This is a genomic window from Leeia oryzae DSM 17879 (genome assembly GCF_000376945.1).
Lineage (GTDB): Bacteria > Pseudomonadota > Gammaproteobacteria > Burkholderiales > Leeiaceae > Leeia > Leeia oryzae.
The window spans coordinates 1-113,587 of record NZ_AQXU01000016.1 but is presented as its reverse complement, the minus strand read 5'-3'; the positions used below and the strand labels follow the sequence as shown (position 1 = coordinate 113,587).

Genomic DNA, 113,587 nt, shown 5'->3' with positions numbered 1-113,587 from the left:
CACTGGACCGTGACCTGAAAAATGTGGTGTTCGGGCAGGACAAAGCCATTGAAGCGCTGGCGAGTGCCATCAAGATGGCGCGTTCCGGTTTGGGCAATCCGCAAAAACCGATTGGTTCCTTCCTGTTCTCCGGTCCGACCGGGGTAGGTAAAACCGAGGTGGCCCGTCAACTGGCTTATACGCTGGGGATTGAACTGATCCGCTTTGACATGTCCGAATACATGGAACGTCATGCGGTGAGCCGACTGATTGGCGCACCGCCGGGCTATGTCGGGTTCGAGCAGGGCGGCCTGCTGACCGAAGCCATTACCAAGCATCCGTTCTCTGTCTTGCTGTTGGACGAGATCGAAAAAGCGCATCCGGACATCTTTAATGTGCTGCTGCAGGTGATGGACCACGGTACGCTGACGGATAACAACGGTCGCAAGGCAGATTTCCGCAATGTGATCATTATCCTGACAACTAATGCGGGTGCCGAAACCCTGAATAAATCGACGATTGGCTTTACCACCTCCCGCGAAGCCGGGGATGAGATGGGGGAAATCAAACGCCTGTTTACGCCAGAGTTCCGTAACCGTCTGGATTCGATCATCTCCTTTACCGGGCTGAACGAAGAAATCATCCTGCGTGTGGTCGACAAGTTCCTGATGCAGCTGGAAGCACAACTGCACGAGAAGAAAGTGGAAGCACATTACACCGATGCATTGCGCAAGTTCCTGGCGAAAAAAGGTTTTGATCCACTGATGGGTGCACGTCCGATGGCGCGTCTGATCCAGGACACCATTCGCAAGGCATTGGCGGATGAACTTCTGTTCGGTCGCTTGTCAGATGGTGGGCATGTGACCATTGACGTCAAGGATGATCAGGTTGTACTGGATTTCGATGAGGTATCTGCCGCAGTAACATCCTGAGCTTTTGTGAGGCTGTCATCTTTGTACCTAAAAAATCGCCGGTTTATCCGGCGATTTTTTTGTTGCCAGATGTTGGGGGTAGGGTAGAAATTGTTTAGTGTGCAGATACCGTGCATAAGGGGACATGCTATGTGTTGTCTTGCTTCTTGCCGTTTGGCTGTTCATGGAGTGGATGTTGACCCGGGTCTTTAGGGGTGAGGTAAAGACAACCGGACAACCTGGCGAGTCATGGATATAAAAAGGGAGGATACGTTTCCGTATCCTCCCTTTTTGTTACGGGCTTAGACAGCAAGTCAGGAGGGTTTTCTGAACACCAGATGTCCTTCCTGATTGACATCGACAATGACGGTATCCTTGGCGGCAAACTGTCCGGCCAGAATCTGCTTGGCCAGCGGATTCTCAATTTGCTGCTGGATGACCCGTTTCAGCGGGCGTGCCCCGTATACCGGGTCGAACCCGGCTTCGCTGATGTGCGCCAGTGCTTCCGGTGTAACGGCCAACCCCATCTCCATGGCTGCCAGACGTTTCTCCAGTGACTGCATCTGGATGCGGGCAATGTTGCTGATATGCTCGTTACCCAGGGCATGGAAGACCACGACTTCATCAATCCGGTTAATGAACTCTGGCCGGAAGTGACTCTTGACTTCATTCATCACGGCGGCCTTCACGGTCTGGTAGGGTTCGCCAGTCATCAACTGGATTTGATGCGAACCCAGGTTGGAGGTCATGACCACCACGGTATTCTTGAAGTCGACCGTTCTGCCTTGTCCATCTGTCAGACGACCATCGTCCAGCACTTGCAGCAGGATGTTAAAGACATCCGGATGCGCCTTCTCGACTTCGTCCAGCAAAATCACGCTGTATGGCTTGCGACGTACAGCCTCGGTCAGGGTGCCGCCTTCTTCGTAGCCGACATAGCCCGGCGGTGCGCCGACCAGGCGGGATACACTGTGCTTCTCCATGAATTCACTCATGTCGATGCGGATCAGGTGATCCTGACTGTCAAACATGAACTCTGCCAGCGCCTTGCATAGCTCGGTTTTACCCACCCCGGTCGGCCCCAGGAACAGGAACGAGCCATAAGGACGGTTCGGGTCGGATAGACCGGAGCGCGAGCGGCGGATGGCATCGGCTACCAGGGTGACGGCTTCGTCTTGCCCTACCACACGCTGGTGCAGCTTTTCTTCCATCTGCAGCAGTTTGTCGCGCTCGCCCTGCATCATTTTGGCGACAGGAATACCGGTTGCCCGGCTGACCACTTCGGCAATTTCTTCTGCGCCCACCTGGGTACGTACCAGCTGGTTTTTCTTGGTGCTGCCCTCTGCCGCCTCGGCCTGTCTCAGCTGGGCTTCCAGTTGTGGCAGCTTGCCGTATTGCAGCTCACTCATCTTCTGCCAGTCGCCTTTGCGGCGGGCCGCATCCATCTCGGCTTTAATCTTCTCGATCTCTTCCTTGACGGCTTGCGAACCCACTACTTGGGCTTTTTCGGCTTTCCAGATTTCTTCCAGATCGTTGTACTCGCGCTGCAAGCGGGTAATCTCGTCTTCGATCAGACCCAGTCGTTTGCGTGAGGCTTCATCTTTTTCTTTCTTGACGGCTTCCCGTTCGATTTTCAACTGGATCAGACGACGGTCCAGTTTGTCCATGGATTCGGGCTTAGAGTCGATCTCCATCTTGATACGGGCAGCTGCTTCATCAATCAGGTCGATTGCCTTGTCTGGCAAGAAACGATCAGTGATGTAGCGATTGGACAGTTCTGCCGCCGCCACAATGGCCGGGTCGGTAATGTCTACGCCATGGTGGATTTCGTACTTTTCTTGCAACCCGCGCAGGATGGCGATGGTGTCTTCCACCGTCGGCTCGGACACCAGCACTTTCTGGAAGCGGCGCTCCAGCGCGGCGTCTTTTTCGATGTATTTGCGGTACTCATCCAGCGTGGTGGCGCCAATGCAATGCAGTTCGCCACGGGCCAGTGCCGGTTTCAGCATGTTACCGGCATCCATTGCGCCTTCGGCCTTGCCTGCGCCTACCAGCGTATGGATTTCGTCGATGAACATGATGGTATTGCCTTCGTCCTTGGCCAGATCGTTCAGCACAGCCTTCAGGCGCTCTTCAAAATCGCCGCGGTATTTGGCGCCAGCCAGCAGAGAGGCCAGATCCAGTACCAACAGGCGTTTGGATTTGAGCGACTCAGGCACTTCTTCGTTCACGATGCGTTGTGCCAGCCCTTCGACAATCGCCGTCTTGCCCACGCCGGGCTCACCAATCAGCACCGGGTTGTTCTTGGTTCTGCGCTGCAATACCTGAATGGCGCGACGGATTTCGTCGTCCCGACCGATGACCGGGTCCAGTTTGCCCTGACGGGCGCGCTCGGTCAGGTCGAGTGTGTATTTGGCCAGGGCGCCACGGTTGGCTTCGGCCTCCTGGCTGTTGACGCTTTCGCTGCCACGAATAGCGGTAATGGCCGCTTCCAGCGCCGCTTTGTTGCCCCCGTGGGTTTTCAGTAGTTTGCCGGTTGCCCCTTTGTCTTCCAACAGGGCCAGCAGGAACATTTCGCTGGCAATGAACTGGTCGCCCCGCTTCATGGCGGCTTTGTCGGTCAGGTTCAACAGGTTGCCAAGGTCGCGAGAAACAGAAATGTCTCCCCCCGTGCCTTCCACTTTCGGGAGGTTTTCAATGGACTGGTTCAAGTCCCGAACCAGAGCGGCAGTATTGACGCCAGCTTTTGCCAGTACGCCGGTTACACCGCCGTCATCTTGCTGCAGTAATGCCAGCAACAAGTGTTGCGGCTCAATAAAGCCACAGTCATTCGCCAGCGCCAGGCTTTGGGCATCGGCGAAGGCTTGCTGGAATTTTGTCGTTAACTTATCGAAACGCATGCGTGCATCTCCTGTGTTGATCTATATGGATCTACATATCGGGATACATTAGTTTTTTTCAACAGGCGCGGTTTGTTTTGCATCAAAGGTTACTGCAATATCCGCTGGCAAACCTGCGACGAGGCCTGACATGTACTCCGCTGCAAGCGAGCCGCGTGGGCAGGTCGTGCCTATGGTAAAATATCCTCTATATTTAGTTTTAGCAGAATGCCATGACCCTGATCCCGGAAATTAAACCCCAGCAATCCCTGGAGCTCCTGAAAGAGCTGCATATCCTGACCCGGGACGGAAAAATAAATCAGGATACCCGGCGCAAACTCAAGCAGGTTTACCATCTGTACCAGTTCATCGAGCCGCTGATGGAAGAAGTGATGACCCGCAAAGGTGACTGTACCCTGGCGGACCACGGTGCGGGTAAGTCTTATTTGGGCTTCATTCTGTATGACCTGTTTCTCAAAGAGAAGAACACCGGCCATGTATACGGTATCGAAACCCGTCCCGAACTGGTCAGCAAGTCACAAGCACTGGCCCAGCATCTGGGGTTTGAGCGGATGGGGTTTCTGAACCTGACAGTCGAACAGTCGATTACCTCGGATCAACTGCCCGCACAGGTCGACATCATTACGGCGCTTCATGCGTGCAATACGGCAACTGACGATGCCATCCGGTTTGCCCTGGCAAAAAACGCCAGCTACATTGTGCTGGTGCCTTGCTGTCAGGCCGAGGTGGCGGGGGTGTTGCGGCAAAAGAAAAATGAAACCTTCGGCAAGACGTCGTTGTCCGAAATCTGGCGCCACCCTCTGCATACGCGGGAATTTGGCAGCCATATCACCAATGTATTGCGCTGCCTGCTGCTAGAGTCGCGTGGTTATCAGGTGACGGTCACCGAACTGGTAGGGTGGGAGCACTCCATGAAGAACGAGCTGATCATTGCCAAAAAGGTCAGCAATGGCAAAGCCAGTGCCCGCGCCCGGCAGGAAGCCATTCTGGAAGAAATGAACCTGACGGATCTGCGAGACCGCTTTATCTATTGATCGATATCCGGGGTAGGGAAGGACCATGCAAGAGAAAGCCGTGGCATTGGTGGTGTGCGTCAAAAAGCGCTATGCTGACCATCAGCCCAGCTGCGGCGGGCGTGGCAGCCAGCGCTTGTATGAACAGCTGAAAATGCTGGCGCAGCCTGCCGGGATTGCAGTCGTGCCTTTTCCTTGTCTTGGTGCTTGCGAGTATGGGCCCAATATCCGCATTTCACCAGGCGGCCCATTTTTCAACCGGGTAACAGAAACACAATTGCCAGACCTGATTGCAGAAGCCATCTCGTTCAGGGATGGCTTGAATGACACCGTCGCCAACCCTTAAACCGTTAACAGACCATTTTTGTGATGTGGACCCTTTCATGAACTACGAACTACCCCCTTCCCATTTGATCGCGACCCAGGTGGGTCTGGCACTGGCCGAAGACATTGGTGCCGCCGACTGGACCGCGATGCTGATTCCTGCCGACAAACCGGGCAAAGCCACGATTCTGGTACGTGAGTCTGCCGTCATTTGTGGTCAGGCCTGGTTTGAAGAATGCTGCCGGCAGGTAGATGCACGCATCCTGGTAACATGGCGGGTGAAGGAGGGGGAGCTGGCCGGGGAGGATACCGTTGTCTGCGAACTTGCCGGTCCGGCACGTGCCCTGCTGACGGCAGAACGCAGCGCACTGAATTTTCTGCAAACCCTCTCTGGCGTCGCCACCGAGGTACGTCGTTATGCGGACGTGGTGGCCGATTTGCCCGTCAAGATCATGGATACCCGTAAAACCCTGCCGGGGTTACGACTGGCCCAGAAATATGCAGTACGGGTCGGCGGTGGTGTCAACCAGCGTGTTGGCCTGTACGATGGCATCCTGATCAAGGAAAACCACATCATGGCCGCGGGTTCTATTGCCGCAGCGGTGGCTGCCGCCAAAGACCTGAATGCGGGCGTACCCATTCAGGTAGAGGTCGAAACGCTAGATGAACTGCAACAGGCGCTGGATTGCGGTGTCACGCTGGTACTGCTGGACAATATGACGCCAGCCCAAATGCAAGAAGCCGTGCGGCTGTCCGCGGGCAGGGCGCAGCTGGAGGCCTCTGGTAATGCCACCTTCGACAAGGTCCGCATACTGGCCGAAACCGGCGTAGACCGGATTTCGATTGGCGCGCTGACCAAACATGTGCGTGCGACAGATTTTTCCATGCGCTTTCAGCAATAGCGCGCCTGACGTACAGATGTAAAAAATGCCGGATTTACCGGCATTTTTTACATCTGTCACCACATCAAGGGCATTCGCCCGGATGCTTAGTGATGATGGTCGTGGTTAGGGTCATGGGCATGGCCATGATCCAGTTCGTCCTGAGTGGCTTCACGCACTTCAGCAACGGTACCTTTGAAACGCAGGGTCTTGCCAGCCAGTGGGTGGTTGCCATCCAGTACAACCTGACCGCCTTCAATGGCAGACACGGTAAAGACCATCAGTTCGCCGGTTTCGTCGTCGTCAGCTTCAAACATCATGCCAACTTCGATGTCTTTAGGGAACAGGTCCAGTGGCTCGTTACGGATCAGGCTGTCATCGTATTCGCCAAATGCAAATTCTGGTTCCATGACCACATCAACCACGTCGCCTACGGTCTTGCCATGCAGCGCTTCTTCCACTTGCGGGAAAATGCCGTCATAGCCACCGTGCAGGTACACCATCGGGGTTTCGCTCTTGTCCAGCAATTCATTCTGGGCATCAAACATTTCGTAGTTCAGCGCTACAACGCTATCTTTTTTAATCTGCATTACGCATCCTTCCACACCGGCCAAGCCGGAAACGCTTAATAGGGTAACAGGTCAGTGGTGATCCATGCGGATCGACCTGACATACTTGAACATCAAACCGCGCTCGTTCGGGTCGTGGCAGAAGGTGCAAAGCAGCCGTCTTTCATTGGCATGCCGTCGTCTGTGCGGGCGTATTCAATCAGGAGGCTGCACGACCATCTTTACAAGCCTGTGAAAAGGCATAAGATCATCAAATACATCAACCAGCCGCTATTTTAGCTTAAATCAAGCAAGATAAGCGGGGTTGGCCGTATAATTTGCGTATGAATACACAACTTTTATCCCCGATTCCTCAGCCAGATCTTCCCCTGACACTGCTCGGCGGGCTCACCCCAAGACAGTTCCTGCAAGATTACTGGCAAAAAAAACCGCTCTACATACCGGCTGCCGTACCGGGCTTTGCAGACTTGGCCAGTTTCGAGCAACTCGTCAAATTTGCGGGCCGGGATGATGTCATTTCCCGGCTGGTTACCCATGAAGGTGACGACTGGTGTCTTGAACACGGACCGATCGCCAAAAAGCGCTTTACCCAATTGCCTGCAACCAATTGGGCCATGCTGATCCAGAACCTGAATCATCTGATCCCGGAAGCCAATCAGCTATTGCAACAGTTCAACTTCATTCCATATGCCCGTCTGGATGACCTGATGATCAGCTGGGCACCCGAAGGCGGTGGTGTAGGGCCGCATTTCGATAGCTATGATGTCTTTCTGCTGCAAGGTAGCGGCGAAAAACGCTGGCAGATTGGCAGTGAGTGCGACCGCTCGTTGATTCCGGACATTCCGCTGCGGATATTGTCCAACTTCACCCACGAGCACGAATGGGTGCTCAAACCGGGTGACATGCTGTATCTGCCACCTCATTGCGCACATTTTGGTACGCAACTGTCTCCGGGTACGACCTATTCGATCGGCTTCAGAACACCTAGTCATCAAGAGCTGGCTAGCCAGTTTCTGATGTACATGGCAGAACGCATGAGCATCGACGGCATGTATGCCGACCCGGACCTGCCGGTGCAGCAAGCCCCAGGTGAGGTTGGGCAAGATATGGTGGAAAAATGCCAGAAAATTCTCAAGCAGGTCCAATGGAATGATGCGCTGGTGGGGCAGTTCCTGACCAGTTATCTATCCGAGCCCAAGCAGCATGTATGGTTTGAAGAGCCTGCCAAACTGTTGTCTTATGATGCATTTATCAAAAAACTGACCAAACAGACGCTGGTCCTGGATGAAAAATCCATTTGCCTCTTCCATGGGGGGGGCGCCAGCCTGAATGGGGAAGAAATTCCTGAAGAGATCGCCTGCTTGCCTGCCATTCAGACGCTGGCCAACCGCAGAGGGCTGGATGCTGGTGAGTACGATGAGCTACTGACCGACTGGCTGTACGAGATCTATCAGGCAGGGTGGGTGTACTTTGGCTAATGCAGCCTTCCGGCAAATACTGACGGATTTCGCAAGTTTTGATCTTGCCTGTCTGTCTTTGCTGGTGTCTGCCGATGCTGAAATCGACATCTTCACCCATGACTGGCAATACCCGTTATTTGAATCCAGACCTTTCCATGATGCCTTGCATGCTTTCCTCTCCAGAGAGCGGCAAAACCGCGTACGTATCGTGCTGCGTCAGCCGATGCATGCGCAGCGGCATGCAGAAAGGCTGAAAGCCCTGGTCAGGAAATTCCCTGACCAGGTGCTGGTGCATCAGGGTGGCGTAGACGCAACAAAACAGTCTGATACCTTGTTTGTGGTAGACCATACCCATTATTTGCGTCGTTTGGACGAAAATCAGCCCCGTTCTGTCTGGGTAGGCCATGATCCAGCCGAAGTTAAGCCTTTGCAAAACCGGTTTAATGATGCCTGGGACGAGTCTCATGTGGTAATTAGCGCAACAGTGTTGGGTCTATGACAAAGTTTTTTAAAAAAGCTATTTTCTTTTCTGAAAGGCGTGATAGAATTCGCCAGTCGATCGGCACTGTTGCTGGTGAAATGCTATTGCTTAACTGGGCGCGGTCGCTTTTGTCCAATCCGATTTTGTTCGTAACTAGACTAAGGGTATTCAAATGAAACTATCCGTTATCGTAGCCGCTCTGATGGCAGCACTGGCTTTGGCCGCATGTAAAAAAGAAGAACCAGCATCTGAAGCAGCAGCATCTGAAGTTGTAGCTTCTGAAGCTCCAGCATCTGAAGCAGCAGCATCTGAAGCTCCAGCTTCTGAAGCCCCAGCTTCTGAAGCAGCTGCTTCTGAAGCCCCAGCTTCTAAGTAATTCTTAGAGCTGCAAAAAAAGCCGGCCGCAAGGTCGGCTTTTTGTTTTTGTAAGTCATGAAATGGCAATCTGTTACCCGCTGTATTCTTCGGCGTATTTCCCTCCTAGATAATCTGTTTACCTGTTCAATTCCTATGCGCAATTATCTGTGATATTGCCATTACCAGCTTCGCCAGATAATCACCAGATATTTGCATTCCGCAAAAGCCTATAAGAGCGCTTGCAAAGTGATTTCGCACGCCTGGCAAGCTCTAGGATTACCAAAAGAATAACCGCGCAAAAGCGTTAGCTCTGCGCGGTTAAATAGAGGGATTACATGTTGCAAAAATGCCATGCAACCGGTCGGGTGAATCAGAGGCCTAACTGATCCCAAATGCTGTCGATTTTTTCTTTGACTGCGGGCTCCATGGTGATGGGTGTACCCCATTCCCGGTTGGTTTCGCCAGCCCATTTGTTGGTTGCATCCATGCCCATCTTGCTCCCCAGTCCGGATACCGGGCTGGCAAAGTCGAGGTAATCAATCGGCGTATGGTCGACCAGCGTGGTATCCCGGCTCGGGTCCATGCGGGTGGTAATGGCCCACATGACTTCTTTCCAGTCGCGTGTATTCACGTCATCGTCGACTACCACGATAAACTTGGTATACATGAACTGCCGCAAATAGCTCCAGATGCCGAACATCACGCGTTTGGCGTGGCCCGGGTACTGTTTTTTGATCGATACAACGGCCATCCGGTAGGAACACCCTTCCGGAGGCAGGTAAAAGTCCACAATTTCCGGAAATTGCTTCTGCAGGATAGGGACAAAAACCTCATTTAATGCAACACCCAGGATCGCTGGCTCATCAGGTGGCTTGCCGGTATAGGTGCTGTGGTAAATGGGGTTCTCGCGCATGGTGATGCGGTCAATGGTAAAGACCGGGAAACGGTCTTGCTCATTGTAATAGCCTGTATGGTCCCCGTAAGGGCCTTCCATGGCAGACTCGAAACCGGAAGGATCACTCGCATCCGGGTAGATATTGCCTTCCAGCACGATTTCGGCCCTGGCCGGCACATGCAGGTCATTGCCGATGCATTTCACAAGTTCAGTCTTGCTGCCACGCAGCAGACCGGCAAACTGATATTCCGACAAGGTGTCCGGCACGGGCGTAACGGCGCCAAGAATGGTGGCCGGATCACAACCCAGTACCACGGCAACGGGGTAAGGTGTGCCCGGATGTTGGCGGCCGTGCTCGCGGAAATCCAGTGCGCCACCCCGGTGCGCCAGCCAGCGCATGATGACTTTATTGGGGCCGAGAACCTGCTGCCGATAGATGCCCAGATTCTGGCGCTTTTTATTGGGGCCTTTGGTCACGACCAGCCCCCAGGTAATCAGTGGGGCAATATCGCCAGGCCAGCAATGCTGGATGGGCAAGCGGGAGAGGTCAACGTCTTTCCCTTCCCAGACAATGCTCTGACATAGGCCGGAACGCTGAATCTTGGGCGCCATGTTCAGCACTTGTTTCAGAATGGGGAGCTTGTCCCAGGCGTCTTTCAGCCCTTTGGGGGGCTCGGGCTCCTTGAGATAAGCCAGCAAGGTGCCAATTTCACGCAAAGCGCTGACGGAATCTGCCCCCATCCCCATGGCAACGCGCTTGGGCGTGCCAAACAGGTTGGCCAGCACGGGCATGCGCTTTTGCTGAAAACCGGGTTGATAATCAGGCTGCTCAAACAGCAGGGCGGGGCCTTCTGCCCGCAGGATGCGGTCCGATATCTCGGTCATTTCCAGTTTAGGGGAGACCGGGTGCTGAATTCGCTTGAGTTCGCCGACAGCTTCCAGTTGCTGCAGGAAATCCCGTAAATCTTGATAACGCATGATGAGCTTTTGAGGTCGTCTAGTTGGCTGCTATTGTATCTGAAGCCAGTCGAAACCGCTGTATTGATCCGAAATTCGTATCCAGTTCGGGTCGCATGCCAGTGTCTCTGCCAGCGTGCTTTTGACAAGTGCCGGATCGTTGTTTTCCTGGCTCAGGTGTGCGGCAATCAGATGTTGCAGCCGGTTGACGTTCAGTTGCTGCAGCAGTTCTGCCGCCTGGGTATTGGATAGATGGCCATACGGGCCGCCAACACGTTTTTTGAGCGAATACGGATACTTGCCTTCCATCAGCATTTTTTCATCGTGATTGCATTCCAGAATGAAGGCGTCCAGATTTTGCAGCATCCGCGTCATGTGTGCCGTGATGGAGCCTACATCAGTCAGCAAGCCGAGCTTTTTGTTGTCATGGGCGATGACAAATTGCGTGGGCTCCCTTGCATCGTGTGGCACCGTAAAAGGGTGGATGCATAGCGCACCTACTTCCAGTACCTCTGTGGCATGGCTGTCATAGGGTTGCAGCAATGGGAGCCGACTACTGACTTTGGGCGCTGCATTCAATGTGCCGTAACTGGCGTAGACCGGTATCCGGTATTTGCAGGCCAGTTTATCGACACCGGAAATATGATCGGCATGCTCGTGCGTCACAAAAATGGCCTGGACCTGGTCTGGCGTCATGTCGAGTCTGGCCAGCCGGGTTTCTGTTTCTTTCAGCCCCAGCCCGCAATCAATCATGATGCAGGTGTCTTCAGCTTGAACGAGCAGCGAATTGCCTTCACTTCCGCTGCCCAGTGCGGCAAAGCGCATGGATGTGTTCCTGTGTTGCGTGTGATAGTCAGCAACAAAAAACGCGGCCAAGACTGCGCCGCGTTTTTTGTGGTCATGCCAGACGGGCTGGCACAGGCGGATTAACGTAACTGATCGAACAGGATCGATAGCAGTTTGTTGCTGACAGGGCTGGTATCGGCGGCGCCAGTTTTATCCTGTACAGAAACCTGAGAGGTTTCACCGTCAGCCTTCACCGCAATGCGGTACTGAATGACTTCCGGTTTTTTCTTCTCTTCGCTATTGCCCCACAGCCAGGAGAACCAGCCGCCGCTGCTGCCATTGTCAGGCACTTGTTCGTCTTTGTAGCTGACAAAGTAAATGCCGTCATTGCGGTTGCGGTCGACAACGGTAAAGCCACTGCGATCCAGTACCAGTCCAACACGGCGCCATGCTCGGTCAAACTGCTCGTCCAGTGCGATGTAGCCACCGGCACCTTGTTTCACCAGCTTGGCACGTTCATTGGCCGTGCTTTGTTTGTTGGCCAGTGCCTGTTTGGCCGCATTCTCATCCATGCCCAGACGCAGCATCAGGCGGTTCATCATTTCTGCTTCCAGCTCCGGATCAACCGGGCGTGGTTGCCAGACGGTAGAGGAGGCCCCTTTGCTGTTTTTCTCTACATACGCTTCGTACATGCCACGATGGGAGATGTAAATCTCGGTTTTGCCATCTGCCCGACGCTCCATGCGTGTGCGGAATTTGTCGCGCTCATCGGTGGAGTAGGCGCTGTCAAACCATTTGCCGAAGGTGTTACGGATGATGTCATCCGGAATCAAGGCACGGTTTTCGGCCCAGTCGGTTTCCATGATGCCGGTACTTGGCTCTTCCACCTTGATGATGAAGCCCAGTTCCTGCCAGAAGTCTTTGACCGGCAGCCATAGCTGGTCTGGATTAGCGTCGACTACCAGCCAGCGGGTATTGCCCGTGCGCTCGACAGTTACTTTGTTCACTTTTGGCAGAATGTTGCTGTCGGTGCTGTTGGCCGCTTGCGCATTGCCATCGGCGTAGGCTGAGTAAGTGGCGGTGCCACCACGGTTGACTTCCGGCATGCTAAACCGGGAGTCATAGTTTGGCTTGGACAGGTCTGGCGGTACGTCCAGACCCGGCGCTTCACCTGCACTGCGATAATCTATTTTCTTGCCTTGATAAAGCGCGCTGTTACAACCCGCCAGCATCATGGAAATCAGTAAGCAACCAGGAATCAGTTTTGTCGTGCGCATGCACATCTTTCTGTAAGTTGGCATTAATCAGTTACGGCGAATCAGATCACCAGCTTGTTCAAGGGCGGCGCTGACGGCGGTTTGCCCGGCGGCAGACAGCGGGGTCAGCGGCAGGCGAATGCCGTTTTTCATCAGGCCAAGCTGTGCGGTTGCCCATTTCACCGGGATAGGGTTCGCTTCTACAAACAGCTTGGTATGCAGGCCGAACAATGCATTATTGATCTTGCGTGCTTCAGCAATGTTACCGCTGCGTGCAGCAACGCAAAGGTCGTGCATGGCTTTTGGCGCCACGTTGGCCGTGACGGAAATCACGCCATGCCCGCCCAGCAGCATGAACGGCAGGGCGGTTGCATCATCACCCGTATACAACGCAAAGTCTGCCGGAACGCGGCTGAACAGGTCGGTTGCGCGGGCCATGTCACCGGTCGCATCCTTGATGCCGATGATATTTGGAATGGCCGCCAGACGTACCACCGTATCGTTGCTCATGTCGGCAACGGTGCGGCCCGGTACGTTGTACAGAATGACCGGAATATCCACTGCTTCAGCAATGGTTTTGAAATGCTGGTACAAGCCTTCCTGGGTGGGCTTGTTGTAATAAGGCACGACTGACAGGCAAGCCTGGGCACCTGCTTCTTTTGCCGCTTTGGTCAGCGCAATGGCTTCGTGCGTGGAGTTTGCACCTGTGCCGGCAATCACCGGGATGCGACCTTTGGCATGCGCTACCGCAAAGCGGATCAGCTCAACATGCTCTGCAACGGTGACGGTTGGAGATTCACCCGTGGTGCCGACAACGACCAGGCCATCCGACTTCTGCTCGATGTGAAATTCAATCAGTTGGCGGAACGCGTCAAAATCTAGCGAACCGTCTTCGTGCATGGGGGTCACAATTGCAACAAGACTGCCGGTAAGCATGGTACGAATCTTTCCAGAAAATGGTTAGGTGCCGTGGCGTTGCGAAAATGGCACATCCGCCATCAGAACACCACAATAAAGCGATAGTGTAACCGAATAAGTTTGTAAGAGAAAATACCGTTGTGAGATTGACTTCGGAAAGCGCGGGCAAATATGGTAGAATTTGATCATTTGACAAACAAATTCAGGTGCTTGGCGCATGTTCCGGGCATCCTTGTGGTAATAGAGGGCGATCAAGTTGCTTAGTTCCAATAGCATTACAATGCAGTTCGGTGCCAAACCGTTATTTGAAAAAGTATCCGTCAAGTTTGGTGACGGCAACCGTTATGGTCTGATCGGTGCCAATGGCGCGGGTAAGTCTACCTTCATGAAAATTCTTGGGGGGGACCTGGAGCCAACGCACGGTAATGTGAGTCTGGACCCGGGCGAACGCCTGGGCAAGTTGCGTCAGGACCAGTTTGGCTTTGAAGATATGCGCGTGCTGGACGTGGTGCTGATGGGGCATACGGAAATGTGGGCCACCCGTGAAGCGCGGGATGCCATTTATGCCAATCTGGAAGCCACAGAAGAAGATTACATGCGTGCGGCCGAGCTCGAAACGCATTTTGGCGAACTGGGCGGCTATGATGCAGAAGCACGTGCCGGTGCCCTGCTACTGGGCGCGGGGATTCCCGAAAGCCTGCACAATGGCCCGATGAGTGAAGTGGCACCAGGCTTTAAGCTGCGGGTGTTGCTGGCGCAGGCGCTATTCTCTAATCCGGATGTGCTGCTGCTGGACGAACCTACCAACAACCTGGACATCAACACCATTCGCTGGCTGGAAGAAGTACTGAACAGCCGCGAATCTACCATGATCATCATTTCGCATGACCGCCACTTCTTGAACTCGGTCTGTACCCACATTGCCGATCTGGACTACGGTGAAGTGCGCGTGTATCCAGGCAACTACGATGACTACATGATGGCGTCCAGCGAGGCACGTGCCCGCTTGCTGACGGATAACGCCAAGGCGAAAGAAAAAGTCGCCGAGCTGCAGGCATTTGCGGCCCGTTTTGCGGCCAACAAGTCCAAGTCCCGCCAGGCAACCTCGCGCTTGCGTCTGGCCGACAAAATCAAGTCTGAGATGGTCACGGTCAAGCCGTCTTCACGCCAGAACCCGTATATCCGGTTTGAGCCGGATGAGAAAAACAAATTGCACCGCCAGGCAGTCGAGTTGTCCGGTGTGTCCAAATCCTTTGACAAGCCTTTGTTCAAGAATCTGAACCTGATTATCGAAGCCGGCCAGAAAATTGCGGTCATCGGCCCTAACGGCGCGGGTAAGACATCCCTGCTGCGTACGCTGGTAGGCGATCTGGCTCCTGATCATGGTACGGTGAAATGGGCAGAAAAAGCCCAGGTCGGTTATTTTGCCCAGGATCATGCGGCAGATTTTGATACCGACATGAACCTGTATGACTGGATGTACCAGTGGGCGCAACCGGGTGATGACGAACAGGTTATCCGTGGCACGCTGGGCCGTTTGCTGTTCTCAAGTGAAGATACCAAGAAGAGCGCACGCGTATTGTCCGGTGGCGAGAAGTGCCGCATGCTGTTTGGCAAGCTGCTGCTGCAAAAAGACAACGTACTGGTGATGGATGAACCGACAAACCATCTGGATATGGAATCCATTGAATCCTTGAACATGGCGCTGGAGATGTTCAAGGGTACGCTGATTTTCGTATCACATGACCGTCAGTTTGTAAGCTCGCTGGCGACACAGGTGCTGGAGCTGGATGGTGAAGGTGGCTATACCCACTACCTGGGTGGTTACGATGACTATCTGCATAGCCGTGGTATCGAGTAAGTCTTGAGCGATATTTCTGCTTCTGAACGCGGGGCAGGCATGTGCATCTGGGTGGATGCGGATGCCTGCCCCAATGTCATCAAGGATATCCTGTTTCGGGCGGCAGACCGCTGGCAGGTACGCACCACGCTGGTGGCTAACCGCTTGCTGCGCGTGCCGCCTTCGTCCTATCTGTTTGCCCGGCAGGTGCCCGCCGGGTTTGATGTGGCCGATAACTGGATTGTGCAGCATGCTGAAATTGGCGATCTGGTGATTACCGCGGATATTCCGCTGGCCGCTTTAATCATTGAAAAGCAGGCGCATGCCCTGAACCCGCGCGGGGAGTTTTACTCGCCCGAGAATATTCGGGAAAAGCTGGCCATGCGTGATTTTATGGAGTCATTGCGCAGCAGTGGCATAGAAACTGGCGGGCCTTCTGCGCTTAACCAGTCAGACCGGCAAGCTTTTGCCAGCCAACTGGACAAGTTTCTGAACAAATATGCGATGCGCTAACAGGTGTTTCGACCTGGATTGACCGCAGTGCTTCGGCCAATGTATTCATGTTGCTGAGACTACTCTGTTGCGCCCGGTCGCTTTGGCCTTGTAGAGGGCTTCATCTGCCCGGCGCAGGACACTATTGATGTCATGCTCCGTACTAGACAGCGTGGCCACGCCAATGCTGGTGGTGACCGGGATTTCGTTATCTAACACCCGAACCGGTGTTTGACCGATATGCTCGCAAATCTGCCAGGCTATCTGGTTAGCCAGTTCTAGCGGGGTGTCCGGCAGTAAAATGGCAAACTCTTCTCCACCCATCCGGGCAAACAGAGCACTAGTGCTCAGACAGTGCTGGGTTCTGAGCACAATTTCTTTCAGGGTTTCGTCACCGTGTTCATGACCGTAGCGGTCATTGATGATCTTGAAGAAGTCGATATCCATGATCAGCACGGATAACGGGGTCAGCCGCTGACTGGCTTGCAGGATAAAATCGTCGGCCTGCTGAAAGAAATAACGTCGGTTGGCAATGTTTGTCAGCGGATCGATATTGGCCTGTTTTCTTAGCGCCGCGGCCAGGGCTAACTGTTCTGTGACATCGACGTACACATTGACGTATTTGTCTCCAATGGCCCTGAACCTGAATTCGATATTCTTTTTGCTGCCATCCTTGCAGTGAACCTCCCAGATCTGGGGTGGCATATCCATCCCTTTTTCTGTGGCCTCCTTGACTGCAGCCAGCCAGGTTTCCGAGACCAGTTTGCGGTAACTCGGGTCCGGGTAGGCCACCTCCCACCATTCATCCAGCGTGATGACATCCTGTTCCGGGGTGTACCCAAAGATTTCGAAAAACTTGTTATTGATGAACAGAGTATCTGCGGTATTTATATTGGCAGACGAGATTTCAATGGCAACGGGTAACCAGTTCAGGATGGCTTTGGTTTCGTCGCTGAGCATGGCGATGTTTTTGGGGGGAGGCAACAGGGTTGACCCGCCGGTTTTGTCGACAAGGGTGAGTAGCAAATGGTGTTGCTGATCTAGCAGGCACACCCTGCATACCAGTACCCGCGTATGGCCGTTTTTCTGATGCAGATGAAAAGGGGTGCCGGGCCCGGGTTCCAGATTGTGGGTGTTATGAATGATCGGTTTTAAAGTGTCCAGTGTTTCTACGTCTAGCAGCGTATCCAGCAAGCTCCCTTTAGCGAGCTGGTGATCAAAGAGGCGACTGGCCGACGGGTTGAAATCGGACACAGTGATAGCACCTGCGGGTTCGATATGCAGGACGAGCAGCGGGGTGCCCACGCGGTGTATCCAGGGGAACCCGTCAGTATTGCCTGGTGGTGCGTTGGGGGTCTCCACGTCTCTGTTCGCCTTCATGTATGCAGGTCAATATGTGCTCAACAGCGGCCACGGTATCCGCGTGAATTGTTGCGGTACTGCTTTTGTTATAGTGATTAATCCCGGCTACTTCAAGCCACCATCTGGCCGGTACATTCATTTCGTTGCAGATATGGATGCATTACCCAAGAGATAATGGGAATATTTCCCACATTTTGTAGATCTTGGCATTACAATATGCAATATGAGCGAAGATCACATCCCTGTCTTGCCTGATGAACCCCCGCGGCCGCCCTCGCGCATGCTGCGAGCGGCTGCTTGGGCGTTAAGACCCTTGGTCAAATTATTATTGCACCGCGGGGTGGGCTACCCGGAGTTTGCCGAGCAATTAAAAGCGGTTTTTGTGGATGTTGCGGCCAAGGAGTTTCCGATCCCGGGTAAACGGGATACGGATAGCCGGATCAGTGTCTTGACGGGCATATACCGGCGGGACATTAAGCGGATTCGCCAGGCGCTTGCGACCGATCAGGATACCGAAACCTCCATTTCGGATGTGAAAGCGTCTGAGGAAATGTCGCTTAGCGCCCGCGTGGTGGGGTTGTGGACGGGGTTGCCAGGCTTCACCGATGCGCATGGTGTACCGAAGCCAATTGCACGCCTGGCCAGTAAAGGCGGAGAGATATCGTTTGAGGCACTGGTCAAGCAAGTGAACCGGGATACCCATGCACGGACATTGCTGGACGAGTGGGTGAGAGTGGGGGCCGCCAGCATTGATGAACACAATGATGTCCATCTGCATCTGGATGCCTTCCTGTCTGGCAAGTCGCTGGATGAGAAAGCCTATTACCTTCAGCATAATGCCTATGATCATCTGGCGGCACTCACGCATAACCTCACCGGTGAAACGCCTGTCATGCTGGAGCGTTGCGTGATTTACCGGGGCCTGACCGAATCGTCCATTGCCGAGCTGGCGGAGCTGGCCAGATCCAAAGGCATGCAGGCATTGCACCAGGTAAACCAGCGTGCCATCGAGTTAAAAGCACAAGATAGCGGACAAAAAGAAGCCAGATACCGGTTTAATTTTGGCGCGTATTTTTTCCATGAAGCCACTAAAAAAGGGCCCCATGATGAGTAGGGTTGTGTCCGGATTTTTGCGCGGAGTTTCCCAGCTGTTTGTCACGTTGATGGCATGTGCATGGGGTACGTCTGTATTGGCCAATCCATGTGCGGATCAGGCACCTGTCAATACGCTATCTGCGTTGCCAGACGGGAAAATATCTACCGAACCTGAAGGGTTGGGCGGAACGGGCGTCAAGGTGGCCGGGGGTGACAAACAGCAAAATGACGGCCCGGAAGGTTTGGGCGGCACCGGTATTGCCGGCATGATTACCGGTTTTGGCAGTATTTGTGTTAACGGTGTCGAAGTGCATTACAGCAGCACGACGCCAGTGGATGTGAATGGTCTGCCTGTGCCATCTAGCGCGCTAAAAATTGGCCAACGAGTGGTGATTGAAGCACTGGGTCTGGGGCCGGAAGTAGTGGCGAAAAAAGTGTCAGTCGAGCCGGTGCTGGTAGGCAAGGTGGATGCCGTGGCGAAAGATGGCACTACTCTCACGCTGCTGGGGCAAACGGTGGTCATGACGAATAAGACAAACGTCGTACCGGGCATGACCTTGCGTGTAAGTGGTTATTGGGGGCCGGATGGTGTGGTCTATGCCAGCTTGCTGGAGCCGGTGGCAGATACGGTATCGCTGGTGACCGGACCCGTGAGCGTCGCCAAGGGGCTGGTGCAGGTAGGTAATGTGCCGGTACAAGGGTTGCAGGGGGCTAAATCCGGTGTGACGGTGACGGTTCATGGTAACTGGTCTGGTAGCGCACTGCAGGCGGCCGGTCAGCGGGCGTCTGTCTCTGAGCAACTGCTGGGGCAAAAAGGCATTATACGTTTTGAACTGCAGGGGCTGACGCAGGTAAAAAACCGTCAGGCATTTAACCTGGCCGGGCAGATGGTCCGTACGACGCCGGATACGCGCTTTGTGGGTGAGGATGTCGTGAAGACCAGTGATATCCAGCAAGTACGGGTGAGTGGCGTACTGAAAGAGGGGCGCTTTGTAGCAGAGACGGTGCGGGTGGAAGGACATGCCAGCCCATTCAAGGGGGAGGGAACCCGGGGGGGCAAATCTGCCGCTTGGTTGTCGGATGACAAAGAGAGCCGTTCCGGTGAGGGTGGTTCGGATGATGGTGGCCACTCATCGGGATCCTCCGGAGACAGCAAGGAAAGTAGTTCTACTGAATCCCGTTCTTCTGATGGCGGTGGTTCCAAAGGGTCTGGCTCTTCTGGCGGTGGTGGTAGCGGGGGGCATGGTGGAGATGATGATTAGGCACGGGTAGCCCGCGTATTCCCGGCCCGCCACTGTGTGTGGCTGGTCGTGTGTATTCAAATCCTTATCCCTGTGTCGGACTTTCTGTCCGGTAAAGGGATAAGGATTTTTTATTACCCGTTAAAAAATGGTACTTTTTACCATTTTTATGATATATTGAAATTGTCAGCTGCGTTGACAAAAAAATTGAAGCGCAACATTCATCTTAATTACCGGTAGGAGTTGGCCATGTTAAAGACAAAATTGATGGTAGCGATGATTGCAGCATTGTTTGCGGCAGCAACTTATGCAGATGATTCCGTGCCTGGAGCGGATGATACGGTCGCAGAAACACCAAGCGGCACGGATGTGAGTGGTGTGGATGACAATAACGATAATGGTACTACTGCCTCAACCGGTAGCACGGCATCTGACGATGCCAATGATGACAATGATCACGACGGCGCATCGACTGCAGGTGGTTCGACTTCTGCCTCAGCCTCCGATGACAGTAACGATGACGGCCCAGACCATGCCGCAACCGAAACGCATGATAGTCATTCCAACGGGTCGGGTGCCAGAGGTTCTTCCGGTCACGGTGGGGAGTCACATGGGGGTGGGGATCATGGCGGCGACCACGGCGGTGACGATTGAGGACCTCAAAGTCGACGACTAAATAGTCATGCCTGTCCGTTTTAAGGCTGGCATGTCCAAGAAAAAGCCCGGCAATCCATCGTTTGTCGGGCTTTTTCTTGGCGCATTCTGCCGGGTATCATGTTCAGCACGGGAAATGCCTACACTGCCAACGCCATTTCCTTGAGGGTGACATAGTCTGTTTTGCCTGTCCCTAACAGTGGCAGGTTTTCCACCCGACGGATCTTCCGGGGGACTGCCAGTTCGGGCAGTCCTTTTTCTTTGGCGGTTGCTAGTAATTGTTCACGGCTCAGGCTGGCATCGGTGGTAAACAAGACCAAAGCCTCTCCTTTGGCCAGGTCTGGCTGGCTGCTGGCAGCATGCTGTTTGTCCGGGCTGGCCAGCTGGGCCAGTTTTTCTACCACTTCCAGCGAGATCATTTCGCCGGCGATTTTTGCAAACCGTTTGACCCGACCGGTGATTTTGACAAAGCCGTCACTGTCCAGATCTACCACGTCTCCGGTATCGTACCAGCCATCTCCAGCCTCTGAGGTGGGTTTTTGCAGAACACCGGGTTGTTCAAACCGGTAGTAGCCGGACATCACGTTTGGGCCTTTGACATGCAGGATACCCCCCTGATCAATGCCGGGTACCGGGATCAGTTGATGCTGGATGCCCGGCAGCAACTGCCCAACCGTACCGCTGCGATACGCCATGGGGGTATTGCAGGCAATGACCGGGGCGGTTTCGGTTGCCCCATAGCCTTCGAAGATCCGGATGCCGAATTTCTCGAACCAGATATCCTTGACCGGCTGGGTCAGTTTTTCGGCCCCTGCGACCACAAAGCGCAGACGGAAGAAATCATACGGATGAGCAAAGCGCGCATAGTTGCCCAGGAAGGTACTGGTGCCAAACAGGATGGAACAGCCGCGATCGTAGGCGATTTCCGGAATCACCCGATAATGCAGCGGGCTTGGATACAGAAACAGGTTGATGCCCGAGAACAGCGGCAACAGCGCACCCGCTGTCAGCCCAAAGGAGTGGAAAATCGGCAGGGCATTGAGCACTTTGTCGGTCACGGAAAAATCCACAATAGCGCGGATTTGGGCGATGTTCGACAGAATGGCCCGGTGGGACAAGGCCACGCCTTTGGGTTTGCCTTCCGAGCCAGAAGTAAACAAGACCACGGCCGTGTCTTCCGGATGTGCTTTTTCTACGGCACGGGCGGGCAGCCAGCGGGCAAAACCGATCCACCACAGTTTGTCTGCCAGCGTCACGGTTTCGCGCAGGTCCTCCAGATAGACCAGTTTCAGGTTCTGCAAGCCGGCCAGTGTTTTGTCCAGTTTGGCTTGTTCGATAAACGCCCGGGAGGTAATGATGGTGTGGATGTCTGCTGCGATGCAGGCATTTTGCATGCCATCGGTGCCTGCCGTGTAATTGAGCATGGCCGGGACGCGCTTGAACGCGGTCAGGCCGATCAGCAGCCCAAGGGTCGGCGCCAGGTTTGGCAGCAGCAAGCCCACACGTTCGCCGGGTACGGTAAATTTGCTGGAAAGACGGCCCAGCATCAGTGTCATGCGCTGGATATCGCCATAGTGGTATTCAATCTGCTTGATGTCTTCTACCAGTTTGCGACGCCGGCCATAGATGTCGCTGGCTTCCAGCAGGCTTTCATAGAGTGTCGTGACCGGGCGTGACAGAAAGTTAAGCTCTTGCATCAAGCGGCGCATGACTTCGCCGGCCTTTTTGCGACGCAATTTGGCCGTTGGTGCTTCAGGCATGGCCATCATGGTGGGTGGCTGGAAAGTCAGGGTAATTTTAGGGAACAGGCGTTTGGGGTGGGTGCCCGGCAAACGCGAGAAATAGCTGCGGGTAGCACCGTCAATCTGCACCGGACACAGCGTGGCCCCGGTTTTGGCTGCTACAAAAGCCGGGCCTTCATACACTTTCATCAGGCTACCGGTGACGGTGATTCGGCCTTCTGGAAAGATCACGACCGGGCGACCGCTTTCTACCAAGCGGAGAATTTGCTTCATCGCCATCGGATGGGTAGGTTCTACGGTCATGTAATCGACCATGGCCAGCATCCAGCGGAACATACGCTGACGGGCAATGCCAGAGTTCACGATGAACATTGGCTTGATGGGGAGAAACAGCCCCAGCAGCAGGCCATCCAGAAACGATTGATGGTTGGCGATGATTAACTGCTTCTGGTGATTGAACAGGTGCTTGTGTCCCCGGATCTCCACCCGGAACAAGACCGAAAACAGAAAACGTAACACCGGGCGCAGCACCGTCTGCAAGAAGGATTTCATGTCAGGCTTTCCGGATGAACAGGTTGATCAGACCCTGACGGCAGGCGGGCAGTCCCACCAGCAAATACAGGGCAACACAGGCATTCAATAGACCGGTGAACAGGAATATCTGCAGGATGCTGAATTTGGCCGCCAGCAGGCTGATGGCAAAGGCCGCTGCAATGACCATGAAAAAGGCGTTCATGATGTTGTTGGTGGCAATCATGCGGGAACGATAGGCCGGGTCGGACTCTGCCTGCATCATGGCATAGAGCGGCACGCAATACAGCCCGCCGGAGACGCCGATCATCATCAGGTCCAGTACTACCCGGTAACTACCGGCGGTGTGGAAGAAAGCACCAATGTCTTGGGGGGCGGCTATCGTCTGTGCAGGCGCTGCAAAAAACAGGTCGACCGCAAACAGGGTCAGCCCAAGCGCCCCCAGCGGCACCAGGCCTACCTCGACATGCTGATGAGAGAGCTTGTCGCACATGAGCGAACCCACCCCGATGCCGATCGAAAACAGCGCCAGCAGCAGGGTCACCACATGTTCATTGCCGGCCAGATGCAATTTGGCAAAGCCGGGGAACTGCGATAAAAACACGGCGCCATAGAACCAGAACCACGAAATGCCGATGATGGACAGAAAGACGCGGCGGTTCTGTTTGGCAAAACGCACATTGCGGATGGTCTCAGAAACCGGATTCCAGTTGATGTTGAGATCGGGCGCGGCGGCGGGGGCGAGTGGAATGCTCCTGCTGCAAAGATAGCCGATCACGGCAATGCTGGCGGTGGCGATAGCGGCATACGTGGCGCCCGCATCCCCCATGCCTGCCAGGGTACCGCCCAGAATGGTACCGAGCAGAATGGCCAGAAAGGTGCCGGATTCAACCAGCGCGTTACCGGCAACCAGTTCGTTGTCGGCCAGATGCTGCGGCAGGATGGAGTACTTGACCGGTCCGAACAGGGTAGAGTGCATTCCCATCAAAAAGAGGGCCACCATCAGCAAGGTCAGGTCGGGTAGCAAAAAGCCAGCCCCGGCAATGAACATGATGCCGATTTCGATCAGCTTCACCCAGCGGACGATTCGGGATTTTTCATATTTGTCGGCCAGCTGGCCTGCCGTGGCCGAGAACAGAAACATGGGCAGAATGAAAATGCCGGCACAAAGGTTGACCCACAAGGCCGGGTTGCTGACCTGCAGTTTGGCGGCCTGGAACGTAATCAGGATCACCATCGCATTTTTCAGCACGTTATCATTGCCGGCCCCCATGAACTGGGTCAGGAACAGGGGTAAAAACTTCCGCTGTTTTAACAGGGCAAACTGGCTGTGTGACATGGATTTCTCCTGATTTGTTTGCGCGTCATGATACATGACTTTGGGTTATTTCCGGAGCGAAAGCGACGAGCGCCACGGCGTACTCACGCTGCGTTTGATGAGCCCAGTATGCGCTCACATCACCGCAAGACCAATTCATAAAGATACTGTATTTAATATTTTGATAAATAGTATCAATTTTTGATACTATTTCTGCATGGAAGATATCAACAGACTGGTTCAGACCATCAAAAGACACCTGAAAGCCAAAGGCATGACCTACCGGATGCTGGCCGAGCAGTTGCAGCTATCAGAAGTAAGCATCAAGCGTAGCCTGTCGACTGGCCAGATGACACTGGCACGTCTGGCAGACATTGCACACTGTCTGGACATGACACTGGCAGAACTGGCGCTGGCAACCCTGGATGCACCGCCGATCGACCAGCTGACGGAGGCGCAGGAACAGCAGTTGGTGGATGACCCGCAACTGCTGCTGGTGGCCGTGTGTGTACTGAATCACTGGACACTGAAAGACATCCTGGCGTATTACCAGTTGACGGAAGCCACCTGTATTCGCTTACTGGCGCAACTGGACCAGCTGCGTTTGATCGACTGGCTGCCGGACAATCGGGTACGCCTTAAAGTTTCACGCCAGTTTGCCTGGCGGCAGGACGGACCGATTTTCCGGTTTTTCCGCCAGCAAGGGGAGCGCGATTTTCTGACGAGTGATTTCCATGCTGAGCCGGACGAATATGCATTTGTCCATGGCATGCTGACATCGGATGCAAGGCGACAGTTTTCCCGCAAATTGCAGCAGCTCAGAGAGGATTTTGCCAGTTTGCACCAGCAAAGCCTCACTGCGCCACTTTCGGAGCGGCATGGGGTAGGCGTATTATTGGCAACCAGGGGCTGGGAGCTCCGTGCTTTTGGCCATATGCGTAAAAAGACAAATTCATAATCACCAGTGATACAGACAGAAAGCAGACAAACCATGACGATTGGTGCCTTTATTATCGGGGATGAAATCCTGTCCGGCAGACGTAAAGATGCCCATATGGCCAAATTGATCGAGATGCTGGCGGCACGAGGCCTTGAGTTGTCGTGGTGTCATTATCTGGGGGACGATCGTGAGCGCCAGGCTGATGCATACCGGCGCTCGTTTGCAACGAGTGATATCGTCTTCTCGTTTGGCGGCATTGGTGCAACACCCGATGATCACTCCCGGCAGGCAGCTGCCATGGCTCTCGGGGTACCGCTGGCGATGCATCCGGAAGGGATTAAAGAACTCGAGGCCCAGTTTGGGGCTGAAGCCTGGCCTAACCGGGTGAAGATGGTGGAATACCCGCAAGGCGCACGCATTATTCCTAACCCGATCAACCGCGTGCCGGGTTTTTCGGTCGGGACGCATCATTTTGTACCCGGGTTTCCCAACATGGCCTGGCCCATGGTGGAATGGGTGCTGAACCACGATTACCCCGATTTGCGTGCGGCGAGCAAGATGACCCGCAGCTTTCTGTGTCATGACGCGCGAGAGAGCGTCTTGCTGGGGTTGATGGAAACCTTTGTTGCCCGATTCCCGGAGGTCAGGTTCTCCAGCCTGCCTCACAGTATCGACCCGGTAAATCCCAAGCCGCCTGTCATCGAATTTGGTGTGACCGGCCACGCAGAGGCTGTGGAAACGGCGGTTGACTGGTTACGCTCCGAGCTGTTAAAAGGAGGGTATCGACTGGACTAACCTGTTATCAGGTATCCTCTGCTTTTGTATGTCCCGATCCGCTGCATGAACTTCTTGCAGCGGTATCTTGAGAAAGTCATTCTGTGCTTCAAGTTGTAGACCGTTCTGTTTCTCCCGCTGCGTTAGACCAACTCATTCAGCAACGTATTCCTGCACCATTGGCACGCTTGCTCGCTGCACGAGGTGTCGCCGATGCCACTGAACTGGATTATTCGTTGCAGCGACTACCATCTTACACCCTGATGAAGGGGGCGGCAGAGGCGGGTGCCCGGTTGGCAGATGCCATTCTGGCCAAAGAGCGCATTCTGATCATCGCCGACTACGATGCTGACGGGGCAACCGCGTGTGCTGTGGCCGTGCGCGGGATTCGCATGCTGGGCGGCGTGGTGGATTTTCTGGTCCCCAATCGCTTTGAATACGGCTATGGGTTAAGCCCGGACATTGTGGCACTGGCGGCAACGATGAATCCGCAATTGCTGGTCACCGTGGATAACGGGATTGCCAGCCTTGCGGGTGTGGCTGCCGCCAATGCACTGGGCATGCAGGTGATTGTCACCGATCACCACTTGCCGGGCGATTCCTTACCGGATGCGCTGGCCATCGTGAACCCCAATCAGCCCGGGTGCGAATTCCCGACCAAGGCGCTGGCAGGGGTGGGGGTGATGTTCTATGTATTGCTGGCAACCCGCGCCATCCTTCGGGACCGGGGCGCATTTGCCGATAGTCCGCAACCAAACCTGGCCCGGCTGCTGGATCTGGTGGCGCTGGGTACAGTGGCAGACGTGGTGCCGCTGGATAGCTTGAATCGCACGCTGGTGCATCAGGGGTTGCAGCGCATGAAGTCAGGCCAGGCCTGCCCCGGGCTGCAAGCCCTGTTACAAGTGGCCGGGCGCAGCATACCGAATGTCAGCTGTTATGAATTGGGCTTTGTGCTGGGTCCCCGTCTGAATGCTGCTGGCCGTCTGGAAGACATGTCGCTGGGTATCCAGACATTGGTGACAGATGATTATGCGCAAGCAGAAAACTGGGCGACAGAGCTGGACGAACTCAACCAGGCACGGCGCGAGATCGAAGCTGACATGCAGCAAGAGGCGCTTGCCGTCCTGACCATGAAGCCGGATGAAAACCGTCACTCGCTGGTGCTGTTTGATCCGGCCTGGCACCAAGGGGTGGTCGGACTGGTGGCAGGACGCCTCAAAGAGCGGTTTCACCGGCCGACCATCGTGTTTGCCAGAGGCCAGGATGGCGACCTCAAAGGCTCTGGCCGGTCCATTCCGGGGTTTCATCTGCGGGATGCGCTGGACTATGTCAGCAAGCAGTATCCGGATTTGATCCAGAAGTTTGGCGGACATGCCGCGGCGGCCGGCTTGACGCTGGCCGAAGAGGATTTCGAGCAGTTTGAGTCGGCCTTTGAAGCGGTGGCCCAGCAATGGCTGACCCCCGCGCAATTGCGCAAGACACTGGAGACCGATGGCGAATTGGCGCCGCATGAAATTGACCTGTCGCTATCAGAGCAACTGGATCAGGCCATCTGGGGGCAGGGCTTCCCAGCGCCGCTATTTCGTGGGGACTTCGTTGTGATAGATCAAAAAGTCGTCGGAGAGAAACATTTACGTTTGCGTTTGTCCCCGAAGGGTGCTTACATACAGGTTGACGGCATTCTATTTAACCAACCCGATTTTATCCCGGATGACATCTCGATCGTTTACCGCTTGGGGGTAAACCGTTTTGCCGGGAAATCCAGCGTTCAGCTGGTTGTCCAGAATTGGCAGCCGGGCGCATAGGATTAAATGCTGCAGGTGGATTTCTGATCGTCCGCTTCATCGCTGGACTGAGAAACATACCGGCAAAAACAGAAACAACATGTGTGGAGATTCAAGATGCAAATTGATGTTCAATTAAAAGATAACAGCGCGACACTCGGGTTGTCCGGCCGTTTTGACTTTAGCGCGCACCGGGATTTCCGCAATGCCTACCAGCCTGTGATCGACAATCCGGCTGTGCGTGAAGTGGCCATCGATTTCTCTCGTGTCGAATATGTAGACAGTTCAGCCTTGGGCATGCTGTTGCTGCTGAAAGAAAAAGCCGTACCACTGGACAAAAAAATTGTGCTAGTGAACTGTACGGGCTTTGTCCTGGAAGTATTCCAGGTAGTGAACTTCCAGCAACTGTTCGAAATGCGCTAAGCTCCTGCCAGGTCAGACACGTTGTCAGAAAACCCGGTACGTACCCACGTGCCGGGTTTTTGTCATTTAAGGCAGGTGCTTCCATCTCCTTGCCCGTCAGTTTCTCCCCCGTACAGCTATCCGGCATCGTCTAGCTTACAAAATCTCCAAACCTTGTAAGCAAACTACATTTTGCGTGTTATTGCCTCTTTCCTAAAACCGCTCCCTTGCAAGGCTTGTGAATGCTTTGTTGATGCTTTTTGCATATTCATAATAAGAAATGTCGATTCACTATATCGTATTAAACTTACAAAAAACTTTTAAAAAACTTACGCAAAACTTACAAAATATATTTACAACTGTAAGGTTGGCCGCTATAGTTCACTCAGATTGATATGTAGTCAGGCTACATTAGTCAATTGTTATCAGTGGTTTACTAAAAATAACCAGGAGAAAAGAGATGTCTGTAAAACTTTCAACCATGTTCAAAGTGCTGGCCGTAGCTGGTGTGACAACCCTGGCAGGTGCCGCATTTGCGGGTGAAGTAGAAGTACTGCATTGGTGGACTTCCGGCGGTGAAGCCAAATCAGTTGCCGAACTGAAAAAGATGCTGCAAGCCAAAGGCCATACCTGGAAAGATTTCGCAGTTGCTGGTGGCGGTGGTGACAACGCGATGACCGTATTGAAGTCTCGTGTGGTGTCAGGTAACCCGCCTGCAGCCGCACAAATTAAAGGCCCAGCCATTCAGGAATGGGCTGCTGAAGGCGGCGTTGCAGATATTTCTGCTGTTGCCAAAGCCAATAACTGGGACAAGGTTCTGCCACCAGTTGTTGCTAGCCAGATGAAATACAAAGGCAAATATGTGGCTGCACCGGTAAACGTGCACCGCGTAAACTGGTTGTGGATCAACAAGGCCGCGCTGGACAAAGTAGGTGCTAAAGCCCCTGCAAACTGGGACGAATTCTTCAAGCTGGCTGACAAGTTCAAAGCTGCTGGCATTATCCCTGTGGCTCACGGTGGTCAGGATTGGCAAGATTTCACCACCTTCGAAGCTGTTGTTCTGGGTGTTGGTGGTGCCAAGTTCTACAATCAGGCACTGGTGAAACTGGACCAGACCGCGCTGAAATCACCAACCATGCTGAAAGCGCTGCAAACCTTCAAGAAAATCCATACCTACACCGATAAAGGCGCACCTGGCCGTGACTGGAACCTGGCAACTGCCATGGTTATCCAGGGTAAAGCCGGTATGCAGATCATGGGTGACTGGGCTAAAGGCGAATTCCAGGCTGCTGGTAAAAAACCAGGTAGCGACTTTGTATGTGCAGCCACACCAGGCAGCGCAAATGCCTACACATACAACGTAGACAGCTTCGTGATGTTCCAGCAGAAAGATCCTGCCAATGCAAAAGCACAGGCTGATCTGGCTGCATCCATTCTGTCTCCAGAATTCCAGCAAGTATTTAACCTGAACAAAGGTTCCATCCCTGTTCGTACCGATGCCAAAATGGATGCTTTCGACGATTGTGCAAAACAATCTAACAAAGACTTCCTGGCAACGGCCAAAAACGGTGGTCTGCAACCTTCCATCGCTCACGGCATGGCTGTTTCTCCAGCAGCAGCCGGTGCGATCAAAGATGCAGTGTCTAACTTCTGGAACACAGACAGTGTGACACCGCAGCAAGCACAAGCACAAATTGCTCAGGCAGCAATGACCAAGTAATTGGTTAGGGGAGGGCTCCCTCCCTGATGTGGCAATGTAATATGTAGTCTCCCCGGCAGAAGTCGGGGGGGCTGCAGATCCTTACGCAATACCAGAATTCTTCAATAACACAAGACTTATTGCCTGTTTCGCATGGTGCAATCGGTTTGAGCTGTACTGTCTGATAACGGCTATGTCAGATGGTGCGCAAGGCTTGCCGTTCTGTGACGATATCCAGAACGATTTTCATTTGCTGACCAGAGGTTTTGATATGGCAACGCAAGAACATTCTGTCGGTCAGAAACGGTTTGATCAATGGTTACCCAAGCTGGTAGTGGCACCATCGTTCATTCTGTCGCTGATCTTCATTTATGGTTTCATTATCTGGAATGGCTACCTGTCATTCTCCACATCACGCATGCTGCCTAACTATGAGTGGGCCGGCATGGTGCAATACGAAAGCCTGTGGCAAAACGCCCGTTGGTGGGTTGCCATCAAGAACCTGGGTATCTTCGGTGTGCTGTTCATTGGCATCGGTACCATGCTGGGTTTGTTTCTGGCCATTTTGCTGGACCAGAAAATCCGGGTAGAAGGCGCATTGCGCAGTATCTACCTTTACCCGATGGCGCTGTCATTCATCGTGACCGGTACCGCCTGGAAATGGATTTTGAACCCGAGTTTCGGTCTTGAGCATCTGGTGCAAAGCTGGGGGTTCCCGAACTATACGTTTGACTGGCTGGTGAACCCGGAAAAAGCCATCTATACCGTGGTGATTGCCGGTGTGTGGCAGTCTTCCGGCTTTGTGATGGCGCTCTTTCTGGCCGGTTTGCGCGGTATCGATGACTCGATCATCAAAGCCGCCCAGGTCGATGGCGCATCGCTGCCCCGAATCTACTGGCGCATCATCATTCCGTCTCTGCGCCCCGTGTTTTTTAGCACGATCATGATTCTGGCTCACCTGGCCATCAAGAGCTTTGACTTGGTGATGGCGTTGACCAACCGCGGCCCGGGGTATTCGACCGACATGCCAGCTTCTTTCATGTACACCATGGCTTTCGAGCGTGGGCAACTGGGGGTTGGCGCTGCAAGTTCTACCATGATGCTGGCCATGCTGGCCGCGATTGTGGTGCCTTATCTGTACTCAGAACTACGGGGATACAAGAAAAATGGCTAAATCAACCCGGTTTATCCTCTATACCGTACTGTTGATTGCAGCACTGTTCTATCTGCTGCCAATGTACGTCATGTTAACCACGTCCGTGAAAACCATGGACGAAATCCGGAATGGCAGTTTGCTGGCATTCCCTACCGGCATCAGTCTGGAAGCTTGGGGAAAAGCCTGGGATTCCGCCTGTACCGGCATCCAGTGTAGCGGCCTGAAACCGTTCTTCTGGAACTCGGTCAAGATCGTGGTACCGGCCGTGATTCTGTCCACCATGCTGGGCGCCATCAACGGCTATGTACTGACCAAATGGAAGTTCAAGGGCTCCGATATCATTTTCTCGATGATGCTGTTCGGTGTGTTCATGCCACTGCAGGTTGTCCTGCTGCCAATGTCCCAGACACTGGGCTGGATGGGGCTGACAGAGTCTGTATGGGGCCTGGTGACAGTTCACGTGCTGATGGGTATTGCATCTACCACGCTGTTCTTCCGCAACTACTATGTCAGCATTCCAGACGAGCTGGTCAAGGCAGCCACGCTGGATGGCGCAGGGTTCTTCCGGATTTTCTGGCGCATCATCCTGCCTTTGTCGACACCGATCATCATGGTGACGTTCATCTGGCAGTTCACTAACATCTGGAACGACTTCCTGTTCGGTGTGGTGTTCTCCGGTAGCGACAGCAAACCGATCACGGTCGGCCTGAATAACCTGGTCAATACGTCAACCGGGGTGAAGGAATACAACGTAGACATGGCCGCCGCCATCATTGCCGGTCTGCCAACCATGTTCATCTACTTTGTAGCGGGTAAATATTTTGTGCGCGGCCTGACAGCCGGCGCGGTGAAGGGCTAGTTCTGTAGACCGCAAGCGGTACAGAACCATCATTATCCCGATTAAAGGAATACAACAATGCGTGCACTAAAAATCAAAAACGTAAAGAAGAGCTTTGGCGGTGTCGATATCCTGAAAGGCATCGACATTGAAGTCGAACCGGGTCAGTTTCTGATTCTGGTCGGCCCGTCCGGTTGTGGCAAATCCACCCTGATGAACCTGATTGCCGGTCTGGAAACCGTAACCAGTGGCGAGATCGTCATTGGCGACCGCGTGGTAAATGACGTACCGCCAAAAGACCGCGACATCGCCATGGTGTTCCAGAGCTATGCGCTTTACCCCAACATGAACGTAAAGAAGAACATCACGTTCGGTATGGAAATGCGTAACGTCGACAAGGACGAACAAGAAAAGATTCTGGAGCGCGTTTCCAAAATGCTGCAGATCGAACACCTGCTGGACCGCAAGCCATCCCAGCTCTCCGGCGGTCAGCGCCAGCGCGTGGCCATGGGGCGCGCGCTGGCTCGTGATCCTGGCTTGTTCCTGTTTGACGAACCACTGTCAAATCTGGATGCCAAACTGCGCGTCGAAATGCGTACAGAGATCAAATTGCTGCATCAGCGCACCAAAACCACGGTAGTGTATGTGACGCATGACCAGATCGAAGCCATGACCCTGGGCGACCGTATTGCCGTGATGAAAGATGGCCATATCCAGCAGTTTGGTACACCACACGAGATTTACGATAATCCGGCCAACATGTTTGTGGCTGGTTTCATCGGTTCGCCATCCATGAACTTTATCCCGACCCGAATCGTTGCCGCAGAAGGCGGTCTGGGTGCCGAGATTCTGCATGGCGAGCAGAACTGGATATTCCCGCTACAAGACCCGCAAGGCAAACTGCAAGCCTGGGTGGGCAAAGATGTGATTCTTGGCGTGCGTCCAGAGCAGTTCACCGCCGCAGAAGATGATGAACCTAGCTACGATTGCAAGGTAGACATCATTGAGCCAACCGGTCCGGACACCCTGGTGTTTGTCCACCTGAACGGCAAAGAAGTGGTGTGTCGCGTTCACCCGAAAAAAGCCAAGCACCCGGGTGAAATCCAGCGTCTGACGGTCGATCTGACCAAGGCCGTGGTGTTTGATCCAAAAACGGAAGCGCGTATTCTGTAACGGACAAACCGGATAAGCCGGACCATCTGTCACAGAGGATCACATCGGCACGTTTTGTAACAAAATGTGCCTGCCAAACGGGAAGGTTAACGCCTTCCCGTTTGCTTTTACTTTACAGTATTCTGCTAACATGTCTCATTGGCATGATTTGGCAGGGCACCTAATGTACACGATCGCAATCGTCTCGGATATTCATGGCAATTTGCCCGCCTTGCAGGCGGTAGTGGCCGATATGTCCCTGTGGGAGATCGATCAGGTCGTGAATCTAGGGGATTCCCTCTCAGGTCCCTTGCTGCCCGCAGAAACCGCAGACTTTCTGAAGCAGCAAGACTGGGTGCATCTGGCAGGCAACCACGAAAGACAATTGTTGACCCAGTCGCCGGATCAGATGGGGTTGTCAGACGCCTTTGCCCACTCGTGTCTGTTGCCGCATCATCTGGACTGGTTGCAAGGCTTGCGCGATACACGGAGACTGTCAGAAGCGGTGTTTCTCTGTCATGGAACACCCACAAGCGATATTGACTATTTTCTCGATACCGTTACGCCGCAGGGTTGCCGGCCCGCAACGCCGGACGAGATTGGGGTGCGCCGGGCAGGCATCACCGCATCGCTGATCGCTTGCGGGCACACGCACTTGCCTCGAATAGTCCACATGCCGGATGGGACGGTGATCGTCAATCCGGGTAGTGTCGGCCTGCCTGCCTATGAGGACGATCGTCCACACCCTCACCGGATGGAAAACGGCGGACCCGAGGCAAGCTATGCGCTAGCCCGGCAGACAAGCCAGGGCTGGGACGTCAGGATCCGGTCTGTCAGCTACGACACAAGCGGAGTGGTCGGGTTAGCCGTTTCACGGGGACGGCATGACTGGGCGCACGCACTTCGGACCGGATTCGTCGAAGCATCGCCGGCTTGAACCCGGCAAAGACACGGCATGATTAGATTTTGTCAAGAGGTTGAAAATCTGGTATAATTCTGTCGTTTATCGAATTCGTAATTATATACGATGGGCCTTGTGCCCATTTTTTGTTTGTGGAAAGCCTTATGGATATGCGGCTGTTGGTTGAAAATACCCTGACTGGCCTGGGTTACGAGCTGGTGGATATGGTGGCAACACCACGCGGTGGTATTCAATTGTTTATTGACCGTCTGGATACCACCAGTGGTGGTGTGACCATTGAAGACTGCGTCAAGGTCAGTAATCAGTTAACCAATCTGTTTCTGGTCGAGAATATCAACTATGAACGACTGGAAGTGTCATCCCCCGGTCTTGACCGTCCATTGAAAAAGGCATCGGACTTCGAGCGGTTTGCTGGCAAAAAGGTAAAGGTTAAGTTGCGTGTCGCAATCGACAACCATAAACGCCTGACCGGCAAGCTTAAAGGGCTGCAAGACGATGTATTGACCGTAGAGGTCGATGGACGTGACTGGTCGATTCCGATGAATCAGGTAGACAGAGTCAATCTGGAACCTGAATTCTAAAAGCCGGATCTCCGCTTTCTGACAAAGACATGGTGAACCACACCCGATGTGTGGTTTATGGTAAAAATTATTGTGAATTGGTGCGAAGTTCGCCCGGAGGCAAGACATGAGTCGTGAAATTCTGTTGCTAGTGGATGCGCTGGCGCGGGAAAAGAACGTCGGTAAAGAAGTGGTTTTTGGTGCGCTGGAATACGCTTTGGCGTCAGCAACGAAAAAACGCTATCAAGAAGACATCGATGTCCGCGTCGAGATTGATCGCCATACGGGCGAATACAAGAGCTTCCGTCGTTGGGAAATCGTCGACAAAGACGTATTTGAATTCCCGAGCAAGCAAATGATGCCGCATGAAATTGCGGAAGACTATCCGGAACTGAATCTGGAGCTTGGCGATTTTCTGGAAGAACCGCTGGAAGCGATCGAATTCGGTCGTATCGGCGCCCAGACTGCCAAGCAGGTCATCCTGCAGCGCATCCGTGATGCAGAGCGCGAACAACTGCTGGAAGACTTCCTGGCTCGTCGTGAACACCTGGTGAACGGTGTGATCAAGCGCATGGACCGCAACGGCGCCATCATCGAAGCCGGCAAGCTGGAAGCCCTGCTGCCGCGTGACCAGATGATCCCGAAAGAAAACCTGCGTGTGGGCGACCGCGTGCGTGCCTACCTGTCCAAGGTAGAGCGCACCAACCGTGGTCCGCAGATCTTCTTGTCCCGTACTGCACCTCAGTTCATTACCAAACTGTTTGAACTGGAAGTGCCAGAGATCGAAGAAGGCCTGATCGAGCTGAAAGGCGCTGCCCGCGATCCTGGCGTGCGTGCCAAGATTTCCGTGAAAAGCAACGATCCGCGCATTGACCCGCAAGGTACCTGTATCGGTATGCGTGGTAGCCGTGTGACCGCCGTGACCAATGAACTGGCCGGTGAGCGCGTGGATATCATCTTGTGGTCAAGTGACCCGGCCGGTTACGTGGTTAACTCGCTGGCGCCAGCAGAAATCAGCCGTATTGCCGTGGATGAAGAAGCCCATAGCATGGATGTGGTCGTCAACGAAGACCAACTGGCCATTGCCATTGGTCGTGGTGGTCAGAACGTACGTCTGGCGTCCGAGCTGACCGGCTGGCAGATCAACATCATGACTGTTGATCAGGCAGAAGAAAAACACGAGGCAGAATTCGCCGCTATCCGCCAACTCTTTATCGAGGCGCTGGATGTAGACGAAGAAGTAGCCGATGTACTGGTGCAGGAAGGCTTCTCCACACTGGAAGAAGTGGCTTATGTACCACTGGCAGAAATGCTGGAAATCGAAGCGTTTGACGAAGACACGGTAAACGAACTGCGCAGCCGTGCTCGTAACTCGCTGTTAACACGCGCCATTGCAAGCGAAGAAAAACTGGAAGCGGGTGCTGTAGACCTTCAGGAAGTTGAAGGCGTAGATAGCGAAATCGCCCACAAGTTGGTTGATAAAGGTATTCAAACCCGTGATGACCTGGCCGAACTGGCTGTCGATGAGCTGGTAGAGATTACTGGTATTGACGAGGAAAGAGCGAAAGCATTGATCCTCAAGGCACGTGAGCACTGGTTTAATTGAGAGCACTCCGGAATAGGGAGCGGGTATGACAACATCAAACGTCGCACAATTTGCTGATGAGCTTAAGCTCAAGCCAGAGCTTTTGCTGGAACAGCTACGCGCGGCCGGGGTAAACAAATCATCAATTCATGATGAATTGTCTGAAATCGATAAATCCCGGTTGCTGGATTACCTTCGCCGCCAGCATGGCGCGGGTGACGCATCCAAAAAAATTACACTGACTCGCCGTCAGACCAGTGAAATCCGCCAGGCGGATGGTTCTGGCCGTGCGCGGACGATTCAGGTAGAAGTAAAGAAAAAACGCGTTTTTGAAAAGCGTGAAGCACAGCCAGAAACCGGGTCACATGATGCAGCGGCTGACGAAGCCTTGCTGGACCAGCAAGATCACGCCGCCGAGCTGGAACTGCCAGTCAGCGAGCCTGAAGTGCATGTTGAGCCAGTCGTAGAAGAAGTGGCCCCGGTTGTTGAAGTGGTTGCAGAACCTGTGGTTGAAGAAGCACCAGCACCCGTCGTAGAAGCGGTTGCACCAGTTGCAGCACCGGAAGTCGAAGCGGCAGCACCAGTGGCCGCGGTACCGGAAGCTGTGGCTGCAGAAACTGCTGCAGAAGCCGAGCAAAAAGCCAAGCCGCAAGGCACCCTGCATGTTCGTCAGTCTATCCTGACCCCGGAAGAGGTTGCTTCTCGTGAAGCGGACTCTCGTCGTCAGGCTGAACTGCGTGCCCGTCAGGAAGCAGACCGCCAGGCTCGTATCGAGCGTGAAGAGCGTTTGAAGCGTGCACAGGCGGCTCAATTGCAAGCCGCTACTGCACCTAAGGCTGCCGAACCGGCTGCTGCAGGAAAACCGGGTGCACCAGTTGCCAAGCCGGCAGCCAAGCCTCAACCGGGCGCAGCCAAGCCTGCAACTGCCGCACCTGCGGCAGACAAGAAAGATGCCAAACGTGGTGGTGGCCGTGATGACCGTGATGGTGATGGCGGCAAGAAACGTGGCCTGAAGGTTCGCGGTGCGACCGACGGTGGTACTGGCGACTGGCGTTCCAAGAAAGGTGGCGGCAAACACCGTCATCAGGCGGACGTGCAGCAGTTCCAGGCACCAACCGAGCCGATGGTTCGTGAAGTACCGGTACCGGAAACCATTACAGTGGCCGAACTGGCGCACAAAATGGCCGTGAAGGCTGCTGAAGTGATCAAGACCATGATGAAGATGGGTTCCATGGTCACGATCAACCAGGTGCTGGACCAGGAAACTGCGATGATCGTCGTGGAAGAAATGGGTCACATTGCCAAGGCTGCCAAACTGGATGATCCTGAAGCGCTGCTGGAAGCGGCTGAAGGTACCCAGCACGAATTTGCCCGTTCTCATCGTGCACCAGTGGTGACTGTCATGGGTCACGTTGACCATGGTAAAACCTCGCTGCTGGATCACATTCGTCGCGCCAAAGTGGCTTCCGGCGAAGCGGGTGGCATTACGCAGCATATCGGTGCTTACCACGTAGAAACCGACCGTGGCATGATCACCTTCCTGGATACCCCGGGTCACGAAGCGTTTACCGCAATGCGTGCCCGTGGTGCCAAGGTGACTGACCTGGTTGTTCTGGTTGTGGCTGCTGATGATGGCGTGATGCCGCAAACGATCGAGGCGATTCACCACGCGAAAGCCGCTGGTGTGCCTATCGTTGTTGCCGTGAACAAGATTGACAAGGCCGAAGCCAACCCGGAGCGCATCCGTCAGGAACTGACACAGCATGAAGTTGTGCCGGAAGACTGGGGTGGCGATGCGATGTTTGTGGAAGTGTCTGCCAAAACCGGTAAGGGCATTGACGCCCTGCTGGAAGGCATTCTGCTGCAAGCTGAGGTGCTGGAACTGACCGCATCACCAGAAGCACCTGCCAAAGGGATTATCATTGAAGCGCGCCTGGACAAGGGCCGCGGTTCTGTGGCAACCATGCTGGTGACGGATGGTACCCTGCGTCGTGGCGACATTGTGCTGGCGGGTGGTGTGTACGGTCGCGTACGTGCCATGCTGGATGAAAACGGCAAGCCGATCAATGAAGCCGGTCCATCCATTCCGGTCGAGATTCTTGGCCTGTCTGATGTGCCGAACGCCGGTGAAGATGCAATGGTACTGGCTGACGAACGCAAGGCCCGTGAAATTGCCCTGTTCCGTCAAGGCAAGTTCCGTGACGTGAAACTGGCCAAGCAGCAAGCTGCCAAGCTGGAAAACATGTTCGAGCAGATGTCCGAAGGCGAAGTGAAGAGCCTGGCCCTGATCATCAAGGCCGACGTACAGGGTTCTTACGAAGCATTGGCACAGTCTCTGCAGAAACTGTCTACACCGGAAGTCAAGGTCAATATCATTCACAGTGCAGTGGGTGCCATCAGCGAGTCTGATGTCAACCTGGCCATTGCGTCCGGCGCGGTGATGATCGGCTTTAACGTCCGTGCAGATGCGCAGTCCCGCCGTCTGGCTGAAAACAATGGCGTGGATATCCGCTACTACAACATCATTTACCAAGCGGTGGATGAAGTGAAGTCTGCGCTGTCCGGCATGCTGGCACCAGAAAAACGCGAACAGGTCATTGGTATGGTCGAAGTCCGTCAGGTCTTCGTCATCTCCAAAGTGGGTACCATTGCCGGTTGTTACGTGCATGATGGTGTGGTTCGTCGTAACTCTGGCGTACGTGTACTGCGTAACAACGTGGTTATCCACCAGGGCGAACTGGACTCGCTGAAGCGCTTCAAGGACGACGTCAAGGAAGTTCGCAACAACTTCGAATGTGGTCTGTCACTGAAGAACTACAACGATCTGCAAGAAGGTGACCAGCTGGAAATCTTCGAAGTGGTGGAAGTGGCCCGTTCACTGTAAGCACTCAGAAACTGGCCCGGACATTCCTGGAATGTCTGGCCAGAAAAGACGCAAAAGCTACGGAAAATGCTTCCGTAGCTTTGCGTTTTTTGTACTTTAAGGGTAATAAATCATGGCCAAGCATTTTACGCGCGCCGACCGGGTGTCACAGCAATTGCAGCGTGACATCGCAGAATTGATCCGTGCTGAACTGGATCACCCGAAAGCATCCCTCATTACCGTGACGGATGTGGAAGTAACTCGTGACTATTCCCATGCCAAGGTGTTTTATACCTTCCTGGGTACATCAGAAGATGCGGCCGAGATTGCAGAAAAACTGGAGCATGCCAAAGGTTTCCTGCGTTCGGAACTTGCACGTGGCTTCAAACTCTTCAAGATGCCGGAGCTACATTTCCTGTATGACCATTCCATTGAAAACGGGATGCATCTGGACCAGCTGATCGCAAAAGCGAACGAGACGCATAGCGACGACGAGTAACCGTGCATGAAACGCAAAATTGATGGGGTGCTGTTACTGGACAAGCCGTATGGCTGGTCCAGTAACAAGGTGTTGATGAAAGCGCGCTGGCTGCTGCAGGCACAAAAGGCCGGGCATACCGGTGTGCTGGATCCGCTGGCGACCGGCTTGTTGCCGATCTGCCTGGGTGAAGCGACCAAGTATGCGCAGCGCTGGCTGGATGCAGACAAGGGGTATCTGGCGACGATCCACCTGGGAATTACCACCACGACCGGGGATCTCGAAGGTGAGCGGGTAACCGAGTTGCCGGTGACATGCACCGAAGCAGATGTACTGGCGGCGCTGGACCGGTTCAAGGGCCAGATTTCACAGGTGCCCCCCATGTATTCTGCACTAAAGCATCAGGGCAAGCCCTTGTACGAGTATGCGCGTGCCGGTCAGGAAATTGAAATACAGGCGCGCACAGTGACCATTTATGAGTTACAATTGCTCTCTTGTCAATTGCCCGTACTTGAAGTACGTGTCCGGTGCTCCAAAGGCACTTATATCCGCACGCTGGCGGAAGACATAGGCAAGGCGCTGGGGTGTGGTGCGCACCTTGCCGGGCTGCGACGCACAGGAACAGGTGGCTTCGAGATTGCTTCTGCCATTACGCTGGAAGCACTGGAAGCGATGAATATGGAAGCGCGTGAAGCACTTCTGTTACCGGTGGATCATCTGTTAGGTGATTTGCCAATGCTGACGCTGCCTGAGGCAGAGTCAGTCAGGTTGTCCCACGGTCAGGCTGTACGCCATAACGGCCAGCCGGGGCAACAACGGGTATACGGGCCAGATGGCCGGTTCCTCGGTTTAGGGGAGCTGCGTGATGATGGTGTCTTATATCCGGCGCGCATGATGGGAAACCACTGAGTTTGGGCTTGGTTGTCACCTGTCTGCTGCGAAAATTTTTTATTGAATGGGGAAACCCGACCGTTGCATGAAACTGCAACCATTACTGGAGAAATACAATGGCGTTTACCGTTGCCCAAAAATCTGATGTAGTTAAACAATACCAACGTAAAGAAGGTGATACCGGTTCTTCTGAAGTGCAAGTTGCACTGCTGACCGCCCGTATCAACGATCTGACTGGTCACTTCAAAGAACACAAGAAAGATCACCACTCACGTCGTGGTCTTCTGCGTATGGTGAGCCGTCGTCGTAAATTGCTGGACTACCTGAAGCGTACTGATCTGGATCTGTATCGTTCTCTGATCGAACGTCTGGGCCTGCGTAAGTAATATCCGGCGGTTGACCGCCAGCCTGTATGCCACCCGCCGCTTTTATCCAGGGCCGGGTGGCATATTCGTATCGAGGGAGGGGAGTCTCTAATCGTGCCCGGCGCAAAGGCAGCAAGTTGTGCGGCGAGCAGGCTTAGGGTCTTCCTTCGGCAAGGCTAACTGTCTGTTTTACCCTGATGTCTACCGTGGTCTGCGGTATGAGTGATGTGAAAAGATGTGATACTCATACACCTGATAATGCAGATACCCGAGTAGCCAGGTCTTATTGTGTGAAAGGAAATTGTTTTGAAATTACAATTAAGCTCCGTGAAAAAGAGTTTCCAGTACGGTCAACATACCGTAACGCTGGAAACAGGTGAAATCGCCCGTCAGGCAACTGGTGCCGTGATGGCCAGCATGGGTGACACCGTTGTGCTGGTATCTGTTGTTGCTGCTACCAATGTAAAACCAGGTCAGGATTTCTTCCCGCTGACCGTTGATTACCAAGAACGTACTTATGCTGCCGGTAAGATCCCTGGTGGCTTCTTCAAGCGTGAAGGCCGTCCAAGCGAAAAAGAAATTCTGGTTTCTCGCCTGATTGACCGCCCGCTGCGTCCACTGTTCCCTGAAGGTTTCTTTAACGAAATCCAGATCGTGGCTACCGTGATGTCTGTGGACCCACAGATTGATCCGGATATCCCTGCCATGCTGGGTGCGTCTGCTGCGCTGGCGATTGCCGGTGTGCCGTTTGATGGCCCGATTGGCGCTGCGCGCGTGGGTTATGTAGATGGCCAGTACGTACTGTGTCCTACCTCTGACCAGCTGAAGTCTTCTTCTCTGGACCTGGTGGTTGCCGGTACCGAATCTGCCGTACTGATGGTGGAATCAGAAGCCAAAGAACTGTCTGAAGAAGTGATGCTGGGCGCGGTTGTGTTCGGTCACGAGCAAATGCAAGCTGCCATCAATGCCATTCTGGACCTGGCTGAAGAAGGCGGCAAAGATCTGTGGGACTGGCAAGCGCCTGCCAAAGACGAAGAAATGGAAGCCCGTGTGGCTGGCCTGGCACAGGAAGGCATTTCTGCTGCTTACCGTCTGCGCAACAAGCAAGCACGTTCACAAGCCTTGTCTGAACTGAAAGACAAAGTGTTTGCAGAAGTGATTACGGAAGACATGGATACTAACCGTGTTAACCAGATCAAGAACATGGTCAAAGAACTGGAAGCCCGCGTTGTGCGTGGTCAGATTCTGGCGGGTGAGCCACGTATTGATGGCCGTGATACCCGTACCGTTCGCCCGATTGCGATCCGTACCGGCGTATTGCCGCGCACCCATGGTTCTGCCCTGTTTACCCGTGGCGAAACCCAGGCAATCGTTGTGGCTACGCTGGGAACCGCTCAGGACGTGCAGAACATTGATGCACTGATGGGTGAATACCAAGACCGCTTCATGCTGCATTACAACTTCCCTCCGTACTCTACCGGTGAAACCGGTCGTGTCGGTACGCCTAAGCGCCGCGAGATTGGTCACGGCAACCTGGCCAAGCGTGCCCTGAAGGCTGTATTGCCTTCGGCTGAAGACTTTGCCTACACCGTACGTGTGGTGTCTGAAATTACCGAATCCAACGGTTCATCTTCCATGGCATCTGTCTGTGGTGGCTGCCTGTCCATGATGGATGCCGGTGTACCGCTGAAAGCACACGTGGCTGGTGTTGCCATGGGTCTGATCAAGGATGGTAACCGCTTCGCCGTGCTGACTGACATTCTGGGTGATGAAGATCATCTGGGCGACATGGACTTTAAAGTAGCCGGTACCGAAGCAGGCGTGACCGCACTGCAGATGGACATCAAGATCAACGGCATTACCAAAGAGATCATGAAAGTGGCGCTGGACCAGGCTCAGTCTGGCCGTATGCACATTCTGGGTCTGATGAAAGAAGCCGTTTCCGGTGCAAACCAGGAAGTGTCCGAGCACGCACCACGCATGTACACCATGAAGATCAATCCGGAGAAAATCCGTGACGTGATTGGTAAGGGTGGTTCCGTGATCCGTGCCTTGACCGAAGAAACCGGTACCCAGATCAACATCGAAGAAGACGGCACCATCGTGATTGCTTCTGTCGGTGCTGAAGGTGCTGCACTGGCCAAGAAACGCATTGAAGAAATCACCGCTGAAGTTGAAGTGGGCGCGATCTACACTGGTCCAGTGGTTAAAGTGCTGGAATTTGGTGCGATTGTGAACCTGCTGCCAAACAAAGACGGTTTGCTGCACATCAGCCAGATTGCTCACGAGCGCGTGAACAACGTGGGTGACTACGTGAAAGAAGGCGACGTTGTAACCGTTAAAGTGCTGGAGCTGGATGAAAAAGGACGTGTGAAGCTGTCCATGAAAGCCCTGACACCACCACCAGAAAAGAAAGCACCTGCACCTGCTGCTGACGACGCACAAGTGTAATGCCTGATTGCTGATGGTAAAAACCGCCTGGCTTGCCAGGCGGTTTTTTTATGGGTATTGCACTTGCATCAGGGGCAAAACGCGCATCACCTTACAGGCGTTGTTTTAGCTCTCTGAGAGTTTCAATGGCATAACGGAGCTGGCTGTGATCCGTCGCGGTACCTAGCGCCAGGCGTATGCCAAACGGACCGGTTTTTCCATCTGTACTAAAGACGCTGTCAGCTGCGACCAGTATGCCGTGGGATGCCAGTAGCCCGGCCAGAATGGCACTGTCTTTGGCGGTTGGCAGCGGAACCCAGCGATGCGGGCATCTTGGTTCGCGGGTTTTCTCTTTTAGCAGTTCATCCACAATCTGGTGACGAGCCTGCAGTTCATGTCCCTGATTCCGCAGGCGTCTCAGTGCCGTACCGTCTTCCAGCCAGCGTAGGGCCACGTCTGCCAGCAACGGGTTCACGTACCAGCTGGTACTGTGCCAGTGTCCTTCACCCAGACCCAGATGCTGGCCCGGGTCGACAATCATGCCCAGCCGCAAGCCAGGTGCAACCGTTTTGGACAATCCGCTGATATAAATGACATGCTCTGGCGCCAGCGTCAGCAAGGGGGTATGTGCAGCCGCCGCCAACGGACCGTAGACATCTTCTTCGATCACCGTGATCTGGTATTGCGCCAGCAACTGCACCAGTTGCTGCCTGGTGGCCAGAGACATGCTGGCGGTCGTGGGGTTTTGCAGGGTGGGCATCAGGACGAGCAGACGGATGCCGCCTTGCTTCAGGCGTTTTTCCAGCGCGGCCAGATCGATGCCATCGTCGGTGAGCGGAATTCCCTGCAAGCGGATGCCAAACTGGGCGGCCACGGTTTTTAGGCCCGGGTAGGTGAGGGATTCGCACAAAACCGATTCGCCCGTTTTGGCCATGCGGGACAAGACTTCTGTCAGGGCGTGTTGTGCCCCGGCACACAGCGTAATGGCCTCTGGGGACACATCCTGTACGCCATGCTGGCCGAGCCAGCCCGCAAGTGCCTGCTTTAGCGGAAACCATGCTTCCCAGCTGCGGTAGGCAAGGCAGGAAGCCAGACTGCGGGTCTGGCTGAGCGATGCCAGTGTCTGGTTCAGATCATCATCATTGGCCAGTTGGGGTGAGGTACTGACGGAGAGATCGACGGATATCTTCTCCGGGTGGCTCAGTGCAAACAGCCGGTTTGCCTGGTTGGGAAACGAGACAAACGTGCCATTACCGGTTTCTGCGGTGAGCAGGTTACGCTCGATGGCGGCCTTGTAGGCACGGGTGATGGTAGACAGATGCACCCCCAGCAAGTCTGCCAGTAATCGCTGCGGCGGGAGACGCTCCCCCGGCATGAGCTTGCCTGTCCGGATATCGGTTTCCAGCGCTTTGAGCAGGGCCAGATACCGTGGGCCGGCGTATTGATCCAGATAGGGTAACCACATGGAATATCCGCCTTCTTCCGCGTTTAATGAAACGTTTTCAATGAGGAAGTATGCCTTGTTTGCGGGGTAATTGTCATGCAGACAATTTGAGCGGATCAGCTTGTGGAAACTACGATTCGACACCCGTGACGACTCAGTGCAAATACCGACCCGGCTTGGTTTCTTAATGAATACTATTGCGAAAAAGTGGCAGTTTTGTTTCAGTCTCTACTTTTGGTCAAAAGGGGTTGAGCATGTTCGGTAACATGAAAATCTCGACAAGATTGACACTGGGTTTTGCCTTGATGTCGATCCTATTGTTATTGGTGTTGGGGATGGGCTGGGCAGGTCTTGGCGTGCTGAAAGCGGGCATGACTGACAATGCGGCAGTGAGCGCGCGTGCCAGAATGATGAGCCAGATGGAAAGTTCTACCATGAACATGGCCATTGTGGCGCGGGCGGCGGTATCTGACATGAACGGGGACGCCATCACCAGTAACCTGAAGGCGCTGGAAGATGGAGCCAAGGCGCTGGAGGCTGATGAAGCAGCCTATCTGGCGATTGCCAAGGATACGCAGACGCCGGAAGAAGCGGCCATTTTTGCCCGTATTCATGAAGGCAAGGCCAAAATGGTGCCCAAGTTCAAGGAAATCCATGACTTGGTGAAGTCTTATCTGCATGGCGAAGCCACGGGGATTTTCCAGAACGATATCTGGCCGCAAATGAGCAAGCAGAAAGTGCAGTTTGCGGCACTGAAGGCGCAGCAGGCGGGCTTGCTGAAGGCGGCAGAAGCCAAAGCGGCACTGACGTACCATACTGCGCTGATCGGCTTGTTGTCTGTATCTGCCGTGGCGGTGGTTTTCAGCCTGATTTTGGGTAACCGGGTTACGCACAGTGTCGTACAACCGCTGAAAGAAGCGGTGGCCGTGGCCGAGAAGGTGGCTTCCGGTGATTTGACCGGTACGCTGGTGATCAAGCGGCATGATGAAACCGGACAGTTGCTGCATGCGCTCCAGGCCATGAAGCAGGCGCTGAGTACGACGGTATCAACGGTGTTGTCTGGTGCGATCGGGGTAAAGAGCGCGGCCGGACATTTGTCGGTGGCGACTCGCGGATTGCAGCAGCGGGTTTCTGCACAGGTAGAGGCTACTTCGTCTACAGCGGCGGCAATTGAACAGATTTCGGTCAGTATCAGCAGTGTGTCCGATGCGGCAGACGAACTGCGTGCGTTGTCGGCCAGCAGCCTGTCCGCCACCGAGCAAGGCGCTACCCGTCTGGGCGAGCTCAAAACCCAGATTGGCACGGTAGAATCGACGGTGGGTGATATTGCGACGGCGGTGCAGTCGTTTGTGGACAGCACGCGTGAAATTACCGCCATGACCCAGCAGGTGAAGGAAATCGCCGACCAGACCAATCTGCTGGCACTGAATGCCGCGATTGAGGCGGCACGAGCCGGGGAACAAGGGCGCGGATTTGCGGTGGTGGCCGACGAAGTACGCCGGCTGGCAGAGAAGTCGGCCATTTCTGCCAGCAGCATTGATGAAGTGACGCAAGGGTTGTCCCGCCAGACCGAGCGGGTGGTCGAGGTGATCGAGCGTGGCCGTGTGGCGATGCAGTCCAGCGCTGTGGCCGTTGGCAAGGTTTCCGAAACGCTGGCAGTGTCTCGCGACGCAGTCCAGCAAGCCAATGCGGGCGTGGATGATATTGCGTCTTCGGTGCGGGAGCAAAAGCAGGCCGCCGCTTCCATTGCCCAGTCGATGGAGCAGGTGGCCCAGATGTCGGACGAGAATGCGAATACGGTGATGGCGGCGACAGCGGAAGTCGATACCATGGAACGTGTGGCTTCCAGTTTGTCGGATGCGGTGCAGGTATTTAAAGTGTAAACAGGTTGTCCGGTTTTACCCCCAGCACAACGGCCAGGCATTTGCCTGGCCGTTGTGCTTTTGGCGGATGAAGAAAAAAGTGTCATGCAGACAATTGCTGTCGATAGGCAGCAATACTCCAGCCATCAACCGCTAAGGAGAACATCATGCAATGGCCAACCCTCGAAGAGTTGGATGCCGCCGCCAGTATCGTTTACGAATACATGCAGCCGACCCCCCAGTATGCCTGGGCTCAGCTGGAGCAGCTGTTTGGTATGCCTGTCTGGGTAAAGCATGAAAATGTGTCACCGCTGGGGGCTTTTAAAATGCGGGGTGGTCTGGTGTATGTGCGACGGCTGGTGGCACAGCAGGGACCGGTCAAGCTGGTGTCTGCCACCCGCGGCAACCATGGGCAGTCGATTGCGTTTGCAGGCCGTGCCAATCGTGTACCGGTGACGATTGTGGTGCCTAAAGGCAACAGCATGGCCAAGAACACGGCCATGCAAGCATTAGGTGCCGATCTGCGGATTGGCGGGGATGACTTTCAGGCGGCGCGCGAGTTTGCCGCCAATCTGGCCAGGGAAGAGGGCGGTGTAATGGTGCCATCTTTCCATCCTGATCTGGTCATGGGGGTGGCAAGCTATGCGCTGGAATTGTTGCGCGCGGTGCCGGACCTGAAACGCATCTATGTGCCGATCGGCATGGGCTCTGGTGCGGCTGGCGTCGTGTATGCCAAGCACGCGTTGCAGCATCCGGTGGAGATTATCGGGGTGACGTCTGCCCATGCACCGGCTTATGCGCGCGCATTCGAGACTGGCGACTGTACGCCAATGGCTGTGTCTACCTGGCTGGCAGACGGTCTGGCTTGTCGCAGCCCGGACCCGCAGGCGGTTGAGGTGATTCGTGCTGGTGTATCAAGGATTGTGGAAGTCAGTGATGACGAGGTGGTGAAGGCGATTCGCCTGTTGGCGGATACCACCCACCATATGGCAGAAGGTGCCGGGGCAGCCGCCATGGCGGCGGCGCTGCAGGACAAGGATGCGGGCCGCTTGTGTGAAGGTCCGATGGCGGTGGTGATGTCCGGTGGCAATATCGATACACCGGTGCTGAAAGACATTTTCAGCCAGACCCCATGCACGCATGAGGCCCTGGCGGCGCTGTAACGGTTTACAGGTAAGCAGGGGCTTGGCCTGGCTGCCAGGTCGGGTACTTGTGCATGATGGCATCGAACAAAGGCATGGTGGTCAGGGTAGACAGCCATGCCTTTAGTTTTGGATAGTCTGCCTGCTCGAACCAGAGACTATCTACTTTGGAAAACTGGCGCACAAACGGGAAAATGGCAATGTCTGCCAGCGTGATGCCGGGACCGAACAGGTAGGGATACTGGTTTAATCTGGCTTCCAGTTCAGCCAGAAAGACCTCGCCTTGTGCCCGGTAATCTGCTTGCGGCCGGTCCGGATAGCGGTCCGGGTATTTGTAGCGGTCTAGTGCGGCTTTGAACGGACCATCGTTGGTTGCGATGAGGGCCTGCGTGTTATACCGTTGTGCAGCGAGCACCCAGCCTGCCGGGTCATGCTGCGAGAGTGCCCAGTGCATGATGTCCAGACTTTGCTCCAGGACCTGCTGGTCTGGCAGGACCAGCACGGGAACTGTACCTTTGGGGGAGTTCTCTAACATGTGCGCGGGTTTGTCGCGCAGGCTGATTTCCCGGACTTCGATCATCAGGTTGCAATATTTCAATGCCATTCTGGCACGCATGGCATATGGGCAGCGTCTGTATGAATAAAGAATGGGGCTGGGCATGGAATCTCTTTTATACTGTGGCCTGTCAGGCGTAAAAGATACCAAAGTCTGGCGCGTTGCAGGCATTTTTTATCAGGAGGATATATGCACAAACAATACCGGTTATCAGCCAAGGAGCTGAAAGAACTGGCCAGCGGCATGGGCCTCTGCATGGTGACAGACAAGATTGTGGTGGATGGTGAGCCTGTGGCTTACATGATCCGGGAAGAACCGGAAGATGCGGAAGACAGCGGCTGGCGTTTTTTCTCAGGCACGGAAGATGACCGCTATATTGATAATCCCAAGTATTTTAATCTGGTGGATGTGAATCTGGTGGCCAATTGCGACCCGAGCATTGTGCCGCATCTGAAGTCTCCGGTGGGCGCCGAGTTCGACAAAGGGGATGATGGTGTGTTTTACGATGCCAATGAGGACGAGTGAGCCGCTGCATTGGTAGTTGCACCCTGAAAGTGAAACGGCCGGATCACCATGATCCGGCCGTTTTTGTTAATGGAACGGCTATTTGCGGCTAATCGTTACCATCCGGCAAATGCAGCACGCCGGCGTGATAGTCGTATTCGTAGACTTCGCCGTAACGCCCCCATTCGATCGCTACATTCAGTACCCGTTCTGCCTCGTGGGGTTTCAGGGATTCATGCAGGACTTCCAGCAGTTTCTTTTCGGGCAGTTTGCCGGTGGTTTCATTTTCCAGTGTCGAGCGAATGTGCCTTGCCAGCGGGACGTGTTCCAGCAGCAGTTGGCCGAACAGCTCTTGTTTCAGGGCTTGTTCTGCCAGGTGGTAATTGGTGCCCAGCCGGGTGAGGGTGATATCCCCTTTGTCGATATGGGCCAGCCCCAGCAGGCTCAAGGCTTCGTAAGCGGGGAACAGTTCATCGTCAGATAGTTCGGCTTCTTCGGCCAGTTTGGGCAAGTCGGCGCGACCATTGAAAGGGGCGTCGGCAATCAGGTCCAGCACGCCTTCGATGCGACTGATGTCGGCATCCGGCAGGCGGTAACCGATATGCATTGGCAGCGACAGATCGGTGACCTGGGTGCTGGCGGGTCGCATGGTCATCAGTGCGTACACTTCATCAATCAGCGAGCGGACTTCCAGCGTATCGACATTGCGCGGGCGCGGCAGGTCTACCTTGATTTCGGCGCGAATCCGGCCTGGGTCGCTGGAGAAAATCAGCACCCGGTCGGCCATCATCACGGCTTCTTCGATATTGTGGGATACCACCAGAATGCCCTTGGTCGGAATCTTGCGCGCTTCCCAGAGTTCCAGAATGTCATCCCGCAGGGTTTCGCCGGTCAGGACATCCAGGGCCGAAAATGCTTCGTCCATCAGCAGGATGTCCGGGTTGGTGACCAGTGCGCGCGCAATGCCGACCCGTTGGCGCATGCCGCCGGAGAGCTCACGTGGCAGCGCGCCACCGAAGCCGGATAAACCGATCAGTTCCAGCACCTCGTCCGCCCGTTTCTGACGGGTATCTGGCGGGACGCCTTGGGCTTCCAGCCCGAGTTCGACGTTTTGCTGAACCGTGAGCCACGGAAACAGGGCAAACGACTGGAACACCATGGCGATGCCGGCCACAGGGCTGGTAATGCTGCGCCCGCGGTAATTGACCTTGCCCTGATCCGCCGGGATCAGGCCGGCCATGATGCGCAGCAGGGTGGATTTTCCCGAGCCGGATTTGCCCAGCAGGGCGACAATTTCGCCTTCGTGCAGGGTGAAATCCACATTTTCCAGTACTTTTCTGGCGGTGCCGTCAGTGGTCTGGAAGTTTTTGTCGACGGCGGTCAGTTCTAACAGGAAGTCCTGCATGGTATGTCCTTAATGTCCTTTGTCTTCGGCCAGAATATAGAGCTTGCGCCAGAAGAAGCGGTTCAGCAGCATGACGAAAATGCACATCACGCCAATGCCGAGTGCAATGCGATGAAAGTCGCCGATATCGGTCATCTGTTTGATATAGCTGCCCAGACCGTCGGCAATCAGGCGGGTTTTACCCCAGGATACATATTCGGACACGATGCTGGCGTTCCATGAGCCGCCACTGGCGGTAATGGCGCCGGTAACAAAGCTGGGGAAAACGGCCGGCAGATAGACGCGCTTCCACTTCAGCCAGCCCTTGAGCCCCAGGTTGTCGGCTGCAAGGCGCAGCTCGTTGGGGATGGAAGACGCACCGGCCACCACGTTAAACAGGATGTACCACTGCGTACCGAATACCATCAGCGGGCTGAGCCAGATGCCGGGGTTCAGGTCCAGCCTGACAATGCAGAAAACCACCACCGGGAACATCAGGTTGACCGGGAAGGCCGCCAGAAACTGGGCCACCGCCTGAATCTTTTGTGCATAGCGGGGACGTAGCCCGATCCAGATGGCGACGGGTACCCAGAATAGCGACGCCAGACCGATGAGCAACATGACCCGGAACAGGGTGATGAACCCCAGCCCGAAGACGTGCAAGGCCTCTTGCCAGCCCACATCGCGATGGATGAATAGCACCAGCCGGTAGACGGTAATCGCCAGCAGCAGAAACAGCAGGGATTCCCCGATGCGTGCCAGGCGGTCTCGGTGTTTGAAGACCGGGTGCGCCAGTGGTTTGTCTGACGGGCGCTTGCCGAACCAGCCCAGCGTTTTGCGCATGTGCATCCAGAAAGATTCGGTGGCTGCACGTACCCAATTGCTTTTACGGCCCCAGTCCAGCAACCAGGATTTCTGGGCCGTATCACCTTGGGTTTCTTCAAAGCGGAACTTGTCAGCCCAGGCCAGCAACGGACGGAAGAATAACTGGTCGTACAAGAGGATGCCGGTCAGCATGGCCAGAATAGCGTAAGCGATGGCTGAACCGTTCTTGGTTTCGATGGCGACGGCGATATATGCACCGATACCCGGTAGCTTGATGTCTTGCCCTGCTACCGAGATGGCCTCGGCCGCGACCAGAAAGAACCATCCGCCGGACATGGACATCATCATGTTCCACAGCAATCCGGGCATGGCAAACGGCAGCTCCAGCCGCCAGAAGCGCTGCCAGCCCGTCATCTGGAACACGCGTGAGGCTTCGTTGAGCTCTGGCGGTACGTTACGGATGGACTGGTACAGGCTGAATGCCATGTTCCAGGCTTGCGAGGTGAAGATGGCAAAAATGGCCGCGCATTCTACACCCAGCAGATTGCCGGGGAAGAAGGCAATAAACGGGGCAATGGCAATGGCCTGAAACCCGAGAATCGGCACCGATTGTAAGATATCAAGCATCGGGATCATGAATTTCTCGGCGGTTTTGTACTTGGCGGCGACAGCGGCAAACACAAAGCTGAACAGCAGCGAGAAAAACAGCGCCGTGAACATCCGCAGGATGGTGCGCAGCAGGTAGTAGGGCAGGTAGGCTGGCGACAGCGAAATGGGCGTGACTTCGCCGATGTGGAACGGCTTGGTCATCTGCATGGCGGCATACGCCAGCAACACCAGCACGGCCAGCACAAAGGGTAGCAAGATCCAGTCCCAGCGGTTCGGCTTCAGACTATTATTATTTTGATGAAGAATCGGCGTGAACAGCTCGAACATGCGTACTACCTGCTTCCGTTATCTATTTTTTATCGTACTTTCAAAAGTGCTCAGGTCAGGAAGGCGATGATGGCATCCGGATGCCATGGCAACCCCATAAACCCTGCGACGACAAAGCTAAACCCAATGCTGCCGAAGCCCCAGCAGGTGGCCAGCAGCCAGAAGGTGCCGGTCAGTGCGGCGATACCGGCAATGGCCAGCGAAATCGACAGCAAGGCATCGGCCAGATCGAACTGGTCATCTCTGTAGCTTAGCGCATCAAAGGCTTTTTGCTTGGCTTTGGCCGTTGCCTGGAATTCTGGCAGGCGCTGCTTGTAATGCACGACCTCGGTCTGAATCTCTGCCAGCTGTTTTGCAGCGGCAGGGCCTGGCTTGCCAGTCTGCAACGAGGCAACCAGCAGGGTTTGCTCGTCGATGTGCAGCTTGATCGACTTGGCCTGGTATTCATTCCAGGTGTCGGCAATATCGGCCTTGTACTGCTGCATGGCCTGCACGATATTGTCGTCCTTGATCTTGGCGATGCCCATGCATACCGAAAAACACAAGACAGTGATTGCAATCCAGGCATTCAGCCTGGGGTTCTTGGATTCGGGTACTTCAACTTCCATAACAGATTAGTGCCTTTCTGTGACAGGGTGATGAAAACTCAAGCGTACTGGCTGAAAACCAGCACGGCATTGGTACCGCCAAAGGCAAACGAGTTGCTGATGGCGTGGGTGGGGGCGGGGAGCTGGCCCCGGTTGTGCTCTGTGACCAGTTGCAACGGGCATTTGGGGTCTTGCGGCAGATGCGCGATGCCGGGGGGCATTTGCCGGTGATGCACGGCCAGGGCGGTAATGGCGGCTTCCAGCGCGCCAGCCGCCCCCAGTAGATGACCGTGCAAGGTTTTGGTGGAGCTGGCAAACAGGGTAGTACCAAACAGAGATGACAACGCCTGCGCTTCGACTTCATCCCCCACATGGGTGGCTGTGCCGTGGGTGTTGCAATACTGGATATCCGCAGGTGCCAGATTGGCAGACTTTAGCGCAGCTTTCAGGGCGCGCTGCTGGCCGGATGCATCCGGTTTGGTCAGGTGGCTGGCATCGGCACTGATGCCAAACCCGGCGAGTTCGGCATAGATGGTGGTGCCACGCGCAATGGCGGCAGAGGCCTCTTCCAGCATCAGCACAGCAGCTCCTTCGGCCAGTACCAGGCCGCTCCGTTCACTGGAGAAGGCTTTGCAGGAGGCTTCCGGGTGGTCCGGATCGGGCTTGGCGAGTGTATGCATGGCTTGCCAGGCATGGATGACGCCGCTGCCCAGCAAGGCCTCGGCGCCACCGGCAAAGGCGAGGTCAATGTCGCCACGGGCAATGGCGCGCGCAGCTTCGCCAATGGCAATGGCGGATGAAGCACAGGCCACCGAATACGTCATCACCGGCCCCTGCACCTTGAAGCGCATCGACATCTGGGCGGCGGGCGCATTGGTCATGCCGGCGACGACAGATAAGGGCGACAATCGGCTGTGGGTCTCGAAGTGGGCTTTGTAGGCCTGCTCGATGGCGAGGGCCCCACCCATGCCGCAACCCATGTAAATACCGGCTTCTGTCAGGTCTTGGCCGGCCAGTCCGGCGTCTTGCAACGCCATGTCGGCTGCAGCCACGGCAAACTGGCTGACCCTATCCATGCCGGATAACTGCATTTTGCTGAACCATTGGCTGCTGTCAAACTGGCACAGGCCAGCCACTGTCGGGATGCCATTGCTCATGGATTCCGGCAGCAATTGCAGGCCGCTCTGGCCGTCTGACAAGGCTTGCCAAAGCGCGGCGGGTGAATTCCCCAGCGGGCTGACGACGCCGATGCCGGTAATCACGACTTTCCTGCTCATTGCGCGGCCGTTTCTGCCAGGATGTCATCCACCAGCCCGGCCAGCCCGGTGAGGGTGTTGAGGTCGGTGCGGTTGTCCGGCAAATCAATCTTGAAGTGTTCTTCGATGCTAAACAGCAGTTCAACCAGACTCAGCGAATCCAGGCCGAATTCGGCTACCGGCTGGTCATCCAGCAACAAGGCTTTTTTGATGCCAAACTTGTCGTGAATCAGGTCTTTGATGGTGTCCAGGGTTGTGCTCAGAGTTGTGCTCGGGGTTGTTCTCATTGCGGGGTACCTTTTGTGGATGGATAAAGTCAGCCAGTGCTTTGACCACACGGTGGCGATCGTTATCCAGGGTAATCATGTGGTAGCTGTTGTTGAGGATGATCAGCTGCTTGTGGGTGGAGGCCAGTTGTCGCATCAGGTATTCCGGGCTGCGCAGGCTGGTGACTTCGTCCTCTCTGGCGTGCAGGATCAGGGTCGGGGCATGGATGTGCGACAGTTGCGCCATGGTATGCGCGATCAGCTTCTCGGCCTCGTGAATGGCCCACAGCGGCAGCTTGGCTGCACCGGCGCCAGACAGGGCCTGCTCGCGCATCTCGCGTGCGATCCACTTGCGGATCTGCTCGTTCTTGATGCCGAAAGGCGGTTTTTCCTTGATCTGGATCCAGTTGCGCAAACCGGGCAGATAGCCGATATGGCGCAGCTTGCGCCAGGGAGACAAGCCCCAGCCGTCGTAGAACAGGGTTGGTGACAGCAAGGCAAGGCCCAGTACCTGGCCGGGGCGTTGCCGGGCAATGGCCAGTGCCAGTAGGGCGCCAATACACAGTCCTCCGATCATGATCGGGCCGGACCGGGCGACTTCGGCATCGAAGGCGGCTAGCGCATGTTGCAGCCAGTCTTGCCAGCGCGCAGGCCCAAAACCTGCCTGCAGGGTGTAGCCGGGGATTTCCGGGCACAGAATGTCTACCTGATCCCGCTTGAGCGCGTTGTTAATAACAGAGAACTCTTTTGGCGAACTCACCAGGCCGTGGAACAGCATGCACTTGGCAGCTGGGGCGGCTGATGTGAGGAATAACGTGTCAAGTGGCATCGTCGGATGAACCGTTTGCAAGTTTGGATGCCCGAATATTAGCGACCTAACCTTACAACTTACTGAAAAGGACGTTTCCGATGAATGTCATCCTCGTAGAGGACGATTTGCTGCTCAGCAAAGGGTTGATCCAGGCGCTGACAGAAATGGGACATGTGGTGCAGTCGGTGCATGATGGTCGCTATGCCGATACCCTGATTGCGGCCGAGCATTATGATCTGGTGGTGCTGGACCTTGGACTGCCGGTGATGGACGGGCTGGAGGTATTGCGCCGCTTGCGGAGCAGAAAACAGACCGTACCGGTGCTGATCCTGAGTGCGCGCGACCATACGACCGACCGGGTGCTGGGGCTGAACGAAGGGGCGGACGATTATCTGACCAAGCCCTTCGAGCTGACCGAGTTCGAGGCACGGGTGCGGGCCTTGCTGCGCCGCGGGCAGGGGGCTAGTACACAGCTGGGCAAGCTGGTTTGGTTGTGGAACGAGCGGGCCGCCTATTGCAATGATGTGCCGCTGGCCTTGTCGCTGAAAGAACTGGTGGTACTGGAATCCTTCATGCAACAGCCCGGGCGGATGGTGGCCAAGGAAATTCTCGCCAGCCGGCTGGGCGATCAGGACGGATCGGCCGGTGACAATACCGTGGAAGTCTATATTCATCGACTGCGCAAAAAGCTGGAGCCTGCTGCGCTGGAAATCCGCACCGTCCGAGGCCTGGGCTACGTGCTGAGGGAATTGTCATGAGACGATTTCGCCGCCATGGGGCTTTGTCGCTGCGTAAGACGCTGGTAACCCGGTTGTGGATATCGCTGTCCATTATCGGCGTGATTGCCTCTGTCGTGACCTATTTGTTGGCGTATAACTACGCCAACTTTGCCTATGACCGCGCCTTGATGGACTCGGCCGAAAGTCTGGCCAAGCAGCTGACTTACGAAGACGGCAAGCCGAAGCTGAATTTGCCGCCCGCAGCCAGAACTGTATTGTTGACCGACCGCAGTGACCAGATCCGCTTTCAGGTCAAGGACCTGATCCACCAGACGGTACTGGCCCGTAACGGAGATCTGGGCACACCGCCAGAGCGTGCGCAGATGACGGATCACCCCGTGTATCACGATGAAGTGCTGCACGGACAAACGTTTCGCATCATTTCCATGGTGGAATTTTTGCAGCCGGACCATCACCCGGTGCTGGTGGAAGTGGGAGAGACCCGCCACAAGCGGGACCTGCTGGCCCGGGAAATTCTGGTGGGCGTGGTGACGCTGATGCTGATTCTGGTGGTGCTGAGCATCACGCTGGTCTGGCGGGGGATTGCGACGACGCTGAAACCATTGCAGGTGCTGGAGGTTGAGGCGGCCAAGCGCTCTACCGACAATCTGGCGCCGCTGGACCCGTCCATTGCGCCACTGGAAGTCCGGGCGCTGATCCAGGCGATTAACCGGCTGATGGCCCGACTGGCAGAGTCGATAGAGTCCCAGCGGCGCTTTACCGCCAATGCGGCACATCAGTTGCGTACGCCGGTCGCCGGCTTGCGGTTACAGGCGCAACTGGCGCAAAAGAATCGCGAACCGGAGGTCATGCTGGGGATGCTGAGGGATATCGAGGAGAGTGCGGCCCGCACCGCCCACGTGATTGATCAATTGCTGCTGCTATCCAAAGCGGAAGCGGGGTCTTACCTGATGCTGCAAAGCCCGCAGCAATTGAATCTGGAAGAAGTCGCCCGGCGGGTGACGGCGCGTTATGTGGATGCCGCGATCGGGCGGGAAATTGATCTGGGATTTGAAGCCGATTGTCCGGATACGCCCTGGATACGCGGGCACGGCGGGCTGATGGAAGAAATGATTGCCAACCTGATTGATAATGCCGTGCGGTATACCCCCAAAGGTGGAACGGTGACGGTGCAGGTCTTGCAACAAAAGGGCCGGCCGGTCTTGCGGGTGAGCGACAGCGGGCCGGGGATTCCAGAAACGGAGTGGCAGGCGGTCTTTAACCGCCATTACCGGTCGGATACCGCCTCGTCTGCCGGTGCCGGCCTTGGTTTGGCCATCGTACAAGAAATCGCCAGTCAGTATCAGGCCACGGCTCGGCTCACCCCGCCAGCACCCGGTTACGGCTGCTGCTTCGAGGTGAGTTTTTAAGGTCTGACGCAGACCTGATTCATCAGAAGGTATTGGCCCGTAACGGTAACCCGGGCATTCCGTTAGACTGTGCGCAACTGGCAGACCACCCGGTGTGGACTGCTGATGATTGCAATGGCCAAACATTCACGCCTATAACTATAATGCCAGAGACCATGCAGGCCAAATAGGGAGAAGAGATGAACAGACGGAATTTTTTCGGCAGCCTTGGCGCCGGATTTGCGGCAGGTAGTGCGGCCAGACTGATCACTGCGGCAACGGCGGTAGGTGTCCCGGCACTTGCCCGAGCGGCTGATACCGGCAGCAAGGCGACGAACAGGCACGCGGCGCTGAACACCCGCTTGCTGGTTCGGCCAGCAGCGCGTGGCGGCAAGTATCTGGGGCATGATGCGGCCAATGCTGACAATCACAGCGCCCTGATTGCCTTGCAGGACCCCCGCAGCGGCCGCATCGTGGCCCATGCGCTTGCCAGCGCGCCAACGGCCGAAAGTGCAGGGCCTGCGGACCTGATGGCGCCTGTCAGCCGTAGCATGCCCTTCGCCAGTGACGGCCAGACCACCGATGTTGTGCTGCAGACCCGGCTCAGTGAACCCACCGACTTTCGCCTGCTGGTTTTCGGTCCATTGAAGCATCCCGGCCAGGCCCGGCTGGTGCAGACCGACATTACCCTGCTGCCGGGGGTAGACATCGGCCTATCGCCGCAGTACCCGCAAGGTCTGGTCATCGAAATCCCCGGTTTGTGCATCAGCAATGTGGTGGCAGACTGGCAGTCGGCGCAGCTCAGTTGTACCGCGATGGTGACGATGATGTGCGGCTGCCCGATTCGCAATGAAGCCAACTGGTTCTGGCCAGACAGTGATTTCACCATTCAGCTGGTCACCTATATGCAAAGTGGCGCCACGCACGCCTACCCGCTGACCTTTGATGCGACACCGAATCTGGTGAGTACCTTTACCGGGAGCTGGTCCTCTCAGGCCGCGAGTGGAGACAGGGTTGCCCAAGCCTGGATTTACGCTAGCGAAGCCAAGCTTGGCAATCAGGGCAAATACCGCGTGCATCAGCAAGCGGAAGCCCTGCCGCCGCTGCCGGCTGAATTGCGCGCCCTGGTTGGTAAATTGTCGGCTTGATGCTGACTGCGTCACTGGCAAAGCGGTAGAAAAAAATAGGGTATAGCTTGCGATCCATTTAATGTAAAAGTATTGCTGGCTATACCCTCGATACGTGACCAACCTTCTGCATGAATTCCAAGAGAGTATTCTAATAGCCGAAACATCATCCCCGCCGGTTACGGCAGCTGCTTCGAGGTGAGCTTCTGATTACAAACGGTGATCAAGCAAATGCCTCGGCGGTGTTCAGTACCGTCATGCGGGTTTTCACGGCGCCCAGTGCAATGGCGTGCAGCAAGTTGGTGACGGTAGCGCAGGCATCGCCAATGATCTCTACCTGATATTTCTCTGCCGTTTTGGAAATGGCGGTATGCGTCACGCAGTTTTGCGTCATCATGCCGCAGACCAGCAGCTTGGTGACACCCAGTTGCTGCAAGGTATCGTCCAGCGTGGTTTGGTGGAATGCATCGGCAAAGCGTTTGACGATGACCGGCGCATCAGGCGCTGCGGCGCGTACCTTTGGGTGGATCTGCACACCTTCGGTGTTTTCATTAAAGAAAGGCGATACGCCATTGGCCGGGTTGGCAATGTGCTGGACCAGGATGATCGGCATACCTTGGTCTTTGGCATGCGTCATGGCGGTCAGGGCATTTGCGAGGGCGCCTTCTGCGTTTTCCAGCGGGTAGTTACCCCCGGCAAAATAATCGTTCTGGATATCAATGACGATCAGGGCGGTCTTGGTGTTTGACATGGTGTTCTCCGGTGTTTGTGGTGTGCGACAGAACGTATTATCCGCACATTCAGTTTGTTACATGAGTGGCCCGAATGACAAAAAGTGCTAATATCGGGCCAATATGTTTTCATGCCGGAGAGACCATGCCTGTGCATCGCATTGCCGTAGTGGCATTTGACCAGATCAGCCCGTTTCACTTGTCGGTGCCTTGCGTGGTCTTTGGGGACGAGCGGCCCGACGCACCAGACTTTGAACTGCAAGTGTGTGCCGCAGAAACCGGGCCGCTTAAAACCACCGCCGGTTTCGAGGTGATGGTGGCGCATGGGCTGGAGATACTGGCAACGGCGCACACGGTGATCATCCCCAGCTGGCGCGATGTGGCCGAACGCCCGCCACAGCCCTTGCTGGATGCCTTGCGTGCCGCGCATGAACGAGGTGCACAGGTGGTGGGGCTTTGTCTGGGGGCTTACGTGCTGGCAGAGGCCGGTTTGTTGTCGCAACGCAAGGCGACTACGCACTGGGCATTCGCGCAGGACTTTGCCCAGCGGTATCCGGATGTACAACTGGATCCGAATGTCCTGTATGTGGAAGATGGCCGGTTGCTAACGTCTGCCGGTACGGCCGCCGGCATTGACTGCTGCCTGCACATGATCCGCCAGCGTTACGGTGCCGAGTCTGCCAATGCCGTTGCCCGGCGGTTGGTGGTGCCCCCACACCGGCAGGGGGGCCAGGCCCAGTATATCGAGCAACCACTACCGGCCACTGCCAGTGGTTCCCGTCTGGCTGACCTGATTGCATGGGTACGGACGCATCTGGATGAACCGCATACGCTCGACAGCCTGGCCGAAAAATCGCTGATGAGCCGGCGTACCTTTACCCGTCATTTCCGGCAACTGACCGGCACTACCGTGGGCAACTGGCTACTGAGCGAGCGCCTGGCCCTGACCCAGCGCCTGCTGGAAACCACCGGACAACCGGTAGAAGAAATCGCCCGCCTGACCGGCTTTGGCAATACCGTGACCTTGCGCCACCACTTCGGCAAAGCCTTTGGGGTATCCCCCATGGCCTGGCGCAAGATGTATCAGTGACGTGCCGTGAACGGAAAGCAAGCTCGGCATGACGCGATTTCACGACGGTCAGTCTGTCACCAGACGGTATCCGACGCCGGTTTCGGTCAGGATGTAACGGGGTTGTGCCGGGTCTTCTTCCAGTTTCTGCCGCAAATACCCCATGTATATCCGAACGTACTGGTTACTCTCGGCATAAGACGGGCCCCAGACTTCCCGGAGTAGTTCGCGGTGGGTCAACACCTTGCCCGCATGGCGGATTAGCGTGACCAGCAAGCGGTATTCGATGGGGGTTAGATGGATATGTTCGCCGGCTTTTTCTACGATGCGTTTGGCCAGATCCACCCGGATATTCCCAAACTCAAACACGGACTGTTCAGCAGTATTGGAGGCCTGGCGCCGGCGGAGCAAGACGCGCACCCTGGCCAGGCATTCTGCCACGCCGAAGGGTTTGGTCAGATAGTCATCCGCACCGGCATCCAGCGCCATGACTTTTTCGGTTTCCCGGCTACGGGCTGACAAGATCAGAATGGGGACATCCGACCAGGCGCGCAGTTGCTTGATGACGTCGATACCGTCCATATCCGGCAAACCCAGGTCCAGAATGATGAGATCCGGTTTGCGGGTGGCAGCATCGACCAGTCCCTGCTTGCCCGTGTCTGCTTCAATATAGTGAAAGCCAGCCTCCTGAAGTGCGCTACCCAGAAAGTGACGAATGGGTTTTTCGTCTTCTATCAGAACAATCATGTGGCTGTTTTCACGCATGGGGCCTTACTCCGGTAACACGGGGGTGGCACTTACCGGCAAGGTAAAGCTGAATTTTGCCCCGTGTGGCTGGATATTCTCTGCCTGTATTCTGCCTTGGTGTGCTTCGATTATGCTCTTGCAAATGGCCAAGCCCAGCCCGACACCGGCGGTGCTGGATTCATTGACGCCCCGGGTGAATTTCTCAAAAATCTTGTTGCCTAGGCCCTCCGGCAAACCGGGGCCATTATCTGATACGCTGATCACCAGCATGGACAATGCCACATGCGCAGAAAGCCGGACTTCGCTGCCAGGTGGTGTGTATTTGGCCGCATTCTCCAGCAGATTCACCAGCACCCGCTCGATCAGCACGGCATCGATTTCCACCACCGGCAGACCAGGCGCGATTTCCAGCCGAACCTGATGCTGCGCCAGGCTACGCTGGGTTTCACGGATGGCACTACCGATGACTTCTTCGATCATCAGCCATTCTTTGTGAAGATGAACACCAGATTGCAAGCGGGCCATGTCCAGCAGGTTGGTCACAATATTGTTCATGCGCAGGCTTTCTGCCTTGATCAGGCTGGCAGTTTCTTTGCGTTCTGCCGGGGGCAGGTGGTCAGACTCCATCAGACTGGCCAATCCCACCAGCGAGGTGAGCGGGGTACGCAAATCATGCGAGACAGTCGAGAGTACACTGTTACGCAAACGCTCGGACTCCATGGCCACAATGGCATCTTGTGCAACCTCCACATAATGCACCCGCTCCAGGGCCAGTGCGATCTGCGCGGCGCAGGTGTCCAGTAGTCGCTGTTGCTCCGGGGCGTAGATGAGGTGAATCTGTCTGGGGCGGATGGCCAATACACCGCGCGTACGCATTGGCGCTTTCAGGGGCAGAAACAGGTAACTGTTGGCAGGCAGGGTATTGGTGCCCAGTCCGGCCATTTCCTGATGGTCAAACACCCATTGTGCCACCCCGGCGTCTACCGGTTCTTGCTCATGGTCTACCAGCATCAGCCGGTCCTGGCTATCCGGCAGATAAAACAGGATTTTTGACTGGAACAATGGCCCCAGTTGCTGGCTGGCAATGTCGATGATCTGGCTGGTGGTCAGTGCGCCACCCAGCGCCTGACCCAATTCATACAGTGCACTGGTACGACGTTCGCGATAGGTCGCAATATTGGCCTCGAAACGTAATTTGGCGGCCAGCTGGCTGATGAGGATGGCCACAATCAGCATCACGGTAAACGTCAGCAGGTATTGGGTATCCGAAACCGTGAACGATAATCGGGGGGGGACAAAAAAGAAATCAAAGGCCATGACCGAGGTCACGGAGGCAAAAATGCCCGGACCACGGCCATAGCGGATGGCAATCAGCACCACAATCAGCAAAAAAATCATGACCACATTGGCAAGGTCAAAATATTGCAACAAGCCCGCCGTCAGCAAGGTGGTCAGTCCGCAGCCAAGTGCGGCAAAGAGGTAGCCTTTCAGTTGTTTGGGTGTATCGGTGGTTTCAAACAGCAAGGAGGCCGCGGCAGGCTCTCCCGGTTTGGCAGGGGAGGGTTCAAAGGCATCATGTGCTACCACGAAGACATCGACATCGCTGGCCTGTTGTGACAACTGGTCGGCGAGTGACGGTTGCCAGCGTTGGCGCCAGACGGGTTGATGCGATTTACCGACGACCATTCTGGAGACGTTGCGGCTGCGCGCGTAGGCCAGTAGCGTCGCGGGCAGGGAGGTGCCGGCCAGCACGCTGGTTTCTGCCCCCAGTGTCTGGGCGAGCTTGAGCATTTTCAACATGTGATTGCGCTGCTCTGCCGGCAGGTTCAATAACTGTGGTGTCTCCACATAGGCGACAATCCAGTCGGCCTTGAGGCTGGCAGCCAGCCGGCTGGCGTTACGAATCAGTTTTTCGGCCGCATGCAACCCGACGCACACCAGTAGTCTTTCACGTGCTTGCCAGATCGGATGGATCGACTGATCTGCCCGGTAGGCCCGCATCTGGGCATCTACCCGGTCTGCGGTACGCCGCAGCGCCAGTTCGCGCAGGGCCAGCAGGTTGCCTTTGCGGAAGAAATGCTTGCTGGCACGTTCTGCCTGCCTTGGCATGTAGACTTTGCCCTCGCTCAGGCGAGCCAGCAATTCGTCCGGCGGAATGTCCACCAGCGTAATGTCTGCGGCCTGGTCAAATACCCGGTCCGGCAGGGTTTCGCGAACAACGATGCCGGTAATCTGCCCGACAATGTCATTCAGGCTTTCCAGATGCTGTACGTTCAGGGTGGAGTAAACGTCAATGCCGGCAGCCAACAGTTCTTCCACATCTTGCCAGCGCTTGGGATGGCGGGAGCCGGGGATATTGGAGTGTGCCAGTTCGTCCACCAGGATCAATGCCGGTTTTCGGGCCAGTGCCGCGTCCAGGTCAAACTCTGTCAGCAGGTTGTCCTTGTACAGGATGTCTTTGCGAGGGAGGATATCCAGCCCGATCAGTTGCGATTCTGTCTCCTGACGTCCGTGGGTTTCGACCACCCCTACCACGACATCCAGCCCTTCTTCTCTTTTCTGGCGAGCCGCAGACAGCATGGCGTAGGTTTTACCCACGCCAGCACAGGCACCAAAAAAGATCTTGAGCCGTCCGCGTTGCGATTCCTGCTCCTGCCGCTGGATTTCCTCCAGCAATTCGTCGGGTGAGAGGCGGTCGTCTTGCACGGTTAACGAACCTTCTGATCAAGTGCCAAGTTTAATTGAAGCACATTTACACGGGCTTCCCCAAACATTCGCCACTGTCTGCCCTGGGTGTGTTGATCGATCAGGGTTTGAATGACGGAGACCGGGACATGCCTGGCTGCTGCCACGCGCCCCATTTGGTAATAGGCTGAGGCTGGCGAAATGTCCGGATCCAGCCCGCTGGCTGATGTCGTCACCAGGTCGACGGGCACCGGTCCTGTCTGGGCCGGATGGGCCGCTCGTATGGCCGTCACCCGGGCGACAACGCCTTTGAGGAAGTCCGGGTTGGTCGGCCCCAGATTGGCACCACCAGATGCGGCCCCATTGTAGGACATGGGGGCCGTTGCGGACGGACGGCTCCAGAAGTATTGGTTGCTGCTGAATTGCTGGCCGATCAGGGATGAGCCAACCACTTTGCCTTGGTGATGAATCAGGCTACCGTTTGCGGCATCTGGAAACACGCTTTGTGCGATACCGGTCACCAGCAGCGGATAGGCCAGACCGGTAAGGACGGTTAACAGCCCGAAAGAAACCAGGGCGGGACGGATAAGTTTCATGATGTTCTCCTGTTTCTGCTGCGTGTTATACAAGGCCAAGTAGACCCAGTAGCATGTCGATCGCTTTGATGCCGATAAACGGCACAATCAGCCCGCCCAAGCCGTAAATCAGCAGATTGCTGCGTAGCAGTCGGGCGGCGCTTTGTGCTTTGTAGGTAATGCCTTTCAGTGCCAGCGGGATCAGGAACACGATGATGATGGCGTTAAAAATCACCGCAGACAGAATGGCCGAGTCCGGGCTGTTCAGATGCATGACGTTGAGCGAGGCCAGTTGCGGATAGGTCGTCGCAAAGGCGGCGGGAATAATGGCAAAGTATTTGGCAATGTCGTTCGAAATCGAGAACGTGGTCAGACTGCCACGGGTCATCAGCATCTGTTTACCGATCTCGACAATTTCAATCAGTTTGGTCGGATTGGAGTCCAGATCCACCATGTTGCCGGCTTCTTTGGCGGCCTGGGTGCCGGTATTCATGGCAACGGCCACGTCGGCCTGTGCCAGTGCCGGTGCATCGTTGGTACCGTCACCGGTCATCGCCACCAGCTTGCCTTCGGTCTGGTGATCCCGGATCAATTTGAGCTTGGCTTCCGGGGTGGCTTCGGCCAGAAAGTCGTCCACGCCTGCTTCGGCGGCAATGGCCGCTGCTGTCAGCGGATTATCCCCGGTGATCATGATGGTTTTGATCCCCATCTGGCGCAGCTCGGCAAAGCGTTCCTTGATGCCGCCCTTGACGATGTCTTTCAGTTCAATTACCCCCAGCACGCGACTTTGCTCGGCTACCACCAAGGGGGTGGAGCCTCTGCGTGCAACTTCTGCGACTTCTCTTTCTACTGCCTCCGGAAAATAGCCGCCTGCTTCCTGGACATATTTCCGGATGGCATCCATTGCCCCTTTGCGGATTTCGCGGACACCAAAGGTATCCGTATAGTTAATACCGCTCATGCGGGTGTGGGCAGAAAACGGGACAAAAACAGCCTGCTGGGCATTAAAGTCACTTTGGCGCAGGCCAAATGTCTCTTTAGCCAGGATCACGATGCTGCGGCCTTCTGGTGTTTCATCGGCCAGAGAGGATAACTGGGCAGCATCTGCCAACTGCTCCTGACGGATGCCTGGGGCGGGGATGAAGTCCGATGCCTGGCGGTTACCCAGGGTAATGGTGCCTGTCTTGTCCAGCAGCAAGACATCCACGTCACCAGCAGCTTCGACCGCACGGCCGGAAGTCGCAATGACATTGGCCTGCATCATCCGGCTCATGCCGGCGACCCCAATGGCAGACAGCAAACCGCCGATCGTGGTGGGAATCAGGCAGACCAACAGGACAATCAGGGTGGTCACGGTAATCGGTGCACCGGCACCGCTGGCCGTGGCGCTAAACAGCGAGAACGGCAACAGGGTGGCCGTCACCACCAAAAACACAATGGTCAGTGCCACCAGCAAGATGGACAACGCGATTTCATTCGGTGTTTTCTGGCGCTTGGCACCTTCAACCATGGCAATCATGCGGTCCAGAAAAGCTTCACCCGGGTTAACGGAGACTTTGACCACAATCCAGTCGGACAATACGCGGGTGCCGCCGGTAACGGCCGAAAAGTCTCCCCCCGACTCACGGATGACGGGCGCAGATTCGCCGGTAATGGCCGACTCATCTACAGAGGCCACGCCTTCCACGACCTCGCCGTCTGCGGGCACGATATCGCCCGCTTCGATCAGGATGAAATCGCCTTTGCGCAGGCTGGCGCTATCGGTCGGGAGGCATTTGCTTCTGTCCTGGTGGTGGTACAGTTTTTTGGCCATGACATTTTTCTTGGTGCTGCGCAAACTGGCTGCCTGGGCTTTGCTGCGTCCCTCTGCCAGCGCTTCGGCAAAGTTGGCAAACAGCACGGTAAACCAGAGCCATACCGCAATTGCACCCACAAACCATGCGTGCCCTTCGCCCTGGCCACGCAATGTCTGGACAAACAGCAGGGTGGCCAGAATACTGCCGATATACACCACAAACATCACCGGATTTTTCCACTGGGTGTCCGGTGCCAGTTTTTTGAAGGAAGCGCTGATGGCTTCATGGATCAGTGCTGGGTCCAGCAAGGACGTCAATGCAGATTTCTTAGACATGATCTTGATTCCTTAAGGATGAACCGTCTGCATTTGCAGATGTTCGGCCACAGGGCCTAGTGCAAGCGCCGGGATATAGTTCAGTGCGCCCACCAGCAACACGGTACCGATCAGCAATACAACAAATAGCGGGCCGTGGGTCGGCATGGTGCCGGTATTGGCTGTCAGACGTTTTTTGGCGGCAAGCGAACCGGCAATGGCCAGAATCGGCACAATCATGGCAAAACGTCCAAACCACATGGCGATACCCAGCATGGTGTTATAAAACGGGGTATTGGTACTCAGGCCGGCAAATGCGCTGCCGTTGTTATTGGCTGCTGACGTAAAGGCATACAGCACTTCGCTGAAACCATGCGCCCCCGGGTTATAGATACCCGTTTTACCGGCCATCACCATCACGGCCATCGACGTCCCCATCAAGACCAGTAGCGGCGTAACCAGAATGGTGAGGGCCGTCATCTTCATTTCAAAGATTTCGATTTTCTTGCCCAGATATTCAGGCGTGCGGCCAATCATCAGACCGGCAATGAACACTGCCAGAATCGCGAAGATCAGCATGCCGTACAAACCGGAGCCCACCCCGCCAAAGACCACTTCGCCCATTTGCATCAACGCCGTAGGGACCAGTCCGCCAAGCGGCGTCAGGGCATCATGCATGCTGTTGACAGCACCACAAGAGGCGGAAGTGGTCACCGCGATGAACAGGGCGGATGCAGTAATGCCAAAGCGGGTTTCTTTGCCTTCCATATTGCCACCGCTTTGTAGCGTGGATGCATGCTGGTCCACCCCTGCCAGTGTCAGTGCCGGATTGCCGTGTTGTTCTGCCACCAGCACAATGCAGGTCATCACGACAAAGATCACGGTCATGGCCGCCAGCACGGCCCAGCCTTGGCGTTTGTCTCCCACCATGGCGCCGAAGGTGAAACACAAGCCGGCGGGGATGACAAAAATTGCCAGCATTTGCAGGAAGTTGGTCAGCGAAGTCGGGTTCTCATACGGGTGTGCCGAGTTGGCATTAAAGAAACCGCCGCCGTTGGTGCCGATCATCTTGATGGCTTCTTGCGAGGCGACCGGACCCATGGCCAGCGTTTGTTCATGGGTTTTGACGGTTTCCATGACGGGTTGACCCTGCGCATCTTTGACCGGGTTGCCTGCTTTATCTGTCACTGCTTGCTGGTAGGTGTTCTCGTCCAGCGTCTGGACCGTCTGGTAAGGCTTGAAATTCTGGATGGTACCTTGCCCGACCATAACGACGGCCAACACCAGAGACAGCGGCAGCAAGACATACAAGGTGGAGCGGGTCATATCGACCCAGAAGCTGCCAATGGTAGACAGGCTATGGCGGGCAAAGCCGCGGATCAGGGCAATCACTACCGCAATGCCGGTGGCGGCAGACAAGAAGTTCTGCACTGTCAGGGCCAGCATCTGGGTCAGATAACTCATGGTGCTTTCGCCTGAGTAACCCTGCCAGTTGGTATTGGTCACAAAAGAGATCGCTGTATTAAAAGCCGAATCGGGGGCCACCGCACCCATCTGCTGCGGGTTCAGCGGCAGCATGCCTTGTACACGCTGCAAGCCATAGACAAACAGGGCGCCCAGCAGGTTAAACGCCAGCAGGGCGAGGGCATATTGTTTCCAGCCCATTTCGTCGCTGGACTGAATGCCGCAGCAGCGGTAAATCAGCTTCTCCACCGGCTGGAAAGCACCCGTCAGAAAATGGCGTTCGCCCTGAAAAACACGGGCCATATACTGGCCTAGCGGCCAGGAAAGCACCAGCAGCGAGACTAAAAACAGTCCCAGCATCCACATTGCATTGGTTGTCATTTAAAAGTGCTCCGGATAGAACAAGGCATAAAACAGATAGCCCAGCAGGAAAATGGCACAGGCCCCTGTCAGGAAATAGATCAGGCTCATTTTTTGCCCCTTTGTTTGTCACAAACTTCCGTCAGGACATAAATCAGTACAGAGAAAAAAATGAGGCCAAGCCAGAAGAGAAAATCCATGATGCTTCCTTTGCAGGTCGTGAAGTCATGATGGATATTCTAGGGAGAACGCTATAAATAATTTGCCAAATGAATGGGGCGGCGTATATGAATGTTATATAAATTGCAGGTTGGTGCGAGGGGACAAATGGGGAGGCGTTCGTGGTCAGTCATAGGGATATAGCTGACCACGGCCAGAAAGTGGTTATCAGGACGGGATCAATACCTTGTCCAGCCCCCGGTGTACGCCGACTAGCGTATGGACTTTGCGAATGGCCAGAATGGCGCCGTCCACATACGGGCGTGCGCTGCTGCCAGAGTTGTGCTTGATGCTGAGGGTCTGGTCCGGCATGCCAAACTGCACCTCGACACCCAGTACATGACCCGGCAAGCGGACGGCGTGCACTTGTGTGCCAGCCATATTGGCACCGCGGGCTTCTTTGGGGCCGATGACCTTGTCGACCGGAATGGTGGTGTCGTGCGGGGTAACATTGCCCAGGCGGGTGACCAGCTCCCTGACGGTGCCGCTCGGCACATCGACTTTGGCATCGCTTGCGTATTCGATGATCTCCCATTGCGGAATCAGCCGGGCCGCTTCTTCGGCAAAGCGCTGCATCAGGACCGCAGTCAGGGCAAAGTTGCCGCATGCCAGTACCCCGCGCTGATGCTTTTGGGCGACCGCATCGATTTCATCGTAATCCTGGTCTGTCAGGCCGGAGGTCCCCACCACGACATGGGCGCCATGTTCCAGTGCGGTGATGATGTTGGTTTTGGCACTGGTGGGCTTGGTGTACTCCACAAACACATCGCACGGGCGGTGCAGGGCTTCTGCTGCGGTCGCGTAAAACCAGCCCGTCAGTCTGGGCTCTTTCAGCACATCGGCAATGGTCTGGCCGGCCTGCGTGCGAGAAACGCCGGCGATCAGACTCAGGTCTGTGGTATGGGCTATGCCGCGTGCCAGTTCCGAGCCAGCCCAGCCAGCGGCACCAGCCAGACATACTTTGATGGTCATGGGGGGACTCCTTCGGTTATGCAGCTGTAATGATCAGTTGATGGTAAGCAAGCTGGCCGGGGGCGTCAAACGGATTCTGGGGGGATATGTATTCTGCCGAACAGACGGAGCAGCTGATGACGCCTAAGCTGGTGCCAGCAAATACCCGCACCGGGTGTTTGCGTCTAAGGAGTGCGACATGGATAAAATCCAGCCGGTCACCGGCGTTTCCCCCATCGGACCTTACCCGTCCGGCAGGTTGTCAAATATAGCGGTCCGGCACGTCTACCCGATGTATAGATGGCCCGGGACGCACACCAGCGTGTTTCGCAAACGGCCAGAAAAAGACAAACCTCGGGATGTCTGAGGCCGATTGCAGGACGATCACTGGCGATACGTGCTGAGCGGCGTATAGTGAAGAGATGGATTGTGCTGCGTCATTGAACAAAAAATCAGATCGACAATGGGGTATGGCCATGGTGATGAATCTACGTCTGGAACAGGATGCTTTTGGGACCATCGAAGTCGCGGATGACGTGTTGTGGGGGGCGCAAACCCAGCGCTCGCTCCTGCACTTTCATATCTCGACCGAGCAGATGCCGGAGGCTCTCATCATGGCACTGGCGCGCATCAAGCGTATTTCAGCCAAGGCCAATGCAGAACTGGGCGTGTTGTCACCCACGCTAGCCAGTGCCATTGCGCAGGCTGCGGATGAAGTGCTGCAAGGCATGCACCCGCAGGCGTTCCCGCTGTCGGTCTGGCAAACCGGGTCTGGCACGCAGACCAACATGAACATGAACGAAGTACTGGCCAACCGGGCCTCCGAACTGATGGGGGCGGGCAAGGGGGCGGACCGCTGTGTTCACCCCAATGAACATGTCAATCTGGGGCAGTCTTCCAATGATATTTTCCCGACGGCCATGCATGTAGCCACTGCTGACGAGGTGCGTCATCGCCTGTTGCCGGCCTTGTCGTCACTCAAGTCACAACTGGCTGATAAGGCGGCAGACAATGCCGACATCGTCAAAATAGGGCGTACGCACTTGCAGGATGCTACCCCGCTGACGCTGGGGCAAGAGATGTCCGGCTGGGTGGCACAACTGGCCCATGCGGAGCATGCCATCGAGCAGGCGTTGCCGGCTGTGCTGGAATTGGCGGTGGGGGGCACTGCTGTCGGAACCGGTCTGAATACCCACCCCGAATTCGGACGCAAGGTGGCGTTGCAATTGTCACTCGAAACCGGGCTGCCGTTCCGCTGCGCCGAGAACCGCTTTGCCGCGCTGGCCAGTCACGATGCGTTGGTCAGCCTGCACGGGGCGTTAAAAACACTGGCGGTTGCCCTGATGAAAATTGCCAACGATATCCGCTGGCTGGCCTCTGGCCCGCGCTGCGGGCTGGGCGAGCTACACCTGCCGGAAAATGAACCCGGCAGCTCCATCATGCCCGGCAAGGTAAACCCCACCCAGTGCGAGGCGTTGACCATGGCCTGTTGCCAGGTGATGGGTAACGATGTCACCGTCACGATGGCGGGCGCATCTGGCAACTTTGAGCTGAATGTCTTCAAGCCGGTCATCATCCACAATGTGTTGCAAAGCATCCGTTTGCTGACCGACACTATCACCAGCTTTGAACAACATTGTATTAGCGGGCTGGTGCCGGACGTGGCACAAATTGCAAAGCATCTGTCGCGGTCATTGATGCTGGTGACCGCCCTGAGCCCGCATATCGGCTACGACAACGCCGCCGTGATCGCCAAACAGGCGCATGCTACCGGCGCAACCCTGCGGGAAGCCGCGATTGCCTCCGGTCTTGTCACGGCGGATCAGTTTGATGCCTGGGTCAAACCGGAAAACATGATCTAGTTTTTTACGCGAACGCCACGACTGGGATTAACGATAGGCGCGTTGCTGTCTTTGCAAGTATTCGTGCCGTTCCTGGGCCTCTATCGACAGGGTGGCCGTCGGCCGGGCGAGCAATCGTTCCAGCTGAATCGGCTCACCTGTTTCGACACAATATCCGTACGTTCCGTTGTGAATGCGTTTGATCGCCTCATCGATCATGTGCAGATGCTTTCGCTCCCGGTCACGGACCCGTAACTCCAGCGAGTGATCTTCTTCCTGAGAAGCCCGGTCTGACGGATCGGGTGTGAGCTCGAGGATTTGCAGGTGATTCATGGTGTCGTTGGCTGACGAGAGCAAGGTGTCTCGCTCCTGGCAGAGTAACGCGTGCAGATAAGCCAGTTGTTCTGTTGTCAGGATGTGAGGGTCTGTCCGGCTGGCCTGATGCCCGGGCAGGGCGGCAATACCAATGGTGTCTGGCGTGAGATGCATGTTAGCGTTCCTTGTAAAGGCGACATTCGGACGGACATCTGCGCAGCGTGGATGACAGGCTGGGGTCATTTGCCTTTCCAGTCATCCTGGCTTGCCAGCACATATGCCCTCTGCGAAGTCTGGGCATATTCGGCCAGCACCGGCTGGAGACCGGGTATTCCGTCTGCCGGTGTATTGCCGGCCCCGTTGGCTTGCGACAAAGCAGGGGTTTCCGGTGAGGTGGCCGCCGGTTTACGGATGGTTTGCAAGGCGGCAAGACTGGCCGGGTTCATGCTGTCCACCATGGAGCTGGGGATCAGAATGGTTGTGCCGCGCTCTTTGGTGGTTTCGTAAATGATATTCATGGCACGCAGCTGCAAGGCGGCCGGATAGTCGGTATAGACTTTGGCTGCTTCTACAAACTTGCTGGCAATTTCAGCCTCGGCAGAACCCAGGATGATCCGCGCCTGTTTCTCGCGTTCGGCTTGCGCCTGGCGGGACATGGCGTCCTGCAGGGCCACCGGAATCGCAACATCCCGAATCTCGACCGCGCGGATCGTCACCCCCCATTCGGCGGATTTTCGGCCAATTTCCTCGCACAGGTGCTGGTCTGCTTCCCGCCGGTCTGATAACAGGGCGGCCAGCATCGATGCGCCAATCATTTCACGCAGGGAGGTTTGTGCCACCCGGTCAATGGCCTGCCGGTAATCCGTGATCGCCAAGGCTGCCTTGCGGGCATCATTGACATGCCAGAAGATGATGGCATCCACATTAACCGGCACGGTGTCACGGGTCAGGGCTTGTTCGGCATTAAAAGCGGTGGTTTGAATCCGCTCGTCAATAATGGCGACGACATTGTCCAGCACCGGGACAATGACAAATATGCCGGGACCTTTGACACCTTGCAGCTTGCCCGCCCGCAAAATGACGTATTTTTCCCACGTGTTGGCAACCTTGAGCGATTGCGCCACCACGATGGCTGCAATCAGAAACAGACTGCCCAGAAACAGGTTTTGACCCAGTACCAGCCAGCCTCCGAACAGGGCGAGTACACCCATGATAAATAATGTGATTTGGTTCATGATGCGTGTCCTTTCTCAGCCATGGCAGAAAGCTGCTACGGTTCTGCATGCCTTAGCGTGAGCTTTTCCGGACAAAGCTTCTGTGCGCTGGCGCACCTAATACTCACAGAGACATGCCAGCCCGCTGCGGCCAGAACGCAGCTTGTACATCGTCGGTAGAATCCGGGACTGTGGGTTAGCGAACAGACCAGTCGTGTCACTGTACCTATGCTGGGATCGTCAGCCCTTTTTACCGATCGGGAGACAACCCAAGGCGCAACGCGCCTGGTTTTTATAGTGTGCAATCTTGCGTATCAAGGATAAACAAATGACTGATCAATCAAACCGCATGACCCAAGGACCACAAAGCACCAAAGGCAAAACATCTGACACGGGTAAAACCATCAGTACCGACCAACATTCAAAAGACCAACAACGAGAAGCTGAAAGCAAAGCCCTGCAACCCGGGATCGCGCCGGCATCTGTGAAGACAACTCACAAACCGTAAGCACGCTTTAGCATGTTTTTTAGGCAATAAAACAGTCACTTCGGTGGCTGTTTTTAAGGGGGGGCTGACAGATTCGGCCAGCGTCCGGCCATGCAAGCAGGTCTTCGCCAGGGATAGATGACTGGCCAGATCGGCCAATGCATGTCATGTCGGCGTGGGGTAATTTGTCATCATCATGTTAAATCCTGTTAAACCCGGTGTTTGTTTGCCCGATTTGGATGAGAAGGTGTGGTATTCAGGTTAAAATGCCTGCTGATCAGCAGGATTGAATTCTGGAAAAACTATGCCTACCCATGAAGAAGTGATTCAGGCCACCCGTAACTGGCTGGAAAAAGCCGTTATCGGCCTGAACTTGTGCCCGTTTGCCAAAGCGGTGTATGTCAAAAACCAGGTACGTATTGTGGTGAGCGAGGCCAAGCATCTGGATGCATTTCTGGAAGACCTGGACCGCGAGATGCTGTATCTGGCCGAAGTAGACCCGGAAGTCACCGATACCACCTTGCTGATTCATCCGACATTGCTGGCCGATTTCCTGACCTTTAATGATGTGGTCGCCATTGCCGAAGAAGCCGTGGATGAACATGAGCTGACCGGCATTTTGCAAGTGGCCAATTTCCACCCGCAGTTCCAGTTTGACGGCACCGAGCTGGACGATCTGGGCAACTTTACCAACCGTTCACCGTACCCGACCATTCACCTGATTCGCGAAAGCAGCATTGCCAAGGCGGCAGAAGCGTTTCCGGATGCATCGGTGATTTTCGAGCGCAATATCCAGGTGATGAACGACCTGGGGCTGGATGCTTGCCAGGCTTTGGCCAAAGGCGAAGACATACCAGCCAGATCCTGATGTACTCATAATCATAATTATCATCAGATCCGGACAAAATCAGGGCGGTACCGGCCATACTGTTCAGCAGGTATTCAGCAACACTCAGCTACACTGCGATGCCGGCACCACCCTTTGATCAGGTAGAAGAGAGAGATGCGTTACTGGATTGCCCTGTTGATAGCCTCGCTTGGGTTGCAAGCCCAGGCGTTAAGCCTGCTGACAGAAGATTACCCCCCGTTTAATTATGCAGAGCCGAATGGACACATTTCCGGTATCTCTACCGAGATTGTCCAGCAGCTGATGCGGGATGCAAAACTGCCCTATACCATTACCTTGCTTCCGTGGTCGCGGGCGATCAGCCTGACACAGGTAGAAGCGGATACGTGCGTGTTTTCCATGTCACGCATCCCGGAGCGCGAGCTGGGTTACAAATGGATCGGGCCACTGGTATCTAACGACTGGATTTTGTACGGACTGAAAGATGCCAAACCGATCATGCAGCTCTCCGACATCGAGCGCATGCGGGTCGGCAGCTATCAGGGCGATGCGATCATTCCTTGGATGCATTCGCGCGGATACGATGTCGATGTCGCCCCTAACGATGATGTCAACCCGCAAAAACTGTTACTGAAGCGGATCGATTACTGGGCGACCGGCAAGCTGATTGGTCAGTACCGCCTGAAACAGCAAAAGCTGGAAGACAAAATCGTCCCCATCATGGTGTTTAACCGGACCAGCATGTATCTGGCCTGTAACCGCAAAGTACCCGATGCACTGGTCGACCGCTTGAACGGTTTGCTGCAGGCCATGCAAAAGCGGGGTGTCGTCAAGTCGATCTACCAGAAATACGGTTATCAGCCCTGATGGCTGATCATGTTGCTTGCTTGCCAAAGAAAGTCCTATGCGTATCCCTGTGCCATTAGCCAAAGCTTACCGTTTGCTCAATCACGGTCCCGTCACGCTGGTGACATCTGCCCATGCCGGCAAGCATAACGTCATGGCGGCGGCTTGGGCCATGGCACTGGACTTCGACAAACTGACAGTGGTTATCGACAAAAGCGCTTTCTCGCGCACGCTGATGGAAGCCTCTGGCGAATTTGTCATCAATATTCCTGCCAGAGGGTTGGCCAGGGCGGTGGTGCAAGTGGGTAACAGCAACGGGGAATGTATCGACAAGTTTTCCACTTTTGGCCTGTCGGTAGAGAACGAGCCCAGCACAGAGATTCCGCTGGTCAGCGGTTGTGCGGCCTGGGTGCATTGCAAGATCATCCCCGAGCCACACAACCAGCAAACCTACGATCTGTTCATTGGCGAAATCGTCAACGCCTGGGCCGATGACCAGGCGTTTAAAGACGGGCACTGGTCTTTTGCCGATGAAAACCTGAAAACCCTGCACTATGTGGCGGGCGGTGCCTTTTATGTCACCGGTGAATCGCTCAATGTCGAGCTTTGAGCGGGCAGGTGTGCCTGCATTGCGCCAGCAATCAGGCGGAAATCGGCTTCGGTGATTTCCAGATGCCCGAACCGGAACGGATACCCCCAGCGCTTGATATCCTGAATGAATGACAATTGCCCCAGCAAGGGTTGTATCGCCGCTGGCTTGCAAGGCAGATAACGGATATCGCGCCGGAAGGGGATAAACCCGGGCGCCATCTCGAACGCATACGTCTCGTTGGATACCACCTGCCCGATGGCGGTGAACCGCTGTAGTGGCTCACCGTCGTGCATGTCGGTTTTGGGCGAATAATAAATCAGCCAGTCTCCCTGTTTCATGCGTTTCAGCGGCGCAGCCTTGCCATGACAAAGCTGCGCAAAACCGCCCGCTACCCCGCGGGCGACATGAGACTCACTGACAACACCTATCCAGTAACGCACGGTCATGTTGATGCTCCTTGGTGGCAGGTCGCTTATTGCTCGCATGGCCAGAAGGCCCGCAGGCGGTGGCCGTCCGGGTCGGTGGCGACAAAGGTATGGCCAAAGTCCATCACGGTAATACCTTGCACGATGGGCATGTGCATAGCCTGCCAGTTTTCCAGCAGACTGGCGAGTGCATCTGCACTTTCGACGGTAAATGCCATCTCGCTACCACCCACCGGTGTGGCGGCCGGGGCGACCGTATGCCGGGACCACAAGCCCAGTTTGTGCCCGTTAGGCAACACAAACAAGGCAAAGGTGGCAGACGTTTCTACGGGGGCAATACCCAGCAACTGCTGGTAAAAAGTGGCACTCTCCATTGGGCTATTGACGTAGAGGAGGGTAAAATCTGGCTGAATCATCATGGCTTCCTTGGTATGAACGGGTTGTAATGCATGAATCACAGTGTACAGAACCCCACTGACAGAACCTGTCAGGAGTCTTTCGCAAAGGAATATCCATGTCTGACGCCGCCGCCTTCTGGAACCCGCGTTTTGCCGTTGAAGAATACGTATACGGAACAGAGCCCAATGACTTCTTGCGCCAGCAAGCTGGCCGCTTTGGCAAGGGGGCCAAAGTGCTCAGTCTGGGGGAAGGCGAGGGGCGTAATGCAGTTTTTCTGGCTGGACTCGGTCATCAGGTGACAGCGGTAGATGCATCTGAAGCCGGCTTGGCCAAAGTGGCAAAACTGGCGGCCAGCAAGCAATTGCTGGTAGAGACGGTACAGGCTGATCTTGCCGATTATGTGATCGCGCCCAAGCAATGGGACGTGATTGTCGCCATTTTCTGCCACTTGCCGCAGGAGCTGGCGCACCGGGTATTCGGCCAGGCGGTGGCCGGCCTGAAACCGGGCGGCTTGCTGGTGCTGGAAGGTTATACACCACGTCAGCTCGCCTTTGGCACTGGCGGCCCGAAAGATGCCGCTCTGCTGTACGAACCAGAGGTGATCCGTCACGAGATTGCCGGTCTGGAATTACTGCATTTTGCCGAGCTGGAACGCCCGGTGCTAGAAGGCAAACTGCACACCGGCCAGGCGGCCGTGTTGCAAGTGGTGGCCCAAAAGCCGCTGGCCGCCATGCCAGCCGTGGAGGCCGGCGAAGGGTATCTGCGTCATCTGGATGGTGGCTACTACCGCCGTCTGGGGATGGCCAGACACAGCGAAGACGAAAGCGAGATGGTGGTGTATGCCCACCTTTGGCCGTTCGAGCCACATACATGGGTACGGCCCGCAGCCGAGTTCCCGGGGCGCTTCGAACCTGTGACCGAAGCCGAGGTGCTTCAGGCCATGCAAGGGGATCAGGCAGCGGCCGCTGCCGCCGTCATGGCCGCCAAAGCCGCCCGACGCGCCAAAAAGGGGTGACGGGTTTGTGGGGGGGGCCGGCGTGGCTGGTGTATATCGCTGCGCGCCATACACCCTACCATGTGACGCACATCCGCACCGGTACAGGAGCGGCAGGATGTACCGTCACCTTATGCTTGCCGATGTATCCAAGTGCGATAGTCGTCGCAAGCAACACATCACGCCACCGATAAGTCCGTCTCGTAGGGTGTATGGCGCGAAGCGATATACACCAAACACGCTCAACGCCACCCCCAATGCAAAAAGGCCCCGAAGGGCCTTTTTTAGGTAATACAACCGCGAGTGATTAACCCAGGGTGGCAATCTTGGCTTCTGCTGCAGCGAATGCGGCAGCTTTGGCTTCTTCACCCATGTTCACGCCTTCGGCGCGGACGATTTCTACATCGGTAATGCCCAGGAAGCCCAGCACGGTGCGCAGGTAACCTTCCTGGAAGTCCATGGCGTGGTCATCACCATACTGGCCACCACGGCTGGAGGCGATGATCACTTTTTTGCCTTTGGCCAGGCCTTCAGGGCCATTCGGGCCGTACTTGAAGGTTTTGCCGGCAACCGCCACGCGGTCGATCCAGGCTTTGAGCTGGCTAGGGATCGAGAAGTTATACATTGGCGCACCGATCACAATCACGTCTGCATTCTGGAATTCGGCCATGATGACTTCGCTGGTGCCGATGTCGGCGTGCAGCTCTGGGCTCCATGAAGACGGATCACTCTGGCTGGCCATCAATACCGCGGTAGACAGGTGAGCTGGTGCATTAACCACCACGTCACGATAGGTCACGGTGGCGTTGGCTTGTTTGCTTTGCAACTGTTTGACGATACCGGCGGTCAGTTTGCGAGAAACGGAATAGTCGTTCAGTGGGCTTGCGTCGATGTGCAGAATGTTCATGATGTTTATCCTTTAATCAGTCAATGTGTTGTGTGTTTGGTTCATCTGTTTTGAAACAGCTTTTGATGGACGTAGTGTGCCATGGTGCTAATGTGTTGATTAGTCCACAAAAAACAGATTGATTGTTCTATCATTGCAACAATGAATGGACAGACAACGGAAAAGACGGTGCGCGATGAGTAAAATATTGCCGGCCCAGACAGGCGGGCCAGAGTGGAATGACCTGTTCTTCTTTACCCAGGTCGCCCTGCAAGGCGGGTTTGCCGCTGCCAGCCGGGTGCTGGGTGTGCCCAAGTCCCGCTTGTCCCGCCGGGTGGCGGAGCTGGAGAACCAGCTTGGGGTACGCCTGCTGCAAAGAACAACCCGGCGCCTTGCGTTGACGGATGTCGGGCAGCGTTACCTGCAGCATTGCCAGAGCATGTTGCTAGCAGCGCAAGAGGCCGACGACACGGTCAGGCAACTCAATACCACGCCCAGGGGGCCGATCCGGGTGAGTTGTCCGGTGGTGCTGTCCCAGACCCTGATGTCTGAAATCCTGCCGAAATTCATGAAGGACTATCCGGAAGTGACGGTGCATCTGGAGTCGACCAACCGGCGGGTGGATCTGATCGAGGACGGTGTGGACGTGGCCATACGCGTGAGAACGGTGGCGTACGAAGATGCCTCGCTGGTGATGCGCAGCTTCGGCCATTCGTCTAACCATCTGTTTGCCAGCCCGGCCTGGATTGCACGGCATGGCACGGTGACGCACCCGACCGATCTGACCGATAAAGATACCCTGAGCATGGTGCCGCACGACGGACGTTATCTGATGACCTTTGAGCAGGGTAATGGCGGCACGTTTACCGTACCCCACAAACCCAAACTGATTACGGATGACTTGCTGCTGCTGCGGGCGGCGGCGGTGGAGGGGGTAGCCGCCGGTATCCTGCCGTCTTTCCTGTGTAATAACGATGTGGCCAATGGCCGCTTGAAGGTATTACTGCCGGAATGGCCGCTCCCTAAAGGCAACCTGCACGTGGTGTTTCCTACCCGGCGCGGTCTGGTGCCGGCAGTGCGTGTGTTTATCGACTGTCTGGCGTGCGCCTTGCCGGCCTTGGCGGGCGAAGTGGGTGTCTCGATGTATAACATCTGATCTGTACCAAAATCTGACCAACTGGACAGCTGACGGATTTGTTGGCAAAATAATTGATAAGTCAATTATTGATAGGGCAACTGTTGTGGGCCGCGCGTTAGAAGAATTGTTTCCGGTATTTTCCCGAGAGTTTCGTCTCAGGCTGCTAGCCATGCTGGGTCTGTGTTTTGTGCTGATGATGGTGGCGCTGGACCAGACGGTGGTCGGCACCGCTTTGCCCACCGTGGTGGCGGAGCTGCACGGCTATGAGCTGTATGCCTGGGTGGGTACTTCGTACCTGCTGGCCTCGGTGGTGACGGTGCCCATCTTTGGCAAACTGGGGGATGAATACGGGCGCAAGCCGTTTGTCATTGCGGCGGTGATTGTCTTTACTGTGGCCTCCATGCTGTGTGGTGTGGCGCAAACCATGTTGCAGCTGGTGCTGGCCCGTGGCCTGCAAGGTATCGGGGGCGGCATGCTGGTGGGGACGGCCTTTGCCTGCGTGCCGGACATGTTTCCGGATGCGCACGAGCGCCTGCGCTGGCAAGTACTGTTCAGTGGTGCGTTTGGCATTGCCAACGCCATCGGCCCGTCACTGGGTGGTTTTCTGACCGAGTACTACGGCTGGCGCTGGGTGTTCTTTGTCAATCTGCCAATCGGGTTGCTGAGCTTGTGGTTTATCGGCCGGCATTTGCCAAAAATCCGTCACTCGGATTTGCCCCCTTCGCCGCTGGACTGGCAAGGGGCTGCGCTGATTGCACTGGCGCTGGGCAGTTTACAAGTGTTTGTGGAATGGCTGCCCACGCATAAAGGCTCGCTGGCCTTACCTGCATTGGCGATGGTATCGGTGGCTGCCTGTGTGGGGCTGGTCTGGTGGGAAAAACGTGCGACAGCGCCCTTGGTCCCCATCAGTCTGCTGGTGCACAAGGGGCTAAAACCCTTGTTCCTGCTGTCGCTGGTAATGGGTTTTTGTCTGTTTGGCGTGATGTATTATGCCCCGCTGATGTTCCAGGGCGGGTTTGGCCTGTCCCCCAATAAAGCCGGGATGCTGGTGACACCGCTGGTTGTCAGTATCACGCTGGGCAGCATCATCAACGGCCGCATTGTAACGCGCCTGCGTAAGCCCAAACGGATTCTCTACGTCGGTATCACCCTGTTTGCGGGGGCTGCACTGATGCTGACACAGGTCAACGCCACCACCCCTCATCCACTGACCATGCTGGTGATGGCATTGGGTGGCCTGGGGCTGGGGATTACCCTGCCTAACCTGACCATCTTTGTGCAGTACAACGCGCCCAAAGCCCAGCTGGGCATTGGCACGGCCATGCTGCAATCGCTGCGCATGACGGGCGGCATGCTGGGGACGGCCCTGATCGGTACCTTCATGAACCACCATTACCGGCAACAGCTGACGGAGCGCCTTGGCCCGTATGCCAATGCTGCGTGGGCACAAGGCTTGTATGACCCGCAACTGCTGGTGAACCATCCGCAGGCCAAAGTGTTCATCGAGACCGCCATCATTGCCGGTCGCAACTACCATACGTACCTGAACCAGGCGCAATTGTCGCTGGTGGGGGCCATTCATGACAGCCAGTGGCTGGTGGCGGTGACGTTGCTGATTGCGCTGGCCATTGCCCTGAAAGTGCCGCATCTGACGCTGGACCCAGGCAAGAAGTCAGGAAAGGGGAAGGCCGCATGAACACACTGGACCGTAACCTGTTGCAACAGCTCGGACGTACGACCCGCTGCATGTATGCCGCTTTCGAGCGGGAAGTCGGCCATGGCCTGCCCAGAACCCGCATCCTGTTTGTGCTGAATCAGCTGCAAATGCCCACCCAGAAACAACTGGCCGACCGGCTGGCCATTGACCCGGCCGCCATGACGCGGCAGATCAAGCAGATGGAGGCCGATGGGCTGGTCTCCCGTCAGACCGATGCTACCGACAATCGTCAGACCCGGGTGATGCTGACCCCAGCCGGCCAGCAATTGCTTCAGTCCATGCAGCCTGCGCGCGAGCGGTTTCTGGACAAATCGCTGGATGGTATTGCAGAAGCTGATCTGGCCACTGTCGAAAAAGTATTAAAGCTGCTGGAGCAGCGCTTTGCCACCATGCGCGATGCTGTTGGTTAAGCCCGGTTTTCTTTCAGCATGTTGCAGAACAGTGCTCCTTGTTCCAGTGCATCATCCAGTGCCACATGGGTGTGGGGCAAACAGTCAAACCAGCGTGCCGGCAGATGGTTTTTGGTGCTTTTACGGTAACCGGATTTCAGCATCGCCATCGCAAAGGTTTTGATATCCAGCGCCGAATGCCCGAACGGACTTTCCCCCGCAAAACGCATCAGATACCAATACACAAACAGAAAATCAAACCCGGCAGGGTAGGCGACAAACACCGGCTTGCCCGGCAAGGACTGCAGCCATGCAACATAACGCGGCATGGCGGCTTCGGGCGGCTCCGGGTTGCTTCTGCAAGCCGCCCAGGCCGCCGGTTGGGTCAGCCACCATGCCGCCGTCTCAGGATGCGCACTGGCACCCGGCAAGGTATCCAGATTGACGGTAAACGTCGAAAGCAGCTGTTTGTCCGCCGTGTAGGCGGCAGAGGCAAAACTCAGCATCGAATGCGGTCCTGGAATCGGCCCGTCTGCTTCAACATCGGTACTGATATAGATTTCTGGCATGATGGGCATCCGGGCTTTTTTTGCCGGTTGTGCATGATCATCATGCACAACCGGCAAGCGGTTATGGGGTTTTAGAGGCTGACAGCAAAGCCGTGATAAACGCTTGATCAGAGAACAGGCTCTTCATGCCGTTTTCCAGTGCGCGGTTCAGGGCAAGCCGGGCATTGTTGCCCGTCATGAGCTGGATATTGGGTTCCAGACCTTGGGCCATCAGCTGGCGCGAGTACAGCAGCTTGCCATCAGTGGCTTTGACCAAGACGGACATGTTCAGGTCTGCTACTGCATCTCCCGCAAAGAAGCCTGTCTTGTGGTCGTTATAAAAGCGTGTCAGATCCGCCAGAATCTGTACCAAAGCGGTATTGTTCCCTGGCTGGAATCCACGAGCCTTCAGCTCTTGCTCGATGGCATTACGTACCGTGACCGTTACGTCTTCAATGGCCAGAATGGGGGCCATTTCCATGCCAAAGCCGTTCTTTTTGGAGCTGACCTTGGTTTTGTCCTGCCGCATATCGTTTACCTGCACACTGACGGATACCTTGTTAGCCCCCTCAATCGGTGTAATTCCCGGTTGCGGCGTATAACTCAGCTCGATCCGATCGGTGGTCAAGGCGCATCCGGAGAGACCCAAAACGGCCGCGAAGATGGTGGCCGCCAGCAGTGTCTTGCGCGTGTTGCGAAAAAACCGGCTTGTTGTTTGTGGTGTATGCATGGCATCTCCTGAGATGTTTGAATGGGGATTGAATCCGGGTTTTCATTTCAACCTAGATCAATTCCTGGCAAAAGTCAGGGAGAATTCCCGCCGTGTTTGACGGTTTTCAGGTAGAGACTGGTGGATTAGAGGTCCGCACCAGGTATTTCACTGGGTTGCATGCCGTCGTTCCAGAATCACCAGCGCAATCCCGCCCAGAATGGCGACGGCAGCCAGCAGCAGCCGGAAAGTAAAGGTTTCACTCAGCAACAGCACACCGCCAACGGCCGCAATGACCGGCACGCTGAGCTGCACGGTGGCCGCATGGGTGGCTTGCAACCGGGGCAGGGCGGCATACCAGATGGCGTAGCCAATCCCGGAAGCCAGCGCACCAGAGGCCATGGCCAGCCAGATGCCTGCAGGGTCCAGTGATGGATGGCCAAAGAGCATGCTTAACCCCAGCGAAATGGGGGCCGCGCGCAGAAAATTACCCGCTGTGACCTTGGTCGGGTCTCCCCCCGCCGCTTTTCCCCGCAAGGAATACACGCCCCAGGCAATGCCAGCCAGGATCATCAGCAGTGCACTGGCCAGTGGCGGGGCAGACAGCCCTGGCAACAACAGGCCGATCAGCCCGGCAAACGCCAGTAGCAAGCCAAGCAGCTGTATGCTGCGCAAGCGCTCGCCAGACCAGATGCCATGCGAGATCATGGTGGCTTGCACTGCCCCGAACAGCAGCAATGCGCCTGTAGCGGCCGTCAGGCCAAGATAGGCAAACGAAAATCCCGCCGCATAGACAAACAGGGCCAGTGCCGATAGCCAATTACCGCGGCCCGGGGTTGGGCTGCGCCGGATGTAAACCAGCAGCCACAGCATCAGCGCCCCGGACAATAACCGGATAGCCGTAAAACTGGCTGCATCCATACTGGTATGTTTGAGTGCAGACCGGCACAGCAGCGAGTTACCGGCAAAGGCCAGCATCGCCAGGGTTGTCAGCGCCACGGTACGAAAGGATGACATGGATGTCCTCCAAAAACCTGCGGGTGATCATCGTCAACAGGCGGAGGTCCGGATGCAGCACACTGCCAATCCGGTGCCCGCCCAAGCGTTGCAGAAGGTTTTCATCAGATTAGATGCTTCTTTGGCGGGGTTGGCAAGGCAGTCCTGAACGGGGTTCTTCAATATCAAGTGCCCCGTTCAGACGTAAAAAAAGCACAGTCGGATCGACTGTGCTTTCTGGTCAAACATCTAATTGAATGTTTACAACGCCTTGTGTGCAGCTAGCAGGCGTTGTGCGCCTTCGGCCAGCTTGGCTTTGTCCACGGTCACAAAGCTGAAGCGAATGGCGGATGCATCCGGTGTGTCTGGGTAGAACACGTCGCCCGGCACGTAGATCACGCCTTTGTCACGGGCAATTTTCAGTAGCTGGCGGGCATTGGTGCCGTCTTCAAAGCGGCCCCACAAGAACATGCCGCCATCCGGACGGTTGAACTTGAGCTTGTCGCCAAAGGCGTCGGTCAGGGCGGCGGCCAGTGCATCAGCCCGCTTGCCGTAGACTTCGCACACGGTTTGCTGGTGGGCAGGCAGACGGCCGGAGGCAATGTACTTGGCCGCCACGGACTGGCTGAACGTAGACGTATGCAGATCCAGCGCCTGTTTGATGCGGACACACGCATCCAGCAAGCCGGCCGGCAAGACTGCCCAGCCAATACGCAGGCCTGGTGCAACAATCTTGGAGAAGGAAGACAGGTAGCCTACCCATTCCAGCGCGCCCGGTACGTCCTTGGCCAGTGCAATCATCGGTGCGACTGCCGTGCCACGGTAGCGCAGTGCCCCATACGGGTCATCTTCCAGCACGAAAACCTGGTTATCCACGGCCCATTGCACCAGCTGCTTGCGGCGCGCCAGTGACAGGGTTGCACCGGACGGATTGGCGAAGTTGCTCACCAGATACAGCATTTTGGGCTTGGGTTTGTCTGTTGGAAGGCTCAGCAAGGCATCCACCACTGCACCATCCCCATCGACCGGGATAGAAACCGTATCAGCACCAATCAGATGGAAAATCTGCAGCGCGGCCAGATAACTTGGGCGTTCTACCGCTACTACGTCACCCGGGTTCAGGATAGAGCGGGACACCAGATCCAGCGCCTGTTGTGAGCCGCTGGAAATCAGCACCTGGTCCGGGCTTACCGGTGCGCCGCGCTCGGCCATCAAGCCGGCTACTGCCTGGCGCAACGCCAGCTGACCATCTGTTTGCCCGTATTGCAAGGCCGTTTGTGCTTCAGACGCAAAGACTTCACGGGTGGCCGCTTCCAGTCCTTCCACGTCAAACAGGGCAGGGTCAGGCAGGCCGCCGGCCAGCGAGATCATGCCGGGCAGCTGCGCGTCTTTCAGCAGTTCACGTACGTCGGAACTACGGGTGCGGTTTGCGGCTTCAGATAAGGTCAGTGTCTTCATAAAATTATCTTTCTGTGTCGATGCTGGCAATGTACTCGAAATTTTGGCCAGTGTACCGGTTCAGTTGCTTGCAATTTTTACAAACTGTTATGTCAGTAAAGGCATAACAGTTGTATAAGTGACTGTTTTACGGTAATTATATAGCGATCAGTGTTTGGTGGGTATCGCAAATCGTCATGTTCCAGATCGACAAAACCAGGTCCGTCTCGCTAGCCGAACAGATTGTTCAGCAGATGGAAGGGCGTATCACGGCTGGCAAGCTGGCAGAAGGGGCGCGGCTGCCCTCGGTTCGGCAACTGGCAGACAAGCTCGGTGTCAGCCTGTTTACCATTGTCACCGCTTACGAGCGGCTGGTCGCCAAAGGACTGGTGGAGTCCCGGCCCGGGCAGGGGAGTTTTGTGGCCAGACGCTCGCAAAACGAGGCCAGCCAGCCCCGTATCGAGGTAGTGGTTCCGACGTTGATGAGTGCCGAAGGGTTTGCCCATCATGCGCTGGAAACCCTGCAACCACGGTTGCCAGCCAGTTCCGGTTTTTTGCCGGCAGAATGGTTCGAAGGCATGATCAACCCGACCACCATCAGGCGCCTGCTCAAACCCGGGGCCGAGGGCACCATGCCCGCGCCGGTACAAGGCAGCCATGCACTGAGGGAGCAATTGGCCATCCGGCTGGTACAGGCAGGCATGGCCGTCACTGCCGGACAGATTCTGGTCACGCAAGGGGCAACCCATGCTTTCGAACTGATTGCCCAAGCCGTGTTGCACAGAGGCAGTACCGTGCTGGTGGAAGACCCGGGTTATTTTGTGATTCGCCGGCAGCTGGAGGCCGCAGGGTTACATTGCATCGCACTCCCCAGGCTGACGGACGGCCCGGATCTGGAGGCACTAGACCAGTTGGCCAGCCAATACAAACCCTCGGCCATGTTCACTCAAACCTTGCTGCACAACCCCACCGGGGGTAATACCAGCCTCGGGCGTAGCCACAAGCTGTTGTCGCTGGCAGCCAAACACGATTTCTGGGTGGTGGAAGACGATGTCTATGGCGATCTGACCGATGCCGGTGCGGTACGGCTGGCACAGCTGGACGAATTCCAGCGCGTGTTTCATGTGGGCAGCTTTACCAAAGTGCTCAACCCCGGGATGCGGGTAGGGTATGTTGTGCCGCCCCTGCCTTGGTTACCTGCGTTGCAAGAGCAAAAAATGCTCTCGGTGCTGACGGGCTCATCGTTTGATGAAGCGCTGGTGGCAGATTGCCTGGCCAGTGGACGATTCCGTAAGCATGTCCAGCAACTGCGCAACCGCCTGGGACGCGCCAGGTCCAGAGCACTGGCGGCGCTGGAACACATCGGCTTGCAGGTGGTTTCTGGTGGCCGGGATGGCATGTTTCTGTGGGTAAAACTGCCAGATGGCCAGATGAGCAGCCACTGGGCGCAAGCCGCGCAGGCAGAAGGCATCCTGCTGGCCAGTGGCACGCTGTTTTCCATGTCTGGCAATGGCGAGCAGTTTATTCGCCTGAATGCCGCCTATGCCAGTGATCCGGTCTTGCTGAAGTTTTTTCAGCGGTTAATGGGGTAACGGCCAGTACGCCAGCATGCACGCTGACTGGTGTATATCGCGTTGGGTGTACGCCAACCGCTACACCCTGCGCTACACATCAGTATCCTGCTTATTGCGCCTCCAGCAACTTCAGGTACCTGCCATCCATCTTCATTTTTTTCAGGGCGGCATCAAACGCCGGTATCAGATCAGCATGCTTTTGATTCAGGATATGGAAAGACGGGCTGCTCATCAACACCGGACCGACACGTCTGGCGCCTTGTGCCAGTAATGCCCGTTGCGTTAGCAATTGCGTGCTGGTAAACAGTCCGATGTCAAACCGGTTTGCCATGAGTTTTTTGTAGAAAGTATCAGCACTGAAAGATACATCAGGGGTGATATGTGCCTGCCGCACATATTCTTCCGAAAGCTTGGAGCCTTCCAGAACCCCTACAGAATAGAGGGCAACATCACCAGAGGTGGAAATCACGATGCGGGACGTGTTTTTCACATAAGCATACAGTTCGGTCATTCTGAGGGGCTCATTGGTGCGCCTCAGATTGGGGTACACCATCACCACACCCTCCACGCGGCTGAGGTCGGCGTCGTAAACCCCCATATTGGTATCACTGATGGCACGTTCTGATGGCACCAGCTCAAATACTGGCGTGATACCCATCTCGGCATAAATGGCCTTGACCAGCGGCACCATGGGGGCTGTCGTTTCGTTATAGGCTATTTTATAGACGGGTTCAGATGCGGCATTGACCATGCCGCATGCCAGCAGGATCAACAGGCCGGTTCGCCACATGCCTTGCTGCAGTTTGAACAACAAAAAAGGGATCAGGCCGCTGGGTTCAGCCGGCTTCAGGCATTGCATGATATGTCCGAGAGAGAAATCGAATAGGCTTCTCTTTATCTTAGATCATGAACATGCAGGTAACCATGCCAATTCACAATGACATTTAATTGTTTACACACGTGATGTATAAATCGTGATTTGAGTCACGACGTTACCCGTAGGCGCGAGGTGAGCAGCAATCTCCCCTAGTACAGCCACCGGTTGATCACCTGCCACCCTTTGGCAGGGGGTATGGAGCGCAGCGATAGACTCCAACGGTTACCTTCATCTTGGCAAACATGATGATTTTCCGCCAAACACCTGCCAATCCCTCACAACCGCTCAGGCAGAATGCTTGCCCAACTGCTTGATCAAAATATGCCGGGTAAACGGCCCGACAAAGTTCGGAATGATGGCCAAGGGCTGGTAGCCCAGCCGACCATATAAGGCGGCGGTCTGGTCGCTGAGGGTCTCGATCAACGCATCTGTGCATCCGCGCGCGATGGCTTCGGATTCCAGCGTGCCCAGTATCTGGCTGCCGATGCCTTGCTCGCGCAAAGCGTCTGTCACCCACAGATAATTGATAAATAAGCGGTTAAACTCGGTTCGGCCAGAACCACCGGCCACAATTTCGCTCCCGTCCCTGACCAGACAGGCAACGGGTCTGGCGTTGCCCCCCACTGCTTGTGCTCTGCCAAAACGGGTGACGCCGTCACTGATGACATCCAGTTCCGCGTCCGTGGGATGATCGATAATGGACCATTCATGCATGATGGTGGCTTCCTGCCAATGTGTCATGGGGAGAGTCTAGCGGTTTTACCGTGGGCGTGTCAGTTCAGAGATTAGTGCTATCCGGAGAAATGGCCTGATGCCACCGCAAAACGCATGCATTACGCCTCCGTGGTCACCCCAATCGGCAAAACTTACTGTAAACTGACGACTCCCCCCTTGCTATTGTCATCGCCACTGGCCGCTTTGTGCAGCGTGTTTGATGGCTGCTTGTCTACTGTCCCGATATTACGCTCGATAGGTGTTTTCATGACTCAGGATGCTTCCCAGGTTGTCCGTGTTGGTTTGATTGGCTATGGCTTTGCCAGTAAAACGTTTCACGCCCCGCTCATTACCACCACCGCTGGTTTGCAACTGGTCGCCGTGTCCTCCAGTGATGCCGGCAAAGTGCTGGCAGACTATCCGGACATGCGTGTCGAGGCCAGCCCGGATGCCTTGATCGCCAGCCCGGATATCGACCTGATCATCATTCCGACCCCGAACAACACCCATTACCCGCTGGCCAAGGCCGCCTTACTGGCGGGCAAACACGTGGTGGTGGATAAACCGTTTACCCTGAACCTGACCGAGGCAGACGACCTGATAGCCACCGCCCGCTCAATGGGCAAGATATTGTCCGTCTTTCATAACCGGCGTTGGGACGGCGATTTCCTGACGGTACAAACCGTGATCAAAAAAGGCCTGCTGGGCCGGTTGACCCATTTTGAGTCCCATTTCGACCGCTACCGTCCGCTGGTGCGTGACCGCTGGCGCGAGCAGGGCGGGCAGGGGAGCGGCTTGTGGTATGACTTGGGGCCGCATTTGCTGGATCAGTCCATCCAGTTGTTCGGCATGCCGGAAGCCATCTATGTGGATGCCATGGTCGCCAGAGACAATGGCCGTGCAGACGACTACTGCCATGCCATCCTGCGCTATGCCGACAAGCGCGTGACCTTGCACGCCAGTGCGCTGGTAGGGCAGTTGGGGCCTCGTTTCCAGTTGCATGGTACACAGGGGAGTTTTCAGTGCTTTGGTCTGGACCCGCAAGAAGACGACCTGAAAGCCGGCCAAACACCTGCAAACCGTTGTGACTGGGGTCGGGCGGCCCAACCCGGCTTGCTGACCCGTTATGCAGACGGTGAAACGGCCCAAGAATCGCCATGTCCGTTGCTCAACGGCAATTACCCGGCCTACTATCAGGGCATGCAGGCGGCCATTGCCATGGGCGGTGCTAACCCGGTGACGGCAGAAAGTGCCCGCCAGACCATGTTACTGGTCGAGCTCGGGTTGCAGAGCATTCGTGAGCGTCGTGAAGTGCAAGTCACGGAAAATACGTGACTTTTTTGGTGGTTACAGGCCTAATGTCACCCTTTTGAACAGGATGCATCATGCAAGAAATGACGTTTGAACTCGACCGTGAATTTGTCGAACTGTGCAATTTGCTGAAACTCACCGGCCTGGCGGATTCGGGCGGTCAGGGCAAACTATGGGTGGCAGAAGGCCGCGTGCAGGTAGATGGCCAGCCAGAAACCCGTAAAACCGCCAAAATCCGTGCTGGCCAGGTGGTTCAGATTGGTGACGTACAAATCAAAGTGCTGACTGCCTGATTGATGTTGTCCATTGTCACAGACCCGGCATTTTATCTGCTGGCCGTGCCGGCCGTGCTGTTGACGGGGGTTTCCAAGGGCGGTTTTGCTGGCGGATTAAGCCTGCTTGGCGTACCGATGATGGCACTGGTGATGCCGGTATCGCAAGCAGCCAGCATCATGCTGCCGATTCTGTGTGTCATGGACATGTTTGGCTGGTGGTCCTACCGCAAGCGGTTTGACCGGGCCCTGCTGTTGCAACTGTTGCCAGGGGCCTTGCTGGGGATCGGGCTCGGTGCCTTGCTGTTCCGGCATTTGAGCAGCCAGTGGATTGAACTGCTGCTGGGGATCATGTCCACGCTGTTTGCCGTGCACCGGCTGTCGGGCGCTGTGCTGGCCGACAAGTCTTCCCTGCCGGAATGGCTGAAAGCTGGCTGGTGGTCTGGTTTGTCGGGACTCACCAGTTTTGTGGCCCATGCAGGCGGGCCGCCGCTGATGATTTATCTGCTGCCAAAGCAGATGGACAAAACCCGGCTGGTGGCCACCATGACCTTTTTCTTCGCTACCGTGAATTACATCAAACTGATCCCGTATGCCTGGCTCGGGCAGCTGGATACCACCAATCTGGATACGGCACTGGTACTGGCCCCCTTGGCGCCATTGGGTGTGTATGCCGGCCTTTGGTTGCATCACCGGATTAACGAAACCCTGTTCTACCGTCTGTCGTACCTGTTCATGCTGCTGACCGGCTTAAAACTGGTGTGGGATAGCCGCCTGCTGGTGTAGCCTGCGGCCATTCATCGCGTTATTCCCGGGCAATAAATTTGTGCAAGTCACCATGCAGCTGAGCCAGCTCCAGCATGTCTTGTGTCGGTGCATACTGGAACATGGCGCCGCAGGCGCAGCCCATGGAAATACTCTTCAGAAAGTCTTGCCGGTTTTCTTCTTTCCAGACATTGTTGTGATGACAGCCGCACTTGGGGCAGTAGTTGGGTAGTGCATTGGTGATGTAAATCATGGGTGTATTCCCCTTTCACTTTGCGATTGGCGTTTCTTCCGGCCTCTGTGCAGCCAAACAGGCCGGTCGCAATTCAATGCAAATTCTAATCATGCGTATTTTCAGCATAGCGCAACCAGTCCGGTTTGCGGCCATCCTGCCGGGGTTTATTTTAAGATGCCTCAGGACGTGTGGTCTGATTGCAAACGGTCAATCAACTGGTGCAAGGCAGACGTCAGTGCGCTGACCGACCCGGCCAGATCCCAGTCATCGTGCCCGGGCTGAACCACGTTGGAAATGGCCCGTAGCGACAAAAACGGCTGCCGTTCTTGCAGGCAGACATGAAAAAACGCCGCACCTTCCATGTTTTCGATGGCGACATCCCGGGTATCTACCAGGGGTGACAAGGCGGTATTGGCCGACAGGCTGTGTACGCTTGCCAGCGGGTAGCCGGCTGGCAGATGCGGGCAATACAAGCGGTGCCGTCGCTCGAAATCCATGTCGATCGGCAGGTGGGCCAGATGCACAAATCCGTCCGGGGTCTGAAACCCCAGGTCCCCTTCAACTTCGCTTTCCACCAGCACCACGTCGCCAATTTTATGTGCGGCGTGCGGGTAAACCCCGGCCACGCCTGCCAGTATCAGCATGTCCGGCTGGTGCTGGTAAATGGCTTTGAGGGTCGCATAGGCCGTTGCCGTCAGGCCAACGCCAGACACTACGGTCGTGACCTCTTCACGTGCAAACAGGCTGGCCTCGGTGGCTGTCGGGAAGAGAACGGTGATCTTCATGGTGAATTCCCCAAATAGACAGAGCGGACAATGAAAGAGACGAGCATCAAAAACAAACTGCCCGGGGTCTCCGGGCAGTTATGGATGCTACTGTGAGGGGGTGTGCTTATTTTTCAACAAACGCACGTTCAATCACGTAGTCACCTGGTTCACCCACACGTGGAGAAACCTTGAAGCCCAGATCATCCAGCATCTTGGCGGTATCTTTCAGCATGCTCGGGCTGCCGCACATCATGGCACGGTCGGTTTCCGGGTTCAGCTGTGGCAGACCAATGTCAGCACACATTTTGCCGGAAGCAATCAGGTCGGTCAGACGGCCCTGGTTGCGGAACGCTTCACGCGTGACAGAAGGGTAGTAAATCAGTTTCTTGGCAACGTCTTCACCAAAGAACTCGTTGCGAGGCAATTCTTTGGTGATAAAGTCTGCGTAAGCCAGTTCGCTGACGGTCCGTACACCATGGAACAACACCACTTTTTCGAAGTGTTCGTAGGTTTCCGGGTCCTGAATGATGCTCATGAACGGGGCCAGACCGGTGCCGGTACCAAACAGGTACAGGTTCTTGCCCGGTTTCAGGTCAGAAATCACCAGCGTGCCGGTTGGCTTGCGGCTGATCAGAATCTGGTCGCCAACTTGCAAGTGCTGCAAGCGGGAGGTCAGTGGGCCGTTTTGCACCTTGATGCTGAAGAACTCCAGTTCTTCATCATAGTTTGGGCTGGCAATACTATAAGCACGCATCAGCGGCTTACCATCCACTTCCAGGCCAATCATCACGAAATGGCCGTTCTCAAAGCGCAGCCCGTCATCACGGGTAGTGCGGAAGCTAAACAGGGTGTCGTTCCAGTGACGGACACTGGTAACCGTTTCAGTTGCGTAATTATGAGCCATGATCCGAGTCGCAGTTGCTTAAATAGGCAAAATTGCTATTGTACATCATTGGGTTAGCATCCTGATACCTCTAACGGTCAGTGATTGAAGGAAGAATTGCTTATATTGATATGACTAAAAGTTATCAAACAATCTGGCTTCATCAGTTTTCGCCATCAAAACCGCCCGAAGGTGCACCCTGCAATGGTTGCGGCGTGTGCTGTGCCGCCTCGCCTTGCCCGGTGGCCAGCGTGCGTTTCACACGCTTCTGGTGGCCAAGGCAAGCGGCGGTCAGCTGCCCCGCACTGATGTGGTCATCCTCAGAAACCCGTTATCAGTGCGGGCTGGTCAGCCAGCCGCGCACGTTTTGGCGCTGGCTGCCATCAGCTGTACATCCGGTATGGCAGCGCATGCTATTTCGCTGGATTGCCGCAGGAGTCGGATGTGATTCTTCTGCCAGCATAGAGACAGACAAGACCCCCTGAATGTCTCTATAATGCTTCTCCTGATTCAACACCGGCTGAACCTATCATGTCCACATTGCTACTGACGCCCGTCGAGGCGCGCATTCTGGGTGTGCTGATCGAAAAAAAGCACACAGTTCCGGATACGTATCCATTGTCGCTGAATGCACTGTTGTCTGGCTGTAACCAGAAAACCAGCCGCGAGCCCGTGATGGAGCTGAGCGAGCCGGAAGTGCTGGAAGCACTGGATAACCTGCGACACCAATCCCTGACCATCGAGAGCAGTGGCGGCCGTGTAAGCAAGTACGCCCATAATATGGACCGGGTACTGGGCGTACCGTCCCAGTCTATTGCCATTCTGACGGTATTGATGTTGCGCGGTCCGCTGACTCCGGCCGAGATTCGCCTGTATTGTGAGCGCTTGCATCGTTTTTCCGATGTCTCGGCAGTAGAAGCCTTTTTGACCGAGCTGGCAGAACGCAGTGCCGGTGCGCTGGTTGTCGAGCTGCCTCGCCAGCCCGGCGCGCGCGAGCGGCGCTGGGCGCATCTGTTATGCGGAGAGCCGGATCTCAGCAGCCTGACGTCTGCGGCCCCGGCGGCCAGTGGCGGTAGTCAAAGTGCCGCCCAGGCGGCACTGGAAGCTCGTGTCAGCACGCTGGAAGCCGAAGTGGCCGAACTGCGTGCCCTGATCGAATCCCTGACCGCACCGTGACCGAAGGTAGTACCGCTTTACCCGACGACACCTGGTGGGTGTACCTGCTGTTATGCAAAGGCGATCGCATCTACACCGGCATTGCCCGCGACGTGTTGAACCGTTGCCAGTTGCATGCCACCGGCAAAGGTGCGCGGTTTACCCGTTCATTCCCGCCGGTTCGGCTGCTGGCCTGCAAACGGTTTGACGACCGAACGGGTGCAGCCCGCGAAGAAATCCTGACCAAGCGTCTGGACCGCCCCGCCAAACTCGCCAAAGCCGACGACTGGGGATGCCCGGTCGACTGGCCTGCTGCTTCTTAATGCTGAACATCATGGATTTGTATTCCATGGCAAGACTAACTGCTAACCAAAGATTTTATGGCCATCAAAGCAACCGTTTTCAAAGCAGAACTGCAAATTGCCGACATGACCCGGCATTACTACCAGACCCACCAACTTACGCTGGCCAGACACCCATCCGAAACCGATGAACGGATGATGGTGCGTTTGCTGGCCTTTGCGCTAAACGCCAGTGAACAGCTTGAATTCGGTAAAGGGATTTCGACCGATGACGAGGCAGATATCTGGGCCAAAAACTACGCCGGCGAAATCGAACTCTGGATTCAGGTGGGCCTGCCAGACCCGAAGTGGCTAAGAAAAGCCAGCAACCGCTCTGAAAAAGTCATCCTGTATGTGTACGGCAGTTCTGCCGCAGACATCTGGTGGCAGCAGAATCATAACGACTTTACCCGTCTGGATAACCTGAGCGTATTCAAACTGGCAGCAGCAGAAACCCAGGCACTGACCAGTATGGCGCAGCGGACCATGCAGCTGCAATGCACCATTGAAGACGGTCAGGTATGGGTGGCAGATGGCGAGAACAGCGTGATGGTAACGGTGGAAACCCTGAAGAAGGCGACGGCTTGAGCCGGTGCTGACACACGCACCAGCCAGGCTGGTGCATCTCCCTATCCCGCCCAAGAGCCAGGCGGATGCACCCTTAAGCCACATGAGCGGGCTTGTCCGTCTGCATACGGCAAATCCGGTTAGTCTTACTTTGCCAGTTCCGGAAACAGTACGTCCGTAAAGCCGAACTTGTTCATGTCCTCGATCCGGCTGGGGTACAGACGCCCCCACAAGTGATCGCATTCATGCTGTACCACCCGTGCGTGAAACCCCTCGGCCTCCCGGTCGATCACGTTTCCGTGCTGGTCTACGCCCTGATACCGGATACGGCTCCAGCGCGGCACTACGCCACGCAAGCCGGGAACAGACAGGCAGCCCTCCCAGCCGGATACTTTTTCATCACCAATCGGAGTAATGACAGGGTTAATCAGGACGGTTCTGGGCACTGCAGGTGCTTCCGGGTAGCGTTCGCTCTGCTCAAACCCGAAAACCACCACCTGTAGCGACACGGCAATTTGTGGCGCGGCGATGCCGACCCCGCCTTCCGCTTCCATGGTGTCCCACAGATCGGTAATCAGATCGTTCAGTTCAGCAGTTTGCCACTCGGTCACCGGTGCCGCAGTCTGTTGCAGCAGCGGGTGTCCCATGCGGATGACGGTACGGATAGCCATATGCGTTTTGTCCTGTGTGCGGCGGTTCAGGCCGCGGTGCGTTTTACGATGACATAATACTTGCGGACGGGTTCGACCACTTCAAACATACCCTTGAAGCCAGCCGGTATTACGGCTGCCTCACCGGGGCCGATCTCCTTGACGATTCCGGCTTCGTCATGCAGGCGAACAATGCCTTCCAGTACCGTGAAGAACTCATCGGTATCATCGGCAAACGCAATGCGCCACGCACCTGCTTCGCAGCACCAGATACCGGCATCCATGCCACTATTGCTGCTGGTAAAGTAATTATAAGTGGTCCGCTTGGGGTTGCCCGTCACCAATCGCTCCGGTTTGGGGTAGTCGATCTCTGCGTCGGGTGCCGGCTGCGGGAGTGTCGTGATGTGTTTCATGATGTGCAATCTGTCGCTGTCTGATCAAACAATGGCCGAATTGTGCAGCCAACATCGCCTGCTGGCAATGCGTGTCTGTCGGCCGGGGCGAGGCATGAATGCTGATGACATGCAAAAATCGCGCTTACTTGTTGTATTTAAATGGAAAATTCACAAATGTTCGCAGTTTGGTTTGTACAAAGGTCTGTGTTCGTGCTACTTTATTAAGCAGCTACGATGTGATTGGACAAACATGTAAGTGGCGGTACTAAAACATAATAAAAATTGCGTCAGCCTAAGCAAATTAAAAAGCCCCTGCGATGAAAAGATCGCAGGGGCTTTTTAATGTTCAGAATTTTAAGCTTCAGCCCTTGATGCCCAGTCGCCAGAGTGAAGTCACTTCTGCGGCCCTGGCTTTATGCAGCGGGTCCTGGGTATCTTTGGTTTTAGGATGCTGTGGGCGGATGCCGATGCGCCCAAGTACTGTCAGTCCGGCTTCGTCTATCCAGCCCAACAAGGTTTTGCGGGCCCGCAATCCGAGATGCTCGGCCAGATCCGACAAAATGAGCCAGCCTTCGCCATCTTCGCTCAGGTGGGCTTTCAGGCCGGACAAGAATCCGCGCAGCATCCGGCTGTCGGGATCATACACCGCATATTCAATCGCAGAGCTCGGGGTGGCAGGCACCCAGGGTGGATTACACACCACCAATGGCGCACGTCCTTCAGGGAACAGGTCGGCTTCGGTCACCTTGACCTGGTCAGCGTAACCCAGGTTGCCCAGGTTCTCGGCCGCACATGCCAGGGCACGCGGGTCTTGGTCGGTGGCGATCACCTGTTTGACGCCACGCTTGGCCAGCACCGCTGCCAGCACGCCACTGCCGGTACCAATGTCAAACGCCAGGGATTTGTCCCGGATAGGGGCGTCCAGCACCAGTTTGACGTATTCGCCGCGAACCGGGGAAAACACACCATAATGCGGGTGGATTTTCTTGCCGCCCAGAGCCGGAACAGGCACACCGTTCTTGCGCCACTCGTGCGCGCCAATCAAACCGAGCAATTCTTTCAGGGCGACCACATAGGTTTCACTGGCAGGTCCGTAGGCTTCCAGACACGCCTGCTGCACATCCTGGGCACGCCGCAACGGAATGCGGTGCTCGGCATCAACCTGAATCAGCAATTTAGACAGAATGGCTGCTTTGCGTGCCAGACCTTGCCGGTGCCGCTGGAACGACTCGGCGGCATCAACCGGTGGTTTAGGCGGATTGCGTGGTGGTCGGTCTGCCCGACGGGTCAGGGCCAGTAATAATTGACGCGCATTATGATAGTCACCACGCCACAACAGGCCGGTGCCGCTTTCTGCCAGACGGAATGCCTCATTGGCACTGATCTGGTCATCCACACAGATCACGGTGTCTGGTGCCGGCGTGCCGTTTTCCGAGCGCCAGCGGGCGCTGTGTGGCTGGTCATTTTCTGTCCAGTGGATAGCAGCAAAGGGGGCTTGCCCTGACTGTACCGGTGAATGTGTCGCTGCTTGCGCTGTAGTCATGCAATCTTTCAGATGGATTGGCGGCTTGGATGAACCCGCCCGGAGGGTATTTTAACAGCCTGTACCGGATTCCTCCTATCTTATGCAAAACGGGTTGGCCGGGTGGTGCTGCCATGCGGCTTCACCCGGGTTTTAATTCAACTGTACCTGTTCGTATATTGTATATTGGTGGATGATAGAGCCTTAACCCGTTGACATCCCGACCGGCACCCTTGAAACGTGCGTGACAAAAATCATTAAAGAAATCCGGACCTTATGAATAAAAGCAAAAACTGGTCTCTGGCCACCATCCTTGCATGCCTTGCCATGCTGGGGCCATTTTCCATAGATGCCTATCTGCCAGCCTTTGCTGAGATCGGTCGCAGTCTGCATGCCACGCCGCTGGAGGTGCAGCAAACCCTGACGGCTTACATGCTGGCGTTCAGCGTGATGATGCTCTGGCACGGCTCCATCTCGGATGCCATCGGTCGTCGGCCGGTCATTCTGGTCTCGCTGTTTGTTTTTGCGGTGGCCACCTTTGGGTGTGCCGCATCGTATCGCATTGAATACCTGATGTTTTTCCGCATTCTGCAAGGGTTGTCGGCCGGTGCGGGCATTACGGTAGGGCGGGCCATGGTTCGCGACCGCTTTGACGGACACGAAGCGCAGCAACTGATGTCCAAGGTCACCATGATCTTCTCGCTGGCGCCGGGTATTGCACCGGTAATTGGCGGCTTTCTGCATGAAGCCTTTGGCTGGCATTCCATCTTTCTGTTTGTGGCCGCCCTGACTTCCGTGCTGCTCTATGCCTGCTACAAACTGTTGCCGGAAACCTTGCTGGAGCACAAGCGGCAGTCGTTGTCGCCGCGTGATCTGGCCGGCGGGTATCGAGAAATGGCGTTTGATCCGGCCTTCCTGATGGTGGCACTGACCGTGGCGCTGAATTTCTCGGGCCTGTTTTTGTATATTTCTTCTGCGCCTGTCTTGCTAACCACCCATCTGGGGCTGGAAGGCGCCGAATTCGGTTACCTGTTCGTACCTGCGGTGGCGGGGATTTTTGTCGGCGGCTGGTTATCCGGCAAAATGGCGGGCAAGTATTCCACGCGTTTCACGGTGGGCTGTGCGTTTGCCATCATGGGCACCGCAGCCGTGTTTAATGTGACCTACCATGCCATATGGCATCCGGCATTGCCGTGGACCATTCTGCCGGTCATGATCTATACCTGCGGCATGTCGCTATCGTCTACCAGTGTCACGTTGGTGGCGCTGGACCTGTTTCCGCTGCGCCGGGGCATGGTAGCTTCATTGCAGTCCGCCATCCAGATTGGGCTGGCGGGCTTTACCAGCGGCGTGGTGTCGCCTTTGTTGTCCAAATCGGCATTGTGGTTGTCTTTTGGCATGCTAGGATTAGTGGCAGCAGGCCTGTTAAGCTGGTTGCTGTCTTTCCGGTTCCGGCCACATGCGTTATAACCCGCTTGCAGCGGGTGACAGGAGACCAACATGACTATCCCGAACAGCCAGAACGGCATCCAGAATGACATGGAAGATGATCTGCCGCCGGAGCCTGTATACCAGCGCTTCGAGCGTCAGGTAGCCATCCGCCAGATTTCGTATTACATCTCTGGCGAGCTGCAATCGCCCATGGCGTATGCCGAGATGCTTTATACCTTGCGTACCGCGAGCGAAACCGATGTCATCTATCTGCATCTGAACACCCCGGGCGGCAATTTTGATACCGGTTTGCAGATCATCAACAATATGCTGGATTCCAGCGCGCGCGTGGTAACGGTGCTGGAGGCTCGGGCCTTCTCGATGGGCGCTCTGCTTTTCCTGGCGGGCGATGACCTGTACGTACACGATAACTGCCAGCTGATGTTCCATAACTACTCTGGCAGTTTTATCGGCAAAGGCAATGAACAGCACGCCCAGATTCTGGCGGTCGGCAAGTGGTTCGAGAAAGTCATGAAGCGCATCTGCCATCCGTTCCTGAGCAATGAAGAAATCGAGATCATTTTGCAAGGGGGAGACTTGTGGCTGGATTCGGATGCCATCCGCAAGCGCTTGCATCAAATGAACAAAGGCGGGCAGGATAAACCCGCAAGCAAAAGCCGCAAGCCAGTAGCGGATAAAAAGTAAGCCGCAACCATCGGCACACGCCCTGGGCAACCCCGGAAATCTTATTCATGACCGAAAAACAGGCGGCCTGTTGTTGGAGGTTCCGCCTGTTTTCTCTTACACTTCATCCCCATGACTACCCCAAGCTATGTTTTTGTCGATCTGGAAACGACCGGCGCCTCCATCCATAAAGACCGCATCACCGAGATCGGCATTGTTGAAGTAGACGCTGACGGTGTTCGCCAGTGGAGTACCCTGGTCAACCCCGGGCAGCACATTCCAGCTTTTATCCAGCAGCTAACCGGCATTGACGATGACATGGTGGCCGATGCACCAGCCTTTGAAGCGGTGGCAGACGAGGTATTGCAACGCTTGCAAGGCAAGCTGTTTGTTGCCCACAATGCCCGCTTTGACTACGGTTTTCTCAAACAGTCCTTTGCCCGCCTCGGGCGCCCGTTCCGCGCCAATACCCTGTGTACTGTACGTTTGTCCAAGGCTTTGTACCCGGAGCATTACAAACATAATCTGGATGCGCTCGTCGCCAGGCACGGGCTGATTGCCGAAAACCGTCACCGGGCGCTGGTCGATGCCGAATTGCTCTGGCAGTTTATTCAGGCCGCAGAGAAAGAACTCGGCAAGGAAAAGGTGGTCGAAGAAATTACACGCATGGTGCAGCAGCCAACCCTGCCGGAGGGGGTGGATGCCGATAGCGTGGATGCCTTGCCCGAAGGGGTAGGGGTGTACCGGCTGTATGGCGAGAACGATACGTTATTGTATGTGGGCAAACACAGCCAGATCCGCAAGCGGGTATTGTCGTATTTCAGTGGCGAGCATAAAGATAGCCGCGTGAAAGAGATGATCCGCCAGATCCGGCGGGTGGCCGCTACCGAGACCTGTGGCGAGTTTGGTGCCGTGTTGCTGGAAGCCTCACTCATCAAGTCCGGTAAACCCGCCTACAACCCGCAATTGCGGGCGACGAACAGTGCTTGCAGCTGGATACTCAAACCGCAAGGGAGCGGGGCACTGTTGCCGGTGCTGGTCAAGGCCAATGAATTACCCGGCAAGGACGAAATTCGATACGGATTGTTCCATTCTGCTAAAGAGGCACAGGCGGCGTTGCGTAAACTGGCAGACGGTTATCGCCTGTGTCTGATTTATGCGGGGCTGGAAACTGCCGGCAAGCGCAACAACAGCCCTTGTTTCAATTTTCACATGAAGCGATGCGACGGGGCATGTGTCGGCAAAGAGCCGCTGTCTTTCCACAATGCCCGACTGGAAGCCGCCATGAACAAGTTACGGCTGGCATCCTGGCCGTATCCGGGGGCGGTGGCCATTGCAGAAGCCGATGCCAGTGGTCTGCATACCGACTACCACGTCATCGACGATTGGCGATATCTGGGCACCGCCCGTACGCTGCAAGATGCACGGCAACTGCTGGAAACCGCCCAGCCCAATTTTGACCCGGATATCTGCAAGATCATCCAGAAGCAGATCAGAACCGTCCCGCCAGAGGCGATTCACTTACTGACAGAAAGCACCTAAATGACCCTTCAAATCATAGAAGCCGTTTTATTCGATATGGACGGCTTGATGCTGGATACCGAGCGTATCGCCCAGCAAGCTGGCATGGCGGCGTGTGCAGACCACGGGTTTAACATGACCATCGAGATCGCCATGCAGTTACTGGGGCGTAACTCTCGCGATGCCGATATCTTTCTGTCCCAGCAGTTTGGTCCGACGTTTGATGCCGCCGCGGTGCGGGAGCGCTTCAAGGCGCGCTATGAAGAAGCCCTGTTCAGCAACGGTATCCCGGTCAAGGCTGGCTTGCATACCATGCTGGACTGGCTGGAAAGTATTCCATTGCCCAAGGCGGTGGCTACGTCTACCCGCCATGACATGGCCAGAAAGAAATTGGAAAGCGTCAACGTACTGCATCGTTTTCCGCATGTGATCGGGGGCGATCAAGTCGTTAACGGCAAACCGGCACCGGATATTTTTCTGGAAGCGGCGTCTCGTCTGGGAGTACAACCCAAGCACTGTGTGGTGCTGGAAGACTCCGAAGCAGGCGTTCGCGCCGCACTGGCCGCCGGTATGACCCCCATCATGATTCCGGACCTGAAGCCGCCCACCACCGAGCTACTGTCGCATGGCATTACCGTCTGCCCATCGCTAGAGGCTGCCGCCAGACACTTGGCCGCCAAAGGTGGTTTTAAAGCGCCACTCATCTGATTTGACGTTATCCAGACATGCAAAAAGGCGGTCGCATCCCGGGCCGCCTTTTTGCATGTTTTCGCTATTACTTATCCCACAGCAACTTGCCGCCAAACAGCATGAATACCACAGCGGTGAGCTTGTCGACCGGCTTTTGCCAGCGCTGCATATCCAGCTTTTTGTGACTTTGTCCCACCAGCATGGCCAGCAAACCGAACCAGAGCATGCCTTCAATGGCATGAATGCTCGCCAGCAGCACACTGAATGCCGTCACATTGACATGGGGCGGGATGAACTGTGGCAAAAATGTCACGTAGAAAATACCGATTTTCGGATTCAGCAGGTTGGTCAGCAGCCCTTGTCTGAACAGCTGCATGTCAGACTGCTGCTGGACCAGTCCGCTGTCAGTACTTTCTACGTCAGCAGTGCTTTCCTTTCGTCGCCATAGCTGAATGGCGATATAGATCAGGTATAGCGCACCTGCCATTTTGAGTAACTGGTACAGCTTGCCAGAGGCCTCCAGCAGCGCCCCCAGCCCAAGTGCAACCAGCAGCCCCCATAACAGGCAGCCCACACAGACCCCCAAGCCCGCGACCCAGCCAGAGCGTCCTCCACGGCGCATGGAGGTACTCATCACCAGCGCAGTATCCAGCCCTGGGGTGATGGTAAGCAACGCAGCCGTCAGTGTGAACAGGATCAGTGCATGACTGATGAGCATTTTCATTCCCCCGGATTTGTGAATACAGTATTCTTTTTGCAGTGTAGCGATTTAGCGATGGTGAGACTAGCCCTAAGGTCTGGTCTCTGATAGACTTTTCAAATGAACCGCATAACGGATTTTGATTTCGCAATGCGGAATATTAAATAAGGCAAGTTGCCTGTTCTGATGAGATTATCGACATGTCAAATGTAGTACCAAGCCAGGTCACCGAGTTTTTAACCGCATTAAAAGCACGTGAAGTGGAATGTATTTTTCCTGACATTAACGGCATTCCACGTGGGAAGGCATTACCTGCCGCCGGTTTCATGAATGGTCAGGTCGTGCGTTGTGCACGTGCCATCCCTATTCAGGCCGTCACCGGCGATTATCCTGATTACCGTTTTTACGGCGAGCATGACCCGGACGCAACCCTGGTGCCAGACTACAGCACCCTGCGTGCCGTGCCTTGGGCGCCTCAGCCACGTGCACTGGTCATCAACGACTGTGAAGACAACGATGGTTCACTGACGCCACTGGCATCCCGTTCTGTTCTGAAGAACGTATTGGCACAGTACAAAAAGCGCGGCTGGCAAGCCATTGTGGCGCCAGAGCTGGAGTTCTACGTACTGGCCCCGAATCCGGATCCAAACCAGCCATTGCAGCCGCCAACAGACCCATTGGGTCGTCGCGAGCTAGGCCAGGCATCTTTCAGCTTCTCTGCCCTGAATTCGTTTAGCGCATTCTGGGATGACCTGCTGCAAGCACTGGAAGTGCTGCAGATCGATGGCGATACCTTCGTACACGAGATGGGCCCAGGCCAGTTCGAAATCAACCTGAAACATGGTGACCCGCTGAAACTGGCTGACCAGACCTTCCTGTTCAAATATGCAATGCGTGAAGTCGGTGCCAAGCACGGCCTGCTGGTAGTGTGTATGGCCAAGCCGATGGCCGGGGTAGCCGGCAGCTCCATGCATATTCACCAGAGCATTGTGGATGAAGCCGGTAATAACGTATTTAGCAAAGAAGATGGCGAAGCCAGCGATACCTTCTATCATTTCATCGCCGGCATGCAGCGTTATCTGCCGCATGTGATGCCAATTCTGGCACCTAACGTCAACGCCTACCGCCGCTTTGTCAAAGGCTCTGCTGCGCCAATCAACCTGGAATGGGGTATCGACAACCGCTCCGTCGGTCTGCGCGTACCGGTCTCTTCGCCAGCGGCTCGCCGCGTCGAAAACCGCTTGCCAGGGTGTGATGCCAACCCGTACCTGGCACTGGCCGCCAGCCTGGCAACCGGCCTGCTGGGTATCGAAGAAAAGCTGTATCCGTCTCCAGCTGCAACCGGTAATGTCTACGGTGGCGAAGCAACGCTGCCTGCCACACTGGATGCCGCCTTGGCCGACATGGCCAAGTATGACACCGCCAAGCGCTGTTTTGGCGAAGAGTTCACCAATGCCTTCATCGCCACCAAAGAGATCGAGCTGCAAAGTTTCTATAGCGAAATCACCCCTTGGGAGCGCCGCTACCTGGCTGGCCAGATTTAATCTGCCCGCTAGGGTTGCCCCGGCAAACATCCCCGGTTCCATGTACTTGGACCGGGGATGTTTTTTTGTCGTATGAATCGCGCATTGTCTTGGGGCATTGCTTATGCCAAACTGCTAAAAACCATCCGTTGTTCTGGCCTGACCGGCCGGATGATGCAAGGAGTTTCTCATGAGCCCTGATCCGCAATCCCTACCGACAACCGAACGGGAACTGGTACTGACCCGTCTCATCCATGCCCCGCGTGAAAAAGTCTATCGCGCATGGACAGAGCCCGAGCTGCTCAAGCAATGGTTCACCCCCAGGCCCTATACCACGCCCGTGGTAGAAGTCGATGTGCGGCCAGGTGGTGCGTCCAGAATCATCATGCGTGCACCCGATGGCAATGAATTTCCCAACCATGGCGTGTATCTGGAAGTTGTTCCGAACGAAAAACTGGTGTTTACCGATGCCTACACCTCGGCATGGGAACCTTCGGAAAAACCGTTCATGACGGTTGTCCTGACGTTTGAAGACGTGAATGGTGATACCCGCTACACCGCCCGGGTAATGCACTGGACGGTGGCGGACAGGGAAATGCATGAGCAGATGGGGTTTCACCCCGGTTGGGATCAGGCGACTGACCAGCTAGAAGCACTGGTTGCAACCCTGTAAGCAAGGGTTAAGCTTCCTCGATCACGCCATCCACATACACCCATTGCTCACCTTCCAGACGAAAGCGGCTGGTCTCGGTCAGCCGGTGGGCTTTACCTTGTACCTTGTAACGGGCGGTAAACCGCACCTCTCCCTCACGGTCATTTGCTTGCCTGGCATGATGCACCGTTAATCCCAGCCACTTGGTTGCCGTATCATCCGCAAGTCCCAATGAGTCCGGACGATTTTCTGCCGCCCAGGTTCGTAGCAGGTAAGGCTCGTTACCAAGTACATACGCCACATAGCGGGACCGCATCAGTGCTTCAGGCGTCGCGGCTGGTCGCAGTCCGTCCAGCAACGGCAGGCAACAGGCGCTGGCAGGGCGCTGACTGCCACATGGGCAAAGATCAACAGGTTTGGCTTTCATCTGGCATGTACTCAACGACGGTTCGGGCTGGTATTTTAATCCAGATCGCCAGAAACGCGATGTAACTTGTGTTCAGGTTCGGTTCAGCTCGCCAGTGACATACTGGCCCCATGTTCCAACGCAGACAGGAGTAACATCATGAAAAAACTACTTGGTTTGGTCGGCTTTCTGGCGCTGAGCACGTTTGCCCAAGCAGATAGTATCAGCAGCAATACATGGATTGGTGGCGCGATTGGCGCTGGTGTTGGTGCTGTGGTCGGGCACGAAGTAGGCGACCGCGACGGCGCCATCCTCGGGGCTGCTATCGGTGGTGCCGCAGGTGCAGCAATCGGTAGCGATACCCACAGAAGAAGCCGCCCGGCACCGGTCGTGAGAGAAGTACGGTACGTCGAGCCACGTTATTACTACGATGACGATGACGATCACGACCATGGCAAACGCCACTGGAAACGCTTCCATCATGATAACGGATTGCATCTTGGCCAATACCGGCATGATGATTACCGTCACAACTATTACTACCGTCGCTACGATTAACCTGAATACGGAATCTGCATAAAGGTAGCGCCAACAAAAACAGCCCTTGACGGGCTGTTTTTGTACTTGCCGGAGAGGGGCAGTAACTACAAATCAATCACAACAAATCAGTGGCTGATTTTATGGGTATCTTCGTCATGCATGTGTGCTGCGGTATCTTCAGCCACGTGGCGGCGTACAAAGTTGTAAATGTAGATGCCGATGACCAATACAAAGCCAATCGTGAACAGGCTCAGCAGACCGATATCAGTAGTAAACAATTCTTTCATTAGCTCTTGCATGGTATTTCTCCCACAAACGACTTTGATTAATAAGCACAAAATTACAATATGCATATATCAATCCTTTTAGGGGGCGAGAACTTTGATCTTGGTCAATAATCGGATGCGCCAATTTGTCGCAGGGTAAAAACCTGTCAATCTTTAGGGGTATTACTGATTCAAGTCAAACTTCGGTACCCACGGCGTTCATCTCCTCGGGTGTATTTCCTGCTTGCTATCTGCCCCCCCACAGAGGACAATCGCGCCAATAGAAATCCGCAAGTAAAGAATCATGTCAAATCAGCACCGTAATCACCCCCGTCCCAACTGGCCATGTTCCGCCATCATTCTCTATTGTCGTGCAGGATTCGAATCTGAATGCGCAGAAGAAGCCATCCAGATGGCGCACGCCGAAGAAGGTGAAATCAAAGCCGAATGGAAAGCCGGTGGCGGCATGGTACGCCTCGTCCCCAAAAGAATACCGCATATGGGGCTGCTGGGGCTAAAAATCTCCGGCCTTATCTTTTCCCGGCAAATCCTGTTCGAAGTCGCCATGCTGACAGACTTGCCAGAAAAAGACCGCCTGACCCCGGTCCTTGACGCCATGTCCAAACTGCCAAGCCGGGTAGGGGAGCTATGGCTGGAAACCGCCGATACCAATGAAGCCAAGTCGCTGTCCGGATTTTGTCGCCGTTTTGGCGAGAAACTGGCCGATGCCGCCTTTGAAGCCGGCTACCTGACGGATGATCCGGATGGGCATCGTCTGGTCCTTTTTTGGCCAGACATGAAAACGGTCCACTTTGCTTTGGCAAAACATGGCAACCGCAACGAATGGCCAAATGCCATTCCGCGCTTGCGCATGCCGTTTGAGGCGCCGAGCCGCTCCACCCTGAAACTGGCCGAAGCCATTCATGTCTTCATGACAGACCAGGAAGCCAACCAGCGTTTCAAGGAAGGCATGCGCGGTGTCGATATTGGCGCAGCACCGGGCGGCTGGACGTGGCAGTTGGTCACGCGTGGTCTGAAAGTGTTTGCAATTGATAACGGGCCGCTAAAGGGTTCCGTTCAGGGTCACCCGCAGGTTAAGCACCTGCGTCAGGATGGTTTCAAGTTCCGCCCGGATAAACCGGTCGACTGGCTGGTGTGCGATATGGTCGAACAACCGGTCCGGGTCGCCAATCTCATGGCCACCTGGTTTGTAGAAGGTCTGACCCGCGAAGCCATTTTCAACCTGAAACTGCCCATGAAAAAGCGCTTGGCCGAAGTGGCCCGCTGCTTTAACGTGATTCATGAAGCGCTGGATGGCGCAGGCATCAAACATAGCCTGCAAGCCAAACAGCTTTATCACGACCGTGAAGAAATCACAGTGTATGTGCGCAAAATGACGGTAGATCGTCCGCCACGCCAGCGTACCAACAAGCGCTAAGCCGTGCAGCGCATCACACGTCAGTAAAAAAAGGCCGTCAGGCCTTTTTTTGCAACATGCACATGAAAAACCCGTCATGAATCACATCTGGCAAGATGCGAATGGCGTTTACCATGTCGTCAGGTAGCGTTTTGCCTTGCCAACTGGTCAGTCCTGGCTGGATCACGTCTTTCGGGAAGGCCGCAGGAAGCTCGATCGGCACAATGCTCATTTCATCGTGATGGTCACGTAGCAGATGTGCCACAGACAATTCGTTTTCTTCCGGTGCAAACGCACAGGTGCAATACAGCAACTTCCCGCCGGGTTTCAAGGCATACATCGCAGACAACAACAGACGACGCTGTTTGTGCGAGGTTTCCTTCACCTTGGCCGGGCTCCAGTGGCTCATGGAGTCCGCATCATTCAGGTCAAACCGCGCTTCGGACGAACAGGGCGCATCCAGTAAAATCCGGTCGAACATGGCGGGGCATTTGTTACCCACACTCCGGCCGTCCGTCATGTAGGTTCTGGCCATCGTCACCCCTTGCTGATCCAGATTGGCCTTCAGCCGGAAAAACCGGTCGCGTACCGGCTCCACCGCAGACAGTCGTCCCTCGTTTTGCATCAATGCCGCAATCAAGGTAGTTTTGCCGCCGGGCGCAGCCGCCAGGTCCAGTACGGTTTCTTCTGGCTGTGGCGCCAAGGCAATCGGGGCAATCTGGCTCGACAGGTTCTGGATATAAATATGCCCGTCCCTGAACTGTACAGTTTCTGTCAGTGCCCGTTTCTGTGCCGGTGGCAAGGTAAAGGCAGCGGCATACCAGTCAACTGGCGTCAAATCAAAACCGGCAGCGCGAAGCGCGGCAACGGTCTCCTCGATATCCGCTTTCAATGTATTGATACGAAATGCAATCGCCTTTTCAGCGGCAAAGCTCTGCAACACACTTTCCAGTCTGTCGGCAGGGATTATCTGTTGGAGTTTTTCAAAAAACAGCTCAGGCAGGCGAGTGGTCATATGCTAAATAGAAGACAATTGTTTGCAATTTTGTTAGTTTACCAAGTGTGAGGCGGTTGCCATCGTGCCAAGGCAAAATAAATCATGAAAACCGCCATTATTCATTCGTTCATTTCCGGAGGGTTTACACCATGTTAAAAGAATTCAAAGAATTTGCCATGAAGGGCAATGTCGTTGACCTGGCCGTTGGTGTCATTATCGGTGCGGCATTTGGCGCCATCGTAAAATCGCTGGTGGACGACGTGATCATGCCCCCCATTGGTCTGATTCTTGGCAATGTAGACTTTTCCAATCTGTTCTTCGTGCTGAAAGAGGGCGCAAAAGCCGCGGGTCCTTACACCAGCCTGAAAGAAGCCGCAGAAGCAGGTGCCGTCGTGATCAAGTACGGTGTGTTTGTTAACGCTGTGGTCAACTTCCTGATTGTTGCGTTTTCTGTCTTCGTGATGATCAAACAGCTCAACCGCTTCAAGAAGGTCGAGGCTGAAACGCCCGCTGCGCCTGCAGAACCAACCGAAGAAGTCCTGTTGCTGCGCGAAATCCGTGACTCGCTAAAACGCTGATGTTCAACCGGCATGGAGACGAACTTCGCTGACCGTCTCCATGCCGTCAAAAGCCAATCGCAAATATCTGCTTGATTTATATAGAAACTTCACGTATAGTTCGCCCTTCTTGATCAATCGTTGATACAAGAAGGCCCATTAAGGGCAAAGCATCGTACCCTGACTTTTTTCCGCACCTTTTCTGGTCGCGTGTCAAATTGAGTTGGCCTTTAGAGCCGCTCTCTCGGTTAGCGTCGATGTCGTGCGCTAGCAGATTACTCTACACAAGAGATGTTCAAAATCGCTCATGACCAGGTTTAGTCACTTGGCCGTTGATGTGATGCTGCCCATTTTCAGCATTCGGATGCTGAGCGGGTGCCCTGCTTGCGTTTTAATTTTTCAAGCTTAGGAACCAAATATAATGACGGATCATCTGGATACCGCCGACAGCACCGTGCTGTTCTCTGATTTCAACCTGCACGCCCGCATCTTGCGTGGCCTGTCTGAAGCCGGTTACGAAGAACCAACCCCGATTCAAGCTGCTGCACTGCCTGTTCTGATGGGCGGTACAGATGTAATGGCTTCTGCATCTACTGGTACTGGCAAGACCGCAGCGTTCTTGCTGCCAATTTTGCAAAAAATTAACGAAACTGCTCGTCCAAACAACTACTTCGGCCCACGTGCCCTGGTATTGGTGCCAACCCGCGAACTGGCTACCCAGGTTGCTGACGCAGCGGTTCAATACGGCAAATTCATCCCACGTTTCAACGTGGTAACCATCGTGGGCGGCATGCCTTACCCAGTACAGAACCGTTTGCTGTCACGTCCGGTGGAAGTGCTGATTGCTACCCCTGGTCGTCTGCTGGATCACCTGTCACGTGGTCGCCTGGATCTGTCTCAAATGGAATTCCTGGTACTGGACGAAGCTGACCGCATGCTGGACATGGGCTTCATCGACGACGTAGAAGCGATTGCCCTGGCAACCCCAGCTACCCGTCAGACCGCTTTGTTCTCTGCAACGCTGGATGGCGCTGTGGGTACCCTGGCCGCCAAGCTGCTGCGTCAGCCTGAGCGTATCCAGATTGCACCTACCGCTGCTCACAAAGGCAAAATCGACCAGCGTCTGCATTACGCAGATGATCTGGCACACAAAGGCAAACTGCTGAGCCACCTGCTGGGTGATGACACCCTGCAACAGGCTATCGTGTTTACTGCAACCAAGCTGGATGCAGACGACCTGGCAGATCATCTGGTTCAGCAAGGCATGTCAGCCGCTGCACTGCACGGTGATATGCCTCAGCGTGAACGTAACCGTACCCTGACCCGTTTGCGTAACGGTCATGTACGTGTGCTGGTGGCTACCGATGTGGCTGCCCGTGGTATCGACGTGGACGGCATCACCCACGTGATCAACTACGATCTACCAAAAAATGCAGAAGATTATGTTCACCGTATCGGTCGTACCGGTCGTGCAGGTCGCAGTGGTACCGCTGTTTCTCTGGTATCCCCACGCGAACGTGGTCTGCTGTCCCGTATCGAACGTTTCATCGGCAACCGCATTTTCGCTGCAGTTGTACCTGGTCTGGAACCACGCATCAAGCCACAGCGTCCAGGTGGTCCTACTGGTGGTCGTCCTGCTGGTGCCGGTGGCCGTGGCCGTCCTCAAAACGCACAAGGCGGTCGCCGTCCAGGTGGCTGGGGTCGTGATCGTGACGTGTCTGGCGCACCGCGTCAGCAAGGTTACGGTGCAGAAGGCCAGCGCAGCAATGGTCCGCGTCCGGCATTTGGTGATCAGCAACCACGTGATGGTGGCGCACCACGCCGTTTTGCGGATTCAGGCAGCGAAGCCGGTCGTACCGAGTTTGCCCGTCCTCCACGCAAGCCACGTCCAGCAGGTGCTCAAGGCGGTTTCCGTGATGGTGGCAGCCGTGACAACCGTAGCCGTGAAGGTGCACCAGCCCGTCGTCGTTACGAAGACTAAGCTGGGCTCACCCCAACAAAAAACCCGCCTTGTGCGGGTTTTTTGTTATGTCGGCATGACAAGGCGGGCGAATTTCTTCAGTCTTTATCTAGCCGAATGGTCACTTCATCCAGAGACGTTAGTCCGTTCAGTACATCAAAGTCACTCATGACCTGATTTCTGCCTTTGCGCTTGGCGTGATATAAGGCCTGATCCGCTCTGGCAATGGTGTCTTTAATCTGCTCACCTCGCCGGTATTGAGTCACCCCGATCGAAATCGTTGTTTGTATAGGGGAGTCTTCCAGTACGATATGTGCTTCCGCAACCCGTTTGCAAAATCGCTGCACTGAGCTTTCTGCTTCGGATAACGAGGTTTTAGGCAAAATAACGGCAAATTCTTCACCACCATACCGAGACACAACATCCCTGTCTCGAAACTCTTCCAGCGCCAGTTGCGCTATTGTTTTCAAGACGACATCCCCCGCCGGGTGACCAAACTGGTCATTGATTTGCTTGAAATGATCCAGATCCATCAAGGCAAAACAGAGCGGATGCCGCATGGCTTCCGATCTTGCCTGTTCTTGCTCCATCCGGGTCCATAGCTGCCGTCGGTTATATAATCCCGTCAATTCATCCCTGAAAGCGAGACCCCGGGTTGCAATCAATGCTTTTTCCAGTTTGGATTTTGACGTGGCCAGCTTCTGTACTGCCTGAGAATGCGCCACTCTGGAATCAAAGCCTGCAATCAGGTATTGATTCAGGCGCTGGCCAATAAGCAGCATGGCTGCCATGCAGACCAGGCAGCCTATGCCTAACGTCATCAAGAATTCGTCATCACGCATCAGGAGCATGACCGACATGGGGAGCCAGATCATGGCGTTATATAAAGCTAATACGCCCCTGACGGCACTATAGATAATCGAGGTAATGGCAGATGCCATGCTCAGGAACATGCAAACTACCAGGATAGAGGTCGTAGATGCATCTGTCAGCATCACGAGCATGCTGCCAGCCGTCATGCTGATACTGCACAGGCTGGCATGAAAGTATTTCAGGCTTAACCACTGTGAATGCGCTTTTTCTTCGGGCTTGCAAAGGGTAAACCGCCGGTTGGTGATCAAGCCAAACAGCCACGACAAGAATAGTGCGCTGATCCAGTAGCTCAACAAGTCGTGAGCCAAATCATGCCAAAGCAGTCTCGCCACCAGCACATAACCGACAGGCTCCAGAAAAATCAGGCTGGCACTCATGTCATACATGTGCTTGACCTGATCCGTGCGTGTGCCATGCAGGCTGTCGGTGGAAGAGGGAGTCGGGCGGATATTCACAAACGGTACCAGGCGAACGGCGTTATCATGAATGCGTAATGTCTGCTAGCCAGCGCTGGCCTTCTGGCCACTCACCTAACCCGCTTGCCGTATTGATGTGGCCATAGGGCCCCAGCTTTTTAAATGTACTCCCCCAGTGGTTTGCCATTTGTTCCGCACGCTCCAGTTTGCAGTAGGGGTCGTCACTACTGGCGACCAGGATGCTCTGAAAAGGGAGGCGTGTTTGCGGGAGTGGCGCATAGCCCTGGATAGCGGGGATGAAATCTGGCGCTTCCGTATCCGGTGGCGCAACCAATAACGCGCCATCTACTTTGGCCAGTGTTTCGGCGGAAACGCTTCTGGCCCAGAATGCAATGGTGCTGCAGCCAAGACTATGCGCAACCAGCACGACCCGATCATTTATCTGCCTGATCGCATCATCCAACCCTTGCACCCATTGCGTCATGACTGGAAACTCCCAATCATGCTGTTTTACACGGGTCCCGGCATACAGCTTTTCCCACCGGGTTTGCCAATGATCAGGGTCGGAGTTTAAATATCCGGGGACAATAATCACCTTGCTCAATGTATATATCCTCAAAGCATTCGACTAAAATACTTGGTTTATATCTTGATGCTGCATGATTTTGATCAAATCAAACGAGTACATTATCATAAAAATGGCAGACGTGCTTTTTATTTGTTTTCAAAATTAATTAAACCGCAAGTAATTCATCCTACTGTCAAAAAGAGACCGGCATGCTGCACAAATTATTGATTTCACTATCTTTACTGGACGTTTTGGCCGTCATCTGGTTTTTTGTTTGCTGGATTGGCTATAGCTGGTTGGCCGATCGTGCACCCATTGCGCGGCATGGCCTGATTGGTGCATCCCACACTCATCGACTGGCTTGGGCGAAATCCGTCATGCGCAGAGGCCTGCACGTCGCAGATGCCGCGCTCGTCGGTAATCTGATGCATAGTGTCTCGTTTTACGCGTCGACCACCATCTATGTGCTGGCAGGTTTGCTTGCATTAATGGGTACTGTAGATAAAGTCATGTCTTTTGCTGCCGATCTACCATTCATGCATGAAGCCAGCAGAGAGCTATGGGAATTAAAACTGCTGCTCCTCGTATCGGTTTTTGTGGTGGCCTATTTCAAATTCACTTGGTCACTCCGCCAATTCAACTTCTTTTCCATTTTGCTAGGCGCTACGCCGCCAACAGATACGCCGATTGCTCAATCTGACCGTTATGCAGAGCGGTTGGCCAAACTCAATAGTTATGCGGGTGATGAATTCAACAGCGGCATCCGTGCCTATTATTTTGGATTGGCAGCCATTGCATGGTTCATTCAGCCCGCGGCCGTCTTTCTGACAACGTCGCTGGTGGTCTTTGTGCTCTATCGCAGAGACTTTGCTTCGCCAGCGCTGGATGCCATGCGGGAATGATCATGGTCACAAATTCCATACAGACACTCGCAGCGAACGCACTGAAAGAGCGCAATCCCGATCAAAAAGCTGCGTTGACGCAAGCCCTGTGGGTCCAATGGCAAGATGCCAAACTAGAAATTAGTGATAATGCAATAGAGCACATTGAATGTGCCGGTCTACCCAGCGGGCTCGTGCTTGTCCCGCCGGATCAGGTGCCAAGACGCCGGCTTGGTTCCGTGCAGGGGTGTGCCGCCATGTTGCATGCTGTTGCCCATATTGAATTCAATGCCATCAACCTTGCCCTGGATGTCGTCTGCCGATTCCCGGGTATGCCCACCGCGTTTTATAACGATTGGCTGCGGGTCGCCAAAGAAGAAGCAGAGCATTTTTTGCTGGTACGCACCAGATTAAGAGAACTTGGTTTCGATTACGGTGATTTCCCCGCCCATAACGGGCTCTGGGAGATGGCCAGAAAAACCACGCACGATCTCCTGGCCCGGATGGCCATGGTCCCGAGGATGCTGGAGGCAAGGGGGCTGGATGTGACGCCCGGACTACAGGCCCGTTTGCTTGCCGCAGGCGAGCAGCAAGGAGCCGCCCTGCTGGATATTATCTTCCGGGATGAAGTGGGGCATGTCACCGTTGGTAATCACTGGTTCCGATGGTTGTGCAAAGAGCGTGGCCTGGATCCTGTCGACACATTCCGTGCCATGTTGCCGCAGTTTGATGCCCCCAGACATAAAGGGGAGATGAACAAAGAGGCCCGCAGTAAAGCCGGATTTACAGAAGAAGAAATGCTCGTTTTGACGGAATACGCTAATACCTGAAAGGGCCGTGCATGCATTTGCCTGATAGGTTTAAAATCCCTGTAAAATAATTTCCCAATATAAACAGGGGTTTATTGTGAATTTTGGGTGAATTTGCAGAAGATGTCGTCAAAAGGAGTTGACGGTTGTGGAGATGGTGCGTATAGTTCGCATCTCTGCTGCTGACGCAGACGACGAAACGAAGCGATTAATCGCTGAGTTTACGAAAGTTTGAAGTTGGTTGCAACTGCTCTTTAACAAACGAACAACCGATAAGTGTGAGTGCTTGTTTCGGACAAAGACCTTCGGGTCTGCAAAGAAATAAGTGCTTACACAGTCAAGAAAAGA

The 113,587-nt window shown here is 55.3% G+C and carries 112 protein-coding genes (1 of these 112 cut by a window edge); 63 read left to right on the top strand and 49 right to left on the bottom strand.

Annotation, left to right across the window (positions count from 1 at the left end; translation table 11 throughout):
- Positions 1-911: the end of an ATP-dependent Clp protease ATP-binding subunit ClpA gene (gene clpA / locus F552_RS0104000; protein WP_018150434.1), read on the top strand. It extends 1,348 nt beyond the left edge of the window; only the last 911 of its 2,259 coding nucleotides appear in the window; the start codon falls outside the window, past its left edge; its stop codon occupies positions 909-911.
- A 293-nt stretch (positions 912-1,204) separates the two neighbouring features.
- On the opposite strand, the gene clpB is transcribed toward clpA, so the two are convergent.
- The gene (gene clpB / locus F552_RS0103995; RefSeq protein WP_018150433.1) at positions 1,205-3,790 is read right to left on the bottom strand and encodes an ATP-dependent chaperone ClpB; all 2,586 of its coding nucleotides are present in this window, start codon (positions 3,788-3,790) and stop codon (positions 1,205-1,207) included.
- 212 nt (positions 3,791-4,002) lie between these two features.
- On the opposite strand from clpB, the gene F552_RS0103990 reads away from it, so the two are divergent.
- Genes F552_RS0103990 through nadC form a run of 3 tightly spaced genes read left to right on the top strand, consistent with a single transcriptional unit; the run spans position 4,003 to position 6,029 of the window.
- On the top strand, positions 4,003-4,824 hold the full coding sequence (locus tag F552_RS0103990) for a class I SAM-dependent methyltransferase (RefSeq protein WP_018150432.1): 822 nt from the start codon (positions 4,003-4,005) through the stop codon (positions 4,822-4,824).
- A 25-nt stretch (positions 4,825-4,849) separates the two neighbouring features.
- On the top strand, positions 4,850-5,149 hold the full coding sequence (locus F552_RS18455; protein WP_018150431.1) for a (2Fe-2S) ferredoxin domain-containing protein: 300 nt from the start codon (positions 4,850-4,852) through the stop codon (positions 5,147-5,149).
- A gap of 37 nt (positions 5,150-5,186) precedes the next feature.
- The gene (gene nadC, locus F552_RS0103980) at positions 5,187-6,029 is read left to right on the top strand and encodes a carboxylating nicotinate-nucleotide diphosphorylase (protein WP_018150430.1); all 843 of its coding nucleotides are present in this window, start codon (positions 5,187-5,189) and stop codon (positions 6,027-6,029) included.
- A gap of 86 nt (positions 6,030-6,115) precedes the next feature.
- Here the strand turns inward: nadC and F552_RS0103975 are convergent, their stop codons facing one another.
- Entirely contained in the window at positions 6,116-6,598 is a 483-nt protein-coding gene (locus F552_RS0103975; protein ID WP_018150429.1) for an FKBP-type peptidyl-prolyl cis-trans isomerase, read from the bottom strand.
- A gap of 302 nt (positions 6,599-6,900) precedes the next feature.
- On the opposite strand from F552_RS0103975, the gene F552_RS0103970 reads away from it, so the two are divergent.
- A complete protein-coding gene (locus F552_RS0103970; RefSeq protein WP_018150428.1) occupies positions 6,901-8,055 on the top strand; it encodes a cupin domain-containing protein in 1,155 nt (384 codons plus the stop codon).
- Entirely contained in the window at positions 8,048-8,536 is a 489-nt protein-coding gene (locus tag F552_RS0103965; RefSeq protein WP_018150427.1) for a DUF7931 domain-containing protein, read from the top strand. The genes F552_RS0103970 and F552_RS0103965 overlap by 8 nt, the downstream gene beginning before the upstream one ends.
- Positions 8,537-8,686: 150 nt before the next feature.
- Here the strand turns inward: F552_RS0103965 and F552_RS20460 are convergent, their stop codons facing one another.
- From F552_RS20460 to dapA, 5 genes are all read right to left on the bottom strand, one after another.
- Positions 8,687-8,962 carry a hypothetical protein gene (locus F552_RS20460; protein ID WP_156802215.1) on the bottom strand — a complete coding sequence of 92 codons (276 nt, stop codon included), beginning with the start codon at positions 8,960-8,962 and terminating at the stop codon, positions 8,687-8,689.
- A 283-nt stretch (positions 8,963-9,245) separates the two neighbouring features.
- Positions 9,246-10,748, bottom strand: a complete 1,503-nt coding sequence (gene ubiD, locus F552_RS0103955; RefSeq protein WP_018150425.1) for a 4-hydroxy-3-polyprenylbenzoate decarboxylase — start codon at positions 10,746-10,748, stop codon at positions 9,246-9,248.
- A gap of 30 nt (positions 10,749-10,778) precedes the next feature.
- Positions 10,779-11,552, bottom strand: coding sequence for an MBL fold metallo-hydrolase (locus F552_RS0103950; RefSeq protein WP_018150424.1), 774 nt, complete (start codon positions 11,550-11,552; stop codon positions 10,779-10,781).
- A gap of 101 nt (positions 11,553-11,653) precedes the next feature.
- Positions 11,654-12,790 (bottom strand): NlpB/DapX family lipoprotein, encoded by a 1,137-nt coding sequence (gene bamC / locus F552_RS0103940; RefSeq protein WP_018150422.1) that lies wholly within the window; start codon positions 12,788-12,790, stop codon positions 11,654-11,656.
- Positions 12,791-12,817: 27 nt separating this feature from the next.
- Entirely contained in the window at positions 12,818-13,705 is an 888-nt protein-coding gene (gene dapA, locus F552_RS0103935) for a 4-hydroxy-tetrahydrodipicolinate synthase (protein WP_018150421.1), read from the bottom strand.
- 238 nt (positions 13,706-13,943) lie between these two features.
- On the opposite strand from dapA, the gene F552_RS0103930 reads away from it, so the two are divergent.
- Both F552_RS0103930 and F552_RS0103925 read left to right on the top strand, forming a co-directional pair.
- The gene (locus tag F552_RS0103930) at positions 13,944-15,548 is read left to right on the top strand and encodes an ABC-F family ATPase (RefSeq protein WP_026182379.1); all 1,605 of its coding nucleotides are present in this window, start codon (positions 13,944-13,946) and stop codon (positions 15,546-15,548) included.
- Between the two features lie 3 nt (positions 15,549-15,551).
- Positions 15,552-16,040 (top strand): YaiI/YqxD family protein, encoded by a 489-nt coding sequence (locus tag F552_RS0103925; RefSeq protein WP_245546652.1) that lies wholly within the window; start codon positions 15,552-15,554, stop codon positions 16,038-16,040.
- 45 nt (positions 16,041-16,085) lie between these two features.
- Here F552_RS0103925 and F552_RS0103920 read toward each other — a convergent pair whose 3' ends face one another.
- The gene (locus F552_RS0103920; RefSeq protein WP_018150418.1) at positions 16,086-17,399 is read right to left on the bottom strand and encodes a sensor domain-containing diguanylate cyclase; all 1,314 of its coding nucleotides are present in this window, start codon (positions 17,397-17,399) and stop codon (positions 16,086-16,088) included.
- 205 nt (positions 17,400-17,604) lie between these two features.
- On the opposite strand from F552_RS0103920, the gene F552_RS0103915 reads away from it, so the two are divergent.
- The 3 genes from F552_RS0103915 to F552_RS0103905 all read left to right on the top strand — a co-directional run bounded on the left by F552_RS0103915 (position 17,605) and on the right by F552_RS0103905 (position 20,371).
- Positions 17,605-18,495, top strand: coding sequence for a DUF6502 family protein (locus F552_RS0103915; protein WP_051078255.1), 891 nt, complete (start codon positions 17,605-17,607; stop codon positions 18,493-18,495).
- Positions 18,485-19,738 carry a DUF5666 domain-containing protein gene (locus F552_RS20455; protein WP_156802214.1) on the top strand — a complete coding sequence of 418 codons (1,254 nt, stop codon included), beginning with the start codon at positions 18,485-18,487 and terminating at the stop codon, positions 19,736-19,738. The genes F552_RS0103915 and F552_RS20455 overlap by 11 nt, the downstream gene beginning before the upstream one ends.
- 228 nt (positions 19,739-19,966) lie before the next feature.
- Positions 19,967-20,371: a hypothetical protein gene (locus F552_RS0103905; RefSeq protein ID WP_026182375.1), complete on the top strand. Its 405-nt coding sequence runs from the start codon at positions 19,967-19,969 to the stop codon at positions 20,369-20,371.
- Positions 20,372-20,511: 140 nt separating this feature from the next.
- Here F552_RS0103905 and aas read toward each other — a convergent pair whose 3' ends face one another.
- A complete protein-coding gene (gene aas / locus F552_RS0103900; RefSeq protein ID WP_018150414.1) occupies positions 20,512-22,665 on the bottom strand; it encodes a bifunctional acyl-ACP--phospholipid O-acyltransferase/long-chain-fatty-acid--ACP ligase in 2,154 nt (717 codons plus the stop codon).
- 1 nt (position 22,666) lies between these two features.
- Positions 22,667-23,983 (bottom strand): MFS transporter, encoded by a 1,317-nt coding sequence (locus F552_RS0103895; protein WP_018150413.1) that lies wholly within the window; start codon positions 23,981-23,983, stop codon positions 22,667-22,669.
- 196 nt (positions 23,984-24,179) lie between these two features.
- Here F552_RS0103895 and F552_RS0103890 point away from each other — a divergent pair, with 196 nt between their 5' ends.
- The 16 genes from F552_RS0103890 (at position 24,180) to pnp (ending at position 42,822) form a co-directional block, all read left to right on the top strand.
- Positions 24,180-24,920 (top strand): helix-turn-helix domain-containing protein, encoded by a 741-nt coding sequence (locus F552_RS0103890; RefSeq protein ID WP_018150412.1) that lies wholly within the window; start codon positions 24,180-24,182, stop codon positions 24,918-24,920.
- Between the two features lie 33 nt (positions 24,921-24,953).
- On the top strand, positions 24,954-25,697 hold the full coding sequence (locus tag F552_RS0103885) for a competence/damage-inducible protein A (protein ID WP_018150411.1): 744 nt from the start codon (positions 24,954-24,956) through the stop codon (positions 25,695-25,697).
- 83 nt (positions 25,698-25,780) lie between these two features.
- Entirely contained in the window at positions 25,781-27,481 is a 1,701-nt protein-coding gene (recJ, locus tag F552_RS0103880) for a single-stranded-DNA-specific exonuclease RecJ (protein WP_026182373.1), read from the top strand.
- Between the two features lie 96 nt (positions 27,482-27,577).
- The gene (locus F552_RS0103875) at positions 27,578-27,883 is read left to right on the top strand and encodes an STAS domain-containing protein (protein ID WP_018150409.1); all 306 of its coding nucleotides are present in this window, start codon (positions 27,578-27,580) and stop codon (positions 27,881-27,883) included.
- Positions 27,884-28,322: 439 nt separating this feature from the next.
- The gene (locus F552_RS0103870; protein WP_245546651.1) at positions 28,323-29,582 is read left to right on the top strand and encodes an ABC transporter substrate-binding protein; all 1,260 of its coding nucleotides are present in this window, start codon (positions 28,323-28,325) and stop codon (positions 29,580-29,582) included.
- 172 nt (positions 29,583-29,754) lie between these two features.
- Positions 29,755-30,735, top strand: coding sequence for a carbohydrate ABC transporter permease (locus F552_RS0103865; RefSeq protein WP_018150407.1), 981 nt, complete (start codon positions 29,755-29,757; stop codon positions 30,733-30,735).
- A complete protein-coding gene (locus F552_RS0103860; protein ID WP_018150406.1) occupies positions 30,728-31,576 on the top strand; it encodes a carbohydrate ABC transporter permease in 849 nt (282 codons plus the stop codon). Before F552_RS0103865 ends, F552_RS0103860 begins: the two co-directional genes overlap by 8 nt.
- Before the next feature lie 57 nt (positions 31,577-31,633).
- Positions 31,634-32,728, top strand: coding sequence for an ABC transporter ATP-binding protein (locus F552_RS0103855; RefSeq protein WP_018150405.1), 1,095 nt, complete (start codon positions 31,634-31,636; stop codon positions 32,726-32,728).
- A 163-nt stretch (positions 32,729-32,891) separates the two neighbouring features.
- A complete protein-coding gene (locus tag F552_RS0103850; protein WP_026182372.1) occupies positions 32,892-33,644 on the top strand; it encodes a metallophosphoesterase family protein in 753 nt (250 codons plus the stop codon).
- Between the two features lie 128 nt (positions 33,645-33,772).
- Complete coding sequence (gene rimP, locus F552_RS0103845; RefSeq protein WP_018150403.1) at positions 33,773-34,210, top strand: ribosome maturation factor RimP; 438 nt, start codon at positions 33,773-33,775, stop codon at positions 34,208-34,210.
- Positions 34,211-34,316: 106 nt separating this feature from the next.
- On the top strand, positions 34,317-35,795 hold the full coding sequence (nusA, locus tag F552_RS0103840) for a transcription termination factor NusA (protein ID WP_018150402.1): 1,479 nt from the start codon (positions 34,317-34,319) through the stop codon (positions 35,793-35,795).
- 25 nt (positions 35,796-35,820) lie between these two features.
- Entirely contained in the window at positions 35,821-38,658 is a 2,838-nt protein-coding gene (infB, locus tag F552_RS0103835) for a translation initiation factor IF-2 (RefSeq protein WP_018150401.1), read from the top strand.
- Between the two features lie 112 nt (positions 38,659-38,770).
- Positions 38,771-39,136 carry a 30S ribosome-binding factor RbfA gene (gene rbfA, locus F552_RS20450; protein WP_018150400.1) on the top strand — a complete coding sequence of 122 codons (366 nt, stop codon included), beginning with the start codon at positions 38,771-38,773 and terminating at the stop codon, positions 39,134-39,136.
- 6 nt (positions 39,137-39,142) lie between these two features.
- Positions 39,143-40,024 (top strand): tRNA pseudouridine(55) synthase TruB, encoded by an 882-nt coding sequence (gene truB / locus F552_RS0103825; protein WP_018150399.1) that lies wholly within the window; start codon positions 39,143-39,145, stop codon positions 40,022-40,024.
- Between the two features lie 98 nt (positions 40,025-40,122).
- Positions 40,123-40,392, top strand: a complete 270-nt coding sequence (gene rpsO / locus F552_RS0103820; protein WP_018150398.1) for a 30S ribosomal protein S15 — start codon at positions 40,123-40,125, stop codon at positions 40,390-40,392.
- A gap of 285 nt (positions 40,393-40,677) precedes the next feature.
- The gene (pnp, locus tag F552_RS0103815) at positions 40,678-42,822 is read left to right on the top strand and encodes a polyribonucleotide nucleotidyltransferase (protein WP_033374647.1); all 2,145 of its coding nucleotides are present in this window, start codon (positions 40,678-40,680) and stop codon (positions 42,820-42,822) included.
- A 91-nt stretch (positions 42,823-42,913) separates the two neighbouring features.
- On the opposite strand, the gene F552_RS0103810 is transcribed toward pnp, so the two are convergent.
- Complete coding sequence (locus tag F552_RS0103810; protein WP_018150396.1) at positions 42,914-44,266, bottom strand: aminotransferase-like domain-containing protein; 1,353 nt, start codon at positions 44,264-44,266, stop codon at positions 42,914-42,916.
- A gap of 233 nt (positions 44,267-44,499) precedes the next feature.
- Here F552_RS0103810 and F552_RS19930 point away from each other — a divergent pair, with 233 nt between their 5' ends.
- Positions 44,500-46,128, top strand: a complete 1,629-nt coding sequence (locus F552_RS19930) for a methyl-accepting chemotaxis protein (RefSeq protein WP_018150395.1) — start codon at positions 44,500-44,502, stop codon at positions 46,126-46,128.
- A 146-nt stretch (positions 46,129-46,274) separates the two neighbouring features.
- Positions 46,275-47,270, top strand: a complete 996-nt coding sequence (locus tag F552_RS0103800; protein WP_018150394.1) for a threonine dehydratase — start codon at positions 46,275-46,277, stop codon at positions 47,268-47,270.
- 4 nt (positions 47,271-47,274) lie between these two features.
- Here the strand turns inward: F552_RS0103800 and F552_RS0103795 are convergent, their stop codons facing one another.
- The gene (locus tag F552_RS0103795) at positions 47,275-47,910 is read right to left on the bottom strand and encodes a glutathione S-transferase (RefSeq protein ID WP_018150393.1); all 636 of its coding nucleotides are present in this window, start codon (positions 47,908-47,910) and stop codon (positions 47,275-47,277) included.
- 84 nt (positions 47,911-47,994) lie between these two features.
- On the opposite strand from F552_RS0103795, the gene F552_RS0103790 reads away from it, so the two are divergent.
- A complete protein-coding gene (locus F552_RS0103790; protein ID WP_018150392.1) occupies positions 47,995-48,330 on the top strand; it encodes a DUF2185 domain-containing protein in 336 nt (111 codons plus the stop codon).
- A gap of 88 nt (positions 48,331-48,418) precedes the next feature.
- Here the strand turns inward: F552_RS0103790 and F552_RS0103785 are convergent, their stop codons facing one another.
- Genes F552_RS0103785 through F552_RS18440 form a run of 6 tightly spaced genes read right to left on the bottom strand, consistent with a single transcriptional unit; the run spans position 48,419 to position 54,392 of the window.
- A complete protein-coding gene (locus tag F552_RS0103785; RefSeq protein ID WP_018150391.1) occupies positions 48,419-49,714 on the bottom strand; it encodes an ABC transporter ATP-binding protein in 1,296 nt (431 codons plus the stop codon).
- A gap of 9 nt (positions 49,715-49,723) precedes the next feature.
- Complete coding sequence (locus F552_RS0103780) at positions 49,724-51,454, bottom strand: ABC transporter permease (RefSeq protein ID WP_018150390.1); 1,731 nt, start codon at positions 51,452-51,454, stop codon at positions 49,724-49,726.
- Positions 51,455-51,504: 50 nt separating this feature from the next.
- A complete protein-coding gene (locus F552_RS0103775) occupies positions 51,505-52,062 on the bottom strand; it encodes a DUF4337 domain-containing protein (RefSeq protein ID WP_018150389.1) in 558 nt (185 codons plus the stop codon).
- A gap of 38 nt (positions 52,063-52,100) precedes the next feature.
- Positions 52,101-53,318, bottom strand: coding sequence for a beta-ketoacyl-[acyl-carrier-protein] synthase family protein (locus tag F552_RS0103770; protein WP_018150388.1), 1,218 nt, complete (start codon positions 53,316-53,318; stop codon positions 52,101-52,103).
- Complete coding sequence (locus F552_RS0103765; protein ID WP_018150387.1) at positions 53,315-53,494, bottom strand: phosphopantetheine-binding protein; 180 nt, start codon at positions 53,492-53,494, stop codon at positions 53,315-53,317. The genes F552_RS0103770 and F552_RS0103765 overlap by 4 nt, the downstream gene beginning before the upstream one ends.
- Positions 53,484-54,392: an alpha/beta hydrolase gene (locus F552_RS18440; protein ID WP_083917419.1), complete on the bottom strand. Its 909-nt coding sequence runs from the start codon at positions 54,390-54,392 to the stop codon at positions 53,484-53,486. The genes F552_RS0103765 and F552_RS18440 overlap by 11 nt, the downstream gene beginning before the upstream one ends.
- Before the next feature lie 80 nt (positions 54,393-54,472).
- Here F552_RS18440 and F552_RS0103755 point away from each other — a divergent pair, with 80 nt between their 5' ends.
- From F552_RS0103755 to F552_RS0103745, 3 genes are all read left to right on the top strand, one after another.
- A complete protein-coding gene (locus tag F552_RS0103755) occupies positions 54,473-55,132 on the top strand; it encodes a response regulator (protein ID WP_018150385.1) in 660 nt (219 codons plus the stop codon).
- Positions 55,129-56,523: a sensor histidine kinase gene (locus tag F552_RS0103750; RefSeq protein WP_018150384.1), complete on the top strand. Its 1,395-nt coding sequence runs from the start codon at positions 55,129-55,131 to the stop codon at positions 56,521-56,523. Before F552_RS0103755 ends, F552_RS0103750 begins: the two co-directional genes overlap by 4 nt.
- 179 nt (positions 56,524-56,702) lie before the next feature.
- A complete protein-coding gene (locus F552_RS0103745; RefSeq protein ID WP_018150383.1) occupies positions 56,703-57,650 on the top strand; it encodes a hypothetical protein in 948 nt (315 codons plus the stop codon).
- A gap of 202 nt (positions 57,651-57,852) precedes the next feature.
- Here the strand turns inward: F552_RS0103745 and F552_RS0103740 are convergent, their stop codons facing one another.
- Positions 57,853-58,380: a cysteine hydrolase family protein gene (locus F552_RS0103740; RefSeq protein ID WP_018150382.1), complete on the bottom strand. Its 528-nt coding sequence runs from the start codon at positions 58,378-58,380 to the stop codon at positions 57,853-57,855.
- Positions 58,381-58,505: 125 nt separating this feature from the next.
- Between F552_RS0103740 and F552_RS0103735 the strand changes: the two genes are divergently transcribed.
- Positions 58,506-59,450, top strand: a complete 945-nt coding sequence (locus tag F552_RS0103735; protein WP_018150381.1) for a helix-turn-helix domain-containing protein — start codon at positions 58,506-58,508, stop codon at positions 59,448-59,450.
- Between the two features lie 48 nt (positions 59,451-59,498).
- Here F552_RS0103735 and F552_RS0103730 read toward each other — a convergent pair whose 3' ends face one another.
- From F552_RS0103730 to dapB, 7 genes are all read right to left on the bottom strand, one after another.
- Positions 59,499-60,194: a response regulator gene (locus tag F552_RS0103730; protein ID WP_018150380.1), complete on the bottom strand. Its 696-nt coding sequence runs from the start codon at positions 60,192-60,194 to the stop codon at positions 59,499-59,501.
- Between the two features lie 6 nt (positions 60,195-60,200).
- A complete protein-coding gene (locus F552_RS0103725; protein ID WP_018150379.1) occupies positions 60,201-62,882 on the bottom strand; it encodes a DUF4118 domain-containing protein in 2,682 nt (893 codons plus the stop codon).
- A gap of 2 nt (positions 62,883-62,884) precedes the next feature.
- Entirely contained in the window at positions 62,885-63,457 is a 573-nt protein-coding gene (kdpC, locus tag F552_RS0103720) for a potassium-transporting ATPase subunit KdpC (protein ID WP_018150378.1), read from the bottom strand.
- A 25-nt stretch (positions 63,458-63,482) separates the two neighbouring features.
- Entirely contained in the window at positions 63,483-65,567 is a 2,085-nt protein-coding gene (kdpB, locus tag F552_RS0103715; RefSeq protein ID WP_018150377.1) for a potassium-transporting ATPase subunit KdpB, read from the bottom strand.
- A gap of 12 nt (positions 65,568-65,579) precedes the next feature.
- Positions 65,580-67,391, bottom strand: coding sequence for a potassium-transporting ATPase subunit KdpA (kdpA, locus tag F552_RS0103710; protein WP_018150376.1), 1,812 nt, complete (start codon positions 67,389-67,391; stop codon positions 65,580-65,582).
- Positions 67,392-67,481, bottom strand: a complete 90-nt coding sequence (gene kdpF, locus F552_RS20305; RefSeq protein WP_018150375.1) for a K(+)-transporting ATPase subunit F — start codon at positions 67,479-67,481, stop codon at positions 67,392-67,394.
- Between the two features lie 276 nt (positions 67,482-67,757).
- Complete coding sequence (gene dapB / locus F552_RS0103695) at positions 67,758-68,561, bottom strand: 4-hydroxy-tetrahydrodipicolinate reductase (RefSeq protein WP_018150373.1); 804 nt, start codon at positions 68,559-68,561, stop codon at positions 67,758-67,760.
- A gap of 461 nt (positions 68,562-69,022) precedes the next feature.
- Between dapB and fumC the strand changes: the two genes are divergently transcribed.
- Positions 69,023-70,402 carry a class II fumarate hydratase gene (fumC, locus tag F552_RS0103690; RefSeq protein WP_026182369.1) on the top strand — a complete coding sequence of 460 codons (1,380 nt, stop codon included), beginning with the start codon at positions 69,023-69,025 and terminating at the stop codon, positions 70,400-70,402.
- 27 nt (positions 70,403-70,429) lie between these two features.
- Here the strand turns inward: fumC and dksA are convergent, their stop codons facing one another.
- Entirely contained in the window at positions 70,430-70,870 is a 441-nt protein-coding gene (dksA, locus tag F552_RS0103685; protein WP_018150371.1) for an RNA polymerase-binding protein DksA, read from the bottom strand.
- Positions 70,871-70,935: 65 nt separating this feature from the next.
- A complete protein-coding gene (locus tag F552_RS18435) occupies positions 70,936-71,931 on the bottom strand; it encodes a slipin family protein (RefSeq protein ID WP_018150370.1) in 996 nt (331 codons plus the stop codon).
- A gap of 286 nt (positions 71,932-72,217) precedes the next feature.
- Here F552_RS18435 and F552_RS0103675 point away from each other — a divergent pair, with 286 nt between their 5' ends.
- From F552_RS0103675 to F552_RS0103660, 4 genes are all read left to right on the top strand, one after another.
- Entirely contained in the window at positions 72,218-72,418 is a 201-nt protein-coding gene (locus F552_RS0103675; RefSeq protein ID WP_156802213.1) for a hypothetical protein, read from the top strand.
- Between the two features lie 283 nt (positions 72,419-72,701).
- On the top strand, positions 72,702-73,265 hold the full coding sequence (locus tag F552_RS0103670) for a DUF1415 domain-containing protein (RefSeq protein WP_018150368.1): 564 nt from the start codon (positions 72,702-72,704) through the stop codon (positions 73,263-73,265).
- A gap of 135 nt (positions 73,266-73,400) precedes the next feature.
- A complete protein-coding gene (locus F552_RS0103665; RefSeq protein ID WP_018150367.1) occupies positions 73,401-74,111 on the top strand; it encodes a substrate-binding periplasmic protein in 711 nt (236 codons plus the stop codon).
- 37 nt (positions 74,112-74,148) lie between these two features.
- Positions 74,149-74,700 (top strand): flavin reductase family protein, encoded by a 552-nt coding sequence (locus F552_RS0103660; protein ID WP_018150366.1) that lies wholly within the window; start codon positions 74,149-74,151, stop codon positions 74,698-74,700.
- Here F552_RS0103660 and F552_RS18430 read toward each other — a convergent pair.
- Together F552_RS18430 and F552_RS0103650 are read right to left on the bottom strand one after the other, a co-directional pair.
- On the bottom strand, positions 74,664-75,128 hold the full coding sequence (locus F552_RS18430) for an EVE domain-containing protein (protein ID WP_018150365.1): 465 nt from the start codon (positions 75,126-75,128) through the stop codon (positions 74,664-74,666). The genes F552_RS0103660 and F552_RS18430 overlap by 37 nt on opposite strands.
- A gap of 26 nt (positions 75,129-75,154) precedes the next feature.
- The gene (locus F552_RS0103650; protein ID WP_245546650.1) at positions 75,155-75,526 is read right to left on the bottom strand and encodes a VOC family protein; all 372 of its coding nucleotides are present in this window, start codon (positions 75,524-75,526) and stop codon (positions 75,155-75,157) included.
- Positions 75,527-75,621: 95 nt separating this feature from the next.
- Between F552_RS0103650 and F552_RS18425 the strand changes: the two genes are divergently transcribed.
- Positions 75,622-76,521 carry a DUF1653 domain-containing protein gene (locus tag F552_RS18425; RefSeq protein ID WP_018150363.1) on the top strand — a complete coding sequence of 300 codons (900 nt, stop codon included), beginning with the start codon at positions 75,622-75,624 and terminating at the stop codon, positions 76,519-76,521.
- Between the two features lie 286 nt (positions 76,522-76,807).
- Here F552_RS18425 and F552_RS0103640 read toward each other — a convergent pair whose 3' ends face one another.
- Positions 76,808-77,407, bottom strand: a complete 600-nt coding sequence (locus F552_RS0103640; protein ID WP_018150362.1) for an FMN-dependent NADH-azoreductase — start codon at positions 77,405-77,407, stop codon at positions 76,808-76,810.
- A gap of 175 nt (positions 77,408-77,582) precedes the next feature.
- On the opposite strand from F552_RS0103640, the gene F552_RS0103635 reads away from it, so the two are divergent.
- From F552_RS0103635 to F552_RS0103625, 3 genes are all read left to right on the top strand, one after another.
- Positions 77,583-78,542, top strand: coding sequence for a LysR substrate-binding domain-containing protein (locus F552_RS0103635; protein WP_018150361.1), 960 nt, complete (start codon positions 77,583-77,585; stop codon positions 78,540-78,542).
- 85 nt (positions 78,543-78,627) lie between these two features.
- Complete coding sequence (locus F552_RS0103630; RefSeq protein ID WP_051078252.1) at positions 78,628-80,220, top strand: MDR family MFS transporter; 1,593 nt, start codon at positions 78,628-78,630, stop codon at positions 80,218-80,220.
- Entirely contained in the window at positions 80,217-80,651 is a 435-nt protein-coding gene (locus F552_RS0103625; protein ID WP_018150359.1) for a MarR family winged helix-turn-helix transcriptional regulator, read from the top strand. Before F552_RS0103630 ends, F552_RS0103625 begins: the two co-directional genes overlap by 4 nt.
- Here the strand turns inward: F552_RS0103625 and F552_RS0103620 are convergent.
- The 4 genes from F552_RS0103620 to F552_RS0103600 all read right to left on the bottom strand — a co-directional run bounded on the left by F552_RS0103620 (position 80,648) and on the right by F552_RS0103600 (position 84,341).
- Positions 80,648-81,199, bottom strand: a complete 552-nt coding sequence (locus F552_RS0103620) for a 3'-5' exonuclease family protein (RefSeq protein WP_026182367.1) — start codon at positions 81,197-81,199, stop codon at positions 80,648-80,650. The two genes, F552_RS0103625 and F552_RS0103620, sit on opposite strands and share 4 nt — an antisense overlap.
- Before the next feature lie 61 nt (positions 81,200-81,260).
- A complete protein-coding gene (locus F552_RS0103615; protein ID WP_018150357.1) occupies positions 81,261-81,908 on the bottom strand; it encodes a YajG family lipoprotein in 648 nt (215 codons plus the stop codon).
- A 147-nt stretch (positions 81,909-82,055) separates the two neighbouring features.
- A complete protein-coding gene (locus F552_RS0103610) occupies positions 82,056-82,904 on the bottom strand; it encodes a DMT family transporter (RefSeq protein ID WP_018150356.1) in 849 nt (282 codons plus the stop codon).
- Between the two features lie 240 nt (positions 82,905-83,144).
- Entirely contained in the window at positions 83,145-84,341 is a 1,197-nt protein-coding gene (locus F552_RS0103600) for an aminotransferase-like domain-containing protein (protein ID WP_018150354.1), read from the bottom strand.
- A gap of 176 nt (positions 84,342-84,517) precedes the next feature.
- Between F552_RS0103600 and F552_RS0103595 the strand changes: the two genes are divergently transcribed.
- Positions 84,518-85,912, top strand: coding sequence for an aminotransferase-like domain-containing protein (locus tag F552_RS0103595; protein WP_018150353.1), 1,395 nt, complete (start codon positions 84,518-84,520; stop codon positions 85,910-85,912).
- Positions 85,913-86,003: 91 nt separating this feature from the next.
- Here the strand turns inward: F552_RS0103595 and F552_RS0103590 are convergent, their stop codons facing one another.
- Together F552_RS0103590 and F552_RS0103585 are read right to left on the bottom strand one after the other, a co-directional pair.
- Positions 86,004-86,753: a substrate-binding periplasmic protein gene (locus tag F552_RS0103590; RefSeq protein ID WP_018150352.1), complete on the bottom strand. Its 750-nt coding sequence runs from the start codon at positions 86,751-86,753 to the stop codon at positions 86,004-86,006.
- A 303-nt stretch (positions 86,754-87,056) separates the two neighbouring features.
- Positions 87,057-87,512, bottom strand: coding sequence for a GNAT family N-acetyltransferase (locus tag F552_RS0103585; protein WP_018150351.1), 456 nt, complete (start codon positions 87,510-87,512; stop codon positions 87,057-87,059).
- Between the two features lie 240 nt (positions 87,513-87,752).
- Between F552_RS0103585 and F552_RS0103580 the strand changes: the two genes are divergently transcribed.
- Genes F552_RS0103580 through F552_RS0103570 form a run of 3 tightly spaced genes read left to right on the top strand, consistent with a single transcriptional unit; the run spans position 87,753 to position 89,854 of the window.
- On the top strand, positions 87,753-88,820 hold the full coding sequence (locus tag F552_RS0103580; RefSeq protein ID WP_018150350.1) for an oxidoreductase: 1,068 nt from the start codon (positions 87,753-87,755) through the stop codon (positions 88,818-88,820).
- 50 nt (positions 88,821-88,870) lie between these two features.
- Positions 88,871-89,089 (top strand): RNA-binding S4 domain-containing protein, encoded by a 219-nt coding sequence (locus F552_RS0103575; protein ID WP_018150349.1) that lies wholly within the window; start codon positions 88,871-88,873, stop codon positions 89,087-89,089.
- 3 nt (positions 89,090-89,092) lie between these two features.
- Positions 89,093-89,854: a sulfite exporter TauE/SafE family protein gene (locus F552_RS0103570; protein ID WP_018150348.1), complete on the top strand. Its 762-nt coding sequence runs from the start codon at positions 89,093-89,095 to the stop codon at positions 89,852-89,854.
- Between the two features lie 19 nt (positions 89,855-89,873).
- Here the strand turns inward: F552_RS0103570 and F552_RS0103565 are convergent, their stop codons facing one another.
- The 3 genes from F552_RS0103565 to F552_RS0103555 form a co-directional block, all read right to left on the bottom strand.
- Positions 89,874-90,086, bottom strand: coding sequence for a hypothetical protein (locus tag F552_RS0103565; RefSeq protein WP_018150347.1), 213 nt, complete (start codon positions 90,084-90,086; stop codon positions 89,874-89,876).
- 161 nt (positions 90,087-90,247) lie between these two features.
- On the bottom strand, positions 90,248-90,853 hold the full coding sequence (locus F552_RS0103560; protein WP_018150346.1) for a phosphorylase family protein: 606 nt from the start codon (positions 90,851-90,853) through the stop codon (positions 90,248-90,250).
- Between the two features lie 106 nt (positions 90,854-90,959).
- A complete protein-coding gene (locus F552_RS0103555) occupies positions 90,960-91,739 on the bottom strand; it encodes a ferredoxin--NADP reductase (RefSeq protein WP_018150345.1) in 780 nt (259 codons plus the stop codon).
- Positions 91,740-91,969: 230 nt separating this feature from the next.
- Between F552_RS0103555 and F552_RS20630 the strand changes: the two genes are divergently transcribed.
- Genes F552_RS20630 through F552_RS0103535 form a run of 4 tightly spaced genes read left to right on the top strand, consistent with a single transcriptional unit; the run spans position 91,970 to position 93,802 of the window.
- Positions 91,970-92,203, top strand: coding sequence for a hypothetical protein (locus F552_RS20630; protein ID WP_211208215.1), 234 nt, complete (start codon positions 91,970-91,972; stop codon positions 92,201-92,203).
- A 46-nt stretch (positions 92,204-92,249) separates the two neighbouring features.
- Positions 92,250-92,894 (top strand): YceH family protein, encoded by a 645-nt coding sequence (locus F552_RS0103545; RefSeq protein ID WP_018150343.1) that lies wholly within the window; start codon positions 92,250-92,252, stop codon positions 92,892-92,894.
- Positions 92,891-93,196 (top strand): GIY-YIG nuclease family protein, encoded by a 306-nt coding sequence (locus F552_RS18420; protein WP_018150342.1) that lies wholly within the window; start codon positions 92,891-92,893, stop codon positions 93,194-93,196. Before F552_RS0103545 ends, F552_RS18420 begins: the two co-directional genes overlap by 4 nt.
- A gap of 57 nt (positions 93,197-93,253) precedes the next feature.
- Complete coding sequence (locus F552_RS0103535; protein ID WP_018150341.1) at positions 93,254-93,802, top strand: YaeQ family protein; 549 nt, start codon at positions 93,254-93,256, stop codon at positions 93,800-93,802.
- A gap of 125 nt (positions 93,803-93,927) precedes the next feature.
- On the opposite strand, the gene def is transcribed toward F552_RS0103535, so the two are convergent.
- The 3 genes from def to F552_RS0103520 all read right to left on the bottom strand — a co-directional run bounded on the left by def (position 93,928) and on the right by F552_RS0103520 (position 96,369).
- A complete protein-coding gene (def, locus tag F552_RS0103530) occupies positions 93,928-94,452 on the bottom strand; it encodes a peptide deformylase (protein ID WP_018150340.1) in 525 nt (174 codons plus the stop codon).
- A gap of 26 nt (positions 94,453-94,478) precedes the next feature.
- Positions 94,479-94,844, bottom strand: a complete 366-nt coding sequence (locus F552_RS0103525; protein WP_018150339.1) for a cupin domain-containing protein — start codon at positions 94,842-94,844, stop codon at positions 94,479-94,481.
- Between the two features lie 343 nt (positions 94,845-95,187).
- On the bottom strand, positions 95,188-96,369 hold the full coding sequence (locus F552_RS0103520) for a 50S ribosomal protein L11 methyltransferase (RefSeq protein WP_018150338.1): 1,182 nt from the start codon (positions 96,367-96,369) through the stop codon (positions 95,188-95,190).
- Between the two features lie 255 nt (positions 96,370-96,624).
- On the opposite strand from F552_RS0103520, the gene F552_RS0103515 reads away from it, so the two are divergent.
- The 4 genes from F552_RS0103515 to F552_RS18415 all read left to right on the top strand — a co-directional run bounded on the left by F552_RS0103515 (position 96,625) and on the right by F552_RS18415 (position 100,692).
- Positions 96,625-97,818 carry a multidrug effflux MFS transporter gene (locus tag F552_RS0103515; RefSeq protein WP_018150337.1) on the top strand — a complete coding sequence of 398 codons (1,194 nt, stop codon included), beginning with the start codon at positions 96,625-96,627 and terminating at the stop codon, positions 97,816-97,818.
- Between the two features lie 30 nt (positions 97,819-97,848).
- Complete coding sequence (locus tag F552_RS0103510; RefSeq protein ID WP_018150336.1) at positions 97,849-98,484, top strand: Clp protease ClpP; 636 nt, start codon at positions 97,849-97,851, stop codon at positions 98,482-98,484.
- A gap of 111 nt (positions 98,485-98,595) precedes the next feature.
- Complete coding sequence (locus F552_RS0103505; protein ID WP_018150335.1) at positions 98,596-100,005, top strand: exonuclease domain-containing protein; 1,410 nt, start codon at positions 98,596-98,598, stop codon at positions 100,003-100,005.
- Entirely contained in the window at positions 100,006-100,692 is a 687-nt protein-coding gene (locus F552_RS18415; RefSeq protein WP_018150334.1) for an HAD family hydrolase, read from the top strand.
- Positions 100,693-100,759: 67 nt separating this feature from the next.
- Here the strand turns inward: F552_RS18415 and F552_RS0103495 are convergent, their stop codons facing one another.
- Positions 100,760-101,392, bottom strand: coding sequence for a LysE family translocator (locus tag F552_RS0103495; RefSeq protein ID WP_026182363.1), 633 nt, complete (start codon positions 101,390-101,392; stop codon positions 100,760-100,762).
- Between the two features lie 182 nt (positions 101,393-101,574).
- Between F552_RS0103495 and F552_RS0103490 the strand changes: the two genes are divergently transcribed.
- A complete protein-coding gene (locus F552_RS0103490; protein ID WP_018150332.1) occupies positions 101,575-102,918 on the top strand; it encodes a glutamine synthetase family protein in 1,344 nt (447 codons plus the stop codon).
- A 169-nt stretch (positions 102,919-103,087) separates the two neighbouring features.
- Positions 103,088-103,570, top strand: coding sequence for an SRPBCC family protein (locus F552_RS0103485; protein ID WP_018150331.1), 483 nt, complete (start codon positions 103,088-103,090; stop codon positions 103,568-103,570).
- A gap of 7 nt (positions 103,571-103,577) precedes the next feature.
- Here F552_RS0103485 and F552_RS0103480 read toward each other — a convergent pair whose 3' ends face one another.
- Positions 103,578-103,976 carry a YchJ family protein gene (locus F552_RS0103480; RefSeq protein ID WP_018150330.1) on the bottom strand — a complete coding sequence of 133 codons (399 nt, stop codon included), beginning with the start codon at positions 103,974-103,976 and terminating at the stop codon, positions 103,578-103,580.
- A 138-nt stretch (positions 103,977-104,114) separates the two neighbouring features.
- Between F552_RS0103480 and F552_RS19925 the strand changes: the two genes are divergently transcribed.
- Entirely contained in the window at positions 104,115-104,513 is a 399-nt protein-coding gene (locus F552_RS19925) for a YMGG-like glycine zipper-containing protein (protein WP_018150329.1), read from the top strand.
- Positions 104,514-104,620: 107 nt separating this feature from the next.
- Here the strand turns inward: F552_RS19925 and F552_RS20295 are convergent, their stop codons facing one another.
- Positions 104,621-104,794, bottom strand: coding sequence for a DUF3149 domain-containing protein (locus F552_RS20295; protein ID WP_211208214.1), 174 nt, complete (start codon positions 104,792-104,794; stop codon positions 104,621-104,623).
- A 271-nt stretch (positions 104,795-105,065) separates the two neighbouring features.
- On the opposite strand from F552_RS20295, the gene rlmM reads away from it, so the two are divergent.
- Positions 105,066-106,199 carry a 23S rRNA (cytidine(2498)-2'-O)-methyltransferase RlmM gene (gene rlmM, locus F552_RS0103465; protein WP_083917417.1) on the top strand — a complete coding sequence of 378 codons (1,134 nt, stop codon included), beginning with the start codon at positions 105,066-105,068 and terminating at the stop codon, positions 106,197-106,199.
- Positions 106,200-106,236: 37 nt separating this feature from the next.
- On the opposite strand, the gene F552_RS0103460 is transcribed toward rlmM, so the two are convergent.
- Positions 106,237-107,193 (bottom strand): RsmB/NOP family class I SAM-dependent RNA methyltransferase, encoded by a 957-nt coding sequence (locus tag F552_RS0103460; protein WP_018150326.1) that lies wholly within the window; start codon positions 107,191-107,193, stop codon positions 106,237-106,239.
- 131 nt (positions 107,194-107,324) lie between these two features.
- Between F552_RS0103460 and mscL the strand changes: the two genes are divergently transcribed.
- Together mscL and F552_RS18405 are read left to right on the top strand one after the other, a co-directional pair.
- On the top strand, positions 107,325-107,753 hold the full coding sequence (gene mscL, locus F552_RS0103455) for a large conductance mechanosensitive channel protein MscL (RefSeq protein ID WP_018150325.1): 429 nt from the start codon (positions 107,325-107,327) through the stop codon (positions 107,751-107,753).
- A 400-nt stretch (positions 107,754-108,153) separates the two neighbouring features.
- On the top strand, positions 108,154-109,713 hold the full coding sequence (locus F552_RS18405) for a DEAD/DEAH box helicase (RefSeq protein WP_018150324.1): 1,560 nt from the start codon (positions 108,154-108,156) through the stop codon (positions 109,711-109,713).
- Between the two features lie 77 nt (positions 109,714-109,790).
- Here the strand turns inward: F552_RS18405 and F552_RS0103445 are convergent, their stop codons facing one another.
- Both F552_RS0103445 and F552_RS0103440 read right to left on the bottom strand, forming a co-directional pair.
- Positions 109,791-111,020 (bottom strand): GGDEF domain-containing protein, encoded by a 1,230-nt coding sequence (locus tag F552_RS0103445; RefSeq protein ID WP_156802212.1) that lies wholly within the window; start codon positions 111,018-111,020, stop codon positions 109,791-109,793.
- A 25-nt stretch (positions 111,021-111,045) separates the two neighbouring features.
- Positions 111,046-111,576 (bottom strand): RBBP9/YdeN family alpha/beta hydrolase, encoded by a 531-nt coding sequence (locus F552_RS0103440; RefSeq protein WP_245546653.1) that lies wholly within the window; start codon positions 111,574-111,576, stop codon positions 111,046-111,048.
- A gap of 182 nt (positions 111,577-111,758) precedes the next feature.
- Between F552_RS0103440 and F552_RS0103435 the strand changes: the two genes are divergently transcribed.
- Together F552_RS0103435 and F552_RS0103430 are read left to right on the top strand one after the other, a co-directional pair.
- Positions 111,759-112,451, top strand: a complete 693-nt coding sequence (locus tag F552_RS0103435; protein ID WP_018150321.1) for a DUF599 domain-containing protein — start codon at positions 111,759-111,761, stop codon at positions 112,449-112,451.
- Positions 112,448-113,260: a ferritin-like domain-containing protein gene (locus F552_RS0103430; protein WP_018150320.1), complete on the top strand. Its 813-nt coding sequence runs from the start codon at positions 112,448-112,450 to the stop codon at positions 113,258-113,260. Before F552_RS0103435 ends, F552_RS0103430 begins: the two co-directional genes overlap by 4 nt.
- Positions 113,261-113,587: the final 327 nt, after the last annotated feature.

Excerpts from the sequence above, each read along its gene's own strand:
- F552_RS0103620 (WP_026182367.1), bottom strand. The coding sequence starts at position 81,199 with ATGCCAGAAATCTATATCAGTACCGATGTTGAAGCAGACGGGCCGATT.
- F552_RS0103490 (WP_018150332.1), top strand. The coding sequence starts at position 101,575 with ATGTCAAATGTAGTACCAAGCCAGGTCACCGAGTTTTTAACCGCATTA.
- F552_RS0103505 (WP_018150335.1), top strand. The coding sequence starts at position 98,596 with ATGACTACCCCAAGCTATGTTTTTGTCGATCTGGAAACGACCGGCGCC.
- kdpF (WP_018150375.1), bottom strand. The coding sequence starts at position 67,481 with ATGAGCCTGATCTATTTCCTGACAGGGGCCTGTGCCATTTTCCTGCTG.
- F552_RS0103755 (WP_018150385.1), top strand. The coding sequence starts at position 54,473 with ATGAATGTCATCCTCGTAGAGGACGATTTGCTGCTCAGCAAAGGGTTG.
- F552_RS0103790 (WP_018150392.1), top strand. The coding sequence starts at position 47,995 with ATGCACAAACAATACCGGTTATCAGCCAAGGAGCTGAAAGAACTGGCC.
- F552_RS0103460 (WP_018150326.1), bottom strand. The coding sequence starts at position 107,193 with ATGACCACTCGCCTGCCTGAGCTGTTTTTTGAAAAACTCCAACAGATA.
- infB (WP_018150401.1), top strand. The coding sequence starts at position 35,821 with ATGACAACATCAAACGTCGCACAATTTGCTGATGAGCTTAAGCTCAAG.
- F552_RS0103495 (WP_026182363.1), bottom strand. The coding sequence starts at position 101,392 with ATGCTCATCAGTCATGCACTGATCCTGTTCACACTGACGGCTGCGTTG.
- F552_RS0103585 (WP_018150351.1), bottom strand. The coding sequence starts at position 87,512 with ATGACACATTGGCAGGAAGCCACCATCATGCATGAATGGTCCATTATC.
- F552_RS0103640 (WP_018150362.1), bottom strand. The coding sequence starts at position 77,407 with ATGAACATTCTGCACATCGACGCAAGCCCACTGAACGACTATTCCGTT.
- F552_RS18455 (WP_018150431.1), top strand. The coding sequence starts at position 4,850 with ATGCAAGAGAAAGCCGTGGCATTGGTGGTGTGCGTCAAAAAGCGCTAT.
- F552_RS0103865 (WP_018150407.1), top strand. The coding sequence starts at position 29,755 with ATGTCAGATGGTGCGCAAGGCTTGCCGTTCTGTGACGATATCCAGAAC.
- F552_RS0103905 (WP_026182375.1), top strand. The coding sequence starts at position 19,967 with ATGTTAAAGACAAAATTGATGGTAGCGATGATTGCAGCATTGTTTGCG.
- F552_RS0103615 (WP_018150357.1), bottom strand. The coding sequence starts at position 81,908 with ATGCATACACCACAAACAACAAGCCGGTTTTTTCGCAACACGCGCAAG.
- F552_RS19925 (WP_018150329.1), top strand. The coding sequence starts at position 104,115 with ATGAAAAAACTACTTGGTTTGGTCGGCTTTCTGGCGCTGAGCACGTTT.
- F552_RS0103430 (WP_018150320.1), top strand. The coding sequence starts at position 112,448 with ATGATCATGGTCACAAATTCCATACAGACACTCGCAGCGAACGCACTG.
- F552_RS0103635 (WP_018150361.1), top strand. The coding sequence starts at position 77,583 with ATGAGTAAAATATTGCCGGCCCAGACAGGCGGGCCAGAGTGGAATGAC.
- F552_RS0103610 (WP_018150356.1), bottom strand. The coding sequence starts at position 82,904 with ATGTCATCCTTTCGTACCGTGGCGCTGACAACCCTGGCGATGCTGGCC.
- F552_RS0103575 (WP_018150349.1), top strand. The coding sequence starts at position 88,871 with ATGCAAGAAATGACGTTTGAACTCGACCGTGAATTTGTCGAACTGTGC.
- F552_RS0103665 (WP_018150367.1), top strand. The coding sequence starts at position 73,401 with ATGCGTTACTGGATTGCCCTGTTGATAGCCTCGCTTGGGTTGCAAGCC.
- F552_RS0103780 (WP_018150390.1), bottom strand. The coding sequence starts at position 51,454 with ATGTTCGAGCTGTTCACGCCGATTCTTCATCAAAATAATAATAGTCTG.
- F552_RS0103730 (WP_018150380.1), bottom strand. The coding sequence starts at position 60,194 with ATGCGTGAAAACAGCCACATGATTGTTCTGATAGAAGACGAAAAACCC.
- fumC (WP_026182369.1), top strand. The coding sequence starts at position 69,023 with ATGAATCTACGTCTGGAACAGGATGCTTTTGGGACCATCGAAGTCGCG.
- F552_RS0103535 (WP_018150341.1), top strand. The coding sequence starts at position 93,254 with ATGGCCATCAAAGCAACCGTTTTCAAAGCAGAACTGCAAATTGCCGAC.
- F552_RS0103740 (WP_018150382.1), bottom strand. The coding sequence starts at position 58,380 with ATGTCAAACACCAAGACCGCCCTGATCGTCATTGATATCCAGAACGAT.
- F552_RS0103885 (WP_018150411.1), top strand. The coding sequence starts at position 24,954 with ATGACGATTGGTGCCTTTATTATCGGGGATGAAATCCTGTCCGGCAGA.
- F552_RS0103890 (WP_018150412.1), top strand. The coding sequence starts at position 24,180 with ATGGAAGATATCAACAGACTGGTTCAGACCATCAAAAGACACCTGAAA.
- F552_RS0103775 (WP_018150389.1), bottom strand. The coding sequence starts at position 52,062 with ATGGAAGTTGAAGTACCCGAATCCAAGAACCCCAGGCTGAATGCCTGG.
- kdpA (WP_018150376.1), bottom strand. The coding sequence starts at position 67,391 with ATGACAACCAATGCAATGTGGATGCTGGGACTGTTTTTAGTCTCGCTG.
- F552_RS0103800 (WP_018150394.1), top strand. The coding sequence starts at position 46,275 with ATGCAATGGCCAACCCTCGAAGAGTTGGATGCCGCCGCCAGTATCGTT.
- F552_RS0103515 (WP_018150337.1), top strand. The coding sequence starts at position 96,625 with ATGAATAAAAGCAAAAACTGGTCTCTGGCCACCATCCTTGCATGCCTT.
- F552_RS0103670 (WP_018150368.1), top strand. The coding sequence starts at position 72,702 with ATGCCTACCCATGAAGAAGTGATTCAGGCCACCCGTAACTGGCTGGAA.
- F552_RS0103920 (WP_018150418.1), bottom strand. The coding sequence starts at position 17,399 with ATGAAGGCGAACAGAGACGTGGAGACCCCCAACGCACCACCAGGCAAT.
- F552_RS18430 (WP_018150365.1), bottom strand. The coding sequence starts at position 75,128 with ATGACCGTGCGTTACTGGATAGGTGTTGTCAGTGAGTCTCATGTCGCC.
- F552_RS0103855 (WP_018150405.1), top strand. The coding sequence starts at position 31,634 with ATGCGTGCACTAAAAATCAAAAACGTAAAGAAGAGCTTTGGCGGTGTC.
- F552_RS18440 (WP_083917419.1), bottom strand. The coding sequence starts at position 54,392 with ATGCCACTTGACACGTTATTCCTCACATCAGCCGCCCCAGCTGCCAAG.
- F552_RS0103650 (WP_245546650.1), bottom strand. The coding sequence starts at position 75,526 with ATGATGATTCAGCCAGATTTTACCCTCCTCTACGTCAATAGCCCAATG.
- F552_RS20455 (WP_156802214.1), top strand. The coding sequence starts at position 18,485 with ATGATGAGTAGGGTTGTGTCCGGATTTTTGCGCGGAGTTTCCCAGCTG.
- nusA (WP_018150402.1), top strand. The coding sequence starts at position 34,317 with ATGAGTCGTGAAATTCTGTTGCTAGTGGATGCGCTGGCGCGGGAAAAG.
- ubiD (WP_018150425.1), bottom strand. The coding sequence starts at position 10,748 with ATGCGTTATCAAGATTTACGGGATTTCCTGCAGCAACTGGAAGCTGTC.
- F552_RS0103745 (WP_018150383.1), top strand. The coding sequence starts at position 56,703 with ATGAACAGACGGAATTTTTTCGGCAGCCTTGGCGCCGGATTTGCGGCA.
- F552_RS0103480 (WP_018150330.1), bottom strand. The coding sequence starts at position 103,976 with ATGAAAGCCAAACCTGTTGATCTTTGCCCATGTGGCAGTCAGCGCCCT.
- F552_RS0103525 (WP_018150339.1), bottom strand. The coding sequence starts at position 94,844 with ATGAAACACATCACGACACTCCCGCAGCCGGCACCCGACGCAGAGATC.
- aas (WP_018150414.1), bottom strand. The coding sequence starts at position 22,665 with ATGAAATCCTTCTTGCAGACGGTGCTGCGCCCGGTGTTACGTTTTCTG.
- F552_RS0103595 (WP_018150353.1), top strand. The coding sequence starts at position 84,518 with ATGTTCCAGATCGACAAAACCAGGTCCGTCTCGCTAGCCGAACAGATT.
- F552_RS0103990 (WP_018150432.1), top strand. The coding sequence starts at position 4,003 with ATGACCCTGATCCCGGAAATTAAACCCCAGCAATCCCTGGAGCTCCTG.
- mscL (WP_018150325.1), top strand. The coding sequence starts at position 107,325 with ATGTTAAAAGAATTCAAAGAATTTGCCATGAAGGGCAATGTCGTTGAC.
- kdpB (WP_018150377.1), bottom strand. The coding sequence starts at position 65,567 with ATGTCTAAGAAATCTGCATTGACGTCCTTGCTGGACCCAGCACTGATC.
- rpsO (WP_018150398.1), top strand. The coding sequence starts at position 40,123 with ATGGCGTTTACCGTTGCCCAAAAATCTGATGTAGTTAAACAATACCAA.
- F552_RS0103770 (WP_018150388.1), bottom strand. The coding sequence starts at position 53,318 with ATGAGCAGGAAAGTCGTGATTACCGGCATCGGCGTCGTCAGCCCGCTG.
- rbfA (WP_018150400.1), top strand. The coding sequence starts at position 38,771 with ATGGCCAAGCATTTTACGCGCGCCGACCGGGTGTCACAGCAATTGCAG.
- F552_RS0103560 (WP_018150346.1), bottom strand. The coding sequence starts at position 90,853 with ATGAAGATCACCGTTCTCTTCCCGACAGCCACCGAGGCCAGCCTGTTT.
- F552_RS19930 (WP_018150395.1), top strand. The coding sequence starts at position 44,500 with ATGTTCGGTAACATGAAAATCTCGACAAGATTGACACTGGGTTTTGCC.
- F552_RS0103950 (WP_018150424.1), bottom strand. The coding sequence starts at position 11,552 with ATGCGCTTTGCCGCACTGGGCAGCGGAAGTGAAGGCAATTCGCTGCTC.
- F552_RS18415 (WP_018150334.1), top strand. The coding sequence starts at position 100,006 with ATGACCCTTCAAATCATAGAAGCCGTTTTATTCGATATGGACGGCTTG.
- rimP (WP_018150403.1), top strand. The coding sequence starts at position 33,773 with ATGGATATGCGGCTGTTGGTTGAAAATACCCTGACTGGCCTGGGTTAC.
- F552_RS0103510 (WP_018150336.1), top strand. The coding sequence starts at position 97,849 with ATGACTATCCCGAACAGCCAGAACGGCATCCAGAATGACATGGAAGAT.
- kdpC (WP_018150378.1), bottom strand. The coding sequence starts at position 63,457 with ATGAAACTTATCCGTCCCGCCCTGGTTTCTTTCGGGCTGTTAACCGTC.
- bamC (WP_018150422.1), bottom strand. The coding sequence starts at position 12,790 with ATGCGCACGACAAAACTGATTCCTGGTTGCTTACTGATTTCCATGATG.
- def (WP_018150340.1), bottom strand. The coding sequence starts at position 94,452 with ATGGCTATCCGTACCGTCATCCGCATGGGACACCCGCTGCTGCAACAG.
- F552_RS18425 (WP_018150363.1), top strand. The coding sequence starts at position 75,622 with ATGTCTGACGCCGCCGCCTTCTGGAACCCGCGTTTTGCCGTTGAAGAA.
- F552_RS0103520 (WP_018150338.1), bottom strand. The coding sequence starts at position 96,369 with ATGACTACAGCGCAAGCAGCGACACATTCACCGGTACAGTCAGGGCAA.
- F552_RS0103895 (WP_018150413.1), bottom strand. The coding sequence starts at position 23,983 with ATGTCACACAGCCAGTTTGCCCTGTTAAAACAGCGGAAGTTTTTACCC.
- F552_RS0103435 (WP_018150321.1), top strand. The coding sequence starts at position 111,759 with ATGCTGCACAAATTATTGATTTCACTATCTTTACTGGACGTTTTGGCC.
- F552_RS0103870 (WP_245546651.1), top strand. The coding sequence starts at position 28,323 with ATGTCTGTAAAACTTTCAACCATGTTCAAAGTGCTGGCCGTAGCTGGT.
- F552_RS20295 (WP_211208214.1), bottom strand. The coding sequence starts at position 104,794 with ATGCAAGAGCTAATGAAAGAATTGTTTACTACTGATATCGGTCTGCTG.
- F552_RS0103545 (WP_018150343.1), top strand. The coding sequence starts at position 92,250 with ATGTCCACATTGCTACTGACGCCCGTCGAGGCGCGCATTCTGGGTGTG.
- F552_RS0103590 (WP_018150352.1), bottom strand. The coding sequence starts at position 86,753 with ATGCAATGCCTGAAGCCGGCTGAACCCAGCGGCCTGATCCCTTTTTTG.
- F552_RS0103795 (WP_018150393.1), bottom strand. The coding sequence starts at position 47,910 with ATGCCCAGCCCCATTCTTTATTCATACAGACGCTGCCCATATGCCATG.
- F552_RS0103875 (WP_018150409.1), top strand. The coding sequence starts at position 27,578 with ATGCAAATTGATGTTCAATTAAAAGATAACAGCGCGACACTCGGGTTG.
- dapA (WP_018150421.1), bottom strand. The coding sequence starts at position 13,705 with ATGCTTACCGGCAGTCTTGTTGCAATTGTGACCCCCATGCACGAAGAC.
- F552_RS0103580 (WP_018150350.1), top strand. The coding sequence starts at position 87,753 with ATGACTCAGGATGCTTCCCAGGTTGTCCGTGTTGGTTTGATTGGCTAT.
- clpB (WP_018150433.1), bottom strand. The coding sequence starts at position 3,790 with ATGCGTTTCGATAAGTTAACGACAAAATTCCAGCAAGCCTTCGCCGAT.
- truB (WP_018150399.1), top strand. The coding sequence starts at position 39,143 with ATGAAACGCAAAATTGATGGGGTGCTGTTACTGGACAAGCCGTATGGC.
- F552_RS0103860 (WP_018150406.1), top strand. The coding sequence starts at position 30,728 with ATGGCTAAATCAACCCGGTTTATCCTCTATACCGTACTGTTGATTGCA.
- F552_RS0103810 (WP_018150396.1), bottom strand. The coding sequence starts at position 44,266 with ATGTGGTTACCCTATCTGGATCAATACGCCGGCCCACGGTATCTGGCC.
- F552_RS0103850 (WP_026182372.1), top strand. The coding sequence starts at position 32,892 with ATGTACACGATCGCAATCGTCTCGGATATTCATGGCAATTTGCCCGCC.
- F552_RS0103555 (WP_018150345.1), bottom strand. The coding sequence starts at position 91,739 with ATGGCTCATAATTACGCAACTGAAACGGTTACCAGTGTCCGTCACTGG.
- F552_RS0103785 (WP_018150391.1), bottom strand. The coding sequence starts at position 49,714 with ATGCAGGACTTCCTGTTAGAACTGACCGCCGTCGACAAAAACTTCCAG.
- F552_RS18435 (WP_018150370.1), bottom strand. The coding sequence starts at position 71,931 with ATGAACCAAATCACATTATTTATCATGGGTGTACTCGCCCTGTTCGGA.
- F552_RS0103600 (WP_018150354.1), bottom strand. The coding sequence starts at position 84,341 with ATGAAGACACTGACCTTATCTGAAGCCGCAAACCGCACCCGTAGTTCC.
- F552_RS0103915 (WP_051078255.1), top strand. The coding sequence starts at position 17,605 with ATGAGCGAAGATCACATCCCTGTCTTGCCTGATGAACCCCCGCGGCCG.
- F552_RS0103975 (WP_018150429.1), bottom strand. The coding sequence starts at position 6,598 with ATGCAGATTAAAAAAGATAGCGTTGTAGCGCTGAACTACGAAATGTTT.
- F552_RS0103970 (WP_018150428.1), top strand. The coding sequence starts at position 6,901 with ATGAATACACAACTTTTATCCCCGATTCCTCAGCCAGATCTTCCCCTG.
- dksA (WP_018150371.1), bottom strand. The coding sequence starts at position 70,870 with ATGCATCTCACGCCAGACACCATTGGTATTGCCGCCCTGCCCGGGCAT.
- nadC (WP_018150430.1), top strand. The coding sequence starts at position 5,187 with ATGAACTACGAACTACCCCCTTCCCATTTGATCGCGACCCAGGTGGGT.
- F552_RS0103570 (WP_018150348.1), top strand. The coding sequence starts at position 89,093 with ATGTTGTCCATTGTCACAGACCCGGCATTTTATCTGCTGGCCGTGCCG.
- F552_RS0103625 (WP_018150359.1), top strand. The coding sequence starts at position 80,217 with ATGAACACACTGGACCGTAACCTGTTGCAACAGCTCGGACGTACGACC.
- F552_RS0103565 (WP_018150347.1), bottom strand. The coding sequence starts at position 90,086 with ATGATTTACATCACCAATGCACTACCCAACTACTGCCCCAAGTGCGGC.
- F552_RS18405 (WP_018150324.1), top strand. The coding sequence starts at position 108,154 with ATGACGGATCATCTGGATACCGCCGACAGCACCGTGCTGTTCTCTGAT.
- F552_RS0103660 (WP_018150366.1), top strand. The coding sequence starts at position 74,149 with ATGCGTATCCCTGTGCCATTAGCCAAAGCTTACCGTTTGCTCAATCAC.
- F552_RS0103735 (WP_018150381.1), top strand. The coding sequence starts at position 58,506 with ATGCCTGTGCATCGCATTGCCGTAGTGGCATTTGACCAGATCAGCCCG.
- rlmM (WP_083917417.1), top strand. The coding sequence starts at position 105,066 with ATGTCAAATCAGCACCGTAATCACCCCCGTCCCAACTGGCCATGTTCC.
- F552_RS0103750 (WP_018150384.1), top strand. The coding sequence starts at position 55,129 with ATGAGACGATTTCGCCGCCATGGGGCTTTGTCGCTGCGTAAGACGCTG.
- F552_RS0103485 (WP_018150331.1), top strand. The coding sequence starts at position 103,088 with ATGAGCCCTGATCCGCAATCCCTACCGACAACCGAACGGGAACTGGTA.
- dapB (WP_018150373.1), bottom strand. The coding sequence starts at position 68,561 with ATGACCATCAAAGTATGTCTGGCTGGTGCCGCTGGCTGGGCTGGCTCG.